The sequence below is a fragment of the Bradyrhizobium sp. BRP56 genome, from assembly GCF_020194035.1.
GTDB classification, from domain to species: Bacteria; Pseudomonadota; Alphaproteobacteria; order Rhizobiales; family Xanthobacteraceae; genus Bradyrhizobium; species Bradyrhizobium australafricanum.
In genome coordinates, this window is the sequence record NZ_JADYVV010000006.1 from 54,248 (window position 1) to 168,296 (window position 114,049).

The 114,049-nt window shown below is 63.4% G+C and carries 104 protein-coding genes and 3 pseudogenes (2 of these 107 cut by a window edge); 45 read left to right on the forward strand and 62 right to left on the reverse strand.

Annotation, left to right across the window (positions count from 1 at the left end; genetic code table 11):
• A protein-coding gene (locus I6F38_RS06480) for a histidine kinase (protein WP_225159525.1) crosses the window boundary here: on the reverse strand, positions 1-1,136 show its 5' portion. It extends 229 nt beyond the left edge of the window; 1,136 of the gene's 1,365 nt are visible here — the first part of the coding sequence; it begins with the start codon at positions 1,134-1,136; the stop codon falls past the left edge of the window.
• Between the two features lie 181 nt (positions 1,137-1,317).
• Between I6F38_RS06480 and I6F38_RS06485 the strand changes: the two genes are divergently transcribed.
• Together I6F38_RS06485 and fghA are read left to right on the forward strand one after the other, a co-directional pair.
• The gene (locus I6F38_RS06485) at positions 1,318-1,938 is read left to right on the forward strand and encodes a response regulator transcription factor (RefSeq protein WP_016847801.1); all 621 of its coding nucleotides are present in this window, start codon (positions 1,318-1,320) and stop codon (positions 1,936-1,938) included.
• 30 nt (positions 1,939-1,968) lie between these two features.
• Positions 1,969-2,808, forward strand: coding sequence for an S-formylglutathione hydrolase (gene fghA / locus I6F38_RS06490; protein ID WP_225159526.1), 840 nt, complete (start codon positions 1,969-1,971; stop codon positions 2,806-2,808).
• Between the two features lie 154 nt (positions 2,809-2,962).
• Here the strand turns inward: fghA and I6F38_RS06495 are convergent, their stop codons facing one another.
• A complete protein-coding gene (locus I6F38_RS06495) occupies positions 2,963-3,481 on the reverse strand; it encodes a DUF3280 domain-containing protein (protein ID WP_225159527.1) in 519 nt (172 codons plus the stop codon).
• A gap of 146 nt (positions 3,482-3,627) precedes the next feature.
• On the opposite strand from I6F38_RS06495, the gene I6F38_RS06500 reads away from it, so the two are divergent.
• The 6 genes from I6F38_RS06500 (at position 3,628) to I6F38_RS06525 (ending at position 8,508) form a co-directional block, all read left to right on the forward strand.
• The gene (locus I6F38_RS06500) at positions 3,628-4,809 is read left to right on the forward strand and encodes an ABC transporter substrate-binding protein (protein ID WP_168856063.1); all 1,182 of its coding nucleotides are present in this window, start codon (positions 3,628-3,630) and stop codon (positions 4,807-4,809) included.
• 6 nt (positions 4,810-4,815) lie between these two features.
• Positions 4,816-5,793, forward strand: a complete 978-nt coding sequence (locus I6F38_RS06505) for a YVTN family beta-propeller repeat protein (RefSeq protein WP_016847797.1) — start codon at positions 4,816-4,818, stop codon at positions 5,791-5,793.
• Positions 5,790-6,611: an ABC transporter ATP-binding protein gene (locus I6F38_RS06510; RefSeq protein WP_225159528.1), complete on the forward strand. Its 822-nt coding sequence runs from the start codon at positions 5,790-5,792 to the stop codon at positions 6,609-6,611. The genes I6F38_RS06505 and I6F38_RS06510 overlap by 4 nt, the downstream gene beginning before the upstream one ends.
• Positions 6,608-7,456 (forward strand): ABC transporter permease, encoded by an 849-nt coding sequence (locus I6F38_RS06515; RefSeq protein ID WP_225159529.1) that lies wholly within the window; start codon positions 6,608-6,610, stop codon positions 7,454-7,456. Before I6F38_RS06510 ends, I6F38_RS06515 begins: the two co-directional genes overlap by 4 nt.
• Positions 7,453-8,070, forward strand: a complete 618-nt coding sequence (locus tag I6F38_RS06520; protein WP_076834158.1) for a hypothetical protein — start codon at positions 7,453-7,455, stop codon at positions 8,068-8,070. The genes I6F38_RS06515 and I6F38_RS06520 overlap by 4 nt, the downstream gene beginning before the upstream one ends.
• A gap of 141 nt (positions 8,071-8,211) precedes the next feature.
• Complete coding sequence (locus I6F38_RS06525; RefSeq protein ID WP_016847793.1) at positions 8,212-8,508, forward strand: copper-binding protein; 297 nt, start codon at positions 8,212-8,214, stop codon at positions 8,506-8,508.
• A 27-nt stretch (positions 8,509-8,535) separates the two neighbouring features.
• On the opposite strand, the gene I6F38_RS06530 is transcribed toward I6F38_RS06525, so the two are convergent.
• Together I6F38_RS06530 and I6F38_RS06535 are read right to left on the reverse strand one after the other, a co-directional pair.
• A complete protein-coding gene (locus I6F38_RS06530; RefSeq protein ID WP_225159530.1) occupies positions 8,536-9,090 on the reverse strand; it encodes a PQQ-dependent catabolism-associated CXXCW motif protein in 555 nt (184 codons plus the stop codon).
• Positions 9,087-9,968 carry a substrate-binding domain-containing protein gene (locus tag I6F38_RS06535; RefSeq protein WP_016847791.1) on the reverse strand — a complete coding sequence of 294 codons (882 nt, stop codon included), beginning with the start codon at positions 9,966-9,968 and terminating at the stop codon, positions 9,087-9,089. The genes I6F38_RS06530 and I6F38_RS06535 overlap by 4 nt, the downstream gene beginning before the upstream one ends.
• 167 nt (positions 9,969-10,135) lie before the next feature.
• Between I6F38_RS06535 and I6F38_RS06540 the strand changes: the two genes are divergently transcribed.
• Positions 10,136-11,062 (forward strand): quinoprotein relay system zinc metallohydrolase 2, encoded by a 927-nt coding sequence (locus I6F38_RS06540; protein WP_225159531.1) that lies wholly within the window; start codon positions 10,136-10,138, stop codon positions 11,060-11,062.
• A 43-nt stretch (positions 11,063-11,105) separates the two neighbouring features.
• On the forward strand, positions 11,106-11,930 hold the full coding sequence (locus I6F38_RS06545; protein WP_225159532.1) for a quinoprotein dehydrogenase-associated SoxYZ-like carrier: 825 nt from the start codon (positions 11,106-11,108) through the stop codon (positions 11,928-11,930).
• A gap of 126 nt (positions 11,931-12,056) precedes the next feature.
• On the opposite strand, the gene I6F38_RS06550 is transcribed toward I6F38_RS06545, so the two are convergent.
• The gene (locus I6F38_RS06550; RefSeq protein WP_038376722.1) at positions 12,057-12,413 is read right to left on the reverse strand and encodes a hypothetical protein; all 357 of its coding nucleotides are present in this window, start codon (positions 12,411-12,413) and stop codon (positions 12,057-12,059) included.
• A 134-nt stretch (positions 12,414-12,547) separates the two neighbouring features.
• Between I6F38_RS06550 and I6F38_RS06555 the strand changes: the two genes are divergently transcribed.
• From I6F38_RS06555 to I6F38_RS06570, 4 genes are read left to right on the forward strand one after another with little or no spacing between them, the layout of a single operon-like run.
• A complete protein-coding gene (locus I6F38_RS06555) occupies positions 12,548-13,480 on the forward strand; it encodes an ABC transporter substrate-binding protein (RefSeq protein ID WP_168388419.1) in 933 nt (310 codons plus the stop codon).
• 2 nt (positions 13,481-13,482) lie between these two features.
• Entirely contained in the window at positions 13,483-14,220 is a 738-nt protein-coding gene (locus tag I6F38_RS06560; RefSeq protein WP_225159534.1) for an ABC transporter permease subunit, read from the forward strand.
• The gene (locus I6F38_RS06565) at positions 14,210-14,920 is read left to right on the forward strand and encodes an ATP-binding cassette domain-containing protein (RefSeq protein ID WP_016847784.1); all 711 of its coding nucleotides are present in this window, start codon (positions 14,210-14,212) and stop codon (positions 14,918-14,920) included. The genes I6F38_RS06560 and I6F38_RS06565 overlap by 11 nt, the downstream gene beginning before the upstream one ends.
• A gap of 40 nt (positions 14,921-14,960) precedes the next feature.
• Entirely contained in the window at positions 14,961-15,314 is a 354-nt protein-coding gene (locus I6F38_RS06570) for a hypothetical protein (protein WP_225159537.1), read from the forward strand.
• A gap of 5 nt (positions 15,315-15,319) precedes the next feature.
• Here the strand turns inward: I6F38_RS06570 and I6F38_RS06575 are convergent, their stop codons facing one another.
• The 4 genes from I6F38_RS06575 to I6F38_RS06590 form a co-directional block, all read right to left on the reverse strand.
• Positions 15,320-15,556: a hypothetical protein gene (locus I6F38_RS06575; protein WP_168856069.1), complete on the reverse strand. Its 237-nt coding sequence runs from the start codon at positions 15,554-15,556 to the stop codon at positions 15,320-15,322.
• A gap of 116 nt (positions 15,557-15,672) precedes the next feature.
• Complete coding sequence (locus I6F38_RS06580; protein ID WP_225159631.1) at positions 15,673-16,521, reverse strand: hypothetical protein; 849 nt, start codon at positions 16,519-16,521, stop codon at positions 15,673-15,675.
• A gap of 262 nt (positions 16,522-16,783) precedes the next feature.
• Complete coding sequence (gene pqqA / locus I6F38_RS06585; RefSeq protein WP_009031067.1) at positions 16,784-16,864, reverse strand: pyrroloquinoline quinone precursor peptide PqqA; 81 nt, start codon at positions 16,862-16,864, stop codon at positions 16,784-16,786.
• A gap of 334 nt (positions 16,865-17,198) precedes the next feature.
• Complete coding sequence (locus I6F38_RS06590) at positions 17,199-17,594, reverse strand: EF-hand domain-containing protein (RefSeq protein ID WP_057020575.1); 396 nt, start codon at positions 17,592-17,594, stop codon at positions 17,199-17,201.
• Positions 17,595-17,782: 188 nt separating this feature from the next.
• Here I6F38_RS06590 and I6F38_RS06595 point away from each other — a divergent pair, with 188 nt between their 5' ends.
• The 4 genes from I6F38_RS06595 (at position 17,783) to I6F38_RS06610 (ending at position 21,236) form a co-directional block, all read left to right on the forward strand.
• Positions 17,783-18,028: a hypothetical protein gene (locus tag I6F38_RS06595; RefSeq protein ID WP_225159538.1), complete on the forward strand. Its 246-nt coding sequence runs from the start codon at positions 17,783-17,785 to the stop codon at positions 18,026-18,028.
• A gap of 223 nt (positions 18,029-18,251) precedes the next feature.
• Entirely contained in the window at positions 18,252-19,916 is a 1,665-nt protein-coding gene (locus tag I6F38_RS06600) for a methanol/ethanol family PQQ-dependent dehydrogenase (protein WP_076834181.1), read from the forward strand.
• Positions 19,917-19,995: 79 nt separating this feature from the next.
• A complete protein-coding gene (locus I6F38_RS06605) occupies positions 19,996-20,283 on the forward strand; it encodes a cytochrome c (RefSeq protein WP_225159633.1) in 288 nt (95 codons plus the stop codon).
• Positions 20,280-21,236: a transporter substrate-binding domain-containing protein gene (locus I6F38_RS06610; RefSeq protein ID WP_225159539.1), complete on the forward strand. Its 957-nt coding sequence runs from the start codon at positions 20,280-20,282 to the stop codon at positions 21,234-21,236. The genes I6F38_RS06605 and I6F38_RS06610 overlap by 4 nt, the downstream gene beginning before the upstream one ends.
• Positions 21,237-21,248: 12 nt before the next feature.
• Here I6F38_RS06610 and I6F38_RS06615 read toward each other — a convergent pair whose 3' ends face one another.
• The 12 genes and pseudogenes from I6F38_RS06615 to I6F38_RS43955 form a co-directional block, all read right to left on the reverse strand.
• A complete protein-coding gene (locus I6F38_RS06615; RefSeq protein WP_225159540.1) occupies positions 21,249-22,157 on the reverse strand; it encodes a flagellin in 909 nt (302 codons plus the stop codon).
• A 16-nt stretch (positions 22,158-22,173) separates the two neighbouring features.
• Complete coding sequence (flgK, locus tag I6F38_RS06620) at positions 22,174-23,949, reverse strand: flagellar hook-associated protein FlgK (protein WP_225159541.1); 1,776 nt, start codon at positions 23,947-23,949, stop codon at positions 22,174-22,176.
• A 27-nt stretch (positions 23,950-23,976) separates the two neighbouring features.
• Positions 23,977-24,432: a hypothetical protein gene (locus tag I6F38_RS06625; protein WP_038379117.1), complete on the reverse strand. Its 456-nt coding sequence runs from the start codon at positions 24,430-24,432 to the stop codon at positions 23,977-23,979.
• A gap of 19 nt (positions 24,433-24,451) precedes the next feature.
• Entirely contained in the window at positions 24,452-24,706 is a 255-nt protein-coding gene (locus I6F38_RS06630; protein ID WP_057020579.1) for a hypothetical protein, read from the reverse strand.
• Positions 24,703-25,974 (reverse strand): flagellar hook protein FlgE, encoded by a 1,272-nt coding sequence (flgE, locus tag I6F38_RS06635; RefSeq protein ID WP_225159542.1) that lies wholly within the window; start codon positions 25,972-25,974, stop codon positions 24,703-24,705. Before flgE ends, I6F38_RS06630 begins: the two co-directional genes overlap by 4 nt.
• 19 nt (positions 25,975-25,993) lie before the next feature.
• A complete protein-coding gene (locus I6F38_RS06640; RefSeq protein WP_225159543.1) occupies positions 25,994-26,653 on the reverse strand; it encodes a FlgD immunoglobulin-like domain containing protein in 660 nt (219 codons plus the stop codon).
• Between the two features lie 426 nt (positions 26,654-27,079).
• Positions 27,080-27,301: pseudogene (locus I6F38_RS06645) on the reverse strand (hypothetical protein); the annotation flags it as partial.
• Between the two features lie 199 nt (positions 27,302-27,500).
• The gene (locus I6F38_RS06650) at positions 27,501-27,944 is read right to left on the reverse strand and encodes a flagellar export chaperone FliS (protein ID WP_225159544.1); all 444 of its coding nucleotides are present in this window, start codon (positions 27,942-27,944) and stop codon (positions 27,501-27,503) included.
• Positions 27,944-29,641 (reverse strand): flagellar filament capping protein FliD, encoded by a 1,698-nt coding sequence (fliD, locus tag I6F38_RS06655; protein ID WP_225159545.1) that lies wholly within the window; start codon positions 29,639-29,641, stop codon positions 27,944-27,946. Before fliD ends, I6F38_RS06650 begins: the two co-directional genes overlap by 1 nt.
• 63 nt (positions 29,642-29,704) lie before the next feature.
• Complete coding sequence (locus I6F38_RS06660; RefSeq protein ID WP_028336954.1) at positions 29,705-30,529, reverse strand: flagellin; 825 nt, start codon at positions 30,527-30,529, stop codon at positions 29,705-29,707.
• Positions 30,530-30,668: 139 nt separating this feature from the next.
• Complete coding sequence (locus I6F38_RS06665; protein ID WP_225159546.1) at positions 30,669-31,370, reverse strand: RNA polymerase sigma factor; 702 nt, start codon at positions 31,368-31,370, stop codon at positions 30,669-30,671.
• A gap of 562 nt (positions 31,371-31,932) precedes the next feature.
• On the reverse strand, positions 31,933-32,061 hold the full coding sequence (locus I6F38_RS43955; protein WP_276573479.1) for a hypothetical protein: 129 nt from the start codon (positions 32,059-32,061) through the stop codon (positions 31,933-31,935).
• A 60-nt stretch (positions 32,062-32,121) separates the two neighbouring features.
• Here I6F38_RS43955 and I6F38_RS06670 point away from each other — a divergent pair, with 60 nt between their 5' ends.
• The 3 genes from I6F38_RS06670 to I6F38_RS06680 are packed head-to-tail and all read left to right on the forward strand — an operon-like array spanning position 32,122 to position 36,567.
• The gene (locus I6F38_RS06670; RefSeq protein ID WP_225159548.1) at positions 32,122-34,386 is read left to right on the forward strand and encodes a hypothetical protein; all 2,265 of its coding nucleotides are present in this window, start codon (positions 32,122-32,124) and stop codon (positions 34,384-34,386) included.
• 58 nt (positions 34,387-34,444) lie between these two features.
• The gene (locus I6F38_RS06675; RefSeq protein WP_225159551.1) at positions 34,445-35,803 is read left to right on the forward strand and encodes a hypothetical protein; all 1,359 of its coding nucleotides are present in this window, start codon (positions 34,445-34,447) and stop codon (positions 35,801-35,803) included.
• 38 nt (positions 35,804-35,841) lie between these two features.
• Entirely contained in the window at positions 35,842-36,567 is a 726-nt protein-coding gene (locus I6F38_RS06680) for a formyltransferase family protein (RefSeq protein WP_225159635.1), read from the forward strand.
• 9 nt (positions 36,568-36,576) lie between these two features.
• Here I6F38_RS06680 and I6F38_RS06685 read toward each other — a convergent pair whose 3' ends face one another.
• From I6F38_RS06685 to I6F38_RS06695, 3 genes are all read right to left on the reverse strand, one after another.
• Positions 36,577-36,798: a hypothetical protein gene (locus tag I6F38_RS06685; RefSeq protein WP_225159553.1), complete on the reverse strand. Its 222-nt coding sequence runs from the start codon at positions 36,796-36,798 to the stop codon at positions 36,577-36,579.
• A 360-nt stretch (positions 36,799-37,158) separates the two neighbouring features.
• Positions 37,159-38,613 carry a TIGR00366 family protein gene (locus tag I6F38_RS06690; protein ID WP_225159554.1) on the reverse strand — a complete coding sequence of 485 codons (1,455 nt, stop codon included), beginning with the start codon at positions 38,611-38,613 and terminating at the stop codon, positions 37,159-37,161.
• A 53-nt stretch (positions 38,614-38,666) separates the two neighbouring features.
• The gene (locus I6F38_RS06695; protein WP_225159556.1) at positions 38,667-42,068 is read right to left on the reverse strand and encodes a molybdopterin-dependent oxidoreductase; all 3,402 of its coding nucleotides are present in this window, start codon (positions 42,066-42,068) and stop codon (positions 38,667-38,669) included.
• A gap of 147 nt (positions 42,069-42,215) precedes the next feature.
• Between I6F38_RS06695 and I6F38_RS06700 the strand changes: the two genes are divergently transcribed.
• On the forward strand, positions 42,216-42,893 hold the full coding sequence (locus I6F38_RS06700) for a GntR family transcriptional regulator (protein ID WP_016844644.1): 678 nt from the start codon (positions 42,216-42,218) through the stop codon (positions 42,891-42,893).
• Positions 42,894-42,930: 37 nt separating this feature from the next.
• Here I6F38_RS06700 and I6F38_RS06705 read toward each other — a convergent pair whose 3' ends face one another.
• The 8 genes and pseudogenes from I6F38_RS06705 to I6F38_RS06740 all read right to left on the reverse strand — a co-directional run bounded on the left by I6F38_RS06705 (position 42,931) and on the right by I6F38_RS06740 (position 50,526).
• Entirely contained in the window at positions 42,931-44,091 is a 1,161-nt protein-coding gene (locus tag I6F38_RS06705; protein WP_225159559.1) for an acyl-CoA dehydrogenase family protein, read from the reverse strand.
• Positions 44,092-44,213: 122 nt separating this feature from the next.
• Complete coding sequence (locus I6F38_RS06710) at positions 44,214-44,981, reverse strand: crotonase/enoyl-CoA hydratase family protein (protein WP_225159561.1); 768 nt, start codon at positions 44,979-44,981, stop codon at positions 44,214-44,216.
• A 32-nt stretch (positions 44,982-45,013) separates the two neighbouring features.
• Entirely contained in the window at positions 45,014-45,796 is a 783-nt protein-coding gene (locus I6F38_RS06715) for an SDR family NAD(P)-dependent oxidoreductase (RefSeq protein WP_225159564.1), read from the reverse strand.
• 18 nt (positions 45,797-45,814) lie between these two features.
• Positions 45,815-47,065 (reverse strand): acetyl-CoA C-acetyltransferase, encoded by a 1,251-nt coding sequence (locus I6F38_RS06720; RefSeq protein ID WP_225159566.1) that lies wholly within the window; start codon positions 47,063-47,065, stop codon positions 45,815-45,817.
• A gap of 215 nt (positions 47,066-47,280) precedes the next feature.
• Positions 47,281-47,544, reverse strand: a pseudogene (locus tag I6F38_RS06725) (helix-turn-helix domain-containing protein); the annotation flags it as partial.
• Positions 47,545-47,554: 10 nt separating this feature from the next.
• Positions 47,555-47,962 (reverse strand): hypothetical protein, encoded by a 408-nt coding sequence (locus tag I6F38_RS06730; RefSeq protein WP_225159568.1) that lies wholly within the window; start codon positions 47,960-47,962, stop codon positions 47,555-47,557.
• Between the two features lie 582 nt (positions 47,963-48,544).
• Positions 48,545-49,756 carry a CoA transferase gene (locus tag I6F38_RS06735; protein ID WP_225159570.1) on the reverse strand — a complete coding sequence of 404 codons (1,212 nt, stop codon included), beginning with the start codon at positions 49,754-49,756 and terminating at the stop codon, positions 48,545-48,547.
• Between the two features lie 2 nt (positions 49,757-49,758).
• The gene (locus I6F38_RS06740) at positions 49,759-50,526 is read right to left on the reverse strand and encodes an enoyl-CoA hydratase/isomerase family protein (protein WP_092083035.1); all 768 of its coding nucleotides are present in this window, start codon (positions 50,524-50,526) and stop codon (positions 49,759-49,761) included.
• 249 nt (positions 50,527-50,775) lie between these two features.
• Here I6F38_RS06740 and I6F38_RS06745 point away from each other — a divergent pair, with 249 nt between their 5' ends.
• On the forward strand, positions 50,776-51,852 hold the full coding sequence (locus I6F38_RS06745) for an AraC family transcriptional regulator (protein ID WP_225159572.1): 1,077 nt from the start codon (positions 50,776-50,778) through the stop codon (positions 51,850-51,852).
• Here the strand turns inward: I6F38_RS06745 and I6F38_RS06750 are convergent.
• From I6F38_RS06750 to I6F38_RS06765, 4 genes and pseudogenes are all read right to left on the reverse strand, one after another.
• Positions 51,815-51,967, reverse strand: coding sequence for a hypothetical protein (locus I6F38_RS06750; RefSeq protein ID WP_225159574.1), 153 nt, complete (start codon positions 51,965-51,967; stop codon positions 51,815-51,817). The genes I6F38_RS06745 and I6F38_RS06750 overlap by 38 nt on opposite strands.
• Before the next feature lie 15 nt (positions 51,968-51,982).
• A complete protein-coding gene (gene fahA / locus I6F38_RS06755; protein ID WP_225159576.1) occupies positions 51,983-53,338 on the reverse strand; it encodes a fumarylacetoacetase in 1,356 nt (451 codons plus the stop codon).
• A gap of 37 nt (positions 53,339-53,375) precedes the next feature.
• Positions 53,376-55,014, reverse strand: a pseudogene (gene actP, locus I6F38_RS06760) (cation/acetate symporter ActP).
• 50 nt (positions 55,015-55,064) lie between these two features.
• Positions 55,065-55,382: a DUF485 domain-containing protein gene (locus tag I6F38_RS06765; protein ID WP_225159577.1), complete on the reverse strand. Its 318-nt coding sequence runs from the start codon at positions 55,380-55,382 to the stop codon at positions 55,065-55,067.
• A 622-nt stretch (positions 55,383-56,004) separates the two neighbouring features.
• Here I6F38_RS06765 and I6F38_RS06770 point away from each other — a divergent pair.
• Positions 56,005-56,202 carry a hypothetical protein gene (locus I6F38_RS06770; protein WP_076834229.1) on the forward strand — a complete coding sequence of 66 codons (198 nt, stop codon included), beginning with the start codon at positions 56,005-56,007 and terminating at the stop codon, positions 56,200-56,202.
• A gap of 821 nt (positions 56,203-57,023) precedes the next feature.
• Here I6F38_RS06770 and I6F38_RS06775 read toward each other — a convergent pair.
• The 6 genes from I6F38_RS06775 to I6F38_RS06800 are packed head-to-tail and all read right to left on the reverse strand — an operon-like array spanning position 57,024 to position 64,451.
• Entirely contained in the window at positions 57,024-58,250 is a 1,227-nt protein-coding gene (locus I6F38_RS06775; RefSeq protein WP_225159578.1) for a Zn-dependent hydrolase, read from the reverse strand.
• Positions 58,247-59,077, reverse strand: a complete 831-nt coding sequence (locus I6F38_RS06780) for a type 1 glutamine amidotransferase (RefSeq protein WP_225159579.1) — start codon at positions 59,075-59,077, stop codon at positions 58,247-58,249. The genes I6F38_RS06775 and I6F38_RS06780 overlap by 4 nt, the downstream gene beginning before the upstream one ends.
• 3 nt (positions 59,078-59,080) lie before the next feature.
• Positions 59,081-60,253, reverse strand: a complete 1,173-nt coding sequence (locus I6F38_RS06785) for an iron-containing alcohol dehydrogenase (RefSeq protein WP_168856093.1) — start codon at positions 60,251-60,253, stop codon at positions 59,081-59,083.
• Between the two features lie 16 nt (positions 60,254-60,269).
• Positions 60,270-61,655 carry an aldehyde dehydrogenase family protein gene (locus I6F38_RS06790; RefSeq protein WP_225159580.1) on the reverse strand — a complete coding sequence of 462 codons (1,386 nt, stop codon included), beginning with the start codon at positions 61,653-61,655 and terminating at the stop codon, positions 60,270-60,272.
• A 34-nt stretch (positions 61,656-61,689) separates the two neighbouring features.
• Positions 61,690-63,057, reverse strand: a complete 1,368-nt coding sequence (locus I6F38_RS06795) for a glutamine synthetase family protein (RefSeq protein WP_225159581.1) — start codon at positions 63,055-63,057, stop codon at positions 61,690-61,692.
• A 50-nt stretch (positions 63,058-63,107) separates the two neighbouring features.
• The gene (locus I6F38_RS06800; protein ID WP_225159582.1) at positions 63,108-64,451 is read right to left on the reverse strand and encodes an aspartate aminotransferase family protein; all 1,344 of its coding nucleotides are present in this window, start codon (positions 64,449-64,451) and stop codon (positions 63,108-63,110) included.
• Positions 64,452-64,803: 352 nt separating this feature from the next.
• On the opposite strand from I6F38_RS06800, the gene I6F38_RS06805 reads away from it, so the two are divergent.
• The 3 genes from I6F38_RS06805 to I6F38_RS06815 all read left to right on the forward strand — a co-directional run bounded on the left by I6F38_RS06805 (position 64,804) and on the right by I6F38_RS06815 (position 67,529).
• Complete coding sequence (locus I6F38_RS06805) at positions 64,804-65,625, forward strand: DeoR/GlpR family DNA-binding transcription regulator (protein ID WP_092083044.1); 822 nt, start codon at positions 64,804-64,806, stop codon at positions 65,623-65,625.
• A 13-nt stretch (positions 65,626-65,638) separates the two neighbouring features.
• Positions 65,639-66,670 carry a helix-turn-helix domain-containing protein gene (locus I6F38_RS06810; protein ID WP_057020606.1) on the forward strand — a complete coding sequence of 344 codons (1,032 nt, stop codon included), beginning with the start codon at positions 65,639-65,641 and terminating at the stop codon, positions 66,668-66,670.
• 67 nt (positions 66,671-66,737) lie between these two features.
• Positions 66,738-67,529, forward strand: a complete 792-nt coding sequence (locus I6F38_RS06815; RefSeq protein WP_168856097.1) for an inositol monophosphatase family protein — start codon at positions 66,738-66,740, stop codon at positions 67,527-67,529.
• Positions 67,530-67,555: 26 nt separating this feature from the next.
• Here the strand turns inward: I6F38_RS06815 and I6F38_RS06820 are convergent, their stop codons facing one another.
• Both I6F38_RS06820 and I6F38_RS06825 read right to left on the reverse strand, forming a co-directional pair.
• On the reverse strand, positions 67,556-68,512 hold the full coding sequence (locus I6F38_RS06820; RefSeq protein WP_225159583.1) for a choline/ethanolamine kinase family protein: 957 nt from the start codon (positions 68,510-68,512) through the stop codon (positions 67,556-67,558).
• The gene (locus I6F38_RS06825) at positions 68,509-69,465 is read right to left on the reverse strand and encodes a phosphotransferase (protein ID WP_063790183.1); all 957 of its coding nucleotides are present in this window, start codon (positions 69,463-69,465) and stop codon (positions 68,509-68,511) included. The genes I6F38_RS06820 and I6F38_RS06825 overlap by 4 nt, the downstream gene beginning before the upstream one ends.
• Positions 69,466-69,666: 201 nt before the next feature.
• Between I6F38_RS06825 and I6F38_RS06830 the strand changes: the two genes are divergently transcribed.
• Positions 69,667-71,073 carry an amidase gene (locus tag I6F38_RS06830; RefSeq protein WP_225159585.1) on the forward strand — a complete coding sequence of 469 codons (1,407 nt, stop codon included), beginning with the start codon at positions 69,667-69,669 and terminating at the stop codon, positions 71,071-71,073.
• 4 nt (positions 71,074-71,077) lie between these two features.
• Here the strand turns inward: I6F38_RS06830 and I6F38_RS06835 are convergent, their stop codons facing one another.
• The 4 genes from I6F38_RS06835 to I6F38_RS06850 form a co-directional block, all read right to left on the reverse strand.
• On the reverse strand, positions 71,078-72,898 hold the full coding sequence (locus I6F38_RS06835) for an ABC transporter ATP-binding protein (protein WP_225159587.1): 1,821 nt from the start codon (positions 72,896-72,898) through the stop codon (positions 71,078-71,080).
• Between the two features lies 1 nt (position 72,899).
• The gene (locus I6F38_RS06840) at positions 72,900-73,817 is read right to left on the reverse strand and encodes an ABC transporter permease (RefSeq protein WP_057020612.1); all 918 of its coding nucleotides are present in this window, start codon (positions 73,815-73,817) and stop codon (positions 72,900-72,902) included.
• 2 nt (positions 73,818-73,819) lie between these two features.
• Entirely contained in the window at positions 73,820-74,800 is a 981-nt protein-coding gene (locus I6F38_RS06845; RefSeq protein WP_225159588.1) for an ABC transporter permease, read from the reverse strand.
• A 101-nt stretch (positions 74,801-74,901) separates the two neighbouring features.
• Positions 74,902-76,464: an ABC transporter substrate-binding protein gene (locus tag I6F38_RS06850; RefSeq protein ID WP_092083051.1), complete on the reverse strand. Its 1,563-nt coding sequence runs from the start codon at positions 76,462-76,464 to the stop codon at positions 74,902-74,904.
• Positions 76,465-76,805: 341 nt separating this feature from the next.
• Between I6F38_RS06850 and I6F38_RS06855 the strand changes: the two genes are divergently transcribed.
• From I6F38_RS06855 to I6F38_RS06865, 3 genes are all read left to right on the forward strand, one after another.
• Complete coding sequence (locus I6F38_RS06855; protein ID WP_225159589.1) at positions 76,806-77,615, forward strand: HAD-IIA family hydrolase; 810 nt, start codon at positions 76,806-76,808, stop codon at positions 77,613-77,615.
• Positions 77,612-78,595 carry a phosphotransferase gene (locus I6F38_RS06860; RefSeq protein WP_225159590.1) on the forward strand — a complete coding sequence of 328 codons (984 nt, stop codon included), beginning with the start codon at positions 77,612-77,614 and terminating at the stop codon, positions 78,593-78,595. The genes I6F38_RS06855 and I6F38_RS06860 overlap by 4 nt, the downstream gene beginning before the upstream one ends.
• Positions 78,596-78,772: 177 nt before the next feature.
• Entirely contained in the window at positions 78,773-80,932 is a 2,160-nt protein-coding gene (locus I6F38_RS06865; RefSeq protein WP_225159591.1) for a N,N-dimethylformamidase beta subunit family domain-containing protein, read from the forward strand.
• Positions 80,933-81,299: 367 nt separating this feature from the next.
• Here I6F38_RS06865 and I6F38_RS06870 read toward each other — a convergent pair whose 3' ends face one another.
• Both I6F38_RS06870 and I6F38_RS06875 read right to left on the reverse strand, forming a co-directional pair.
• Positions 81,300-82,343, reverse strand: a complete 1,044-nt coding sequence (locus I6F38_RS06870) for a CapA family protein (RefSeq protein ID WP_225159592.1) — start codon at positions 82,341-82,343, stop codon at positions 81,300-81,302.
• 52 nt (positions 82,344-82,395) lie between these two features.
• Complete coding sequence (locus I6F38_RS06875; RefSeq protein WP_225159593.1) at positions 82,396-83,739, reverse strand: MFS transporter; 1,344 nt, start codon at positions 83,737-83,739, stop codon at positions 82,396-82,398.
• Positions 83,740-83,953: 214 nt separating this feature from the next.
• Here I6F38_RS06875 and I6F38_RS06880 point away from each other — a divergent pair, with 214 nt between their 5' ends.
• Complete coding sequence (locus tag I6F38_RS06880) at positions 83,954-84,847, forward strand: LysR substrate-binding domain-containing protein (RefSeq protein WP_225159594.1); 894 nt, start codon at positions 83,954-83,956, stop codon at positions 84,845-84,847.
• 593 nt (positions 84,848-85,440) lie between these two features.
• Here I6F38_RS06880 and I6F38_RS06885 read toward each other — a convergent pair.
• Complete coding sequence (locus I6F38_RS06885; protein WP_225159595.1) at positions 85,441-86,379, reverse strand: acetamidase/formamidase family protein; 939 nt, start codon at positions 86,377-86,379, stop codon at positions 85,441-85,443.
• Positions 86,380-86,480: 101 nt separating this feature from the next.
• Between I6F38_RS06885 and I6F38_RS06890 the strand changes: the two genes are divergently transcribed.
• From I6F38_RS06890 to I6F38_RS06930, 9 genes are all read left to right on the forward strand, one after another.
• A complete protein-coding gene (locus I6F38_RS06890; protein ID WP_225159596.1) occupies positions 86,481-86,906 on the forward strand; it encodes a transposase in 426 nt (141 codons plus the stop codon).
• 359 nt (positions 86,907-87,265) lie between these two features.
• Positions 87,266-88,423 (forward strand): substrate-binding protein, encoded by a 1,158-nt coding sequence (locus I6F38_RS06895; protein ID WP_225159636.1) that lies wholly within the window; start codon positions 87,266-87,268, stop codon positions 88,421-88,423.
• A gap of 218 nt (positions 88,424-88,641) precedes the next feature.
• Positions 88,642-89,478, forward strand: coding sequence for a branched-chain amino acid ABC transporter permease (locus I6F38_RS06900; RefSeq protein WP_225159598.1), 837 nt, complete (start codon positions 88,642-88,644; stop codon positions 89,476-89,478).
• Entirely contained in the window at positions 89,471-91,303 is a 1,833-nt protein-coding gene (locus I6F38_RS06905) for an ATP-binding cassette domain-containing protein (protein ID WP_225159600.1), read from the forward strand. The genes I6F38_RS06900 and I6F38_RS06905 overlap by 8 nt, the downstream gene beginning before the upstream one ends.
• Complete coding sequence (locus I6F38_RS06910; protein ID WP_225159603.1) at positions 91,300-92,007, forward strand: ABC transporter ATP-binding protein; 708 nt, start codon at positions 91,300-91,302, stop codon at positions 92,005-92,007. The genes I6F38_RS06905 and I6F38_RS06910 overlap by 4 nt, the downstream gene beginning before the upstream one ends.
• Before the next feature lie 11 nt (positions 92,008-92,018).
• Positions 92,019-92,201, forward strand: a complete 183-nt coding sequence (locus I6F38_RS06915) for a hypothetical protein (RefSeq protein WP_225159605.1) — start codon at positions 92,019-92,021, stop codon at positions 92,199-92,201.
• 10 nt (positions 92,202-92,211) lie between these two features.
• Positions 92,212-93,606 (forward strand): amidase, encoded by a 1,395-nt coding sequence (locus I6F38_RS06920; RefSeq protein ID WP_225159607.1) that lies wholly within the window; start codon positions 92,212-92,214, stop codon positions 93,604-93,606.
• 40 nt (positions 93,607-93,646) lie between these two features.
• Positions 93,647-94,516: a nitrilase family protein gene (locus I6F38_RS06925; RefSeq protein ID WP_225159639.1), complete on the forward strand. Its 870-nt coding sequence runs from the start codon at positions 93,647-93,649 to the stop codon at positions 94,514-94,516.
• Between the two features lie 1,275 nt (positions 94,517-95,791).
• Positions 95,792-97,102, forward strand: coding sequence for a patatin-like phospholipase family protein (locus I6F38_RS06930; protein WP_225159609.1), 1,311 nt, complete (start codon positions 95,792-95,794; stop codon positions 97,100-97,102).
• Positions 97,103-97,170: 68 nt separating this feature from the next.
• Here the strand turns inward: I6F38_RS06930 and I6F38_RS06935 are convergent, their stop codons facing one another.
• The 4 genes from I6F38_RS06935 to nagA form a co-directional block, all read right to left on the reverse strand.
• Positions 97,171-100,530, reverse strand: coding sequence for an adenylate/guanylate cyclase domain-containing protein (locus I6F38_RS06935; RefSeq protein ID WP_225159611.1), 3,360 nt, complete (start codon positions 100,528-100,530; stop codon positions 97,171-97,173).
• Positions 100,531-100,768: 238 nt separating this feature from the next.
• The gene (locus I6F38_RS06940; protein WP_225159613.1) at positions 100,769-101,176 is read right to left on the reverse strand and encodes a DUF4440 domain-containing protein; all 408 of its coding nucleotides are present in this window, start codon (positions 101,174-101,176) and stop codon (positions 100,769-100,771) included.
• Between the two features lie 341 nt (positions 101,177-101,517).
• Positions 101,518-101,679, reverse strand: coding sequence for a hypothetical protein (locus I6F38_RS06945; RefSeq protein WP_225159615.1), 162 nt, complete (start codon positions 101,677-101,679; stop codon positions 101,518-101,520).
• The gene (gene nagA / locus I6F38_RS06950) at positions 101,680-102,882 is read right to left on the reverse strand and encodes an N-acetylglucosamine-6-phosphate deacetylase (protein ID WP_225159616.1); all 1,203 of its coding nucleotides are present in this window, start codon (positions 102,880-102,882) and stop codon (positions 101,680-101,682) included.
• Between the two features lie 92 nt (positions 102,883-102,974).
• On the opposite strand from nagA, the gene I6F38_RS06955 reads away from it, so the two are divergent.
• The 4 genes from I6F38_RS06955 (at position 102,975) to I6F38_RS06970 (ending at position 106,648) form a co-directional block, all read left to right on the forward strand.
• Complete coding sequence (locus I6F38_RS06955; protein WP_076834256.1) at positions 102,975-103,913, forward strand: BadF/BadG/BcrA/BcrD ATPase family protein; 939 nt, start codon at positions 102,975-102,977, stop codon at positions 103,911-103,913.
• A 19-nt stretch (positions 103,914-103,932) separates the two neighbouring features.
• Positions 103,933-104,889 carry an N-acetylmuramic acid 6-phosphate etherase gene (locus tag I6F38_RS06960; RefSeq protein ID WP_225159618.1) on the forward strand — a complete coding sequence of 319 codons (957 nt, stop codon included), beginning with the start codon at positions 103,933-103,935 and terminating at the stop codon, positions 104,887-104,889.
• Positions 104,886-105,899 (forward strand): SIS domain-containing protein, encoded by a 1,014-nt coding sequence (locus tag I6F38_RS06965; protein ID WP_225159619.1) that lies wholly within the window; start codon positions 104,886-104,888, stop codon positions 105,897-105,899. Before I6F38_RS06960 ends, I6F38_RS06965 begins: the two co-directional genes overlap by 4 nt.
• A gap of 452 nt (positions 105,900-106,351) precedes the next feature.
• Positions 106,352-106,648, forward strand: a complete 297-nt coding sequence (locus tag I6F38_RS06970; protein WP_225159641.1) for a hypothetical protein — start codon at positions 106,352-106,354, stop codon at positions 106,646-106,648.
• A gap of 310 nt (positions 106,649-106,958) precedes the next feature.
• Here I6F38_RS06970 and I6F38_RS06975 read toward each other — a convergent pair whose 3' ends face one another.
• The 7 genes from I6F38_RS06975 to I6F38_RS07005 all read right to left on the reverse strand — a co-directional run.
• Positions 106,959-108,701, reverse strand: a complete 1,743-nt coding sequence (locus tag I6F38_RS06975; RefSeq protein ID WP_225159620.1) for a nitrilase-related carbon-nitrogen hydrolase — start codon at positions 108,699-108,701, stop codon at positions 106,959-106,961.
• Positions 108,702-108,723: 22 nt separating this feature from the next.
• The gene (gene urtE, locus I6F38_RS06980; protein ID WP_092083063.1) at positions 108,724-109,422 is read right to left on the reverse strand and encodes an urea ABC transporter ATP-binding subunit UrtE; all 699 of its coding nucleotides are present in this window, start codon (positions 109,420-109,422) and stop codon (positions 108,724-108,726) included.
• Positions 109,419-110,168 (reverse strand): urea ABC transporter ATP-binding protein UrtD, encoded by a 750-nt coding sequence (gene urtD, locus I6F38_RS06985; protein WP_225159621.1) that lies wholly within the window; start codon positions 110,166-110,168, stop codon positions 109,419-109,421. Before urtD ends, urtE begins: the two co-directional genes overlap by 4 nt.
• Before the next feature lie 2 nt (positions 110,169-110,170).
• Positions 110,171-111,328, reverse strand: coding sequence for an urea ABC transporter permease subunit UrtC (urtC, locus tag I6F38_RS06990; RefSeq protein ID WP_225159622.1), 1,158 nt, complete (start codon positions 111,326-111,328; stop codon positions 110,171-110,173).
• A 5-nt stretch (positions 111,329-111,333) separates the two neighbouring features.
• The gene (gene urtB, locus I6F38_RS06995; RefSeq protein WP_225159623.1) at positions 111,334-112,227 is read right to left on the reverse strand and encodes an urea ABC transporter permease subunit UrtB; all 894 of its coding nucleotides are present in this window, start codon (positions 112,225-112,227) and stop codon (positions 111,334-111,336) included.
• 76 nt (positions 112,228-112,303) lie between these two features.
• A complete protein-coding gene (locus I6F38_RS07000; RefSeq protein WP_225159624.1) occupies positions 112,304-113,554 on the reverse strand; it encodes a transporter substrate-binding domain-containing protein in 1,251 nt (416 codons plus the stop codon).
• A gap of 343 nt (positions 113,555-113,897) precedes the next feature.
• Positions 113,898-114,049 carry the 3' portion of an ANTAR domain-containing protein gene (locus I6F38_RS07005; RefSeq protein ID WP_092083068.1) on the reverse strand. The gene runs 439 nt beyond the window's last position, so 152 of the gene's 591 nt are visible here — the last part of the coding sequence; the start codon falls outside the window, past its right edge; its stop codon occupies positions 113,898-113,900.

A 114,049-nucleotide genomic window follows, 5' to 3' on the forward strand; every position in this document is an offset into this window, starting at 1 on the left:
TCGACCGCCGTCGCGCCGGCATGGCGGAATACGTTGGTGAGCGCTTCCTGGACGATGCGATAGATCGTCAGGTCGGCCATCTCGCCGGTATCGCCGAGCGCCGGCGAGATGCGGCTCTCGATCTCCACCTCCGGGTGCGTTTCGCTCCATAGCCGCACCAGCGCGCCGAGCGCTTCCGCCAGCCCGAGCTCGGCCAGGCCGACCGGCCGCAATCGCTCCAGAATCCGGCGGGTGAACTGCTGGAGCGCGTTGACCTGCTCGAGGATGGCGTTGCCGTGCTTGCGCAATGCCGCGGGGTCCGGCTTTTCGACTTCCGCCAGCCGGGTCAGCGCACCGGCATGCGCGCGCAAGGCAAACAGATAGGGCCCGAACTCATCGTGCAATTCGCGCGCGATCTCCTTGCGCTCGGAATCCTGCAGCGAGACCGCGCGCTCGGCGAGCTGCCGCTTGCCCTCCACGGCATCGCCAAGGGTCGCCGCCAAATGGTTCAGTTTGGCACAGATGGCGGCCAATTCCGGCGATCCGCCGGGCTCGACGCGCGCGTCGTAGTCCCCGGCCTCGATGCCGGTCATGGCTTGCGACAGTGCCTCCAGCGGCGCCAGCGCGCGGCCGACCACCAGCATGGTGACCAGAAGCAGCGCGACCGCGATCGCGGAGCCGACCTCGATCTGGGTGACGATGCCGTCCCAGATCTCGGCGATTTCGTCGTCGGGATGCGAGGTGATGACCAGCGATTGTGGCTTGCCGTGCACCGAGATCGGCACCCTCACCGAGGTCTGCTCGGGATGAACCAGCGCGACGAACCACTGCGGCGGAGCGCGCGGATCGCCGGCGTCCTCGGGGCGGTCAGGAGATTTTGCGGTCGCGCCATCCTGCCGCATGATGCTGACGTGACGCAGCCGGCTCAGGTCCTGGACGATCTGGTCGAGCCGCGCATCGGGATCCGGCGCCTCGTCGAGACCGGCCACGATCGTCGCAACGAATTCACGCGCCAGGCGGATCACGCTCTGGTCCTCGGCCTGGACACGCGGCCCCGCTTCCAGCACGAGCCGCGCAATATTGATGCCGAGGCCAAGCGCCAGGATCAGCGCCAGCAGCAGGTTGATCCGCGCGCGCAAGGATAGCTTTTGCCACATGACGTTGCCCCCGACCGCGATCCCTCCTCCGAGAGGATCGTTGACAGCCAAATTTGCCCGGCTATCTAATCGCACCCTATCGCAATCCCGCACGAGGTGCACAACCGGTCGGAACCGACCTGTCCTTCGCGCAAACCGACGTGATGATGAGTGAATCGAAGCAGGTCGCCGGAACAACGCCATGCGCATTCTGATCGTTGATGATCATCCCATCGTTGCCTCCGGTTGCCGCACCGTGTTCGCCGACGATCCCGAGATCACGCTGCTGGAAGCGGCGGATGCCGAAAGCGGCGAACGGGCGTTCGTCGCGGAGAAGCCCGATCTCTGCGTGATTGACATCAACCTGCCGACGGTCTCCGGCTTCGAGCTGGCGCGCCGCATCCTGACGCATGATGCATCTGCGCGCCTCATCATGTTCAGCATGAACGATGACCCGGTGTTCGCCGCCCGCGCCATCGACATCGGCGCCAAGGGTTACGTTTCGAAGACCGGCGATCCCAACGATCTGGTGGAAGCGGTGCGCGAGGTCGGCAATGGCGGCGTCTATCTGCCACCGGCGATCGCGCGCAACGTGGCGTTTGCGCGGCCCGGCTTTGCGCAAAATCCGCTCTCCAAGCTCACCTCGCGCGAGATGGAGATCCTGCGCCTGCTCAGTTCCGGCAAAAGCCTGTCGGAGATCGCCTGGCTGGTGCATTCATCATACAAGACGGTCGCAAACACGTCATCGATCATGCGCCAGAAGCTTGGCGTGCGCACTTCGGCAGAGCTGGTGCGGCTGGCGATCGAGAGCGGCGTCGCCTGACGCAGCGCTCCAACCAAGAGGAATACGACAATGCAGACGGTTTCCCAGAACAAGTCGCATGGCGGCACGCAAGGCGTCTATCGGCATCCAAGCCGCGAGACCAAGACCGACATGACCTTTTCGGTGTTCGTCCCTGAACATGCGGCCGGCGCCAAGCTGCCCGTCGTCACCTATCTGTCGGGCCTGACTTGCACCCATGCCAACGTCACCGAGAAGGGCGAATTCCGCCAGGCATGCGCCGAGCTCGGCCTGATCTTCGTCGCGCCCGACACCAGCCCGCGCGGCGAAGGCGTGCCCGGCGATCCCGCCAACTCCTACGATTTCGGACTCGGCGCGGGCTTCTACGTCGATGCGACGGAGCAGCCGTTCGCGACCAATTACCGGATGTGGAGCTACGTCACCGAGGAATTGCCCAAGCTGATCGCCGAGCAATTCCCGGTCGACACGACGCGGCAGTCGATCCTTGGTCATTCCATGGGCGGTCATGGTGCGCTGACGGTCGCGCTGCGCTACCCCGATCGTTATCGCGCGGCGAGCGCGTTTGCGCCGATCGTGGCGCCGTCGCAGGTGCCATGGGGCAACAAGGCGCTCGGCGGCTATCTCGGCAGCAACAAGCAGGCGTGGCGCAAGCACGACGCCGTTGCCCTGATCGAGGATGGTGCCCGCTTCTCCGATCTGCTGGTCGACTACGGCGATGCCGACGGCTTTCTCACCGAGCAGTTGCGGCCCGAATTGCTGAAGGCCGCCTGCGAGAAGACCAACATCCCCCTCACCCTGCGGCGTCAGCCGGGCTACGACCACAGCTACTACTTCATCTCGACCTTCATGGCCGATCATCTGCGCTGGCACGCCGCGCGGCTGAAGGCGTGAGCGTCACTTCGGACGGCGCCTGTCCATCTCCGTCATCCTGAGGAGCCGCGCAGCGGCGTCCCGAAGGGTGCACGGCCCGGCTGGTGGCCGTCGATCCTTCGAGACGCGCGCGATGCGCGCTCCTCAGGATGACGGAACCGCTATGGCGCGCAGGCTACCGCGCTTGCGGCGCGCCGTAGTTCGGCGCGAGCAGGCGGTTACGCACGACGTAGTCGGTGGCGCGCGACCAGGATTCGTCGGTGTTGCCGCGCATGTCGGCGCTCGCCGCTGCCAGCAATTGCCCGCTATGCACGTCGCGCAAATAGAGATTGATGTTGAGGATGAGGTTGGAGACCTTCTGCACCACGCCCGTCATCACGAGATCAGCGCCCAGTTCGCCGGCCAGCTTCACATCGCAGCCGCCGCAGGCCTGAAGATTGCTGCCATGCGCCGCAGCATTGACCGGCGCGATGTCGAGCACGCGGAACTTACCGGAGTCCGCGAGCTCCTTGCGCACCTGATCGCCGGCCCGGAGCAGCCGCGCCTGCTCATCACTGCGTGGCCCGCTCACTTCCCCCTGCAGGCTGGTGTCGATCATCTCGAGGTCGAACACCGCGAGCTTGGGCGGCTCGGCGCGCGCTGCCGCCGCAGACACCACCAGCAAAGAAACGGCGAAGGCAAACGCTGATCTCATGATTGTGAACCAATCGTAATTTGTAACGTCGCAACGACAAAAAGCGGGGTTGCAAGCTAGGCCAATTCCGGCATCTTGCAAGTTAACAGCATGAAAGCCGGATTTCCGAAGGCCATGCCGAGTGAAAAAAGACTGCGGGAGGAGTTATGTTGCGATGGCTGATCGGCACGATCGCGCTCAGCATGGTAGCGACCGGCGCGCTGGCGGCTGATCCCGTCGAGGTTCATATCGGCTATCTCGGCCATGCCGGCGTCAAATCGACGCTCTCGCTGGTCGAGCAACCCGCCGACAATGACGGCATCGCAGGCGCGCGCCTTGCGATCGAGGACAACAACACGACCGGCAAATTCCTCAACCAGCGCTTCGTGCTCGACGAGGTCAAGGTCAAGGATAGCGACGATGTCGCCAAGGTCGCGACCGACCTCGCCGGACGCAACGACTATATCATCACCGACCTGCCGGCCGACGCCTTGCTCAAGGTCGCCGACGCGCTGCGCGACCGCGGCACCGTGCTGCTGAACGCCGGCGCGATCGACGATCGGCTGCGCGAGCAGGACTGCCGCGCCAATGTCATCCACATCGCACCGACCCGCTCTATGCTGGCGGATGCGCTTGGCCAGTATCTGGTGTGGAAGCAGTGGAAGCGCTGGCTGCTGGTGGTCGGCTCGCATGATCAGGACAAGCTTTACGCCGACGCGCTGCGCCGCGCCGCGACCCGCTTCGGCGCCAAGATCGTTCAGGAACGGACCTTCGAGGACACCGGCGGCGCGCGCCGCACCGACAGCGGCGTGACCTTGATCCAGCGCCAGATGCCGGTGTTCACCCAGCAGGCGCCGGCTTACGACGTGCTGGTCGCCGCCGACGAGAGCGAGGTGTTCGCGAACTATCTGCCGTACCGCACCTGGGACCCGCGTCCGGTGGCGGGCTCGGCGGGCCTCGTGCCGACCAGCTGGGACGCTGCGCATGACCAGTGGGGCGCGGTCCAGATCCAGAACCGCTTCGTCAAGCTGAACATGCGCCGCATGACCGCACTCGACATGCAGGCCTGGACCGCCGCGCGCATGATCGGGGAAGCCACATCGCGCACCAATTCGGGGGACCCCAAGAAGGTCATCGCCTTCCTCAAGGGCAAGGATTTCTCGATTGCCGCCTTCAAGGGCACGCGATTGACCCTGCGAGACTGGAATCTGCAGCTCCGCCAGCCGATCCTGCTGGCCGATGGTCGTATGGTCGTTTCGGTCTCGCCGCAGGAAGGTTTCCTGCATCAGGTCTCCGAACTCGACACGCTCGGAGTTGACCGGCCTGAAACGAAGTGCAAGCTGCAGTGAGGGAGAATGAAACGCATGTGGCGCCGCTGTCTGTTGACCGGGATGCTCGTTTGGCTTGCCGCGACACCGGCGTCCGCCTTCGTTGCCTACGTCTCCAACGAGAAGGGCAACACCGTCACGGTGATCGACACCAGCAGCTGGACGGTGACCAAAACCATCAAGGTCGGCCAGCGGCCGCGCGGCATCGAGTTCTCGCGCGACGGCAAGTTCGTGATGGTTGCAGTCGGCGACGACGACACGATCCAGGTGATCGATACCAAGACCCAGGAGATCGTCGACACCCTGCCCTCCGGTCCCGACCCTGAATTGTTCACCCAGGATGCCGCCGGCAAGACCATGTATGTCGCCAACGAGAACGACAACACGGTCACGGTGATCGACCTCGAAAAGCGCGCCCGGATTGGCGACATCCAGGTCGGCGTCGAGCCTGAGGGCATGACGATCAGCCCGGACGGCAAGATCCTGATCAACACCTCCGAGACCACCAACATGGCGCATTTCATCGACACGTCGACGCGCCAGATCGTCGCCAATGTGCTGGTCGATTCGCGACCGCGCTTCGCCCAGTTCAAGCGTGACGGCTCCGAATTGTGGGTCTCCTCCGAGATCGGCGGCACCGTGTCGATCATCGATCCGGTCAAGCGCGAGGTGACCGGCAAGATCACCTTCGAAATTCCGGGCCTGCGCAACGAGGCGATCCAGCCCGTCGGCATCGGCATGACCAAGGACGGCAAGACCGCATTCATTGCGCTCGGCCCCGCCAACCGCGTCGCTGTCGTCGACGGTGTGACCCACAAGGTCCTCAAATATCTGCTGGTCGGCCAGCGGGTCTGGCACATGGATTTCACCCCGGACGAAAAATATCTGCTGGTCACTAACGGCGTCTCCAACGACGTCTCGGTCATCGACGTCGCGGCCCAGAAGGTGATCAAGACCATTCAGGTCGGCGAACTGCCCTGGGGGATCACGATCGCGCAGCCATGACCGCAAGCGACGCCCATATCGCGAGCCAGCTCTCGCCGGATGCAGGCCCTGGAACAGCCGCGGCCGTGCAGCCGGCGCTGTCGATCGGCAATGTCAGCCACAGCTACGGTCCGCGCCGCGCTTTGATCGATGTCAGTTTCACGGTTCAGCCTGCGAGCTTCACCGCGCTGCTGGGTCTCAATGGCGCCGGCAAGAGCACGCTGTTCTCGCTGGTGACGCGGTTGTTCGGCATCCAGAACGGCCAGATCAAGATCTTCGGCCACGACATCAGCCGGACGCCGGGTGAAGCGCTGCGGCTGATGGGCGTGGTGTTCCAGCCGCGCACGCTCGATCTCGACCTCTCGCTGACGCAGAACCTGCTGTATCACGCCGCGCTGCACGGCATCTCGCGGCGCGAGGCGCGGGTGCGCAGCGCCGAGGTGCTCGGCCGCATCGGGCTTGCCGACCGCGCCGCCAGCAAGGTGCGCGATCTCTCGGGCGGCCAGATGCGAAGGCTTGAGATCGCCCGCGCGCTGCTGCATCGGCCCCGGCTGCTGCTGCTCGACGAGGCCACGGTCGGGCTCGACGTCAAGGCGCGCGCCGACATTCTCGACCATGTCCGGCAGCTCGTCACCGAACAGGGCATCGGCGTGCTCTGGGCGACGCATCTGTTCGACGAGATCATGCCAAACGACGACCTCGTCGTGCTGCATCAGGGCCGAATGCTGGCGCACGGCCCGATGTCACGCGTGATCGCGGACGCAGGCGCCCAGGACGTCAACACCGCGTTCATGCGCCTGACCGGAACGGCAACACTCGCGGGGAGACCGCCGTCATGACCAGCACGACGGTTACGCCTGAGCGAAGCGGTTTCTCGCTGTCGGAGTACCTCGTCTGCCTGAACGGCATCGTGTGGCGCGAGGCGCTGCGCTTCCTGCATCAGCGCGAGCGCTTCGTGTCGGCGCTGGTCAGGCCGCTGGTCTGGCTGTTCATCTTCGCGGCCGGCTTCCGGCAGGTGCTCGGCATCTCGATCATCCCGCCCTACGAGACCTACATCCTCTACGAGGTCTATATCGCGCCCGGCCTGATGGCGATGATCCAGCTCTTCAACGGCATGCAGTCCTCGCTGTCGATGGTCTACGACCGCGAGATGGGCAACATGCGCACGCTGCTGGTCAGCCCGCTGCCGCGCGGCTATCTGTTGTTCTGCAAGCTGCTCGCCGGCACGGCGGTGTCGCTGCTCCAGGTCTATGCCTTCCTCGTCATCGCGTGGTTCTGGGACATCGCGCCGCCGACCATCGGCTACCTCACCGTGCTTCCGGCGCTGGTGCTGTCGGGCCTGATGCTCGGCGCGCTGGGCATGCTGATCTCGGCCAGCATCAAGCAGCTGGAAAATTTCGCCGGCGTGATGAACTTTGTGATCTTCCCGATGTTCTTCGCATCGTCGGCCCTCTACCCGCTGTGGCGCGTGCAGGAAGGCAGCCCGATGCTGTATTATATTTGCCAGTGCAATCCGTTCACGCATGCGGTGGAGCTGATCCGGTTTGCGCTGTACGGCAAGATGAACTGGGTTTCGCTCGCGGTGGTCGGCGGCTGCACGGTCGTCTTCATGATCGGCGCGATCCTGGCTTACGATCCATCGCGCGGCCTGGTGCGCCGCGGACCCGGCGGAGGCGAGGCATGACAGGCTGGCGAACAGGACTGGGCGCGCTGCTCGCGATGGTTCTGTCGAACCAGGCCGCATCGGCTGCCGACCCGCGCTATCCGGACTGGCCCTGCCAACAGGCCAAGGTGCCCGAGATCTCGCTCGCCGCAGTCTGGGCCGGGCCGCCGCTCGGCGATGCCGAGACCAAGTGGAAGGACGACCCGAAAGTCAGCGCGCTCGCGATCAAGCTCGCGGCGCGCCGCGTTCCGCTCGAGGAGGCGCAGAAGGAAATCACCGAATTCCTGTCAGCGGCCGCGGCCGACAAGGCCAATGCGGGAAAACTGCTGTTTGCCGGTCTGTTCGATACGCTGAACGGACAGCGCGCCTCGGTCATGAACGGGCTCGAGCGCGTGATGCGCAAGCAGCGCGAGGCCGCGGAGAAGATCCGCGACGATACGCTCAAGCTGCAGGCGCTGCAGGACGCGACACCGCCGGACCAGGCCAAGGTCGACGAGCTCGGCAACCAGCTGGTCTGGGAGACCCGCATCTTCGAGGACCGCGGGCGCGTGGTGAAATTCGTCTGCGAGGTGCCGACCGCCATCGATCAGCGCCTGTTCGCGCTCGGCCGCACCATCCAGCAGGAGCTCGATTGAGGCCTGCGACCGAACGCCCGGGATCGTCAACGCGCCGTTTTGACGGTCTTTTGGGTAACAGTCTGTTGGGCCACGCCGATCCGGAACAAACTGCACTGCCCGCTCGTTGTCTCCAACTATATCTGAACTTGGGAGACCTCCATGAAAGCAGCCAAGATCGTCATGACCAGCCTTGCCGCCGCGAGCCTGGTCACCACAGCGGCTTTGGCCCAGCAATCCATGTCGGGAATGGTCACCAAGATTGACCGACTGAGTGGAACCATCTCGATCCAGCAGACGCAAGGCGGCACAGTGGGCGCGTCCGGCGGCGCGATCCAGGAATACAAGGTGCCGAAGGGACAGTCGCTGGAGGCCTTCCACGCCGGTGACAAGGTCTCGTTCACCACAACGGACAGCGACGGCGGCAAGACCATCAACAAGCTCGACAAGCAGAAGTAACGGCCCGCGTGGCGCGCGAGGGCGGGCTTACTGCTCTCCCTCGCGCGGCTCGGGCTCGGCATCCGCCAGCGGCAATTTGGCACGCTCCCATCCGTCAGTTCCCTCCGGATACCACGCCACGTTGCGGTAGCCGTAGGACAGCACGCGCTTGGCCGCGTTCCACGACATCCAGCAATTCTCCTGGCAGTAGATCACGAGCAATCTGGTGGCGTCGCCGCCTGAGGCGCGGACCAGCCCGCGTCGCAGGTAGTCCTCCGTGGGCGCGGCGACCTTGCCGTAGCCGGTGTCAGGCAGCCAGATGCTGCCGGGAATGTTGAGGTGCGGCCTTTCGCGCCACACCGTGCCGGCGGGCAGATTTGGCTTCGGCGCGCGTGGTAGCACGTCGACGAAGGCAGCGGACTTGTCGCGCCAGATCGCTTCCGCTTCCGCGGTGGTGAGCACCCGTGCGCCGGCAATCGTCACCGGCACCGGAGCGCGGTAGTCCTCGGTGCGATAGCCCTCCGGCTCTGCGGGTGGGTCTTGCGCGCGGACAGGCGAAGCGGCGACGAGCATCACCGCAAGCATCGCCGCGAGCCTGATCATGGTGATTTGGTCGCGGTCTCCGGCCCGATTGGACGGTCGTTCTCGTCGAGCAGCGGGACGCCGTAGTCGAGCAGGATCTTGTTGATCTCGGGCTGATTCTCCTGGATCAGGCGATTGAGCTGGCGCTTCCAGTTCTGGTCGGACGCCCGCACGCCCATGCCGATGCGATAGATCAGCTTCGGTCCCGTGGTCTCCTTGACCAGCGGCGTGATGTGCAGCGGCGGGTTGGCCTTCTTGGCGTAAAAGCCCGCCATCGGCCCCCACAGGATGCCGGCGTCGATCTCGCCCTTGGCGAGATCGTTCATCATCGCCTCGGCCGACGAATCGTAGCGCGTATCGATCATCAGCGGATAAGGCTTCGCATTGGTCATCAGGCCGTTGATGGCCATGTTGGTCGCGGGCGGCGTTCCCGCCACGATGCCGATATGCTTGCCCTTCAGCCGCTGGTCCTCGAGCGTCGTGACCTCATCGAGCCCACTGCCCGGCTTGGCGACGATCGCATAGGCTGTGCGGTAATAGGGATTGGTGCCCTGCGCGAGGTCATCGCCCTGCGGAAAGCCCATGATCACGTCGCAGCGATGCGCGCTGAGTGTCATCCGCACGAACCCGGTCGCCTGCGGAAAGAACATGTAGTCGAGCTTCTTTTGCAGTTTCCCCGCCAGCAGCTCGCCGATCTTGTTCTCAAACCCCTCGCCCTTGTCGTTCGAGAACGGCAGGTTGCGGGGATCGGCACAGATGCGCAGCACGCGGGCATCGATGAGCTCGATGGACAGTTCGCCCTGATCATTGACCTGCGCGCGTGCGATGTCGCGGCCGGCCAGACAGGCGATGAAACCGACAAGCGCGAGCAGAACAGGACGGCATCCGACAATTCTCATTACGCGGTCTCCTCTTGATCGGATCGATCGCCGCCATCCAGCAATTGCCCGGCGTACCATGACGTGCAACAGGAATAATGATCGCGACCACGCCGCGTTGCTTGCTGCAGCGCAAACTGGAACGCGACGACATTGATCGCGCGTCCCGGAGTAACTGAGGCGGAAACATGGTTCATGGCGGTTCGGTGCTTGCGCTGCTCCTGATGCTTTGGGCGCCGACCATAGCGCGGGCGCAAGAGGTGGAATTGCCTGTAAGCGAAGTCGCTCCCGGAATATTCGTTCACACCGGGGTCACCGCATTGATGACGCGCGAGAACGACGGCGCCATCGCCAATGTGGGATTCGTGATCGGCGACAGCGCCGTCGCCGTCATCGACACCGGCGGCAGCGTCCGCGAAGGACGACAGCTGCTCGCCGCGGTCCGCAGCCGTACCGACAAGCCGATCCGCTACGTGATCAACACCCACGCGCATCCGGATCACAGCTTCGGCAATGCGGCTTTCGTCGGCGACGGGACCAGCTTCGTCGGCCACAAGTCGCTGCCACGCGCGCTGGCCGCGCGCGGGCAATTCTACCTCGACGGGTTTCGCCGGAGCATGGGCGATGAGCTGATCGACGAGGTGAAGATCATCCCTCCGACCGTGCTGGTCGCGGACACGCTGAAGCTCGATCTCGGGGGCCGAGCCCTCACCCTGAAAGCGTGGCCGCCCGCCCATAGCGACAACGACCTCACGGTTCTCGACGAGCAAACCAGGACCCTGTTCGCCGGCGACATGGTGTTTCTCATCCATATTCCCGTGGTCGACGGCAGCCTCAAGGGCTGGCTGCGTGCGTTCGACGAACTCGCTGCGATCTCCGCCGAGCGCGTGGTTCCCGGTCACGGACCCGTGAGCGCGTGGCCGGCAGCGCTTGCCGACGAGCGGCGTTATCTTGGGGTGCTGGCCGCGGACGTGCGCGCACTGGTCGCAAGCGGCAAGCCGATCACGGCCGCGGCGGAGCACGCGGCAGCCGCCGAGCGGCCGCGCTGGCAATTGTTCGACGATTACAACGCCCGCAACGCAACTGCAGCATTCTCGGAAATTGAATGGGAATAGCTGTTCGTCCTATACTTACGCGGCTGCATAGGATTTCGCGACCATGACCGGACATCGCGCCCGCCTGCTTTGCATCGCAAGCCTGCTCACGATCGCGCTGGGCACACCGGCTGCGCCCGCCGCGGAGGCCTATGATCCCTGGCCGGGTCTCGTCCAGGACATCTTCAGCAACCGTCCGATGAATGACGGCAATGATGTCATCGGCATCGAGATGCCGATGCGTGCGGAAGACGCCGCGATCGTGCCGGTGACGCTGCGCACCAAGCTGCAACCGAGCGACAGCCGCCGCGTCGTCGCGATCACGCTTGTGATCGACGAGAACCCGGCGCCAATGGCCGCGAAGTTCACGCTGGGGCCGGCTGCCAACGTCACCGAGATCTCGACCCGCGTCCGCGTCAACAACTACACCAATGTGCACGCCGTCGCGGAGCTCAGCGACGGCAAGCTCTATGTGAGCAAGGTCTATGTCAAAGCCTCCGGCGGCTGCTCGGCGCCGGCCGGCAAGAACGTCGAGGAAGCCAAGAACCGCCTCGGCCAGATGCGCTACCGGCAATTCACCAAGTCCGAACAGGGACCTGCGACCGGCACGCGGGAGGCCCAGATCATGATCGGGCATCCGAATAATTCAGGCCTCCAGATGGACCAGGTCACGCAGCTCTATATCCCGGCCTTCTTCGTCAACGAGCTGCATATCTGGCAGGACGACAGTCCGGTGCTGGCGATGGAGGGCGGAATTTCGATTTCCGAGGATCCCAATATCCGCTTCACCTACGTCTCGAACGGCGCCAAGCGCTTCCGTGCCGAAGCCAAGGACACCGAAGGGCATATCTTCGAGCACGAATGGAAGGTCGAGAATCCCGGCACCTGACGCGCCGCGATCTCACGACGGACGCAAAATATGCGATGAGATCAGGTTGGATCGCTATCGCGCTTTAGCACGGTATTTAGGCATGATCTTTCCGGAAAACCGCTTCGCACTTTTCCGGATCATGCTCTAGAAGCACCTGACTTCGGCTTCGGCCTGGGCGCGCCTGAGGTCGTTGAGCGCGTTCGCGGCCTGCTCGGAGGAGCGGAACTGGCCGCCCAGATTGCCCCGCACCTGCGCCATGCTCAGCACGGTCTCGGCGGTGACATAGCGATCATAGGGGATGATCGAGGCGACGACGTCGATCGAGCAGGAACATTGCTCGATCGACTGCCGGGATTCGCCATTGGCCTTCATGCAGCCGAACACATATTCCGCCCGCGCCGAGGTCGGATAGTCGTTGATCTCCTGGGCCCGCACGCTGACCGCCGCCCCGGCGAGCACCAGGATGGCGACAATCGGTCGTAGCATGCCAGCTCCTGCCATGGTCCTGCTTCCTCTTCTCTTTCCGCAAGCTATGCTATGGATGTTGATCAGAAAAGAAAACATTCGGGGAAGTGGCTCAAGAAACGATGATCATCTCTGTACGCACGGTGTTGGCTGCGGCAGTTCTGGCGGTCATGCAGTTCGGCACCTCGTGCTACGCGCAGACCATCCGCGTCGCAGCGCAGAAGACCGGAACGCTGGCCTGGGAACTGGCCGTCATTCGCTCCCATGGTCTCGACAAGAAGGCCAATCTGTCGATCGACGTCGTCGAACTGGCCAGCCCCGAGGCCGGCAAGATCGCGCTGCGCGCCGGCACGGCCGACGTGATGGTATCGGACTGGCCCTGGGTGTCGCGCGAGCGGTCGCTCGGCGCCAAGCTGCAATTCTATCCCTATTCGAGCGCGCTGGGCGCCGTGATGGTCCCGGCCTCCTCGCCGGTCAAGACGCTCGCGGACCTCAAGGGGCGGAAGCTTGCCATTGCCGGCGGGGCGATCGACAAGAACTGGCTGTTGCTGCAGGCCGCATCGAAGCAGGACGGCGTCGACCTGAAGTCGCAGGCGACCATCGTCTACGGCGCGCCGCCGCTGCTCGCCGCCAAGACGCTCGGCGGCGAGATGGACGCGACGCTCAATTACTGGAATTTCTGCGCCGCGCTCGAAGCCAAGGGCTTTCGCCGGCTCGCCGGGATGGAAGAGATCCTGCAAAAGCTCGGCAGCAAGGGCCGCATCGCCATGATCGGCTACGTGTTCGACGAAGCCTGGGCCAACGCCAACAAGGATCTGGTGGCCCGCTTCATCGCGGTGACCCGCGCGGCGAAAGAGATTTTGGCGACCTCGGATGCCGAATGGGACACGATCGCGCCGCTCACCGGTGCGCAGGATGCCGCAACCCTGCATGCCTATCGTGAGCGCTACCGCGAAGGCATCCCGCGCCGTCCGATCGCGGACGAAGAGGCGGATGCGCGCGTGCTCTACCGCGTGCTGGCGCAGCTCGGCGGCCGCGATCTGGTCGGCACGGCAACCGAGCTCGATCCCGGCACCTTCTACCAAGCGATCCCGGGAGACTAGCGGTGCTGCGTCTCCTCTCATTCACGCTGTTCATCGCGACCTGGTGGATTGCCTCTCTCCTGATCGGCGATGCGAAGCTGCCGGCGCCGCCGGCGGTGCTGTCGGTGCTCGTCGCCGAAGCCCGATCGGGCGCGCTGTTCGTCAATCTCGGCGCAACCCTGGCCCGGGTCGCGCTGGCCTTCACCCTTGCCATGGCGCTCGGCTCGGCGATCGGCTATCTGATGGGCCGCGTCTCGCTTGCCAATCGCCTTGGCGATCCCTGGCTGATCCTGCTGCTCAACCTGCCCGCGCTCGTCGTCATCGTGCTCGCTTACATCTGGGCCGGGCTGACCGAGGTCGCCGCGATCGCCGCCATCGCCATCAACAAGCTGCCGACCGCCGTCGTCACCCTGCGCGAAGGCGCCCGCGCGCTCGATCCTGCGCTCGACGAAATGGCGACGGCGTTTGCTTTTCCGCGCGGCCGCGCCTTCCGTCATGTGATCCTGCCGCAGCTTGCGCCCTACATCGCGGCCGCTGCGCGCTCCGGGCTCTCGCTGGTCTGGAAGATCGTGCTGGTCGCCGAATATCTCGGAAGGCCGAACGGTGTCGGCTTCGAGATCGGGGTTGCCTTCCAGCTGTTCGATATCCCCTTGCTGCTCGCCTATTCGCTGAGCTTTGCGGGTGTCGTGCTCATCATCGAAACCCTGCTGGTGCAGCCGTTTGAAACCAGGCTAACGCGGTGGCGGCTCCGTGCAGCTTGAAGTCAATATCACCGGCAAGAGTTTTGAGAGCGCGGCCGGGAAGCGGCACGACGTGCTCGACAACGTCACCTTCACGCTGAACGCTGGCGAGGTCGGCGTGCTGTTCGGCCCGTCAGGCTGCGGCAAGAGCACCTTGCTCCGGATCCTCGCCGGGCTCGACGCCAACTACCGGGGCCATGTCGCGCGGTCGCCGGGCATGCGCCTTGGCATGGTCTTCCAGGAGCCGCGGCTGTTGCCCTGGCGCACGGTCGAGGAAAATGTGCGGCTGGCCGCACCGCATGTCGACGACAGCACGCTCTCTGCGCTGTTCGAGGTGCTCGAACTGGGCGCACACCGCAACCATTTTCCCGCGGAGCTGTCGCTCGGCCTCGCCCGCCGCGTCGCGCTGGCCCGCGCCTTCGCAATCGAGCCCGATTTCCTGATCCTCGATGAGCCGCTGGCCTCGCTCGACAATGCGCTCGCGGGGCGGCTGCGCGACCAGGTCGCGACGCTGGTGGCGAGCCGGAAAATGATGACCTTGCTCGTCACCCACGATCTCGACGACGCCGTTCGCCTCGGCGATCGCCTGTTCTTCCTGTCGTCGCGGCCGGCCCGAATCCTCCACGTCGAGACCATTGCCGCACCGCGCGCGACGCGCGGCGAACCCGAGATCGACGAAATCAAGCGGCAGCTCTCGCAGTTGGACCTTGCAAATATGTGAGACGCCGTCATCCTTGGACGAAGCAAAAGGGAGAGGCTGGATGTCGCGCGCGTTGATCGCTGTTGGTGTTGCGTTGCTTGTGCTGCCGGCGACGGTGCTCGCCCAAAGCAAGGGCAAAGGCATTCGGCTGTGGAATCTGACCAGCGCCACGATTTCGAGCTTTGAGCTGTCGCCGGCAGGCAAGAGCGAGTGGGGTCCGAACCAGACGCTCAACGACAAGGACAAGGAAGTCGACCATGACGAGCGCCTGCGGATCACCGGCGTCGAGCCCGGCCGCTACGACGCCAAGGTCGGCTACAGCGGCGCCAAACAGTGCTTCGTTCGCGACATCGAGATCAAGGCCGACGCCGTGTTTTCGGTATCCGACAAGGACCTGAAGGACTGCAACAAATAGGAAGGCTAACCCGCCGGCAGCTCGCCGCCCGTGCCGGCCCGATCGTTGCTGTGCGGATATTCGCAACGCCAGCGCACCGCGGTCCATTTCGGATGTTCGCCGACCCACCGCGCGATGTAAGGCGGCGCGGCCATGGCGCATTGCTGCAGCGAGCCGTTCCAGTTGAACACCAGATGCTGCTCCTCGCAGGTGGCGGGCGACAGCACGGCACATACCGTGACGATCAGATCAATCGGGTTCATGCGCGATCCCTAAGCGTGCTCATTCAATAGATAACACGACGAAATACGTAATCAGCCACGTCCGGGTTTCACAGCCCCGTGAGAGGTTGGGGAACCGGTCCCAGAGGCTTCACGCTCTAGAAGTTCAAACCGTACACCAGCCGCGCCTGATGGCGCTCGAAATTGACGAGGTCGAGGGCGGCATTGCTCCCGGCCCGCTGCCCCCAGGCCTGGACGCTCCAGGTCGCGGTCAGGCGTGAACGTTCGGAGAGCTGGAAATAGGCGGTCGGCCCGATGAACAGCGCCTGCCCGGACAGTTCATCCAGGCCGATTCCCTCATACTTCCTGAAATAGCGCGCTTCGCCGCCGATCAGGATATCCGGCTTCACCCTGGCCATCAGACCGAATGCGGCACCGATGGTGGCATCCTGATCCGCAGCGCCGGTGCGCGGCGTGCGCGTCCATTCCGGCTCGTAGCTTAGGTTGAGGGCCGCGATGAGAAAATTCGGGATCACCTCGCGGTCGAACGCGACCGTGAGTTCGGTGCCATAACTACGGACGGCTGCGGCCGTCGTCTCGTCGACGCGATCGGCACGCGTCTCCAGAGCGACCGTCATGCCAAAGGGCGCCGCCTCGCGATTCAGAAAGCGATAGCGGAAATCGACCGAGACGCTCTGCCACAACAGTTGGCGCCGATCGTCAAGACCCGGAACGCGGTTGATGTCGTATGCGCTGAACGACGTTCCGAGTTCGACACGAAAATTTGGCGCGGGCACGAGCTCGAGCTCCATTTCCTGATTGAGCGTGCGATACCGGCCGCCGTCCTTGGCGAAGCGCCCGGTGGTCTGGCTCTGGAATTCACGTTCGCCGACATTGCCCACGTCGGAGCCGATCATGAAGCCGAAGATGTGCTCGGTATCAAAGTCCTCGGCATGGGCGCCAGGCGGCAACAACGCCGCGATGCCGGCAATCGCCGCGCACAGCATCCCCGCCCAACGCCCGATCTTGAGTTTTGGATTCATCGTCCCCGCACCGCAGCCTCAGGCTACACTGTAGGACAAAGCAGCCAGGCCCGCCAATCGCGCAGGTGGTGTCGGTCTCAAGGTCTTGTGGGAAGGGTATGAGGGAAGCTGGCCGAGCGACCGCATCAGGACCCACGGAAGACGCATTCTACAAAAGACGCCTGCCCGGCTCGATGCAGCGCGCTGCACGAGCCGGGCAGGCTGTCTCGCGTTACTTGTCTTAAGATTACTTGCGCGCTGCGCAGGCGTACATGTTGATTTCCATGCCCACCGGCACTTCGACGATCTTCGGTGTTTTCCAGGCCATTTCCTTCTCCCAAGTCATAAGTTGGCGCAAGCCTCGCGCCGCGCGGCAAGCTAGGGCTGCCTTTTCCAGGGCGCAAGCCGGCCGGGTAAGGACCCGACTTCGCTGCTGGACATGCCGAAGCGGACGACGGCTCGCTGACATCTGCCCGGCATCGGGAACTCCGACACTGATCTGTCGGGCATTTTCCGGCTGCCGGGCGGCGACGCGTGGGTAAGGAGACCCGATTCATCCAGCCGCGTCTTGCCCAAGAGCGAAATCGCAACTTTTTTGTTATGCGCGGAATTCTGCGTCAATATCCGGCGAATCCGCCCGGCAAAGTTAGCCGGCTGGCAACTCATTTGAGCAGGCGCAGCAGGGCCCGGCCGGCGCGCGAGTTCAACTCCTTCGCATCCAGCGTTCCGTCATTGTCGGGATCTGCGGCCTTGAAGCGCTGCTCGACGACCGCGAGATATTCGTCGAGCGTCAGGGTGCCGTCGTGATCCGGATCAGCAGCGGCCAGTTCTTTCGCGGTCAGCCGTCCACGCAATTCGCGCGCGTCGAGCGTGCCGTCATGGTCGGGATCGAGCTTCGCGAACAGATTGGCGGCAGCCTTCTTGGCTTCGGCAAGGTCGACCGTGCCGTCATTATCAGGATCGAGCATCTTCAGCGCGCCCTTGCGGCCGGCCGCCAGGGCGGGCGCCGACAGGACGGCCATGGCCAAAGTCAGAGCAAGCGATCGGCGCGAAATCATCGTTCGTCTCCCGTAAGTGCCGCTCCGGCGAAGACACGGAGCGCCTGCGATCGGACCCTACCATAGCAGCTTCAGCGGAGCTTCCCACGGTTCGTGTACGCGACGAAATCCTGTCGGGATTCGGGTGGAAAGTGCCTCACGGGCCATCTGTGGCGCTCTCGATTGCACCACAACGAGCGAGGTGACCCATGACCAGCATTTGCAAGAACGCATTGGGCTGCCTCGTTGCATTCGGTCTTATCGCGCCCGTGTCCGCGCAGACCCGGCACCCTACCCCATCGGCGGAAGCGGTCCAGCAGCGCGTGCTCACCGGCAAGGAACGGCTCGGCCGCAAATGGACCGACGAGCAGCGTATCGATAATTGCAATGTGCCGCCGGACAAGCGGGGCGCGAAACCGCGGCCGAGTGTCTGTCCCCTGACGCCGTCCAGCTGACCGTTCGCGCCGCGGCATAACGGCGGCCCGCGCTGGTGTAGCGTATTCCACGCGACAGCAAGCCACGAACGCATCTGCGAAAGACCTGACGCTTTTGATCAGTCTCTTGCGGTCAGCGGGCGCTCGTTCACGTTTTCGTATTGACCCGTTTTGGTTTCAGGCGGATGGTTCCGTCCGCAACGTCAGGAATAGGCGTGCGAAAAAGGTTCATTGGGAGGATAGGATGAGACGCATTGCGCTGGCCGCAAGCCTCGTGATTCTTGCATCGTATGGTGCAAGCGCCCAGACCAACGAGCAGTTGGTCAAGGGGGCGACTGATACTTCGAACGTTCTCAATTACGGCATGGGTTACAATCTTCAGCGCTTCTCGACGCTGAACCAGATCAACAAGGACACGGTCAAGAATCTCGTTCCCGTTTGGAATTACAGTCTCGCCGACGATCGCAGCGAGCAATCGCAGCCGTTGATCTACCAGGGCACCATCTATCTCACCACGCACAACGCCACGATGGCGATTGACGCCAAATCCGGCAAGCAGGTGTGGAAGACCAAGGTCGAATATCCCGCCGAAACACCGCGCATCGTCTGCTGCGGCATCATCAACCGCGGCGCGGCGCTGTTCGATGGCAAGGTGTTCCGCACCACGCTCGACGCCAATGTGATCGCGCTCGATGCCAAGACCGGCAAGGAGCTGTGGCGCCAGAAGGCCGCGGATATCAAGGAAGGCTACTCGATGACGGTGGCCCCGCTGGTCGCCGACGGCGTCGTGATCACCGGCATCTCGGGCGCCGAGTTCGGCACCCGCGGCTTCATCGACGGCTGGGATCCCGCAACCGGCAAGCATCTATGGCGCACCCATACCATCCCGTCCCCGGACGAACCCGGTGGCGACACCTGGAAGGGCGACACCTGGAAGCTCGGCGGCGGATCGACCTGGATCACCGGCTCCTACGATGCCGAGCTGAACACCGTCTATTGGGGCATTGGCAACCCCGGACCGTTCAATTCGGCGGTGCGTCCCGGCGACAACCTCTACACCTGCTCGGTGCTCGCGCTGGATCCAAAGACCGGCAAGATCAAGTGGCACTACCAGTTCTCGCCGAACAACCCGTTCGACTATGACTCGGTTGCCGAGATGGTGCTCGCCGACATGACCGTCGAGGGCAAGCCGACCAAGGTGCTGATGGACGCCAACCGCAACGGCTTCTTCTACGTGCTCGATCGCACCAATGGAAAGCTGCTCGCGGCCAATCCTTACGTGACGGTCAACTGGGCGAGCGGCATCGATCTGAAAACCGGCCGTCCGATTGAGACCGACATCTCCAAGGATGCGCGCGACGGCAAGAAAGTCCTGGTGCAACCGTCGATCCTTGGCGGCAAGAACTGGGAGCCGATGTCGTACAATCCGCAGACCGGCCTAGCCTACGCCAATACGCTCAATATCGGCGGCAACTACAAGGCCGAGCCCGCGACCTACAAGCAGGGCGAATGGTATCTCGGCATGGACCTCACCGATCCCTGGGCTTGGCCCAACGGACCGCGCGGCTATCTCAAGGCCATCGAGCCCATGACTGGAAAGAGCAAGTGGGAGGTGGCGAGCGACATCCCGCGCTTCTCGGGTGTGCTCTCGACCGCCGGCGGCGTCGTGTTCTCCGGCCAGCTGACCGGTGAATTCGATGCGTTCGACGCCGAGAACGGCAAGAAGCTGTGGAGCTTCCAGACCGGCTCCGGCATCGAAGGCCAGCCGGTGACCTGGCAGCAAGATGGCGTTCAGTATATCGCCGTCACCAGCGGCTACGGCGGAGTGTACTCGATCTTCTCCGGCGACGAGCGCCTTGCGAAAGTGCCGACGGGCGGGTCCCTCTGGGTCTTCGCCGTCAAGCAGTGAGCGCGGATCGCACGTGAATACGGTATCGATCTGGACGGCGGCGGTGTTCACCGCCGCCGCGATGACGGGCATCGCGACTATGACGATGCCTGCCGTCGCACAGCAAGCAAATGCCGACGGCGATCAGGCCACGATCGACAAGGGCAAAGTCACGTACGCCCAGAAGTGTTCGCACTGCCATGGTCCGAACATGGTCAATTCGGGCACGGTCACGCCGGACCTTCGTACCCATCCCGATGACAAGACACGGTTCGTCACCACGGTGAAGCAGGGCAAGAACGGCAAGATGCCGCCGTGGGGCGACATCCTGAGCGACGAGGAGATATCGGATCTCTGGGCCTTCGTCGCAAGCCGGAGAAAGCCATGAGGGCCTGGACTGCGGCGCTAGCCGCCGCTCTCGGCTTCGCACTGATCTCGAAGCTTGCCGGCGTGACCGCGGCACGCGCGGCCGACGAGCCGCTCCGAGTCTGTCTCGACGAGGACCTGCCGCCGTTTTCCGTGCATCATCGCGGCAAGCCCGCCTCGGGCTTCGACGTTGCGCTCGCGCAGGCAATAACCGGGCGGCTCGGCCGCAAGCTCGAGATCCAGTGGTTCGAAAGCAAGCTCGATGACACCGCAAGCCCGGCGCTCGAAGCCAATGCGCTGCTGTCGGACGGGCGCTGCTCGTTGGTCGGCGGCTACGCGCTTACCACGGACTCGCTGAAGGCGCCCGGCGTCACGACGGCCAAGCTGCCGGACTTCGACGGCGCCACCCGCGAGGATCGCCGCCGACGGATCCCGATCGGCGTGCTGGCGCCGAGCCAACCCTACATCTATTCGCCGATGACCGTCGTGCTCGGTCCCAAGGCCAAAGACAAGCTCAAGGAGCGCAAGATCAAGGATATCGGCGATCTCGCCGGCCTTCGCCTGACGATCGAAAGTGGCACGCTGGGGGACGCCATCCTGATGACCTTCGACAAGGGAAAGCTGATCGACGACATCACGCACCTCGTTCCGGGGCGCAGCGACCTGCTCGGAGAACTGGAACGCGGCGAATTCGACGCCACGCTGCTCGACCTGCGCCGCTTCGATGCCTACCGCGCTGAACATCCCGACACCAGGATCACGGCCTCGGGCTACTATTATCCGATCGGCGCCAACCGCGGCTACGTTGCGCTCGAAACCGACAAAGGACTGCTGGAATCGGTCAACAAGGTCCTCGCCGACCTGCAGGCCAAGGGCACCATCGCGGAGCTCGGCAAGGCTGCCGGCCTCACCTGGCTTCCGCCGCGCGAGCCGATCATCCTCGGCGATGTCTGGCTGAAGATCCTGAACCGGTGATGCCGGCGATAGCTATCGCAAATAGCTTGCCAGATTCATGCTCTGGATCTTGGAGATCGCCGAATAGGACGCCGTCAGCTGCGCCTGATAGGTCGAAAGCTGTGCCGTCACGGCCGCGACATCGACGCTGGTGAGGTCCGTCGACAGCGTCTTCGCAAAATTCTGATAGTCACTCTGGTTTGTGCTGGCGGTCTCGATCTGCGACGCCGCGGCCGACAACTTTGCCTGCACGGTGGATGTGGCATCCAGCGCATTGCTCGCGAGGTCGAGCGCCTGCGTGATGTCGCTCGACGACAGCGTCGTGCTGTTGCCGACGTATTTCAGCAACCGCATGACCTGCTCGAACGCTGGATTGTCGGCGGTGACGCCGTAGAAGATCGACTGGCTGTCCGACACGCGCACGGACGCGATCTCGCTGTCGCCCCTGTAGTAGCTGGTGTCTGATGTCGTCAGCGATCCGGTGCCGGTGTCGAAGCTCGACAGATCCGCCGGCGCGGTGTCGGTGCGGGCGCCGCTGAAGACATATTCGCCGTCATACTGGGTGTTGAGCAGCCCCTGCATCTGCGCCATGGCTTGCTGGGCGTAGTTGATGACCGATGCCGTCGCCGTGCTGCTGCCAGTGGTGGCCGCGCTGAGCTGGGTCCGCAACTGCGTGATGATGTCGGTCACCGAGCCGACCGCCGAATACATCACCTGCACCTTGTTGTCGGCGAGTTGGCTGGCATCGATATAGGACTGCGCGCGCGTCACCGACACCTGCAAATTGATGACGCGCCCGGCGCCGGAACCGTAGCCGCCGAAATCCTCGGATTGCAGCCCTGAGGACTCCTGCACCTGCTCGTTGGCCATCACCGCCTGCACCCGCAACGCGTTTGATATCATCTGGTCCGACTGAGCAAAGGTGGCAACACGCATCATCATGACGACGGCCTCGGGCTCAGCTGGCGCTCATCGCGGTCATCAGCGCCGAGAACATGGCGTTGATCGCGGTAATGATCTGGGACGCGGCGGCGTACTTGTTCTGCAAGGCGCTCAGATTTGCGGATTCCTCGTCAATGTTGACGCCGGACTGCGACGACAGCGAATTCGCGTAGGCCGACTGCGCGGTTTGCTTGGCGGTGTAGGCCGCCGACGCCTGGGTCGCCTTGCCGGCGACGTTGGCGACGATGGCGGCCGCGTAGTCCGTGAAAGAGCCGGTGGTCGCCCCGAGGCCGCCGGCCATGCCGAAATTGGTCGACCCCGTCAGCGCGCTCGAGAGCGCGTTCACCACCGTCGCCGAGCCCGGTGACAGCACCGAGTTTCCGACCGTCATCGTGGACGACGCGTCGAGCGTCGCCGTCGGCAGCGCCGCCGTGCCGTTGAGGATGTCGCTGCGAACGGCGATGTCGGACGCGCCGCTCCCGGTGATCAGGTCGTTGAACCCGAAGTAATCCGAAAAGCCCTCGCCCGAACTGCCGACCGAGCTCGTCATCTCGTTGATCGCAACGCCGTTGCCGGATGTGGTCGTCGAGATCGACAAGTGTCCGTTGGCATCGACCGAAGCCGACAGCCCCGAGATACCGTTGATCGCGGTGGCGAGATCACCGACCGTGGCGTAGGACGACAGATCGAGGTCCTGGTAGGACACCAGATTGCCGCTCTTGTCCGCAACGGCGATTCGCACCGTGCCGGTTGCCGACAGCGGCGTCGTGCTGCTCACGGTGGCGGCTCCGGTGAGGCTGGCCGGCGGCGGCACCGACGTGCCCTGGTTCGATACCGCGTTGACGGTCGCGGTCAGCTGCCGGGCCAGCTCGTCGAGCTGCGACTGCGCGGCCGGCAGCGCCTGGTCGCGCAGCGTGATCAGCGCGCTGACCTTGCCCGAGGAGATCTGCGAGGTGATGTCGACGCCGTTGACGGTGATGCCGCTGAAACCGCTTGACGATCCCGCGCTGTACGCCGTCGACGCCGTGACGCTGGGCAGCGCCGTATAGCTCAGCGGATGCGCCGTGCTATCGACCAGCGCCTGTCCCGATCCGGTATAGACCTGCAGATCGCCGGTCGACGTGGTGAAATAGCTCACATTCATCATCGACGCGAGATCCTGCAGCGCACTGTTGCGCTGGTCCTCCAGATCGGCCGTCGACTGCCCGGCTGCCGCCTGCTGCTTGATCTGCTTGTTGAGATCGGAGATCTGCTGCAGGTCGGAATTGATATCGGTGACCGACGAGGCGATGTCCTGGTCGGCATTGGAGCGCAGCGTCTGGATGCCGCTCGAGGTCTGCTGCAGCTGCGTCGTTACCGCCGCAAGCGCGCTGACGGCGTTCGATTGCAGCGACGCGCTACTCGGCGTGCTCGCCAGCGACGACAACGCCGACTCGAACGCCGCGATCGTGTTGGCGAACGAGGTGCCCGTCGTGGAGCTGTCCGAGCTCGATGTGCTGCCATAGAGCTGCTGGAGCTCGGTCAGAAAACTGTTGGTGGTGTCGGCGGCGCCGAGATCGGAATCGGCCCCAACCAGCGACTTCAGGAGCAGCTTGTCGACCGCGCTGCTGATCTCCGTGATCGTGACGCCGGTACCGACACCGGAAGTGACGCTGCTGCTCTGGTTGGCGGTTTTCGCGGTATAGCCCTTGGTGTCGGCATTGGAAATATTGGCCGAAGCTACGCTGATCTGCACCTGCGTGGCTGACAGCCCGCTGAATGCGATGCTTCGTGCAATATCGAGCGACGACACGACCAACTCCCTCCGGCACCGGCCCGATCAGGCCCGCACATTGGTGCCATAGGACATCGCGGGCGTGACGCGACGGCCGCCGGCGCCATAAGGCGATACGTTGGCGATCTGCTCGCGGATCGCCTGCATGATCGCCTCGATCCTGCGATTGCTGGCATCGATCGCCGCACGCAGCCGCATCACGTTCTCGTCCATCGCCATGCGCAGCTTCAGGATCCGGTCCATCAGCTGCTCGCGCAGCACGCGATCCTGAACGTTGAGATTTGCCGTCTTGCCGACCGCCTCCGCCACACACTGCTCGAACAGGGTGGCAAGGCGGTGCTTCTCGTCGACCTGCTTCAGTCGCGAGGCCGGCAAGCCCTTGGCGAGCTCGACATTCTCCTCGTTCACGATCGCGATCAGGTTGTCGATCAACGCGATCAACGACCTTGCGCGCTCGTCATTTCCCGCGGGATTGATCTTGATGTTGCGTTCCGGTGTCATGTCATCGCTCCCGTTCAAGCTAGTGTCCGCGACGCAGGGCGCGAACCGATTGTGCGCTGCGCCCGTACGCGGTGATTGCCGTTACCCGGACCGCGGCCCGGTTGAGTTCATGGTCGAGCCGCGCGCATTCGCGCATCAGCTGGTCCCGCAACGTTCCGACATCGTCGAGCAACGCACGAAGCTGCGCGCGATCGTCCGGCCGGACCGCAGCGGCCTTCGCCTTCAGCCGCTGAAGCCTGACCAGCAAGCGGTCATTTTGCTTTTCGGTCATCATCGCGAAACCGCCGAGATCAGCGTATCGAACATCTTGTCGACGGTGGTGATCACCTGCGACGCCGCCGAATAGGCCTGCTGCGCCGAGATCATGTTGGAGAACTGGCCGCTGGTATCGGTGGTGCTCGACTCCAGTTCGTTGCCGTAGATCGTGCCGGCGCCGTTGGTGCCGGAGGTCTGCAGCGTGGCGTTGCCGGAGGCGGCCGTCGCGGAGTACATGCCGTCGCTGGCCGCGCTCAATCCGTTGGGATCGCTGAAGGTCGCGACCGCAATCTTGTAGATCGCGATCGTCTGCCCGTTGGAGTAGGTGGCGTCGACCACGCCTCCTTTGCCGATCGAAATGCTGCTCAGCTTGCCGTAGGGCAGACCGTCCGACGTGATGCTCGTAAGGTCGACGGCCGGCGTGGTCTCGCCTGACGAATACTGCGTGAGGCCGTCGGTTTTGCCGACCGTGCCGAGATTGAGCGTAATGGAGCTGTCGGCCGCGCCGTCTGTCCAACCGGTCACCGAGATGGTCGGCGGGCTCGGCACGGTCGATTTGAGTGAACCATCGCTATTGAAGGTGATCGCTACCGTATCGGTGATAGCGCCGGCGCTGGCCGTCGTGGAGTCCGATGCGAGCTTGGGCTGCTCGAAGCTGGCCTTCCAGGTGTTGTCGCCGGTCTTTTCCCAATCGATCTGGATCGTGCTCGCCGTACCCAGCGAATCGTAGACCGTCATCGAACTGTTGAACGTCGCGTTGACCGCGGCATCGGCCGGCAGGTTCGCCGCGACGGTGGTCTTGGTGGTGGCGCTGCCGCTGGTGGAAGCCACCTGCGTATTGATCGGACCAAGGCTCGCGGCGGAGGCATTGCCGATGATGTTGCCGTCAGCGTCGGTGCGCCAGCCCTCGAGGTAGTTGCCGTTGTTGACGAGATAGCCCAGATTGTCGGTAGTGAACGCGCCGTTGCGCGTATAGGAAGTGGTGCCGCCGGACGTCGCGTTGGTGGTGACGAAGAAGCCGCTGCCCTGGATCGCGACGTCGGTGGCGTTGGTGGTCGCGGACAGCAAGCCCTGCTGGGTGATGTTGGCGCGGCCGGACACCGTGACGCCGCCGGACGTGTATGAGGTGGCGCTGTTCGACGCGGTCACCAGATCCTGGAACATCGCCGACGTGGTCTTGTAGCCCGTGGTATCGGCGTTGGAAATGTTGTCGGAAATCATTGCCAGCGACTGGCTCTGCGCATTGAGCGCCGAGATCGCTGAGGAAAGAGCACCAGTGAGACTCATGATATGACTCCGGAGGCAATCAGGACGTGACGCCGATGATGTTGGCGGCGCTGACGGGGACGCCGTTCACGAGCAGCGACGGCGTCGAGCCGGAGGCATCGATGCCGGTCACCGTTCCCGTCATCGTGGTGTAGCTGAGCAGCGAGTTTCCGGCGGAGTCGGTCGCGGTCAGCTGAATCGTGTATTGGCCGCCGTCCTTGAGCTGGGTCCCGTCGGAGGTCTGGCCGTTCCAGGTGAAGGTGTTGGAGCCGGCGGCTCCGGTCCCCTTGCCGCTCCACACCGTGTTGCCCGAGGAGTCCTGGATCGTGATCGCGACGTTGGACGCAGCCGAGGTGAGCGAGTAGCCGAAGGTCGCCGAGCCGTTGGTCAGCTCCGCCGTATTCGTCTTCGCCTCGACGGTGTGGCCGATATAGTTGACCGAGTTGAGCGTCACGAGACTCGAGAACGAGCTCGCCAGCGACGTCATGCTGGCGTTGGTCGACTGCTGCTCGGTGAAGTTGGCGTAGGAGGTGAACTGGTTGATGAAGTCGGTCGTGCTGGTGGCGTTCAGCGGATCTTGGTTTTGCAGCTCGCTGACGAGAAGGTTGAGGAAATCGGTCGAGCTCATCCCCATCGACGCGCTCGACGACGAGCTCGACGTCGTGGAGGTTGCGGCAGAGGTTGCCGAGGAAACGGTCATGACAAGGCTCTCTTCGCCGCGGGATGCGCGACGGAACGCGGTGGAACATTCGGGTCGTGATGTCGTTCGCAGATAAAACGGATGACGCGCCGATTTCAGGCGCGGATTCATCCACCCCGAGTCACTCGATGAAGCGGCAGAATTTGCCGTGTCCGTTGCGGACTCACGGCTCGCAGGCGTGCGCAAGCATCTCGCCGCGAAGGCACGCGGACAGCTGCAATGGCAATGCGGAACGTCTTAGAGCGAGAGGCTGATCGGCAGATCCGGCTCGCCGGGCATCAATGCCGGCGGCGTCAATGCGGGCAACAGGCAGAGGGCCAGCAGCAGCGCCGGCAACACCTTGCCTTGCTGCGCCGATCGGCCCGGCGCTTGTGCATCGTTCGGTTGATCGTCAGCCGAGGCCGGCCCCGAAGCGGGCTTCTGGGGCAATTTCGTCGCCGCGGTCACGATGCGGTCGGCAAGACCCTTGGGTGCGCGAACCGGCGGCGCCGCGAGCGCGCGGCGTACCGCGCCCGCCTCCTCGTAGAGCGTCCGCGCCTCAGCCGAGGATGCAAGGAGCTGGACGGCGGCAAGACGTTGATCGTCGGGCCAGCGGGACAGATCCTCCCCCAGCCTGTCGATCAGGTCTTCGAATGTCGCAACGTCCATCGCGCGCGCAGATCCAGCCTCGTCGCCAAGGCTGTCATAAAGCATTCGCGGGACGGCGGAAATCAATTTCCGCCGCTGCCGCATCAGGTCCAGCATGGTGCTTGCCGCACGGCTATTTTCTCCAACCGGGAGCGCCCGCCCAGGCCCTTGCTGCGCCGGCTAAGCGCCCTCGCCGTGTGATTCGCGGCCCTCTCCGGGCTCAGCGGCCGGTGGCTGATTCGAGCGTCATGTCGAGTGCCCTGGCCTTGGCGGCCTTGCCGGCGGTCGCCTCGACGAACTTCCAGGCGTCGCGCAGTTCCGCCAGGCTCGCGATGATGCGCCGGAAATTCTCCCTGGCCTGCGGCCGGCCATACGAGCGCAGGCACGCCATGATCAGGGCGTTATAGGTGCGGTAGAGACGATCGGCCATCGCGCCGCCGCGGGTGAAGTCGAGATTGTGGCTCAGCCCGCGCAGGATCGCGGTCGCCCGCGTCAGATAGATGTGCCCTTCCTCAAAGCGCTTCGCCTCGTGCGCGTCTAGCGCCTTCTGCAACAGCGTGATCGCGCCGTCGCACAGCATCACCACCGCCTTCAGCGGCGGCACCGCCACCGCGGCGGATCGATAGGCATTGTTGGCGTGATAGGCGGTCGCGTTCTGGGTCATTAGTTACTCGATGATGCGTCTAGGAGTGCTTTCAGGTAGCCCAGCGTATTGTTCGCGCTTTCGATGGCCGCCTGGTAATTGGCGTATTGAACCTGCAGCTGAGCCTTGAACGTCGCCGCATTGCTCTGAATGTCGCTGACCTGGGACTGCAGGTCGGTGTCGCGCGACTGCAAGTTGGTGATCATGGTCTGGAGTTGACCGCTAGTTCCGGAACTGGTGTGCGCGAGCTGGTAGAGCTGCGTCGCCAAACCGGACGACGATGTCACCGTGATCGATTGCGAGGTCGAGCCCGTATAGGTGAAGGCCATACCGGCGTAGATCGTTCCTGAATTGCCGATGATGGTGTTGCCGACCACCGAAAAGCCTGAGCTGTCGCCGCCGACCGTGGCTCCGGTCAGCGTACCGGTGGAGTCCACCGTGAGGTCGAGCGTGAAGGATTGCGGCGACGTGCCGGTATTGACCACGCTGAGCTGGCTGGACGAAGTGGTGGTCTGCGCCGACAGCAGCTGGGTGACGCCGGCGAGATTTTGCGTCAGCACCGTCGACAGCGTGCCGGTATCGAGCTGGAGCTCGTTGTTCTCGTTGAAGGACAGGCCGAGATCGGCCATCGTCATGCCGCCGACCGTCCCGCTGAGCACCTGCTGCAGCTGGGTCATGATATCGCGCATCGTGCTGTCGCCGAACAGCACCGCGCTTGACGCGGCCGTGCCGTCGGAATTCTGCGCCGACTGCGCGATCACCTGATCGCGAAACGCGTTGTAGTTGGTGACGAAGGTCTGCAGCGCTGACGTGATCTGGCTGGTGTCGGTCTCGATGCTGATGTTGAGACTGGTGCCGCTCGGCGTCGACTGCAGCAGGTCGAACGTGACACCGGACAGGACGTCGGAAATGTCGTTGGTATTCCGCGTGAGCGCGATGCCGTCGAGGCTGAACTCCGCGGACTGCGACTTCTGCAGCACGTCGGTGAACGCTCCGGACGTGTCGGTGATGCCGAGCTTGTTCAGGATGTCATCGCCCGACGTCGACGAATAGGTGATGTCAGCGGCGTCCTGCGTCCCCGTCAGCACCATCTCATAGGACCCGCTCGACACCTGGACGATGGAGGCCTGGACATTGGTGGTCGAGGTCTGGGCGTTGATGGTGTCGACGATATCCTGCATCGACATGCCGCTGGTGATCGAGATCGCCGTGCCGGTGCCGCCGGACAGGCCGAGCGAGAAAGTGCCGGAGAGACCCAGCGCCGTCGAGCTGCTCGACTGCGAGGAGCCGATCACCTTCTGCGCGGTCGCGAGCTGGGTGATCTGGAGCGTGTGATCGCCGGTCGCCGACCCGCTGTTGACGCTCATGTTGAGCGCCGACGAGGCGCTGACGTCACCGGTGGACGAGATCGTCGCCGCCCGGGTGGCGAACGCGTTGGTGGCAATCGAATTGATGATCGAGGTGCTGAGCGACGACAACCCGGTCGCCAGCGTTGACAGCTCGGTCTGCAGCGATTGATAGGCCGTGATCTTGGCCTGGTTCGCGGTGATCGTCGTGGTGATCGAGGTCGCCGCTGCGAGCTTGGCGTTGACCTCGGCCTCGATCAGGGCATCCCAATCGATGCTGGTCGAATTGGTCGTGCCGGTCGTTGTCACCGTGCTGGCGGAACTGGTCGACGTGGTGCCTGATGTGCTTGAGGTGGCGCTGCTAACCGTCATGTCGACACTTCCGCCGCGATAGGAACCGGGCCGGCATCATGCCGACCCGGCCGGTCTTTCGAACTAGCCGAGCAGCTTCAGCAGATACTGCGGCATCTGGTTCGCCGCGGTTTCCGCCGAGACCGCGGCCTGGGTCTTCACCTCGGCCGAGGACAGCGTCGCCTGCTCGGACGCGATATCGACGTCCTTGATCGCCGAATTGGCCGACTGCAGGTTCTGGGTCTGGGTGGAGATCGAGTCGGCGCTGAAGTTGAAGCGGGATTCCTGAGCACCGATCTCGGCGCGTGCGGACGAAACCTTGTCGATCGCGGTGTCGAGAGCCGTCATCGCGCTGGTGGCGCTCGACAGGCTGGACACGTCGAGCGACGTCACGGACAGCGACGAGGCCGTGAGGCTCGTCAGCGTGATCGTGATGGTGTCGGCCGAGGTCGAACCGACCAGCACCGAGACGCCCGAGGAGAACACGCTCGAACCGTCGAGCAAGCTCTGGCTGCTGTAGCGGGTGCCGCTGGCGATCGAGTCGATTTCGCCCTTGAGCTGCGTGAATTCCGAGTTGATGTAGGCCCGGCTGGAATCCGCCACGGTGCCCGAGGCGGACTCGGAAGCCAGCGACTTCATGCGGGCCAGGATGTCCGAGATATTGGAGGCGCCGCCGTCGGCGGTCTGCAGGATCGAGGTCGCCTGAGCCGCGTTGGTGGCGGCCTGCTGCAGCGTCGTGATGTCGGAGGAGATGCGGGTCGAGATCGCAAGGCCGGCCGCGTCGTCGGAGGCCGAGGTGATGCGCGAGCCGCTCGACAGCTTCGACAGCGCGCTGGTTTCCTGCTGCGAGTTGATGTTGAGGTAACGGACCGCGGAGTTCGCTGCGGTGTTGGTGGAGATTGCCGGCATGAGTAGCTCCTGTGCTGATGGGCATGGCATGCCGCATCGTGAAAAAGAGAGGTGACGCGGATCCAGCCCCCGTCCGCCCGATCAAACGGGTCGGCCGCCGGTGGTCAGGCGCAAAATCTTCAGAAGCCGGAATCTATGGTTAGCAGTCGGTAAACGCGTCGCGCAGGTCGCGCTCGTGCCGCTTCAGCATCTCGCGCAGCTGCTGCCGCCCTCGCTTCAACAGCGACTCTACCGCGGCCACGGTCGTGTCCATGACCTCGGCGATCTCGCCGTTGCTCATGTTCTCATGATACGACAGGATCACTGCGACGCGCTGCTGCTCGGGCAGGCGCTGCATCGCGACCTCCAGCAGATTGCCGATCTCGTTGCGCTCGATCACGGCGGAGGCATCGAGCTGGGTGTCTGCGACCTCGGGCACGACATCGACATTCTCGGTGCGCGGCTTGCGGCGCAGATCGATGCAGCGGTTGCTGACGACGCGATAGAGCCAGGTCGAGAACTTGGCGCGGCCATGCTGCCAGCGGCCGCGATGCGTCCACACCTTCAGCATCGTGTCCTGCACGACATCCTCGGCGTCGGCTGCGTTGCCGACGATACGCAGCGCGATCGCGTAGGCGCGATCGACGTGACGTTCGACCAGAGCACGAAACGCCGCCTCGTCGCCGTCGGCGAGACGGTCGAGCAATTCCTTGTCTTCGTCGTGGATCTCGACGGTGTCGAGCGGGCCCGCATCGGCAACGGTGGGGACGTTGCTCCACGGCGCAGCCGCTTCGGCCGGTGCAACCGCGGCCGGCGTGGCCTCCACTTCGACCGGTGCCCTCATATCAAGCGCGTAACTCATCCGCCGCTCTCCAACCAACGCCGCTGGCACACATTCCATGCGGCTTCTGAGCGTTGAACGGAGGGGCCCAGCAAACCAGGCGGACTTTTTTCGTTATTTTTCAAATACTTAGCTGGATGTTTTTGCCGACCGCCCGGCAAAAGCTGCCGCTGCCCGTAGGCGCAGGGAAAAATTCGACGGAGTTTGGAGCACTCGTTCAGCATCGCCTCGCATTTCCGCGGAAGAGATCGTCGCGTCGGAAAACGCTGTTGTCACACCAACTAACGCCACGCGAACCCATGCATGCGCGGAGCATGCGAGCGATTCATCGCCGTTGGTCGCCATCTTGCATTCGACGATTGCGACTAGGCAATTTTTTCCGAATCACTGTTTCGACGTTATCGGATTTTTTGAATCTGTCAGTCGCGAAGCGCGCGTTTTCGAATCCCGCATCAACTTTTTTGAACTGTCGCGCCTGATTTGTCTCACGCGCGCGTTCAACGCATGAGGACTGGCGGGAATTTTGCGCATGACGATCATGACGGTCGACGCGACGCGTCGAGCGCAGAATGTTTCTGCATGTTCATTCGATGTTTTCGATACATTTCTGTTGCGCGCCTGCACGACGGCGGATGGCGTATTTGAAAGGGTTTTTCAGCGTTGCTGCATTGCTGAAAAATTTCCGAACATGTCCGCCAGTTTCGTTCAGCATCGAATCCAGGCGGAGGCGCGGGCGCGCAAGGTAGCGCAAGAGCGGTGCGGCTCAACTGAAGTGCACATCGCCGACATCTACAAATACTTTCCGTTCAGGCTGTTCGGCCTGAGCCGCGATGCGTTGCAGGATCTTGCGCAGATCGAGTTCGAGACCGAACTCGAGCTGTGCCGCGTCAATCCCGAAATGCTCGAGCAATATCTGGACATGAAGCGCGGCGGCTTTCGCGTCGGCTTCATTTCCGACACCTACTGGAGCACCGACCAACTCGCGCAGCTGCTGCGTTCCTGCAGTCCCGGGCTGAGCTGGGATTTCCTCTATGCGTCCTGCGATCACGGCAGCAGCAAGAGCGAGGCACTGTTTGAAGCCTATCTCGCCGAGCAAGGCATCGACGCGGCAAGCTCGTTCCATATCGGCGACAACCACACCGCGGATGTCAACGGCGCGCGCCGTCACGGCATCCGTCCGCGCTACTACCCGCAGGCCGGCGCGGCGCTGGCTTCCAAGTTTCAACGCGAAGCATCGATCTTCGAATTGCTGTGTCCCGATCAGCCGTCGCGGCTCGATTGCGGCGCCCGCACGCTGCGGCGCGCGGTGACGGCGAAGAGCGCGGAGCATTCTCCCGCCTTCAACCTCGGCGTGACCGTGCTCGGCCCCGTGATCGCGGCGTTCGACGCATTCATTGCCGCGCGGCGCAGAGCGCTTGCTCGCGAGGGCGCGCGCGTTGCGGTCGGCTTCCTCGGCCGCGACGGCCTGCTGCCGCATCGCGTCTGGCAGGCAAACCACGGCGAGACCGGCGCCTATATCGAGATCAATCGTCGCGTCAGCCTGGTCGGGTCTGCCGATACGCTCGAACCACTCTGTGAGCTGCTGAGCCGGGTCGTCAAGATCGACGCGGCGACCTTTATCGACATCGTCAAGGTGCAGCCGCCCGCCGTGATGAAGTTCTTCGCGCAGTATCCCGACGGCATTGCCAGCGGCCGCGAACTCGCCGACGCCCTGCCCGATCTGATGGACCCGCGCGCGATCACCGATATCGCTGCCGGCGTCAGGACCCGTTTGCTGACCTATCTTCGCGCGCATATCCGGGATTTCGACGGCTGCACCGATCTGATCCTGGTCGACCTCGGCTATTCCGCAAGCGTGCAGAAATCGTTGCGGCGAATTTTCGATCGCGAGGGCATCCGCATTCGCCTGCACGGCGCCTATCTGCTGACGCTTGACGATGCCTTCGACGACATCGCCGATGACGACACCGCGGAGGGCCTGATCTCGGATCGCGTCGTCACGCCGCACGTCAAGCGCATGCTGATCCGCAACGTCGCCTTGCTGGAGCAGCTGTGCTGTTCGACCGAAGGATCGGCGCGGGACTATCGCGACGGTGAGGTATTGCGCGAAGGTGATCAGCGCCCGGCCGCCCAGCTGGCGCTGGCGACCGAGGTGCAATCCGGAACGCTGGCCTATGTTTCGCGCGCCCGCGAGCTGGCACCACGCTACGGATTGCAACCCGATGCCGCCCCCGCGGTCGCGGCGCGCTGGACGGCCGCCGTGCTCGGACGCCTCCTGCTGCTGCCGGACGACGATGAGCTCGCGTTACTCGGCGGCATCAAGCATGACGTCAATCTCGGAACCCAGGCGCTGGCGCCATTGCTCGATGCCGACTTCATCAATGATTGCATCATCGCCCGCGGCCTCGTGACCGCCTGCACGGCGCCGGCGCCCCCGATGTGGCTGGCGGGCAGCTTTGCCGCCCTCTCGCCGTCGCACGCCTATCTCTACACGCTGTTCGGCGCCAATCGCCTGCCCGCGAATGTGTTCGGCGAAGCGCTGTGCGGGACGCTGCAGGTCGGTCTGTTCGAGCGGAACGGCCAGGCGTCGCTGGAGGCGATCAACGTCTATCATACCGGGCTCGGCGACCTCCGCCTGCGGATACCGCTGTCGCGCCGGATGGCAATCGCGACCATCGCGCTGCCGCTGGCCAAGCTCACCCGCGACGGGATGCTCCACGGCGTCACGGTCCAATACGGCGAGAGCGCCGCGAAAGCCGCCGAGGGTTCGAACGTGACAGCGATCGCCGAGGGACGGCTCATCGATGTCGGCCTCGAACGGCGCGGCCGTCACTTCCGCGCCACCAGTGACGACGGCATGCTGCTCATCCCCGTCGACGGCTTCGAAGACGACGTCGCCATCTACACGGTCGCGCTGACCGCCCTCGACCATGACCGCATCCTTGCGGTCGCGGACCGCGACGGCAACGGCGCCGCTTCGGCCACACTGACCTGGCGCAGCGCCAGAGGCATGCCGACAACGAACAACGACAGCTGATTTGTCCGCCTGATCCGGCCTCCCCGCACGTAGAAGGTTAACGAGGGGTAGTGCGGGCATGATTTCTGTTGACACGGCGCAAGCGGACGGCTTGCAGACGAACTTCGACCAATTGCTGGCGGCGAACGGCATCCGGATGAGCGCGGCGCAGCGCCGGCGGCTCGCATGGTTGTCGGAGCGGCTCGGACCCGCGGTCGTCCATCAGGCCGGCTCGGCGCCGGCGAGGGACCATGGCGTCATCATCCTCGTCGAGCCGCCGAGCGGCCCCGCCGCCGAGATACTTTACCGGTCGCTTCGCGCCGACTGCGCAGTCGTCGTCCCCTTCGGCGAGAATCCCGCCTTCGACTTCCTGAAATCCAAGTTGACCGACTTCGGAACGATCGGGCCGAGTTTCGATGGCCCGCATGAGATGTGGTGGGGCGGCCTCAATTGGCGCCCGATCGCGCCCGAGCAAGGCTCAAGGTCCGAGGCATCGCTGCGCGTGGTCTCCTGCTATTCCCGCGCTTGCGGCGACGACCATGCCCGCGCCCTCCGCGACAAGCTGGCCGAATTTCGGATCCCCTGCGATATCGCACCGATCGACACCGCAGCCGGCGAGCACATGCGCGCAAGCGAGAAATCCGCCTTCTTGCTGCGGATGTGGGAGCAGCATCGCGAGCCGCTGCTGTTCATCGAGGCCGACGCAGTCCTCAGCGAGCCGCCAATGCTGCCGTCGTCCCTCGCATGCGACATCGCGCTTCACAAATGGAACCGGTGGGAAATGTCGGCGCGCACCCTCTATCTCGGCCGTTCGCCCGCCGCCGAAGCGGTGCTGCGCAACTGGCATCACATCGCGAGCGCCTATCCCGCGGTCTGGGAGGGCTATTTGCTCGACCAGGCCTGGAGCCTGACATCGTCGCAGATGGCGCTCGACACCGTCTGGCTGCCGCGCTCATACCACGCCCCGGCCGAAGACGCCGGCACGCCCCGCCACACCACGATCGTTCACGACCTGCCCACCCACAGCAGCGATCTTGGACCGGACGCCGAATTCGGCGTCGCGATGCGGGCCGCGCGGCGCGCCAGCCGCAGCGGCGGCCGTGACGCCATGATCGTGATCCGGTCGCAGGCGGACTCGCATGGTGCGATCACCGTGATCATGCGCGATATCGCGACCAGCGACGCGCACGAAATGGCTGCCAGCATCGAGGCGGTCACCGGCGCGTTCGCGGCCGATTGCGGCGGGTTCGGCCGGCTCGAGCTCGCACTCTGCCCCTGGCAGGACGATATCCGCGCGGCGAAATCGGCCGCGAAAAGCGCGAACCACCGCATCATCGAGATCGCGCCGTGGCAGGCGCTGCCGGCCGATCTGTTCCGCACCGTGGGCCAGTCCCGCGATGCCGGCAGCGTCGTCGTGATGGCCGGGCAGCGCGGCTGATGAATGCTGGAAAGACAGAGCAAGGGAAGGACATCGACATCATGAAGACAATCATCCTTCTTACCGGCGTCGCCGACCAGCAATTCGCGCTCACCGAGCTGCTGAAGGCGCACAATCCGGCGCTGTCGTTCCGCTGCGCGGTGACCGCCGACGAGCTCGCCGCGATCGAGCCGGAGGTCTTGCGCGAGGCCCGGCTGCTGGCCTTCACCACCAGCGTCATCGTGCCGGAGCACATTCTGGCGGCGCTCGGCCACGGCGCCTACAATTTCCATCCCGGCCCGCCGCAATATCCCGGCTGGGCGCCGGCGCATTTCGCGCTCTATGACGGTGCCCGCACCTTCGGCGCGACGGCCCATGTGATGGCCGCGCGCGTCGATTCCGGCCCGATCGTCGGGGTCGAGACCTTCATCATTCCCGACAAGATCAGCGCGCGCGGGCTCGAACAGATCGCCTATGTGCGGCTTGCCCATCTGTTCTGGCGGATGTCGCGCGATCTCGCCTGCAATCCCATGCCGCTGGCGGAACTGGAGATCGCCTGGTGCGGAATCAAGAGCACGCGGCGGATGTACCGCGAGATGTGCGAGCTTCCCGCCGGCATCAGCGCCGGCGAGCTGGCGCGCCGGATCCGCGCCTTCCACGACGACTTTCGCGACATCCCGCTGACCTGCTCGCTGCACGGCATCCGCTTCCAGCTGGCAACGACTACCATGCAGGTGCCCGAGGCGCCGCAGGTGGTCTCGCCGCCTCTTGCCGCGGCCTCCTGAGAAACGGCCTCAACCGCGCGTCGCACGGCCCCGGACCTCGCGGTGCCGCTGCAAATGCGCCCTCACCGCGCGCTCCGCGGCGCGCGCGGAGCCGAAATAGCCACCGTCGAGACCGTCAAAGGCGCGATCCGAGGAGAAGAAGCAGAAGCCACGGCTATCGCTGACGACGATACCAGCGGTCCGATCCGATACTTCGATGACATAGGCTTGAGACATTTGGGCTTGGGACATGCGTGTTCGATCGCCGGACGACGGCGCTCCTGTCTGATTGTCGGGTGCTTGACTTGTTGGAGCGATCAACAACAGACGCCGGTCGCCGCCGAGACGCAGCGATGCTGCATGCGGCTTCGCATGTCGCACATCAAGCTGCGGTGGTCGTGTCTCATTGCGGTGGCCTTGAACAACGCGGGGTATCGCGCAGCAATATCCGGCCGAACCGCGCGGCGGTCAATGAAATGGCTGACCAAAGATAAGAGCCCGGCGCGACGCCTCATTCGCGGCCAGCGGAAAAACAGCACAGTTTTGGTGGTGACGGTCGTGGAGCGCTGAATTGGCCGGGCACCGTGCATCCCGGTGCCCGGCCAAGGTCGCTCAGGGCAGGATCGGCGGGTGATAGCTGAAGGTCGCCATCAGGATCGCCGCCAGCAGCATCACGATCGGGAAGTGGATGAAGAACTGCACCGAGGTGTAGCCGATCAGGTCCTTCGACTTCAGGCCGAGGATGCCGAGCAGCGGCAGCATCCAGAATGGGTTGATGAAGTTCGGCAGCGTCTCGGCGATGTTGTAGACCATCACCGTCCAGCCGAGATGCGCGCCGATGTCGTTGGCCGCCTTCATGATGTAGGGCGCCTCGATGATCCACTTTCCGCCGGCCGATGGCACGAAGAAGCCGAGCAGCGCCGAATAGATTCCGACCAGGAACGAAAACACGGTGGAATTGCTGGAGGCGCCGACGAACCAGTGCGCGATCGTGTCCGACAGCGTCGTGCCGCTGCTGTTCGGGACCTTGGTCAGGATCTGCGCAATGCCGGCGTAGAACGGAAACTGCAACAGCACGCCGGAGACACTCGGCATCGCCTTCGAGAACGACTCGATGAGGCTGCGCGGACGCCAGTGCAGCACGATGCCGAGGATGAGGAAGACGAAATTATAGGTGTTGAGGCCCGACAGCGTGATCAACGGATTGCCCGACTGGAACGTCTGCCACAACCAGCCGGCGGCAAGGAGCGCGATCAGGATCGTCAGCAGCGGGCTGAACTCCAGCCAGTCGCCCGGACGCGCCGGCTTCCTGGCCTCGATGCGATCATTGCCGAGCGCAACGCCGAGGTCTTCCGCCGTCTTGGCCTGCTCGGGCGCCGGCGTCGTGAAATAGCAGATCGCAGCAGAGACCACGGTCACCATCGCGACGGTGACCATATTCTGCCAGGTCAGGATGGTTTCCGAGAAACCGATCACGCCGGTGATCGGCAGGAGCGACGCCGGGATGCTGCCGGCATTGGCCTGCAGCTGCGCAGCTGATGACGTGATGCCGAGCGTGAAGCCGCAGCCGAGCCCGAGATAGCCGGCGGCGCCGGCCGCCCGGTAGTCGAGCCTGATGTCGGTGCGCCGAGCGATCTCCCGCACCAGAAGACCCGAGAAGATCAGGCTCAGGCCCCAGTTCAGCAGCGACAGGAAGATGCTGAGCACGCCGACAAAGACCACGGCGCCGCGCCCGGTCTTCGGCACGCTGGCGAGCCGCGCCAGCACGGCCGCCACCGGCGGCGACATCGCCACGACATAGCCGCCGATCGCGACCAGCGCCATCTGCATCGTGAAGGGAACCAGGTTCCAGAACCCGTCACCAAACGCGCGGCTGACGGCGAGCGGCGAACCGCCATGCAGGATCGCGCCGATCGCGACCGCAATCACCGCGATCAGGACGAAGACGTAGGCATCCGGAAACCAGCGCTCCGCAAACGCCACCAGGGCTTGCGAAAATCGCGCTATGATGTTGTCCGCGACAGGTTTTCGTAAGCTCACGGTTTGATCGTGCGTTGCATTCGTCATCAATCTGATCCCCTTCCGATAACGCGGTTACAGCCTTCAATCGTGTTTGGTCATCAAAGCGCGAGCGTGAGATCGGTCAGCGGCACAGCCTGGCAGGCAAGGCACTGTCCCTCACTGCCATCGACAGCGCCGAGATGGGTGAACTCGCCATCGACGACCTGAACCGCGCAGCTTTCGCATTGCCCGACACGGCAGCCGCTCGGCAGCGCGACGCCCGCCGCACTCGCCGCATCAAGCAGCGTCCCCTGCTCCGGCGCCCAGGAAAAACTCTTCTTGCTGCCCGCAAGCCGGATGGTGCGCGGCGCAAGATTGCTCGGTACCGACGGCGGCGACACGAAGCTTTCGGCAAAGATGTCGAAGCGCGGCACGCCGAGCGCCGTCACGGCCGCGATCTGTGCCGCAACGAATTCCGGCGAGCCGCAGATGTAGACCAGCGGCCGGCGCGGCAACAGCGGCTTGACCTGTCCGAGATCAACCCTCCCCTTGCGCAACGCATGCGAGTCGATCGGGTCCTGCGCGAACGGCGCGGAATAGAACGTCACACGCTTCAGCCCTGGGGTGCCGGCTTCCAGCTCCGCAAGCCGCTCGGCAAACGGATGCTCCCGGCTGCTGCGGCAGCCATGCAGCAGCAGGATTTCGCCAACGCGATCTTGTGGTGCAATCCGTTGCAGCGTTTCGAGATGGCTGATGAACGGCGTGATGCCGATGCCGGCGGCGAGGAAGATCAGCGGCCGCGGCCCCTTCAATGGCGGCGTGAAGATGCCGCCCGGTGGCTCCAGGACAACCTCGTCTCCGACGGCTAGGCGATGCAGACGATCCGGCATGAAGAGCGGCGCGTCGCCGCTCGGTGCCTCATTGAAGAAACGTCCCTTCACCGCAATCGACAGCGTATGCGGCAGATCACCCGTTCCGGTCAGCGAGTAGGCCCGCGCCTCCGTTGCGCCGGGCAGCGAGACCATCACGTGCTGGCCCGGCAGGAAGTCGGGCAGCGGACCGCCGTCAAGCGGCACCAGGTTGAGCGCGATGACATTAGCTGCCTCGGCGCGACGCGCGCCGACCGTGAACCGCCGCTGACCGCTCCACAGGCCACGACTGGCAACGCCGTCGCGCCTGATGTCGCAGACGATCGCGCGCAGCGGGACGGAGCCGCTGACCGGATCGCGCGCATCGTCATGCAGCACGGCATTGATGTTGCGGGTGTGGATGCCTGCCGTCGCGGAACGCTCGCGGCCGAGCGGCGGACAGTCTTCCCACCAGCCGAATTCGGCGACCACGACCCGATCGTCGAGCGCCGCATTGAGGCGTACCTTCAGGCGCACGGCACCGCCATGCGTCTCCACGACGGCCCAGTCACCTTCGGCAAGGCCGCGCCGCTCGGCGAGATGCGGACTGATCTCAACGGCCGGATCGGGCGACTTGCGACGCAGCGAGGCAACGTGCCGATAAGAGGAGTGAACGAACCAGCCGCTCTTGGCGGTGGAAAGCACGAGCGGAAAGCGTGCATCCGGCGCTGCCGTGAGCGGGCTGCCGACCGGCTCGACATGGTCGGGCAAGGGATCATACCCGTGTCCCAGCATGAGCTCGGAATAAAGCTCGACGCGGCGCGTCGGCGTTGAGAATCCGGCAACCGTTCGGTCCTCGCGCGCCACGGCGTATTTTTCATCGCGGAAGATTTGCGGGAAGCGGCGGCCTTCGGGGTGCGCGCGCAGATCCTCGACACCGATGCCGAGCGGCGCGAGTTGATAGTTCCAGCCGGCCGTGATGTCGCCGCCGAAGAACAAATCGCCCATCCCGAGCCTGAGCGCGAGCGCGGCGGCAATCTCGTAATCGGCCCTCACTGCACCGACCGGCTCGACCATGCGCGGGCGAAACTGCACGGTCTCGACTGCTTCCTGCGTGATCTCGAATCCGATCTTGAGCGCATCGCGCTCCCACGGCGTGCTGGCGGGCAGCACGAAATCGGCGCTCTCCGCGGTCGGGTTCATGAACATGTCGATATGAACCTGGAATTCCAGCGCGTTCAGAGCGGCGCGGTTGCGCTCGGAATGGCCCTGCGAGACGACGAAGTTGGTGCCGAAGGCGACCAGCGCGCGCACCTGGTAGGGCTCGCCGTCGAGCACCGCCCTGCTGAAGTCGCGCGCCGTGATCCAGCCCTTGGCCGGCGGGCCGAGCGGCAGTTCGGCAATGCCCAGCGCCTTCGCCTGCTGCTCCGGCGACAGGATATTGTAGTCGTTGAGGGCACGGGTCGGCGGCGGCACCGGCCAGCGATTGCCGCCGGGCCGATCGCAAGCGCCGGTCAGCGCATACAACGTTGCAATCGTGCGCTCGATCGCGGTCGCGTTGGTGTGCTGGCCGACGCCGGTCCAGGAATGATAGGCGAGCCGTGGCCGGCGAGCGAGCAGTGAGTTGAACGCGTCGACGTCTTCGACAGGAAGCCAGGTCAGCTCCGCGACGCGCGTCGGCGTGTAAGGCGCGGCTCGCTCGACGAGCAGTTCAAACGCGGTAGCCGTCGCTATCATCTGGCCGTCGCGTGTGCGGACCTGCAGCGCGCCACGCAGCTGGCCACAGCTCTCCGGCACGTAACGCGTGTCGCAAGGCACGGGCGCGCCCGACGCATCGAGACGAACGAAGGCCTCCGGCGCGCCATCCGGCCACAACGCGTCGGCGCGCAGGAAGCGTCCCGTCGCACGATCGACCAGCAGCGATCCATTGGTCCATGCGCTGACGAAATCCGCATCGAAGCTGTCGGTTGCGACGAGGTGACGGATCGCCCCCATCGCGAGCGCGCCATCGGCGCCCGGGCGAATGCGCAGCCACAGATCGGCCTGCTGCCCCGAGCCGTTCGGCTTGGGATCGACCACCACGACCTTGGCGCCGCGCCGCCGCGCATCGGCGATCCGCGTTGCCTGGGCGAGCCAGGTTCGCGCGGGATTGTGACCCCACAGGATAATCGCATCGGCATTGTCGTAATCGGGAAAGCCGATGCCGCGGCCGAAGGTCAGCGCGTGCGCATAGTCCTTGTGCCAGCCGCAGATCTCGACCGCGTAGATCAGATTGGGGCTGCCGAAGCCGCGGATGAAGCGCTCGACCCATTCGAAACTGTCGACCATCGGCGTACCGCTCGGCGTGGTGACGCCGAACGCCACCGCCTCAGCGCCGCTCTCCGCGCGGATCGTACCGAGCCGGGCGGCGATCTCGGTCAACGCCTCGTCCCACGACACCTCGACCCAGCCCGGATCGGCGGCACCGCGCGGCTGGGTCCGCTTGAGCGGGACGGTCAGCCGGCGCGGGCTGGCGACGATTTCTGGGGCCGCGCGGCCCTTGGCGCATAGGGCGCCGCCGGTCGGGTGGTTATTCAATACCTCTACACCGACAAGACGCCCATCCTCGACCACGGTGACGGCACCGCAGCGCGAGCGACAAAGCGTGCAATAGCCGGGTAGCCGCTGTTTCACCGCCGTCTCACTGTCCGATCGCCCCACGTGACGCATTTCTGTAATGCGTTACACATTTACGTCATACGCTACCGGCCGCGTCAAGGCTAAGTAATACTCAGTCAGGAACGAATCGGAGTTCCCAACGAGAGGCGGCGACGACCACCCATGGACCAGAACTTGCGAGAACAGGTGCTGCAGCGGGTGCGGGCCGAGATCATTTCCGGGCAGAGCCTTCCGGGCACGATGTATTCGGTGCCGAGTCTCGCGGCGAGCCTCGGCGTCTCCTCAACGCCGGTGCGCGAGGCGCTGCTCGAGCTCAGCCGCGGCGGCCTGGTCGAGCCGATGCGCAACCGCGGCTTCAAGGTGGTGGAGCCGACGCTGACCGAACTGCGCAACTTGTTCGACATGCGCGAAGTGCTCGAGCTGCACGCCGCCGTGCTGGTCGCCGCCAATCCGCCGAAGGATCTAACAATCGTACGCGGCTGGGCCGACCAGATCGCCAGGGCCGTCGAGACCGACGACGTCCAGCTCTATCTGGAAGCCGACCGCAACTATCATCGCGAGTTCATCGCGGCCGCCGGCAACGACCTGCTGACCGACACGGTGATGGGCCTGCGCGACAAGATGCGGCTCTACGGCATCAGCTCCCGCGCCGGCCACGAGCGGCAGCAAGCGTCAGTGCCCGAGCACTATCGGTTGATCGAGCTGGCGCTCGCCGGCGAGACCGAGGCGCTGACCGCCCTGCTCCGCACTCACATCCGCTCCTGGGAGCCGATCTTCGTCGATGCATTGCTGCGCTCGAAGGAGCATGCGCGCGAGCCGCTGCGGCAGGCCCGCGGCTGATGCGGAACGGAGGCAGTTAGCCGGTCGTGCTGACCGGCTAGTCCAGAATGCTCTTGTACTGCTCCGAGAAGACATCGCGGCCGATGATCAGCCGCATCACTTCAGAGCTTCCAGCGAGGATTCGATTGACGCGCGCGTCGGTAAACATGCGACTGATCGGATATTCATCCATGTAACCTGCGCCGCCGTGCAACTGGACGCCCAGATCGAGCATCTTCCACTCGACCTCCGACGACATCATCTTGGCCTTGGCGCCCATGTTGCTGGTCAGGCGTCCGGCATTGTGCTCGGCCACGCAGTGATCGATATAGACCTGCACGAGATCGATTTCGGCATCCATCTCCGCCATGCGGAACTGGGTGTTCTGCTGTTCGGCAAGCGGCCGGCCAAACAATTTGCGGTCCATCACGTAAGTGCGCGTGATGTCGAACGCCTTGCGGCCATTGGCGATCGATCCGACCGCGGAGATCAGCCGCTCCTCGGCAAGGCCTTCCATGAGATAGTAAAAGCCCTTGCCGGGTTCTCCCAGCACGTTGGCCTTGGGCACCTTCACATTGTTGAAGAAGAGTTCGGCAGTGTCCTGCGCCGGCATGCCCATCTTCTTGAGATTGCGGCCGCGCTCAAAACCTTCCATGCCGCGCTCGACGATCAGGAGCACCATGGCATGCTTCTTCTCGGCGCCCGTGAGCTTGGCCGCCACGATCACCACGTCAGAATTGATGCCGTTGGAAATATAGGTCTTCGAGCCATTGAGCAGGAAATGATCGCCCTTGTCTTCCGCCGTGGTCCGCATGCCGGCAAGGTCCGAGCCCGCGCCCGGCTCGGTCATCGCGATGGCCAGGATCGTCTCGCCGCTGACGCATTTCGGCAGGAATCGGTCGCGCTGCTCCTCGGTGCCGAAGCGCTTGAAATAAGGACCGACCAAGCGGCTGTGCAGCGTGTTGTACCAGCCCTTGCAGCCCGAGCGCGCGGTCTCCTCGATGATGATCTGCTCATAGCGGAAGTCCTCGTCGCCCATTCCGCCATATTTTTCCTCGGGCCAGATCATCAGGAAGCCGAGGTCACCGGCCTTCTTGAACGCACTACGGTCGACGATGCCGGCCTCCCGCCACGCCTCCATATGGGGCGTGATTTCGCTGGCGAGGAACTTGCGGTAGGAGTCGCGGAAAATGACCTGGTCTTCGGTAAAGCTGCGCATCAATCACCCAATAGCGCTGTCATGGAAACCGCCGGCATGTGTCGAGGCTCCGGTACAAAAAATTGGAGCGTCGGTTCTGCTTCAATCAAAACCGACGCCCCGTCATCGAAACAGGCGATGCCCTACTTGCCCTTCCAGTTCGGCGCGCGCTTTTCGGCAAAGGCAGCCGCGCCCTCGCGGGCATCCTCGGATACGAAGACAGGACCGGCGATCTCCTGCTGCCTCTTCCACATCTCATCTTCCGGCCAGAGCCGGGATTCGACGATCACCTGCTTGGATGCCTTCACGGCGAGCGGGCCGTTGGCACCGATCGCTGCCGCGAGCTCGACCGCGGCGTCGAGCGCCGGACCGTCGGTCACGCGGTTGATGATGCCGAGCTGATAGGCGCGCTCGGCGCCGAAGAACTCGCCCGTCAATGCGAACTCCATCGCCACACGGAACGGCATCTGGCGCGGCATGCGGATCAGCCCGCCGGCCGCTGCCGCAAGTCCGCGCTTCACCTCGGGGATCCCGAACTTGGCGTTGCGGTTGGCGACGATCATGTCGCACGACAGCGCGATCTCCATCCCGCCGGCGAGCGCGTAGCCGTCGACAGCCGCAATCAGCGGCTTCTTCGGCGGGGCCTCGGTCAGGCCGGCGAAGCCGCGGCCGGGGATCGACGGCCGCTCGCCTTTCAGGAACCCCTTGAGGTCCATGCCCGAGCAGAATGTGCCGCCGGCGCCGGTGATGATGCCGACGCTCAAGGCATCGTCGGCGTCGAGCCGGTCGATCGCTGCGGCCACGCCCTTGGAGAGGGCGAGGTTGGCCGCGTTCTTCGCTTCCGGCCGGTTCAGGGTGATGATCAGGATCGGTCCGCGGACTTCAGTGAGGACCGGAGTTTCTTCGGACATAGCTCTCGTCTCCTGTTGCCGTGCGCGGTCGCTTAGCGCGGGGCCATGCGGATGGCGCCGTCGAGACGGACGTCTTCACCGTTGAAGTAGCCGTTGGTGATCATGGTCAGCGCGAGCTGCGCATATTCCTCCGGCATGCCGAGACGCTTCGGGAACGGTACCGACGCGCTGAGCGCGGCCCTGACGTTTTCCGGGGCGCCCTGCAGCAGCGGGGTGTTGAAGATTCCCGGCAGGATGGTGTTGACGCGGATGCCCTCGGCCATCAGGTCGCGCGCGATCGGCAAGGTCATGCCGACCACGCCGGCCTTCGAGGCTGAATAGGCCGCCTGGCCCATCTGCCCGTCCTCGGCCGCGACCGAGGCTGTGTTGACGACCGCACCGCGCTCGCCGTGCTCCAGCGGGGACAGCGACAGCATGCCCTGCGCCGACTTGGCGATGCAACGGAAGGTGCCGACGAGGTTGATCTGGATGATGCGGTTGAAGGCGTCGATCGGGAAGTGGGTGGGCTCGCCGGTCTTCTTGTCGCGGCCCGCGGTCTTCACCGCGTTGCCGGTGCCCGCGCAGTTCACCAGGATGCGCTCCTGGCCATGCGCGGCGCGGGCCTTGGCGAAGCCCGCATCGACCTGCTCGTCCGAGGTGACATCGACCTTGCAGAACACACCGCCGATTTCCTTGGCGATGGCTTCACCCTTCTCTTCGTTGAAGTCGAAGATCGCGACTTTCACGCCTTGCGCAGCCAGCGCGCGCGAGGTGGCAGCACCAAGGCCGGAAGCGCCGCCGGTGACGACGGCGGCGACCGATGAGTCAAGTTTCATGGCAATATCCCTTCGCGATCACATGCGTTCGATGATGATGGCCGGTGCCATGCCGCCGGCGGCACACATGGTGACCAGGCCATAGCGTCCGCCGCTGCGCTCGAGCTCGTCGAGCGCAGTGCCGATCAGGATCGATCCGGTCGCGCCGATCGGATGGCCGAGCGCGATCGAGCCGCCATTGATGTTGACCTTCTCGCGGTCCAGCTCGAGGTCGCGGATAAACTTCTCGGCGACGACCGCGAAGGCCTCGTTGATCTCCCAGACGTCGATGTCGTTCTTGGTCAGGCCGGCCTTGGCGAGTACCTTCTTGGCCGCCGGAACCGGCGCGTTGAGCATCAGGGTCGGATCGTCACCCTGGTTGGCATAGGCCACGATGCGGCCGCGCGGCTTGAGGCCGTGCTTCTCGGCATATGCCTTCGACGTGATCAGCACCGCGGCGGCGCCGTCCACCACGCCCGAGCTGTTGCCGGCATGGTGCACGCCCTTCCACTCGAGGTCCGGATAGCGGCGCTGGATCTGCTTCTTGAACGTCGTGCCGTTGCCGAGGTCGAAATCGGCAAGCTGCTCGAAGCTCGGCTTCAGCGAAGCAAGGCCTTCAGCCGTGGTCTCCGGACGCGGGAATTCTTCGCGATTGAGGGCAACGCTGCCGTCGTCGTTGAGGACGGGGATCACCGACTTGGCGAAGCGGCCTTCATCGATCGCCCGCTTGGCGCGCCGCTGGCTCGTCAGCGCCAGTGCATCGCAGGCCTCGCGGCTGATCCCCTCGCGCGTCGCGATGGCGTCGCCGCACACGCCCTGGTGCGACTGCGGGTGAATCTCGTCGAGCGCCGGATTGCCCGAACCCATCATCCGCGCCGGCTGCCCGGCCTTGGAGCGCTCGGCTGCCAGGGTCTGTTGGTAGCTCATCATCTCGGTGCCGCCGGCGATGACGCAATCTTCCATCCCCGACATCACGGACGCTGCCGCGAGGTTCACCGACGTGATGCCGCCGCCGCAGAAACGATCCAGCGTCGTGCCGCTGGCGTTGATGTCGTAGCCCGCCGCGAGCGCCGACATGCGTCCGAGATCGCCGCCCTGCTTGCCTTCCTGAGTCGATGTCGACCAGATGATGTCATCGACGGTCGACGTATCGAGCTTGTTGCGCTCCTTGAGCGCGCCGAGCACCGTCGCGGCCAGATGCTGCGGATGCAGGTGCGACAGCGCCCCCTTGCCCGGCTTGCCGATGCCCCGCGGCGTGCGAACAGCGTCAATGATGTATGCTTCAGACATGCGTTTCCCTCTGCTTCGAATGTATAGTTAGTTGCGCTCGTGCCGGTGGTCCCAGCCGTTTCCGCGAGGCATCAACGGTGTGGCGTTACCGCAAGCGGCTCGGCATTCGAGTTGCGCTGATCTTCGAAGTACCCGAAGCGCGGCACCTGCCGGAGTTGCGGCTCGTCGGCGCAAGCAGACTTATCGCAATCCTGCGCAAACAACGGCGCGCCGGGCGCGGCGGCGTGGGGACCGAGAGCATATTTCTGCTCTTGCGGCAGATAGATCAGCTGGCCGATCTGGGTAAGCGTCAAGGTGAGACGCGACACCGTCGATCGGGGAAGACCACAGCGATCGGCGATTTCGCGATTTCCCAGGCGTATGCTTCGACCTTCGAAGCAACGCACGATGTCGAATGCGCGCGACACCACCTGGATCACGCGCCGGTTGTCCGTGCCGGCAGTCTCTTGCGCCATCAGTACCTCAGATCGACGTCCCATCGTTTACGCCTCACTCCTCATTTTCCATACGGGTGAACGAAGCCCACTCTGCTTCGGGCGGCAGACGCCGATCCGCGACATTACTGCCGGGGCGCGCATCGCTCGCGCGCCCGAACTGATGTGCGGGATTTGGCGGCAGGGGTCCGCGGCGCGCTCCGCGTGGGCGGCTGCAGCGGTGCTGCACGGGTTTTTCCGGGATCGACGGTCTGACGCGATGGCCGGTCGCTCCGGCGTTCGGTCTGCCCGCGGTGATCACACCGACGCTGCGCTCGGCAAAGCGTGCGGCCTGCTCGACAAGGTCATTCTCAGCCTGTTCGAGGCCGCTGCGCACGGAATGCACCAACACCTGGTTTTCCAGCCAAATGAAGCCGCGACCGCGCGGGGCAAGCAGCTTCGGATGTCTCTGGCCGGCCAGCATCAGGCGGATTCTTTCCCTAGGGTTTTGGGCTTTAATTAATTGATTAATTAGTCAGGTGATTAAAGTGGGCGCTCTCCGCTGTCAACCGCCCTCGCCGCAGGGCGCCCCGCGCTCAGCCCGCACCTTCACCCCAACGCCTGTCAGCGCAGTGATCGCGGGGACCTGTCGTGATGAACTTCGCCAAATTCAGACCGCTGCCGAACGGCGATCGAAATTCCGCGCGCGATAGCGGACATGCCCCGACAATTTGCCAGCCGCGGCGAAACGCACGCGCAAGCATGAGAGCAGGGATCAGGAAGCGGCGTGAGGAAGCAGCCAATAGCGGTTGCCGGAACAGACGCGACCGCTGGCCGGGATGACCGTTACGAGGGCGAACCTAAGCTATGAAAGCTTGGTGGGCGCCGTGGCCTAAAGCCACTGCGAGAGGGTTGGAACCAGTTAGCTGCCGGCCTGGGGAGGCTCGCGTCGCGAAATGTCGGTTGCGGAAAGTGCCGAGAAGGTCGGAGAGGATCGCTTGATGTCGTCGGATTCCTCCTCCATCCAATTGAAGCGATCTTTTTGCCATGCCCGGACAAGCTCCGCCTATCGCCGGCTGAGCAGGATGTTGCGGTACTGCAGATCCTTGATCCTCTCGGGCGCAAAGTCGAGCTGGCCAAGGACGTCTTCATTGTGTTCGCCCTGATAGGCCGGCGTGCCGGGCGACGGCAGTTCCGAGCGGCTGAAGATCCAGGGATTGCCCGGCATTCGGACCAATCCGCCGGCCCGGTCATCGACCTCGACCACGGCATTCCACTCCTTGGCCCAATCGGTCTCCACGAACTCGTTGACGGTGCGCACGCGCCCAACCGCGAGCCCGGCTTCACTGACTTGCGCCTGCAACTGCTCGAGATTCTCGAACGTCGTAATCCAGGCGCGGATTTCGGCGAGCAACGGCGCGAGGTTCTGCCGGCGCAGGCTGGCGGTGGCGTAGCGGGCATCGGCCAGCAAATCGCTTCGCCGCATCATCGCGCAGTAGCGCGTGAACATCGGTGAATAGATCGGGCTGGCGGCGATCGTCAGGCGGGTGCCGTCGGACATCTCGAAGATGTGCGACTCATTAGCCGACAGCGCGATAGGCTCGCCGTCGGTGTCGATCCCCGACATCATCGCGCCGGCGCGCTCGTTGACCGACAGCATCGTCGCAGCCATCGACACGTCGACGTGCTGTCCCTCGCCGGTGCGGTTGCGATGCTGGAGCGCGGCGAGCACGGCGATCACGCCCTGCAGCCCGGTATAGACATCGGCATGGCTGCACGAATCGCCGCGTGGCTCCGACAATGCCGCACCGAAATGGTCCTGCACGATAGAGGTCAGGCCGGTCTCGGCCTGCACCGTAGGCGCAAAGGCCGGCCGGTTGCGCCAGGAGGTCGACTGCCCGTAGCCGCTCAGCGAGACATAGATGATGCCGGGGTTGAAGGCACGGACGTCGTCGTAGCTGAAGCCGAACCGCGCCAAGGTGCCGGGACGGAAATTCTCGACGATGACGTCGGCCCCCCTACACAGGCGGGTGACTATCTCGCGTCCCTCAACATAGTTCAGATCGATGCTGAGATTCCGCTTGCCGGCGTTCTGCTGCACGAAATAGAGACCCATACCACCGACGTAAGGCAGTCCGGCGCGGCCAATGTCGCCGGACGGCGGCTCGATTTTGGTGACCTCGGCGCCGAGGTCACGCAGCGCCTTGGTGCAATGCGGACCGGCCAGCACGCGAGTGAAATCGACCACCCGCAATCCCTGAAGAGGCGCAGCCGACATCGTCAGTCTCCCTCGAAGACAGCTGTTGCCGGGCCCGACGCGAAGAAGGCGTCGGCGCCGCGCTGGCGATCCCTGGCCTTCCAGATCATGTCGTTGATCTCGACCTGTCGCGCGTCGGCAGCGGCGACGCCGCCGCGCGCCTGCAGGTTCGCCTGCATCTTGATGCCCGCGATGACCTTGGTCGGGCCGGCGGCGAGCTGTCGGGCCATGGTCATCGATGACGCGCCCAATTCGGCTTCCGGGACGACGAGGTTGATGATGCCCCAGCGTTCGAACGCCTCGGGAGTGTGACGGCGGCCGAGCATCGCGATCTCCTTGGCCCGCGCGATGCCGGCGCGTTGCGCGATGCGCTGCGTGCCGCCGAGCAGCGGCAGCAACCCGACCGCAACCTCGACCTGGCCGAGGAACGCGGTGTTCGCTGCGATAATCATGTCGCAGGTCAGCGCGAGCTCAAGCCCGCCGCCAAGCACGCCGCCATTGACGGCGGCAACCGTGGGAACCGGTACATCCTCGAGACTACGCCAGATTTTTTCGAGACCGGCCTGATCGGTGTGCAGCTTGGTGCCGATTCCCCAGGACGCCATCTCCGCGCCGGCGCAGAAGTGCCGCATCGAGCTACGCAGCAGGATAGCGCGGCAGCCGGCCGCAACCACCGCGTGGTAGGCGCCGACCACATCGTTGATGAGCTGGTCGTCGAGCAAATTGTGCGGCGGCTTCGCCAGCGTCACCACGCCAACCTTGCCGTCCATCTCGTGAAGTACTGTCGTCATCAGGTTCCCTCCGCTCGATACAAAAGCCGGCCGGCAGCGCTTTCGACGCAGCGTCACGGCGGTCAGACGTCTCCTCGCTGCGGGCCTGCCCGGCGCAGATCCCGCTGTTCTGATGATTTGAATGTCGTCCGTCATAACAAACGTGACAACGTCAAGCTCTGCCAATTATGATGTCGAAAATTGCCAAACGGCCGGAAGAGCCGTTCGTCGGCTTGTCAATCTGTGCCAGCCGGACGTGGAGGAAGTGCCATGAAGCCGATCAAGATCGTGATGCCGATCTCGAGCGACCCCGATGCGCCGACGCAGAGCCTGCTCGGACTCGGCGCGCTGGCCGCCGAGCTGGCGGCGCAGGGCGTGTCGGTTCGGGAGCTGTTTGCACGGACCGGTCTCGATGCTTCCCAGCTCGAGGATCCCCACGCTCGCATCTCGCACCGCCAGCGGCTGGCGATCTACCGCAACGCGATGCGGCTGGCGAAGCGCTCCGATATAGGGTTGCTCGCAGGCGCTCGGCAGCGCATCAGCGATTACGGCATTTACGGCTATGCGCTGGTGTCGAGCCGGACATTCGGCGAAGCGCTGATGTTCTCGCTCGATCACATCACCATGGCCGGGCCGGCAGTAAGGCAGATCAGCTTCCGGATCGAGCACGGGACGACCGCGATCCTTCGCAGCCATGGGCTCGACCCGCTCGGCGAGCTGCTGCCGTTCGCCGCGGAATTCTGGCGCAGCTCGATGACCGCGGTGTTCAGCCGCATCCTCGAGTCGCCGTTCCCGAGCAAGAGGATGATCTTTCCGTTTGCCGCACCCGTGCACTGGCGCAACTACGAGCGGATGTTCAACTGCCCGATCGACTTCGGCGCCGATCGCATGGAATGGCATTTCGATGCCAAGGTGCTCGATCTGCCCTGCCCCAATGCAAACCCGATCACCGCGAAGATCTGCCAGCAGCTCTGTGACGTCGTCTTGACCGAGCATCCCGGCGAATCCGAGCTAGTAAGGCGGATCAGAGCCGCCTGCCTCAACAGCCCCAGCCGATTTGCGGGCGCGCCGGAGATCGCATCCAAGCTCGGGCTGTCGCTGCGAACGTTCCACCGCAGGCTGGCGGAGGACGGGCAGTCGTTCAAGTCGATCGTCGACGGGATGCGGCAGTCGATTGCGACGGAGTTGCTCGAGAACACCCATCTGGCAATCGATCAGGTCGCCGAGCGTGTCGGCTTTGCCGACGCTACCAGCTTCCGCAAGGCGTTCAAGAAGTGGACCAACCGCTCGCCGTCGGACTTCCGTCACCCTACAGCGCAGCGGCCAGCAGTGTCGCCAGACGCGTGATCAGCAGCAGCGATAACCCGACCGCCAATGTCAGGAGCTGTCCGAAGCGGAAGTCGTCTGGATCGAGCGCCGCGTTCTGGAGCTGTGCGTAGGTTAGCAGCGATTGACACGCCATATCACCCTCCCGCCATCAGGCATGGTTGTTTCCGGCAATGACGGCGTCCGCCGGCCCGATCCTGCCGACGCATGAGCCGAAGCCGATGCTCGCAAAACCTTCCAGGCTGCAGCGGCCGCGGAAGGTAACCTCGTCGCCGTCCTCGAGGAAGCCGCGGCGCTCGCCGCTCGGAAGCACGGCCGGCCGTGATCCGGCGGCGGTGAACTCGAGCATGCTCGAAAGCTGCGCCGGGCTAGGCCCCGAAATGGTGCCAGTGCCGATCAGGTCGCCCGGCAGCAGATTGCAGCCGTTGATGCTGTGATGCGCGATCATCTGCGCCGGGGTCCAATACAGGTATTTGGCATTGGATGTGAGAATCGCCGCGGCGGGCTGGTTCGCGGCGCGCATCTGCGGGGTCGAGAGCAGGACCTCGAGGTGGACATCGAGTCCGCCGTGCGATTGATCGGCCGCGTCGAACAGATAGTCGAGCGGACGCGGATCGCCGTCCGGCCGTGCCAGCGCCGGGACACGGAACGGCGCCAGCGCATCCGACGTGACGACCCACGGTGACACCGAGGTGGCAAAACTCTTGCTGAGGAACGGTCCGAGCGGAAACATCTCCCAGCGCTGGATGTCGCGCGCCGACCAGTCGTTCAGCAGCGAATAGCCGACGATCTGCTGCGATGCTTCGGCGATCGGGACGGGATTGCCGAGCCGGTTGCCGGCAGCGAGGTAGAAGCCCATCTCGAGCTCGAAATCCAGCCGTTCGCACGGGCCAAAGCCCGGCGCTGCGCCCGCCACCGTGGGCGGGCGTTGCCCGAGTGGCCGTCGCACCATCCCGCGCCCCACTTGCACCGACGAGGCACGGCCGTGATAGGCGATGGGCACCCATTTGTAGTTCGCGGGAAGCGGATTTTCCGGCGTCAGCAGCGCGCCCGCCGCCCGCGCATGATAGATGCCGGCGTAGAAGTCCGTGTAGTTCGAGATGCGTGTGGGCAGATGCAGCGTCGCATCCGCGATCGACGTCAGCAATTCGGAGGCGCGGCGCCTGGTGTCATTGGCCGCGCTGCCCTGCCCCAGCAGATCGGCGGCGCCGCGGCGCAGCTCCCGCATCGCCATAGGTCCGAGCGCGAACAGCGCATTGAGCGTGCCTTGCTGGAGCGCCTGGCGGATCGGCGCCGCGAGGTGCTCATCGGAACCGAGCGCTCGCTTCAGGTCGAAGACGAAATCTCCGATCGCGGTGCCGATCCGCGGCTGCGTATCGGCCGCGGTGCTGAAGATGCCAAGCGGCAGATTCTGGATCGGGAAGTCGGTCGCGCCGCCGTTTGCCGTCTCGACAAAACTCCGCCGTGCCGGGTCGTGGGTCTCGTCGAGTTGAACTGCGTTGGTCATGCCGTCTTCCAGGTTCCTCGATCCGTGCCGTCCATCGTCACGAGGCCGCGGCTGCGAGAGCCGGGCGTTCGCTGGCCAAAACCGTTCCGATCTCGGATTGGATGAACTGCGCCGCAAACGCCTCGCGTTCGCGCGCAGCGCGCTCGCTGCGATCCGTTACCGAGAACAGCCAGACGAACAGGAAGGCGAGCGGCATCGAGACCAGAGCCGGATTGTCGTAGGGAAACAGCGCCGTCGGAAAGCCGAGGACGGCGACCCAGACCGTCTTGCTCAGCACGACCAGCACGACCGACGCGACGAGGCCCGCGAGACCGCCGGCGACGGCGCCGCGCGTCGTGGTGCCACGCCAGAACATCGCCATCGCCAGCACCGGAAAATTGCAGCTCGCGGCCACCGACAACGCAAGTCCGGCCATGAACGCCACGTTCTGGTTCTCGAAGGCGTAGGCCAGCAGAACCGCAACGACGCCGATGGCCACAGCCGAGACCTTCGAGACCAGCAGTTCGCGCGCTTCGGATGCCTTGCCGCCGGCCAGCACCTGGCCGTAGATGTCATGACTGACGGCGGAGGCGCCGGCGAGCGTCAGGCCGGCGACGACGGCAAGGATGGTCGCGAATGCCACCGCGGAGATGAATCCGAGCAGCAGCGGACCGCCCATCGCGTGGGCGAGATGGATCGACGCCATGTTCGGCCCGCCGACCAGATCGGCGATCTTGTTGAACTGCCCGGATGCCGCGACATTGAAATAGCTCGGATCCGTCATAAGGATCGCTGCGGCGGCAAAGCCCAGCACCGGAATGATCCAGCAGAAATACGCGACGCAGGCCGTCGCATAGAACACCGATTTGCGGGCCGCGGCGGCGTCCTTCACCGTGAAGAACCGCATAAGGATATGCGGCAGGCCGGCGGTGCCGAACACCAGCGCGAGGCCGAGCGAGATGGCGGACACCGGTTCGGCGAACAGTCCGCCGGGGACCAGAATAGCGGCTCCCTTGGGATGGACGTGGCTTGCGGCCTCCAGCAGCCGTCCGAGGCTGAACTCGAAATGCCACAGCGCAGCCAGCGCGAGCAGCGTTCCGCCGCACAGCAGCAGCACCGCCTTGGTGATCTGAACCCAAGTGGTCGCCTGCATGCCGCCCACGATCACATAAAGGATCATCAGCACGCCGACGCCGAGCACGGCGAAGATGTAGTTGATGCCGAAAAGCAGCTGGATCACCTTGCCCGCGCCGATCAGTTGCGCGATCAGGTAGAACAGCACAACGACGAGACTTCCGGTCGCGGCGACGAGCCGGACCGGCGTCCGCTGCAGGCGGAACGCGGCGGCATCCGCGAAGGTGTAGCTGCCCAGATTGCGCATGCGCTCCGACATCAGGAACAGCACTATCGGCCATCCCGTGAGAAAGCCGAGCGCGTAAATGAAGCCGTCGAAGCCGTTGGCGTAGACCAGCGCGGATATGCCGAGAAATGCGGCCGCCGACAGGAAATCGCCAGCGGTCGCCAGACCGTTCTGCAGGCGTGATCGCGTGTCCGGCGGTGTAGAAGCCCGCCTTCGATCCGGTGCTGCCGGCCGAGCGCCAGGTGATGACGAGCGTGACGGCGACGATAATCAGGAACATTCCGATCGCGATCCAGTCGGGCCCACGCGCCCCCGCGGCGGGCGCGCCCTGGGCCATCGCCGCGAATGGAAACACCACGCAAAGTGCGATCAGCAGCCATCTGGCGATCATCGGCCGAGCTCCCGATTGACTCTGCGCGCGAGTTCGTCGAAGCGCGTGTTCGAGCGCTGAACATAGAAGGCGGTGAAAGCGATGATCGCCGCAACCATGAGAAGGGCGAGCGCGAAGCCGAGCGGCATCGCGCTGCCGGCGAAACTCGCGCCGAGCGCGGCTTTCGCGGTCGAGATCAGCGCGACGAAGCCAAAGAACATGACTAGCGTCAGGATGGAGAGACACCATCGCAACCTCGCGCGGCCTGAGACGAGCTCTCTGAACGCGCTATCGGCAAGGATTTTCCGCGTGCGCTCGGGCGACAGTTGTGGCATCCGATTCCTCCCTCAGAGACATTTTCCGACCGTCGCGTCCTTCCGCGTGCGTTGCGCCGCAGGGATTCGGGGCTCGGGGCGTCTCTGTTCCGAGGCTCCGAGCATTAGAATCCGGACTACATCCGGCAAGGTGATATCCTGCCAAACTCCGGGTGATTTCATGCCATGCTGGGTGCGCCGCGATTGTCGCGCCATCGCCTATCTCGACATCCCGGGACGATGCACAAGCCGGACAGTCGTAATTCGCTGTCAGCCGACCTACGGGCTGTCGTCGATGCCTGGGCGGCAAAGCAGGACGATATTCCCGGCCGCTCTGAGGACGTCCGTCCGCCGGCTGGTCGAGTTCGGGCTAACTGTATCGCCCACGGCGTTGCGCGCTGAACGGCACAGCCCCGGGGAGCGCGCCCGCGAATTGGCAGGCGACGCACTCGACAAGGTGACCGACAGTACAGCCAGCCAAGACGATCAGGCCAGCCGCAAGCGCAAGCTCATCAAAGGGCCGGAGGCGTTTCACAAGATGCGCCGCGACAGAAAAATGATCGCAGCCTCAAGATCATTGCCCATAATAGGATCGAAAGCTGGCTCCGCGCGTTGATTAGTCAGCCCAAATGGGAGGTCAACAATGATTAAAGAGCGAGACCGACGGGCGCCGACGGCTGCGGAACGCGAAGCAAACAAGGCATTCAAGACTGTCAGGCCGAAGGATGCTATGACGGATTACGCCAAAGCGCAAAAAGCGGTCCATGATAATCGAGAGCGCCTGAAGGCCGAACGGCTGGCGCGGGAGGCAGAAGCGGCCAACCGCACAAAAGCAGACTAAGCGTCCCATGTGGATGATCACGGAGGACCAAAGTTTGTGAGGGTGAAATGGCCCTGCACTTCCGCCGAGTCGATACTGAACTGGAGATATGGATCGCAAGCAGCGACGACTATTCATTCGTCATCAGCAACGAGAGCCGGAGTGGACCTGGATTGCATGGAGAGCCGGGCTTTGTTGCATCATATCGCCCCGACTTTCTGAATATGCCAGCGGCTCACGTATCCGGGTCTCCCTTCAGTTCGTTCGCTGAAGCCGAACGGGCCTGCAACGCGTTCCTGGGGCGCCTCATCATTAAGGGATGACTACCGTTATCCGCCCGTCGCGGCTGTGGCTTCTTCTTCGGCATCGCCGTGGCCGGCCGTTGCAGTCTACGCCGGCAAAGCCAAAGAGCAGACCATCGCCGAATTCCTGCTCAACATCATCCCGAAATAATCCTTCGTGCCCGAAGCGTTTATCGGCTCGTTCAAAAGAAGGGCTTGCAGAGCAAATCGAAGTTTATCGATTGCGATACTGGTTCCGTAACTGGGCTCAATGCGCACGAGGTCCGTCATATGGGTCCAAGCCGACCTCGGCGGTCCGCTTCGCCTTGGTCGGCTTTCCTCCCGAAGGCGGACATTGCAACCTTCTGCAAAGTTCGGCTTTGGGCAGAAGCGGAAATCAGCTAACGGTCTACTTTGATAAGCGGCAGACGAGCTTCGAACGCGATCGTCGCTCATACGGTCTGGTTGCAGATTCGAGTCCCGCCGGATCCACCAGCAAATCAATTACTTGTCGGGTGATGTCCCTTCATCGCCCATTTGGCATCATCCACCCGAAATGCCTCACGCCTTCGCGGTAACCATTCTCCACAGCACCTCGGTCAGCACCGCGTAGCCCTTGTCGAGGGCCGCAGGCGCCGTGAACTCGCGCGGATTGTGGCTGAGCCCGCCCTCGCTCGGGACGAAGATCAGCGAGGACGGAACAGATTTCTGGATGGCCAGCGCGTCGTGGCCGGTGATGGTCTTGAACGTCATGGCCTTGAAGCCGAGATCCGCGGCGACAGAAAGAACCAGTGCCACGCCGCCGGGATCAAGCACGGTCCCCGCTCGCCTCTCGTCGGCAGCGATCGAGATACCAACGCCGATCTCGCCCGACTCACGCGCGATTCGCTTCAGAAAGCGATCGCTGATCGCCGAGACCACGGCTTCGGCCTCATGCCGGATCTCGAACCAGACCCGAACACGGCCCGCCACGACATTCGGCGAGTTGGGATAAACGCTGATGCGCCCCGCGGAGGCATGGGCGCCCGCAGTCTCCCTCGCGACCTCCTGGTACAGCGCCTCGATAGCCCGGGCCGCTGCGCGCAGTGCGTCGCGGCGGAGCGCCATCGGCATCGGTCCGGTGTGCGAGTAGTCGCCTTCGAACATCACCGATATCTTGCGCGTCATCCACGCGCCGGACACTGCGGCAATGTCGCCAGCCGCCTGCTCCAGGCGATCGCCCTGCTCCACATGCAACTCGACATAACGCACCGGATTGTGTTCGAGCGGCGTCGTCCCGCAATAGCCGATCGCGGACAGCGCCTCGCCCAGGGTGACGCCCTCTGCGTCGCTGCACGCATATGCATCCTTCAGGCTCAGGGCGCCGGCGAAAACCGAGCTGCCGGTCAGGCTGGGCTGGAAGCGGGCACCCTCCTCATTGGTCCAGTTCACGACGGCGAGGTTGCGTCGCGCGGCGCCGGGATTGTCACGGCAACGCTCCCTGACGGCCTCGACCGCGAGGATCCCGGCGAGCACGCCGAAGACCCCGTCATATCGCCCTCCCGTCGGCTGGGAATCGAGGTGCGAGCCGGTCATGACGACGTCCGTGGACGCCGGTGTCAGCATCGCCACGCCGAACAGATTGCCGATCGCATCGATCCTCGGAACAAGGCCGCGATCGGCGATCTCGTGCAAGAAGAGGTCCCTCGCCTCCTTGTCGCGCGCCGTTCCAGCCAGCCGACACACGCCACCGTCGTCGGTCGCACCGATCCTGGCAAAGCGCGCGATGAGGTCATGCAATGCGGTCATGTCTGCTCCAGCGATGCGATCCAGTTCCTCAGCTCGGTCTGCCGGCAATCATGGCTCAGAATGTCGCGGTGAAGTGCCAGTTTCCAGGCGAGATCGCCACGCCGTTCGTCCGCCTCGAGCGCCGAGAGGTCGCCGGCATAACGCGCGAGCGCGTCCAGATCGGCAAAGAAACCCTCGTCAACCAGGAGCTGTCCGTAGCGCCGGATGACGGCGACGACGTCGTGCAGGCGATATTCGGGATGATACTGCACACCCCAGAATAGCCCGCGACCGAAACGGATCTCCGCCGCCTGAACCTCGCACATGTTATTCCAGGCGGTGACGGTTGCGGACTGCGGAAGGCGGGTGACAATATCGCTGTGGATGGCCGGCGCGTCGAACACCGCCGCACGGCCAGCATGCATGGGATGAGCGCGGCCTTCAGCCGTTAGCATGATCCTTCGCGCGAATCCGACCTCGCGTCCCGCCGGGTTGAGACCGACCTCGCCGCCCGCTGCGACAGTAGCGAGCTGCAAGCCCCAGCACGAGCCGAACATTGGCACTCCGCGAACGAAGATCTCGCGCACGAGGTCGATCTGCCGCAGCGCTTCGACCTCTCGCTGGTAGATATTGAGGGCCGATCCCGTGATCGCGATGCCGTGGTAAGCTTCGAGCGGTTGCGGCAGCGCGAAGCTCGCATCCGCCGGTGTCGCGATGTCGACGACGACGCGAGGTGCAAGCGACCGCAGGACCGCCGCATAGCTCTCCGCAGGCATTGCGCCCGCCGTCTCGGCGATCCGTCGCCGGCCGGCCAGCGTGTTGCCCTCAAGAACGAGCAGCCTCAGCACGGCTCAGCTTCCAAGATCGCCTCGAATGGCGGCCAGCGTCAGCTGCTTGAACTCCGGCTCGGTCAACGGCCGCGGATTGGCACCCGCCGTCGGATCCTTGACGGCATCGGCCGCAATCGTTCCGGCGTCGGTCTCCTTCACCCCGAGCTCGGCGAGCGTATGCGGCACGCCGAGCTTCTTGCGGAAGGCCAGCAGCCAGGACAGCACGGCATCGAAGTCTTGGCTCGGCAGGTTGAGCGCGCGGGCAATGTGCGGAATCTTGTCGGCGATCGCAGCCTTGTTGCAGACCAGGACATAAGGGAAGACCACGCCATTGGTCAGCCCGTGATGAGTATCGTATCGGGCGCCGACCGGATGGGATATCGAGTGGATCGCGCCCAACCCCTTCTGGAACGCGGTGGCTCCCATCGAGGCCGCGGCGAACATGTAGGCGCGTGCTTCGAGGTCGCGACCGTTCTCGACCGCGCGCGGTAGATAGTTATCGACGATCTTCATCCCCTCCAGCGCGATACCGTCGGCAAGCGGGTGAAATGCCTTGACGCAGTAGGCCTCGAAGCAGTGCGACAGCGCATCCATGCCGGTTGCCATGGTGAGAAACGGCGAGAGACCGACCGCGAGCTCGGGATCCTCGATTGCGATCCTGGGCATCATCATGGGATGGAAGATGATCTTCTTCTCATGGGTATCCTCACGAGTGATCACACCGGCGCGGCCGACCTCGGACCCCGTGCCTGCCGTCGTCGGCACCGCAATGATCGGCGCGATGCCCTTGGTGTTGGCGCGCGTCCACCAATCGCCGACGTCCTCGAAATCCCAGACCGGGCGCGACTGCGCCACCATGAACGCCACGCATTTGCCGACGTCCAGCGCCGAACCTCCGCCCACCGCAATCACGCCGTCATGACCGCCGGCCTTGAAGGCTTCGACGCCGGCCGTCAGGTTGGTTTCGGTCGGATTGGTCTTCACGTCGGAAAACACGGCGAGCGGAATGCCCGCCTCGCGCACACGGTCGACGATGCTGGCGATGAGATCGGTCTTGGCAAGCCCGTGATCGGTGACCAGCAATGGCCTCGTGAGGCCGTTGGTCTGGCACGCCTCGGGAAGCTCGGCAATGCGGCCCGCGCCGGTGACGACGCGCGTCGGAAAATTCCAGGCGCCGGTGATCTGAACGTCCATGTGCTGCTCTCAATGCTCAATGCTCGATGCGAAGGTGGAATGATCTTGGGCGAGTCAGCGCCTCGAAGCCGAGGCGCGACATGCCGACACCACGTCCGGTGTCCTTGAGGCCGGTCCACGCCAGGGCGGGATCGACATAATCGCAGCGGTTCATGAATACGGTGCCCGTTGCGATGCCGTCACCGATACGTTCGGCTGCGGCGGCGTCCTCGGTCCAGACCGATGCAGTCAGGCCATAGGGGCTGTCGTTCATTAGGCCAACCGCCTCCTGATCGGAGGAGACCTTCATGAGGCCGACCGCAGGCCCGAAGCTCTCCTCCATCATCACCTGCATGGAGTGATCGACGCCGACCAGGACCTGAGGCATCAGATAGGCCGTACCGATCTTGTCCGCCGGGAACCGGGCCGGATCGATCAGAGGCTGCGCGCCTTTTGCGACGGCCTCGCCGATGTGCGCGCGGACGGTATCGGCAAAGCGTGTCGCCGCCATCGGGCCGAGCGTCGTGTCCTGCGACAGCGGGTTGCCCAGCCGGTAGCGCGCGGTCAGGCCGGCAAAGGCGTCTACAAAGGAGTCATAGATCCGCTCATGCACGTAAATCCGCTCGATGCCGCAGCAGCATTGGCCGGAGTTGTAGAAGGCGCCGTCCACGAGCTGCTCGACCGCGAAATCGAAATCGGCATCCGGCCGCACATAGGCCGGATCCTTGCCGCCGAGCTCTAGCCCGAGGCTGATGAATGTCCCGGCCGCCGCCCGCTCGACCGCCCGGCCGCCGGCGACCGAACCGGTGAAGTTCACATGGTCGACCGAGCGCGATGAGATCAGCTCACTGGTCATGACATGGTCGAGCGTGAGCGTCCTGAACACCCCCTTGGGCAGGCCGACCCGGTCCAGCGCCGCCTGGAAGCGCTCACCGACCAGCAGGGTCTGCGCGGCATGCTTCAGGATCACGGCGTTGCCGGCCAGCAGCGCCGGCACGATGGTGTTGGCCGCGGTGAGATAGGGATAGTTCCAGGGCGCGATCACCAGCACGATGCCGGCTGGAACGCGCTTGATCATGCGGCGGAAGCCGGGCTGCCCGGTCGGCACGATCGGCGTCAGCGCTTCATCGCTGAGCTCGACCAGCACGCGGACGCGCTCCTCCAGGCTGCGCAGTTCGCCGCCATAGCGCACCGGCCGGCCCATCTGCATCGCGAGCTCCGGAACGACCTCGTCGTTCTGCGCCCGCATCTCGTGCAGGAAGGCGAGCATCATGGCCTTGCGCTCGGCGAGCGATATGCTCGACCATTCCTGCTGCGCTTTCCGTGCTTGCGCGAGAGCCGCGATGACCTCGGCACCCGTTGCGACAGGCCGCCGGGCAACCTCGCTGCCGTCGACCGGCGAAATGCAGACGATATCGTTCACGTGATGTCACTCGTTTTGGAAGGGAGGATCCGTCTCAAATGATCTCGAAGTAGCGAGCGAGCTCCCAGTCGGTGATGGCCTTGCGGAACTCGCGCTCCTCCCACTGCCGCGTCATCGCGTAGTGATCGACGAAGACGTCGCCAAACAGGTTGCGCGCCGCCTGCGAGGCGACCAGCCGGTCGGCCGCCTCCGACAACGTGCGCGGAAACGCGCGCTCGGGCGGATGCTTGCGCTCATAGGCGTTGCCGATGATCGGCTCGTCCGGTTCGATCCTGTGCTCGATTCCCCAGAGGCCCGATCCGAGCGCGGCCGCGATCGCCAGATACGGATTGATGTCGGCGGCAGCGACGCGGTACTCGACGCGCTGGCTGGCCGGCTTGCCGGGAATGACGCGCAACGCGCAGGTCCGGTTCTCGATTCCCCAGGTCGCGTCGGTCGGTGCCCAGAAGCCGGGGATCAGGCGCGAGTAGCTGTTCACGGTCGAGGCCACCATCGCGAGCAGCTCCGGAAGCAGCGCCTGCTGGCCGCCGACGAACCAGCGCATGATGTCGGACATGTCGCCGGGCCTGCCGCCCTGGTGAAACACCGGCTTGCCGTCCCGGTCGCGCAGCGACAGATGCAGATGCCCGGATTGTCCGGGATAGGCGTTCGACCATTTGGCCATGAAGGTGAGCATCTTGCCCTGACGCTCGGCCCAGACCTTGGAGAAGGTCTTGAACAGCACGGCGCGGTCGGCGGCCGCGAGCGCATCGGTGTATTGGATCGCGGCCTCCAGCACGCCGGGTCCGGTCTCGGTGTGCAGGCCTTCGACCGGCATGTCCATCTCGTTGCAGAGCTTGAGCAGCGAGCGATGAAATTCGGACTCGACGGAGGCGCGCAGCATGGAATAGCCGAACCAGCCCGGCGTGAGATTCCTCAAGCCGCGAAAGCCCTTCTCGCGCACGCTGTGCGGCGTCTCGTCGAACACGAAGAACTCGAACTCCGCGGCCACGGACGGCGAGAATCCCATGCCCTCGGCGCGGTCAATGACGCGCCGCAGCAGCCGGCGCGGACACACCCCCGCCGCGGCGCCCTCGAATTCACCGAGGAAGAACAGCATGTTCTCTTCCGTCGGCACATTGCGGCAGGTCGAAGGATCGATGCGCGCGGTCGCGTCGGGAAAGGCCGTATGCCAGCCGGTGAATGCACAGTTGTCGTACATCTGGTCGTTGGAGTCCCAGCCGAACACGATGTCACAGAAGCTGAAGCCGGCCTCCAGCGCGCCGACGAACTTGTCGCGCGCGAGATATTTTCCGCGAATGACGCCGTCGAGATCGACGATGCCGAGCTTGACGTGGGAGAGGCCCCGCTCCTCGACAAGGGCCTTCGCCTCGGCGATAGTTCGTACGCTTCTTGCATCCATGATCTTCAAATCTTCGGCTTCTGTGGCATCGCGGGCTATCGGCGATCGCGTCACGACGCGGCCACCTCGCGCAACTCCTCGTCGCACGCGGTGATGAACATGTCGGCGTGGTCCTTGCCGAAGCACAGCGGCGGACGAATCTTGAGCGTGCTGCCGAACGGACCGGCAGCACCGATCAGGATGCCGCGCCGGCGCAGGCGATTGATCAGCAGGCTAGCGAGCTCCGGCGCGGGCTCCTTGCTGTCGCGGTCGCGCACCAGCTCGAGCCCGATGAACAGGCCGGCACCACGAACGTCTCCGATGGTCATGTGGCGATTGCCGATCTCGCGCAATCCATCCATCAGGTGACGGCTGACCTCGCGCGCATTCTGCATCAAGCCCTCGTCCTCGATGACGTCGAGCACGGCAAGGCCTGCGGCCGCGGCCACCGGGTTGCCGCCGAAGGTGTTGAAGTACTTCACTTCCGCGGCAAAGCGATCGAGCAGCGCGGCGCGCATGGCGACGCCTCCCATCGGAAAGCCGTTGCCCATGGGCTTGCCCATCGTGACGATGTCGGGGACGACGCCATGGCGCGCGAAGCCCCACATCGCCGCCCCGGTTCGTCCGAAGCCTGGCTGCACCTCGTCGGCGATGAACAGTCCCTGACGTTCGTGCACGAGCTTCACGGTGGGGGCCAGGAAGCCGGCAGGGTCGGCATAGATGCCATCGCTCGAAAAGATCGTGTCCACCAGCAGCGCAGCAAAGCCGAAGCCGCTTCGCTCGAGATCGGTGATCGCTGCGGCAACGCTGTCGGCAAAGCGCTGGCCGGGATCGCCGACCGGATTGCGATACATCTCGGGTGCGGGAACTGCCCGCACGTGGGGCGGCAGCGGCTGACCGGGACGCGAGGACGGCGAGACATCGGTCACTGCGGCGCTATTGCCGTGATAGGCGGTCTCCGTGACAATGAAGCCCATCCGCCCGGTTGTCACTTTCGCGACCCGTAACGCAAGGTCATTCGCCTCGCTGCCGGTGCAAGTCAGGACCAGATGATCGATCCCGCGCGGAAACGTCGCCAGGAGACGCTCCGCATAGCCATCGACGACGTCGTTGAGATAGCGTGTGTGCGTGCTGAGCAGGCCGGCCTGACGGCTTATCGCCTCGACAACGCGCGGATGCGAATGCCCGACCGACGGGACGTTGTTGTAGAGATCGAGATAGCGCCGACCATCGACGTCGAACATATAGACGCCTTCGGCGCGAGCCATCCTGATCGGCTCCTGATAGAACAGCACCGAGGCTTTTCCGAACGAACGCAGGCGTCGTTGCACCGCCTCGCCGAGCGCTGGGTCGATTGACGACACCCGGCTCTGATCGAAGGCGTTCAACGCCAGAATCGCTTTCTCCTGCTGCATCGCCTGCCTTTCCTTTGGCCCGCGGCCTGCGCGGACCAAAGCCGTCCCCTGCGGCGATCATTCCCCAGCCGTTCCACCGCGACCTTGGATCTATGTGCGAATCCCCACAACTGAAAAGCAGATTGCAGGCAAGAGACACCAGAACGTCAGACATGCGCTCCGCATTCCAAAGCCATACTTCATATGTTTCAGTGCCTTATGTGATCGCCATGATTCCTTTGCGAATTCCATAGGCAGCACGGCGCCCAAAAAATGAGGAATATGCCACACAATTGATGTGGACTCACAACATCACTTGGGGAACGATCATGGCACGGACGCTGGAGAGGTTTGCAGCCGGAGAGACAGCGGAATGACGAGTGACGCCCCTGCTGCGGCCGACAAGCGGCCACGAAAGGCCGACGGCGACCGCCTCTCGAAGCTCGCGCGCCACAAGCACATCATCTCGCAACTCACCGCCGCGCCGACGCTGCGGGCTTCCGAGCTCGCCGCCGTGCTCGGCGTCTCCGGCGAGACCATCCGGCGCGATCTGATGGAGCTTCAGGAGCAGAAGCTCATCAACCGCACCTATGGCGGAGCGTCCCGTCCCTTCGCGCTCGAGCCGGCGCTGACCGATCGCAAGGCGATCATGATCGCCGAGCGCGAGGCGATGGCCGCGGTGATCGCCGACCTGATCCTGCCGAACGAGGTGTTGATGCTCGGCGCCGGCGCGACCACGTTTCACATCGCGCGACGGCTGGCCTCACGCGCGCACGACATCACCGTGATCACCCATGATTACGCCATTGCGGCCGCGCTAGCCGTCAATCCGTCGATCCGCGTGCTCTGCTGTCCCGGCCGCTATCACCCCACCGAAGGTTATGTGTTCGGCACGCAGACGATCGCGAACATCAACAGCTATGAGGCCAACCGCGCCATCGTGAGCGCGACCGGCATCAGCGCGCGCGGCGCGAATGATGCCGACGATGAGGCCGGCGCCATCTATGGCGCGATGGCCAAGCGCGCCGCAGAAGCCATCCTGGTGGCCGATCACGGCAAATTCGACCAGCGTGCGCTCACCGTCTTCGCACATTGGACCGATATCGATCGCCTGGTTACCGATCGGCAGCCAGAGGGAGCTCTGGCAACCGCTCTCCGTGAAGCCGGAACGGAGATCATCGTTGCGCAACCCTGAGAAAGGCCCAGCCATGGCACGCCTGACATCTGTTGCTTCCCGCGAGGAACACACCGGCCTTCATGCTGGCAACGACAAGGGCCCCGGTCCCACGCAGGATTGGCGGACCCGGATCGGACGCCTCGATCTCGAACTCGTCGGGCCGGACCACGCCTTTGCCCGCAACTGGGAACGCGTTGCCTGCATCCACGATGCCGCCTATGTGCTGGTGTTTCCGCAGACTGGATGCGTCGCATTCAGCCAGGACAGCCGCATCGGGATCGCACGTCCCGGCGAATATGTCCTGCTCAGCGAGCTCGCCTTCTACGAATTGTCGTCTGACAAGACCGCACGCTTCCTGATGTTGCGGATTCCGGCCGCCGAGCTGCGCGGCCGGCTCGTCTCGGTTGAAGATCACATCAGTCGCCGCTTCAAGCCAAACGAACAGATGACGCACCTGCTGGCGGGCATGATCCGCAGCGTGGCCGAACTGTTCGTCGCCTCACCGCCGCCGAACCCCCAGGCGCTCGCGACCGAAATGATCAGCTTCGTCGCGCTGACCATCGGATCGGAGGATCGCGGCGCCGCAACCGATGTGCGCAACGCGCGCTATCACCTGCGCCGCCGGATCGTCGACTTCATCGAGAGCCATCTCGGTGACCAGTCGTTGTCGCCGAAGAAGATCGCGGCGTCGAGCCGCATCTCGCTCAGTTATTTGTACAGCCTGTTCAACGACAACGAGACGACGGTCAGCCAGTTCGTCCAGACCAAGCGGCTGCAGCGGGCGTATGAAATCCTAGTCGCCGATCCGAAGGGCCGGCGGACCGTCTCGGAGGTCGCCTACGAAGTCGGCTTCAAGAACGTGTCGCATTTCTCCCGCTGCTTCAGCCGGCACTTCAAGGTGGCGCCCCGCGACGTTCGCCAGGCGCCCGTGTCGGCGCCGCAGCCGGCCGCTGGCGTGCGCTCGCCGCAGCCGAGGAGCCCTGCCGCCCGAGTGGCGCGGCGCAATGGATTCGACTCCCCCTATTGGGAGATCGACAAGCAGTCGGTCCACGAGACCGCGTAACGCCCCATCCCAAGGCAAGGCGTCGTGCGTCCCGCGACGTCGGCACGCCTCCCGCCCGGAGCGACCATTGGACGACATTCAAGACAGATTATCCGCAAGCGAGCTCGCTTCGTTCTTCAACGAGCTTGCCGACGTGGCCGGACGAATCGCCGTGACGCACTTCCGTTCCCGCGTCGATTTCGAGCGCAAGCCGGACCTGACGCCGGTCACGATCGCCGATCGTGCGATCGAAATGGAGCTACGGCAGCTGATCGGTTCGCGCTTCCCCGATCACGGCATCCTCGGCGAGGAGATGGGATCGACGGCCGGGGACCGCTACACGTGGTATCTCGATCCGATCGACGGAACGAAGAGCTTTATCTCCGGCATGCCGCTGTTCGGCACGCTCGTCGCGCTCGCCGACGAGAGAGATGGATCGATCACCGCCGGCATGATCGATATGCCCGCGCTGGCCGAGCGGTGGTACGGCACCCGGCAAGGCACCACCTTCAACGGCAAGCTGGCAAGGGTGAGCCGCACCACGCGACTGGAAGACGCGCAGATCTACACGTCATCGCCGGACTTCTTCACGCCGAGCGACTGGGCCCGCTACGATGCGCTCAGCCAGAAGGCCATGTTCCGGCGATTTGGCGGCGACTGCTACCAATATGGCCTGCTCGCATCCGGCCACTGCGATCTCGTGGTCGAAACCTCCCTCAAGTCGTTCGACTTCATGCCGCTGATTCCGGTGGTCGAGGGCGCTGGCGGCATCGTCCGCGACTGGCAGGGGCGGCCGCTGTCGCCGGAATCCGATGGCCGGATCATCGCGGCCGCGAACGACAGCCTGCTCGAGCAGGCGCTCGCGATCCTCAATCAATAACTGCGGAAGCCCTCCTGTCGCGCGGCTCAGACGAGCCGCAACCAGCCATCCCAGCGGGGATCGTACATCACGTCGCGGGCACGCATGTATTTCCAGACGCCGTACTTCTGATAGTCGAAATCCCAGTCCTTGAGCTTCCTGTTCACGACCGCCCATGACGCCCATTTCAGATCGGCGAGCGCTCGGTTGAGTATCACGCGCGCGACCATCTGCGGCCGCACCTCGCCCAGATATTGCTCGATCAGGGCCTCCGTCAGATGCTCGTCGAAGAACATCTCGGCGAACAGGACGCCGAGCTCATAGCTACGCTCGTTGTTGGATGCGAACTCATAGTCGATCAGCTTCATCGGCTTTGGGGCGCCTGATTCCGCCGAGATCAGGAAATTGCCCGGCATCGGATCGTTGAAGCACGGCACGAGATCGAGACCCGACGCCAGGAACGCCGACTTGGCCTGATTGTAGCGATGCATCAGCCAGGACATGTCCTGCGGGAAATGCGCGCCGAGCTCCCTGCCCTGCTCGATATGTTCCTCGATCATGTCGAAGATGGTCTTGGTCTGGCCAAGCTTCGGGCCGGCATGCAGGCGGCGGTAAAGGTCGAGAACGTCGGCCTGGATGGCGGCATCGCCGAAATCGGCATTGGTGCAGGCGCGATAGCCTTCGAGGAACTCGCTGATCTCGAGCCCGTCCGTGGCGTCGAAAAAGATCACCTCGGGCGCAACGCCCATGGCGTGGGCATTGCGCGCAGCCTCGTTGGCGGTCACGCGATCGATGAACATCTCCGAGCCCTCGCCGGGCACCTTGATGAAGTAGCGCCGTCCATCGCCGGATATCTCGACCAGCCAGTTCTGATTCATGAGGCCGCCGACCAGCGGGGTATAGGCCGCCCCCTTGCCGTGCCATTGCGGCACGCGGGCGATCGCTGCCTCGATATTGCGCTCGTGGACTGTCGCTCCCTCGCCGAGCTTCCTGCGGACAGTCATGCGATCCTCCGAAGCATCTCGCCAAAGCGCGGCTCCCGGACCGTCATGCGGCAACGTACGAAGCGCCAGCTGGCGAACTTGTAAAACTCAAAGGTGTTGCGCGCCGACCGCGCGGCGAGCACGGCGCCGATCAGGCCCCAGCGCAGATCATCCGCCATGCCGTAGATGCGGGCGCGGCTGAATGCGCGCTCGTCGAATCCGCCGGCGTTGCGGCTGAAGGCGTCGCGCGCCTCCGGCTCCTGCGCGAAGGCTTCGACGAGGAAGCTGCCGAGGTCCTCCAGCGGGTCGGCCGTCGTGGCGCGATCCCAATCGATCAGGCGAACCTCGCCGGTGTCGCTGATCAGAATGTTCGAGACATTGCCATCGCCATGGATTGGCACCGGTTTGATGTCGAGTTTCCTCAAGGCATCGGCCGCAAAACGCAGCTCCTTGACCAGCCATTCCGCATCAGACGGCAGTTGCGCCTTCGCGGCCTTTGCCGCCTCGTAGAAATGCTCGATCTCGTCGAAGACTCCCATGCGCCGCGGCAGAGGCGCCCCTGCCTGGAACAGGCGCCGCGCCGCGATGACCGCGTCGACGATCTTCGGCTCCAGCATCCGCTCCAGCGTGCCGACCCGCCAGCCACGGTTGAGATCTTCCATGACCAGAAGTCCCGCGTCCGGATCCGCCGCAAGCACCTTGGGACCGATACCGAGATCGGATGCGCGCCGGGCCGCTTCGAACGCGCAGGCCACGTCGATGTAGAGCTTGGCATCCACATCCATGTTCTTGATGAAGATGCTCTCGCCGCTTCCGTTCCTGGTGGCGCGCCAGGGAGCGCCGTCGACCCCGCGCCAGCTTGGCGAGGCGAGGACCGGAATGGCGGGCTCGATCACGATATCGCCCGTCCCCCATCCCGGGAGCCCGGCAATGTAGTTCCGGACCGTGGCGATTTGCGTTCCAGATTGGCTCATGACGACTTCTGATCTCTCGCGGGTGTCGTTCGGCCCGCCTGTCGCGGGCCTCCCGGTTTGATGACAAATTCGATCAAGACAGATGCAAAAGGGATGCCTCGCACTCCACCAAATCATGCCCTTGCGGCAGCGGCACTACCCCGACAGGGGCGACTTTCGCTATCCGGACACTGATCCAGAACGCCATTTGTCGAGGCCAAGATGTCTGCTGCGGAACTGATCGGGATGAGCCTTGCGGGGCTGACGGAGGCCTACGCATCGCGCGCATTGTCGCCGGTGGAGGTGTTGCGAACCGTGCTCGGCCATGCCGAGGCGGTCAATCCCGCGATCAATGCGCTGTTCTGCTTCCGTCCGGAGCAAGCCATCGCAAGCGCGCAAGGCTCGGAAGCGCGATGGAAGGTGGGAACCGCGCTGGGTCCGCTCGACGGCGTCCCCATGACGGTCAAGGACAGCGTCGCCATGATCGGCTGGCCCTATTTTCACGGCATCGGCGCCAACCGTGCCCTGCCGCCGTCCAACTACGATTCGCCGCCGGCGATCGCGCTCCGCGAGGCCGGCGCGGTGATCTTTGCCAAGACCACGATGCCGGATTGCGGCCTGATGGCGTCGGGCATCAGCTCGCTGCACGGCGTTACCCGCAACCCCTGGGGGCTCGCCTGGAATACCGGCGGCTCGTCGGCCGGCGCAGGCGCCTCCGTCGCCGCTGGCGCCGGCTATGTTTCCGTCGGCACGGATATCGCGGGCTCGGTCCGCCTTCCGGCCGCCCATTGCGGACTGGCCGGACTGAAGCCGACCCATGGCCGTGTGCCGCATTTGCCGGCCGACACCATGCGCATGGCAGGCCCGATGGGTCGCAGCGTGGATGATATCGCGCGCCTGCTGACCGTGCTGACGCGGCAGGACGAGCGCGACATCTGGAGCCTGCCCGCCGATGGCGTGCGCTATCACGAGCATCTGAAGCGCGACGTGAAGGGACTGAAGATCGGCGTCCTCACCGACATGGGCTTCGGCATGAAGGCCGAAGCTACGGTTCGCAGCGCGGTCGATGCGGCCGGCAAGCTGCTCGCCGGCGCCGGCGCGATCGTCGAGCCGTTCACCTCTCCGCTCACCGACGACGCCTATGCGCCGATCGACCTGTTCCTCCAGGTGCGCGGCTATCTCGAATATGCATCGCTGCCGCCGCATGGCGACACCGCACGCGACATCAATCCCTACGTTCGCGCATGGTGCCTTGGCGGGGCGAAACATTCGGGCGCCGACCTCTACCGGGCGCTGGGCCAGATCGCCAAGATGAAGGCGGCGCTGCTCGCGGCCTTCGAGGGCTGGGACTATGTCATCGCCCCGACGCTACCGGTGGTGAATTTCCCGGCCGAGGAGCCCGGCGTGTCGCGTGAGATGCCGCTCGCGCACACGCTGTTCACCGCCATGTTCAACCAGACCTGCCAGCCCGCCTCCACCGTCTGCATGGCATTCGATTCCCGCCATCTGCCGATCGGCGTCCAAGTGACCGGGCACCGCTTCGACGATCTCGGCGTGCTGCAGGTGACCAAGGCGCTGGAGGACATGCGCTCGTTCGCGATGGACTGGCCGTTCAAGCCACGGCCCTGAGCGCTCAGGCCGCGGCCTGCGCCGGCTCGCCGTCGAGAAGGTGGCAGGCGGCGAAGCGCCCCGGCGCGTGTTCGACCAACTTCGGCGTCTCCAGCCGGCAGCGGCCGAACGCCTTCGGGCAGCGCGAGGCAAAGCTGCATCCCGCCGGGATATCGATCGGGCTCGGCGGCTCGCCCTCCAGCAAGAAGTCCGCCGGGTTGAACGGCTTCTCCTCCAGCGTCGGGGCGGCCGAGAGCAATGCCTTGGTGTAGGGATGCTGGGGATCGAAGAACAGCTCGCGGTTGTCGGCGATCTCGACCATCTCACCGAGATACATCACGGCAATGCGGGTGCAGACCCTGCGCACCATTGCGAGATCATGGGAGATGAAGACATAGGTGAGGTCGTTCTTCTCCTGCAGATTCGAGAACAGGTCGATCAGCCTTGACTGCTCGCGTTGATCCAGCGCGGACAAGGTTTCGTCGAGGATCAGCAGCTTGGGATCGAGGATCAGGGCACGCGCGATCGAGATGCGCTGGCGCTCTCCGGTGGAGAGCGTGTTCGGGAGCTGGTCATAGAGCTCGGCGGCAAGACCGACCTCGGCCATCGCTGCGATGACCCGGCTGCGCAGGTCCGCGCGGGCGACATTGCCGCGGATCAGCAGGCTCTCCTCGATCATGCGGCCGACGGTGGTGCGCGGCGGCAGCGCGTTGTACGGATCCTGCAGCAGCAGCTGGAATTCGCTGCGGGTGCGGATCAGCTCGCGCGGCGACAACGCCCCGAGCGACGTGCCGTTGAGGACGATGCTGCCGTTGTCGGGAACCTCCAGCCAGGCCAGCAGGCGCGTGAGGGTCGACTTGCCGCAACCGGATTCCCCGACGATGCCGAAATTCTCGCGCGGCATGATGTCGAGCGTTACGCCGCGCACCGCCTGCACGTTGCTGTAGGTATTGAACGTCCCCCGCTTGCGCGCGCGATAGGTCCGAACAACGTGCTCCACCTTCATCAGCGGCACTTCGTCTTGCGCCTTGCGGCGGGCCAGCGGGCCCTCGGTGGTCGCCCACATGCGCGGCACACTGGCAATGGCCTTGCGCGTGTAGTCGGTCTGTGGCGAGGCGAGCAGGCCGGCAAACGCTTGCTGCTCGACGAACCGGCCCTGATGGAGCACGGCCGTGCGGTCGCCGAACTGGCCGAGCGTGGGCAAGGAAGACGACAGATAGATTGTCGCCATCCTGTGGCGCAGGCACAGGTCGTGGAGCAGCGCCACGATCTGTGCCGCTATGGTGACATCGAGCGGCTGGGTAATGTTGTCGGCGATCAGGACGGCGGGCTCGGCGCAGATCGCGTCCACGATCATCGCGCGCTGCATCATGCCGCCGGAAAATTTTGCCGGGTAGTCCCAATAGCGCTCCTTCGGCGATGGAATCCGGACCTCGCCGAGGAGCTGCACGACCCGCTCGCGGCATTCGCGCGGATTCCATTCGGGCCTGACGCTGTGCAGCTTTTCCGCGATCTGGGTGCCGACCGGTATCGTCGGATCGAGCGAGCTTTGCGGCTTGGAGCCGATATAGGCGATGTCGCGGCCGATCCGCACCTCGCGCGCCCCGGCGCCGAGAATGTCGTGGCCGGCGAACGTGACCCGTCCGGAGCGATACGCCAGACTTTCCGGCAGCCAATTCGCCAATGCGCGGCTGAGCACGGTTTTGCCGGCGCCGCTTTCGCCATAGATGCCGAAGATCTCCGACGTGTTGAGGCGGAAGGAGATGTGATCGAGGATCGGCGCGGCGCCCGGCGCCGAAGCACCGACCGTGAGGTCGTCGACCTCCAGAATGAGCGAGAGATCCATCTCAGAGACCCCCATAGATGCGGTTGCGCGCCTTCTCGAGCGCCGACCCCATCAGGTTGATCGAGGTAAGCGCGATAGCCAGGAACACGCCCGGCGTGGTCGCGATCCACCAGGCATTGATCAGGTATTTGCGGGAGTCGGCGATGATGCTGCCGAAGCTCGGCGTCGGCGGCTGGATGCCAAGCCCCAGGAAGCCGAGGATCGCTTCGAAGATCATCATGCGTGCGACGTCGAGCACGGCGACGAATGCGATCGGCGGCAGGATGTTCGGCGCGGCGAACAGAAACAGGATCCGCCAGTCCCCGGCGCCGAGCACGCGCAGACCGCGGACATATTCCTTGCCGCGCTCGGTGACCGCGGCGCTGCGCGCCACGCGCGCGTAGAGCGGCCAGCCGGACAGCGCCAGCACGATTATGATGGTCGGCACCGTCGGCCGCGACACGCCGAGAATGGTGATCGCCAGGATGATCATCGGAATCGACAATTGGGCATCGGTGATCCGCATGATGACGGTGTCCCACCATTTGCCCTTGAAGCCGGCGAACAGGCCAAGGCCGCAGCCGATGACAAAGATGAGCAGGACCGTGACGACGCCGACCAGCAGCGAATAGCGCAGGCCGATCAGGCTGCGCATCAGCATGTCGCGGCCGAGCTGATCCGTACCCAGCGGATGATCCCAGGTCCATTTGTCGCCGAGAAAGACCGGCGACATGAACTTGTCCTTCACCACCATCTTGGTCGCACTGATCGAGGACACCTCGGGATAGATGGCCGAGGCCAGCACCAGCGCCATGAAGATGAAGAAACCGATCTTGAAGCTCGGCATGCGCCAGGCGGCGGCCATGATGCGGCGGTTGACGGAACGGATTGGGGCCGCCGGCAAGGCGGGCTCCTCGGCGATGATCGTGGTGGCCGTCATGCTCAGATCTCCACGCGGGGATCGACCAGATAGGCGACCAAATCCACGATGATATTGATGAAGACAAAGACGGCGCTGGTCGTGATGGCGATGCCCTGGATGACCGGAAAGTCGCGCCCGACGACAGAGACCACGGTCAGATTGCCGAGGCCAGGATAGTCGAAAATGTATTCGATCACGAGAACGCCGCCGATCAGCGTCGAAAGCTGGATCCCGAGCAGGTTGACTAGCGGCACTGCCGCGTTGCGCAGGGCGTGCGAATAGACGATGCGGCGGCGAGACAGGCCGCGCACCCGCGCCTCATCGATGAACGGCGCTTGCATGACCTCGCCGAGCGAGGTCGTCAGCGTGCGGATGATGAAGGGGGCGATCTCCACCGCGAGCACGAAGGCCGGCAGGATGACATAGGAAAATCCCTGGTAACCGAGCGCCGGCAGCAGCTTCAGCTTCACCGACAGAAACAGGATCAGAACGATCGCGAGCCAGAAATTCGGAATCGAGACGAACAGCGACTGCATTCCGAACGCCAACGCATTCTGCCAGCGATGCTGGTGCAGCCCGCCCGCGATGCCGATCGGAAACGACAGCAGCAGCGCGAACACGAGCGCCATTCCGCCCAGTTGCAGCGTGAACGGCAGGCGTTCGAGGATGAGATCGATCACCGGCGCCATATCCGACTTGGTCGGGTCAACATACTGCCCGCCGGTCGCGATCATGCCGCTGCGCGGCCGCAAATAGGATTGCCCGAGATCGCCCTGTACCAGCCCGCGCATGTACCGACCATATTGCACGATGATGGGGTCGCGCAGCCCCATCTTGGTCGCGACCTTCTCGACCACGTCGGCCGGCGCCATGCCGCCGACGATCAGGCGCACGGGATCGCCCGGCACCACGCGCAGCAGCGTGAAGATGATCAACGACGTGATGACGACGATCAGGATGCCCTGCGCGATCCGCTTGACCAGGAATTCCAGGATCAACATCGAGAAGAGCTACCCTTGCAATTCATGAGGACCAGACCCGACCAGTCCGGCCTGCGTTCGCGAACCGGCAGGCCGGGCGTACCCGGCCTGCCGAGCAATCATCATGCCAATGTTGCCTTGGTCATGTCCTGCATGCCGTTCGGATAGATGTACAGACCATCCAGCTTCTTGCTGTAGGCATGGATGAAGACCGAGGTGAACAACGCGAGCGCCGGGGCCTTCTTGGCGATGGTCGGCAGCGTCTCGGTCTGCAGGATCTTCTTGCGCTCCTCGATTGTCGTGGCGTTGCGCTCCTTGTCCAGCACCGCGTCGATGTCCTTGTCGACGATGCCGGTGATGCGCTTGGAGGAGGAGTGGAAGTGGGTGCGCAGGACGAGATCCGGCTCGGGCGAGCCGGTGCACCAGCCGCAGTCGATCATGTTGCCCTCACCGCCGCCGGGCTTGTCGTAAAGCAAATTACCCCACGCCGCGACTTCGAGCGTCTGCAGATTGACCTTGAACCCCTGCTCCTGGAGCATGCCGGTAATCAACTCGGCATATTCCTTCGTCTTCGGATAGAAGCCGACCGACGTGTAATAGGTGAGCTCGGGCAGGCCCTGGCCTTTGGGGAAGCCGGCCTCCGCGAGCAGCTTCTGCGCCTTGTCCGGATCGAATTCAGGATAGTCGGCCACCTCGGCATAGCCGAACTTGACCGGCGAGATGTGCGCCTTGGAATAGATGCCGGAGACGCCGAGCACGTCGAGCACCTGCTTGCGGTCGATCGAGTAGCATGCGGCGAGGCGAATGCGCGGATCGTCGAACGGCTTCTTCGAGCAGCGGAAGAACAGGTATTTGTTCTCGACCGAAACCGCCTTGTGGATGCTGAAGCGGGCATCCTTCGAGATGGTCTCGACCTGCTCCTGCTCGAGCCGCTCGATGATGTCGGCCTCGCCGTTCAACAGCGACAGCGTGCGCGTCGTGGTGTCACCGACGAAGTGATACTCGACACCCGGGATCTTCGCTGCGCCGAGGAAGAAGTCGGGATTGGCGGCGAGAACGGTGGTGTCACCTTTCTGCTCGACATATTTGTAGGGGCCCGTGCCGTTCATGCGCGCCGAGAGCTGCGCCTTGTTGGCAACGTCCTTGGCCGACATGATCGGCAGGAAGGACGACAGGTAGTAGTAGAGCGTCGCCGGATAGCCCTGCGCCTTGGTGTTGATGTGGCAGGTGTAGTCGTCGACGACGTCGACGGTGACGAGACCGGGGTACCACTGCGCCGGACGATCGGGTTGGCAGCCATATTCATAGGTCGCCTTGACGTCGGCCGCTGTGAACGGGGTCCCGTCATGAAATTTGACGCCCTTTCTGAGTTTCACCTCCATCGTATAGGTGTCGATGGGCTTCATCGATTCAGCCAGCTCGAAGATCAGCTCGTCCGGCTTCTCCGGCCGCATCGGCGCCCGCGTCAGATAGCCGAACACGAAGCCCTCGACGATGAGCTGGCCGAGATTGGTATGGGTGGTTGGGTCCCAGTTGCCGGTCAGCGCTTCCGCGCCGAGAAAGCGCAGTGTCTTGCCTTCGGCGGCAAAGGCGGAATTCACAAGAAAGTCGGGATTGACCCGCCCGAAGCCGAACGCCGCGGCCCCGGCCAGTCCCCCTAACATCAAGTCTCTGCGGTTGATCATATGGTAATCCCTCGATGATTTCGGCAACGCTGAAACTGCTCTCGAGGCCGCAAGGCACTCAGCCGTTTCGATCGTCTTGCACAAATCGTGGCTTTCACGCCTGCAAAGCCTAGACCAAAGGCCGCAATCGCCCGATTCCTGCTGCTCCACGATTCCGTTGCTGACACTCCCGGGGCGCCGCAGTCGCGCACGGAGATTTTCCGCTCCCGGAAGCATGGCGCACACCGGCAAGGCAAGGACGCCTTTCCAATGTGCAGCACACAAATCATGGATGCACAGAGCAGCAACGCCGTGCAGGCAACCATATGATCACGCTCGCGGAACTGAACGGAATCCCAGCATTGGAACAGCGCATTGCTCCGGCCGACCATCCCATTCGCGGCGTCATCTCGGATCTCGACGGCGTCGCCTATCGCGGCGACACTCCGATCGACGACTCCGTCAAGGCGTTTCGCGGATGGAGCGAGCGGGGCCTGCCCTATGCGTTCGTCACCAACAATTCGACGAAATCCGCCGCGCAATTTGCCGCCAAGCTGAGCCGCATCGGCATTCCGGCCGAACCGTCACAGGTCTTCACGACGATTTCGGCGGTCACGTCCCTGCTCGAACGGCGCTGGCCGCGCACCACGCCCGTGTTTGCGATCGGCGAACGACCACTGCTCGAGGCGATCGAGGACAGTGGCTATCACCTGACCGACGTCGAGCCCAAGATCGTCGTGCTCGGATTCGATGCCACGCTCGACTACGCCAAGCTGCGCACCGCGGTCAGGGCCGCACTCGCCGGCGCAACCGTCATCGCCACCAATCCCGATGTCCTGACGCCGGTTCATGACGGCTACGATCCCTGCGTCGGCGTGATCACGGCCGCGGTTGCAGCGGCCGTTCCCAATACGAAGCCGATCGTGCTAGGCAAGCCGCAACCGTTCCTGATCGAACAGGCGCTGGCGCATCTCGGCACCGCCCGGCATGAGACCGTCATGGTCGGCGACCAGATCGGCACCGATATCGCAGCAGGAAAGGCCGCCGGCATGCGGTCGATCCTGCTCGTCAGCGACGTCCCTTTCAATGCGGTGGCGGACGTCGTTCCCGATCGCATCATCGCGAGCCTTCTTGACCTCGCGGAGCCCGAGACGGTCGGTTGGCCGCGATGATGACTCCCGGCCTCATCGAGAGCATGCAGGCCTCTCTTGCCGCGAGCCTGCCGCGCTGGGGACTATCATCGCAATCGACGCTCGCCTTTCTCAGCCATTCCGAGAACACCACCTTTCTCGCGCAGGATCCGGCCGCTCGGCAAAAACTCGTGTTGCGCGTGCAGCGGCCCGGCTATCACTCACCTGACGAGATTGCGTCCGAGCTCGCCTGGATCGACGCCGTGATCGCAGACAACGTGGTGCTCACGCCGCGCCCGGTCGCCGATCGGGAGGGACACCTGTTATGCCCCATTCCCCTGAGTGGCGCGACACGACACGTCGTTGCATTCGAATTCCTCAGCGGCAAGGAGCCGGACGCCTCGGACGATCTGGCCACCTGGTTCGGCAAGCTCGGCGCGACCAGCGCGCGGCTTCACGCGCACAGCCGCCGATGGACAATGCCATCAACGTTCCAGCGCAAGGTCTGGGATTTCGATGCCATGCTGGGCCGCCGGCCACTATGGGGTGACTGGCGCGCCGGTCTTGGCCTGCGCGACGATGGCCGCAGGCTGCTGCAGAGGGTCGCCGACGAACTTGAACGGCGCGTCGAGGCTTACGGACGGGGCGAGCAGCGGTTTGGCCTCGTTCACGCCGACCTCCGCCTCGCCAACCTGCTCGTCGAAGGCGACCGGCTCGGCGTCATCGACTTCGACGATTGCGGCTTCTCGTGGTTCTTCTATGACTTCGCCGCGGCCGTCAGCTTCATCGAGCACGAGCCGGTGATGGACCTGCTCCAGCAGTCGTGGCTTGCGGGATACCGGACCGTCGCACCGGTCTCGCGCGACGACGAGGCCATGCTGCCTGCGTTCGTGATGCTCAGGCGCATGCTGCTGACGGCCTGGCTCGCTTCGCATTCGGACACCGAAACCGCGCGACGCCTGGGTACGGGCTACACCGACGGAACGGTCGCGCTCGGCGACCGGTTCCTGCGCGGATTGTGACGCGGACTTTCGGGACCAGCCGCGGTGCGCCTGTCCGCTTCTCCAGTGTTGTTGCTCCCGGACTCCAGAATGCCGCAACAGATGTTTCCCCGCCGGCTTTGATCCGCGAATGATGGGCGCGCGCTCGGACATTGCGCGTCCGAAGCGGACTTAACCAGCGAGCGTGGGCGGCGTCAGATGGATATCCAGGCTTATTTCGAGGAGTGGTTCTGCGAGCCCGGCGATGTCGTCCGGCTCGCGATCAGCACGCCGCACGCCACCGTCCACGCAAGCCTCGTGCGACTGGTCTCGGGTCCCGGGCGCGACGAAGCGATCGAGGGCAAGGTGGTCGATTTCTCGTCGGTGCTCGACCGCACCGTTTCCGGCGGCGTGCAATCCACGGTGGTCGGCTCGCACGCCGAATTTCCGCTTCCCTCACCGATCAACGATGCGGCGATCAGCGTCCATTGCTGGGCATGGCCGACCGTCCCCGAGCGGAGCGCGCCCCAGGCCATCTGGTCGATTGGCGACGTCGCGCTCGTCATCATCTCAGGCGGTCTTGCGCTTCGAATGGGCAGCGCAACGCTCGCGGTCTTGCCGGATGCGATCATCGCCAAACACTGGTATTCGATCCTGACTACCATCGGCGACGGCGAGGTCTGCATCGACCTCAGGCGTCTTGATGCCAAGGTTGGGGCACAACGCACACTCCGCGCGGCAACCGGCGCGACGGCAAATGCGGCGACGCTCCTGCTCGCGGCGGCCGGCATCGGCCGGTCCGGGTCGCCGCTGGAGCCATATAACGGCAAGATCGACTCGCCAACGCTGCACCTCGCGAAGCCATCCGCCGAGATTATCGCCGCATGGCACGCGGGGAAGACTCCCACGCAGCCGGCATGGGCAGCATGGAAACTCGGCAGGGACTTCGCGTCGGAGACGATTGAGCCGGACGCTGGAGGCGAACAGGGGCACCTTGTCAACGGCGTCGAGCGCGGTGTGACCGGACGCAACTGGGACGGGCGAAGCGACTCCTTCGTCGAAGTTCCCGAGCAGTACTGTGCGCTGCAATTCCACGACGACGACATGGTGGATGCCGGCTGGAGGTATAATCTCGAATTCCGCCTGCCGGAGGACCTTCAAAGCGGAGTCTACGCAGTTCGGCTCGAGGCCGGCGGACGCCGCAATCATTTTCCGCTGTTTGTCAGACCGGTACTGGGCACCTCGGCACCCGTGCTGTTCCTGGTGCCGACCAACACCTATCTGGCCTATGCGAACGACCACCTGGCTTCGCTCGATTTCTCATCGGTGATGCCTCATGACAAGGTGGTGCCCGAGGACGAACAGTACCTGTTCTCACATCCGGAGCCGGGCCGCTCCTGCTACGATACCCATGCCGACGGAACGCCGGTTCGCTATTCGGGCCGCAGACGGCCGCTGTTCAACGTCCGCCCTGGTTTTCCGAACTGGCTAACGGGCTCGTACCGTCACTTTCCCGTCGACATGTACATCGTCGAATGGCTGGAGCACCTCGGCATCGAATATCATGTCGCAACCGACGAGGATTTCGAACGTGGCGGCCGCAACCTGGCCGACCGGTACGCGGCGATCGTCACGGGCTCGCACCCGGAATACTGGACACGAACCGGCCTCGATATCCTCGACGGATACCTGCATGACGGCGGACGGGTCATGTATCTTGGCGGCAACGGCTTCTACTGGGTAACGAGCCGGATCGGTGCAAAGCCCTGGGTCATCGAGGTGCGCCGCGACAACAGCGGCACGCGCTGCTGGGATGCCCCCTATGGCGAACGGACCCATGTTGCGACGACTGAAGCCGGCGGCATCTGGCGCACGCGCGGCCGCGCCCCGAACAAGATGCTGGGCGTGGGCTTCGCATCGGAGGGATGGTCGAAGGGCTGCGGCTATCGGCGTCTGGAGGCGAGCTACAATTCGCCCGCCGCGAAATTGTTCGACGGCATCACTGAGGAAATCGTCGGCGATTACGGCTATGTGCTGGGTGGAGCGGTGGGAGACGAGGTCGACAGGTACGACGTTACGCTCGGAAGTCCCGAGCATGCCTATGTGCTCGGGACTTCGACCGGGCTTGGCAACGAGTATCAGCTCGTCATCGAGGATCTCACTCTTTCGCTCCCGGATCAGGGAGGCGCACAGCGGCCTGACGTGGTGAGATCGGACATGGTCCTGTTTCCGATCGATGGAGGCGGCTGGGTATTTTCGGTCGGCTCCATCGCCTATGCCGGCGCCCTGGCCTGGAACGGCTGCGACAACGGTCTTTCGCGCCTGACGGCGAATATACTCAGGGCCTTCACCGGCAAGGAGCCCGTGCTCGGAGCATGAGACCGTCAGTGCGACTTCGCCCCTGAAACGAAAGGTCAACGACCCTCGTTCGGCCACTCATACGTTCTGGTTGCAGGTTTGAGTGCAAGAAGATCAACATCTTACTGGACACTCGTTGTCCCCCAGCGCGGCGACCGCACAGATACGTGCTTCTTTTTCGTTCGCGCGCAAGTTCACAAAGGCGACGAGCACCGCATGGTGAGTGCGATACGGTGGTACATGGAAGATCCAGGGCTTTTCCGCCCAAGGAGAATGTTTGACAGGCGGCAGGCGCTTTCCTCGCAGTCAGGAGCGAGGCCTCTTGCTCCCCTGATTGGATATCGCTCGGCAAAACAACGGCTCGGGGGAGTCAGCAGCCGCGTTAACCTTACATACCCTCAAGCCGCAGGTGAGTGGCCCTCGACAAGACGATTGAGTCTCCGAGTTTCCTGCTCAGCTGCTCGAAACGGCCGAGAATGTCCTTGCCCGCGCCGGTGTCTGCACTATGTACGCAGATATCGTTGTGCTCGTTGCGACGGACCGGTAGTAATTCAATTTCGGTGATCTTCTTCCCCGCGATCAAGCACCGCAGCACCAGACCATCGAGATGACGGCCGCGCATAACGTCCCAGTCGAACGCAAAGTTGCCAAGGCTGTAGAAGATCGGCTTACCCTGATAGATTTCGCCGGCCTGGACCACATGCGGATGGTGGCCGAACACCATGTCTGCCCCCACGTCGATGGCGGCTCGGGCTATTTCGCGCTGATATGCGACTGGCTCCTCTTTGGACGACACGCCCCAATGGCATGAAAGGATCACAAGGTCGACCTTGGTCCGCAGAGCGCGGACATCGTCCCGCATGGCCTCGAGTTCGTCGGCGTCTGCGAATGTATGCGTGATCGGCTCGGCACCCGGCATCTCCAGCGCGCGCGGGCCCGGCTCATAGGCGGCGTGGGCCTTGATGGTGGCGCATCCGGGGCTGTTGGCTGACGCGGCGTGATTGCTCGGCCAGAACACTGATGTGTAGCTCAAGAAGCCGAAACGAACCCCGTTCTTCTCGATGATTGCCGGCTTCTTGGCCTCTGCCAGCGTTTCGCCAACGCCACAGTGGAGGATCCCCGCCGAATCCAGCGCCTTGACGCTGGCGACGGCGGCGCTCGCGGGATAGGCGACGTTGCTGGCGCAGCTCACGCCGACATAGCCCGCCTTCTTGAGCGCCGGACCTACCTTGGCGCCCGAATGGCGCCAACCCTTTTTGTGCGGGATATCGGGCCGCGCGGGATCGATCGAGGGCTCGGCAAGCGGGCCTTCCAGCTGTCCGAACAAGACATCGGCCGATGTCAGCATGTCACGCACATTGACGAATGCGCTGAAAGGATCTTCGCGGTTCTGGATGTTGGTATCGCCCAAGATGAGCAGCGTTTGATCCATGTGCAGTTCCTTTTTCGTGAGCTCTGGTGTGGATGTCGGGATTGCGACCAGATCAGGCCGCGCTTTCAGCGGAGCGCGATGTTGTCACCGCCGCTTCGCCATCGCGCGCTGGCGCGATCGATTCCAGGGAGCGCTGGTTGGTTTCGATACCGAACAAGAGAATACCAAGCGCTAACAGCAGATAAAGCGACGCAATGGCGTAGAGCACTGATGGGAGACCATAATTGTCATAGAGCGACACAACCATGTAGGGCGATGCGATGACAGCAATCCGACCCGTCATTTGGGCGATGCCAGAGCCGCGGAAGCGATATTCGGTTGCAAACAACTCCGGCGTGTAGCCGCCGAGACCGAAGCCGATCATCAGGCTCATGCCGCCCTGCAACAGGAAGCCAAAGATCAGCACCCAGGCGGGGTCGGTCTGCTGCGAATACGCCAGCGCGAACACGCCACACCATAAGGCCGCAAACATGGTGCCGCGACGGCGTCCAATCCAGTCGGAGGTCAGCATGCCGACCAGCGGCCCGAGCGAACTGCCCAGCGCCATGACGGTCGCAAAGCTGAGCGACTTCGTGACACTCAGCCCCTGTTTGACGAAGAAGGTCGGCACCCAATAGGAGAAGCTGTAGGAACCGACCAGGCAGGAGATGCAAACCGCCATCGCGAGCAAGGTGCGGGTGACGACGCCGCGCGAGAACAGGATGGAGATCGGTACCCAGGCCGGCGCAGGCGCGGCCACTGATGTCACCGGCGGGAGCGGCCCCGCCTTCGAGGCCTCAGCTTCGATATCCTGCATGATCTTTTCGGCTTCTTCATAACGACCGCGCGCTTCGAGCCAGCGCGGCGACTCCGGAAGTTTGCGGCGCAGGAACCAGACCCATAATGCGCCGCAACCGCCGATCAGATACATCGGCCGCCATCCCAGTGCCGGAATGACGAATAGTCCGGTAAAATTCACGGCGAATGTCGATGCCATCGACACCACGCTGATCAGGCCAAGCGCCCAACCGCGCCGTTGCGGCGGCACAAACTCGCTGACCATGCCGTAACCGCAGACATATTCTGCGCCGATCCCTACTCCCATGAAGAAACGCATCGCCATCAGCCAAGTCATCGAGGGCGCGAGCATCGAGAGCAGGCACATGCTGCCGAAAATCAGAAGATTAAACTGATAGGCAAAACGCCGGCCGAACCGGTCACCGACCAACCCCGTCATCAGCGCGCCAATGGCGAGGCCGGCAAAGGTGATGGAAATGTAGTGGGCATTGGTCTCCATGTTCGACCAGCCCTCCTTAACGAGGGCGCCCAACACGCCGGCGGCCATCTGGTTGTCGAAACCGTCGAAGAACATCCCGAGGCCGATCAGGCTGAGAATCCGCCACTGGAATGCGCCCATCGGGAGCCGGTCAAGCCGGCCCGCGGCGTTAACGGGGGTGGTCATAGAAAGCGTTTCTCCCGCAAGTAGCGGCGTTCAGCGCCGCTTATGCGGGCAAAATAGGCGGAATGCTTTGGGCCGAGTATGCTAATTTACTCATCACGACGATGACTTATCTTCAGAGCAACACAGAGAATACGGCGCGGACGCGATCAGCCCTCAGTGGGAGGCGCTGATGGCCCGAAAATTGCCCCCGCTGAATGCACTTCGCGCCTTCGAGGTCGCCTCCCGCTCCGAGAACTTCACCCACGCCGCCAAAATACTCAACGTCTCGCAGGGCGCCGTCAGCCGGCACATCGCCCAACTCGAAGCCTTCCTTGGCCTGCGCCTGTTCGTCCGTAATCAACGCGACGTCAAGCTGACGACGCAGGGCGAACAGTACGCGCAGGCCATTGCCGAAGCCTTTGATCGCATCGAACTCGCGACCCAGGTCAGCCGCCGGGACAAGCAGAATCGCGTGGTGCGGATACGGCTGTTTCCCACGGTGGCGATGAAATGGCTGGTCAAGCGGCTCGCGCGCTTCCATACCCTTTACCCAAGCATCAATGTGCAGGTCACGATCGCCAACGATCTCGTCGATGTGAGCGCTGGCGAGGTGGACTTCACCATTCAGACTCCCGCCATTCCAAAGCCCGGCGTGCGTTACGACACGCTGTTTCCGATCGAGCTGCTGCCGGTTTGTAGCCCCGCCGAATTCAACAAGCATCCACCCGTGCACGATTCACGAGAGCTGCTCGACCGCACGTTACTTCATTCAATGAAGCGCCCGCACGATTGGCGGATCTGGTTTGAGGCGGCGGACGTCACACCCGGGAGCTTTCGCGAAGGACTGTCGTTCGGCAATTCCTCGCTAGCCTATCAAGCGGCGATCGACGGGCTCGGCATCGCGGTGGCGCATCTGGAACTGGTCCAGGACGATCTCAAAGCGGGACGACTATTGGCGATCCATCCGCTGGTGGTACGAACCGCCGACAGTTACCACCTCGTCGGCCGCGAAACCGACGTTGGCAGGCCGGAGATTGCTGCATTCCGCGACTGGCTGCTGTCCGAAACCAGGACACAGAATTGACGTTTCTCCATCGGCAAGATCTTGTTCTGCTATTGTCAAATCAGCATCGCTGCAAGCTCGCCGACGGCGCTTGGATCGCCATTTGCCTTGGCGACGCACTTCAGGTGTCACGTTGCTCTATAGGGCCATCGGTTCATTCGATCACTCGCAAGGCCGCTTAGCCGCGCTGGCGGCATCTTGACAGCACGCCAAACCACCCGTCTGCGCGATCAAAGACACCTTTAGTCGCGGCGCCGCTCGCTCCCACTGCTATGTACCAGCCATACAGCCGGCTCCGCATTTAAAGTGCCGCCCTCTTCGTCAGCTCGCTTGACCAGAAACGACTGTGGAGGCCCGATCCGCAGCTTGTCTGGTCTGCCCATAAGGGCCGACGCAGCCGCAATCACATCGACGGGCAGCTACGGGCGAAAGTCGACTTTGGCGTCGGATCGACCTATGTCGGCATTTCGGCGAATAGTGATTAACCCAGTCGAGCCGAGCGTTGAAACCACCTTGATGCTCGCCTTTGTTCAGCAGCGACGCGCGACACAGAACAGGTGCCACATGTAGGTCAGCCAAGCTTTAAGGCGCACTACGATAGCGCAAGCAAATCGCTACAGAAGCGCTTTTGGTAACAACATGTGGATGCCCTTGTTGCCATCGACGAGCTGGGTCACGCGCAGATTGCCAGCCAGCGAGCACAGCATGTAGGCCTCGTTGCGAGTCAGATTGGTGCGTGCGCAAACGTGCCGGACCATTTCCCTTACTGCCTGCTTGGCGGCGTCATCGAGATCCTCGTCAAGACCGATCGACATCAGATGGGTCACGCTTTCCGCGAACGGCCAGCGTATCTCCATGTCCTTGCGCACGGTGAGGCGGAACGTTCCAGTCACGCCGGTCTCAAGAGCGGTGATGCAGACTTCGCCATCGCCCTGCACCGCATGACCATCACCGGCGAAGAATAGGGCACCTTCGTTGAATATGGGCAGATAGAGCGTCGTGCCCGCACGCAATTCCTTGTTGTCCATGTTGCCGCCAAACGCGCGCGGCACCGGCGAGCCGCAGCGGCCCCAGCTCGGCGGCGGCGCGGTGGCAATAATCCCGAAGAACGGCTCAAGTGGAATTTTGCTTCCCCAGGGCATGATGCTGACGTTGCGCTTCCGATCGATCCGTGGATGGATGGTCTCGTATTCCGTGAACTCGTCGGGCAAGGTCCCGAGCAGCGGCAGGATAGATACAAAGCCCCAGTCCTGCCGGACCTTCACGTCGAGAATGTCGATCTGCAAGGCGTCGCCGACAGCGGCGCCTCGGACATAGACGGGGCCGGTTATGAAATGCGATCCCGGCCCGGGTGGCAGCGCTTCGAGCGCCGCCAGATAGTCAGGTGCTACCAGACTTAGATCATCCGGCAGGGTCTCCTTCCCTCCTGACGGAAAGCTGTGAAGCGTCACGGTGTCGCCGGAGCTTACTTCCAGGACCGGCGGCGTGCCGCTATCAAGGTATCCCCATACCATATTTTCGTGGGCGCTTGAGATCTCGTGGCGGCGCGGCATTAACTGGCTCCGGCGGATTGCATAGGACAACGGCTGATCGTCACATCCGGCCCCTCTTCGCACAATGGGCGAGACGTTTGCCGGCGCTAAGATATAGTCGCATGCGCATCGACGAGACGGAGCATCCCATGAGGCGTTCCCGATTCACAAATAGTGAGATACTCCAGCTGCTTGGGGAGGCCAGCGCAGGTGTTCCCGTGGCCGAGATCTGCAGCACGTCCGGCATTACCCCGCGCACCTTCTATCGCTGGCGCCGCCAATTTGGCGGGCTCGACGTTCCGGCGGCAAGGCAGATGAAAGATCTGGCTACGGAGAACCTGCGGCTGCGCGGCTTAGTCAGCAATTTGTTCGAACAGTTGCGGAGACCGGACGACCGCCCCGCGGAAGCCAAGCCTGCGTCCGCAATAACAGTCCATCGGACTGCCGAAGAGAAAGCGCGCGATCAGACGCGCGCCAGCCGCATCGCCGCAGCGAAATGCGGTGGCGCACTCACCGGCCACTTCGCCGCAGTTCGCGGCAACCGCTGACGCGTGCTCGGCGGAGTTGCGGGACATCGCGATCATGCGCGCCCGGTACGGTATCCTTGCTTCCACATTCGGCTCGCCGCAATATTTTTGTGCGATGCATCGCCAGCCTGAACGCCCGCATGGCGTCGGCTTGAGCACACAAAGCGCTTGTTTCCAGGGGCGAAATCGCGAGCGATGCGCCAAGCAACGTGACTTTATGTCACTGTGAGCGACATAAAGACTAAGGTCGACCAAAATTCGCGCAATTCCGTCGCTTATTTCTGCTTGCCGCACTTTTGAGCCGCAGTAGGCTTTTGCTTGGCGTTTCGGCTCAAGCGGGGAGTTTCACGGCCATGGTCAATCATGTGCGTTCAAATGCGATGTTGTCGAGATTGGGAACGGGCGCGGTCATTGTCACACTGGTGCTGACGTCGAGCTTGGCTGCGAACGCCCAGGATACAATCAAGATCGGAATCCCTACCGGCCTTTCCGGAGCGAACAGCGTGGTGGCGCCGTCGGTCGTGCAGTCGGCAGAACTCGCCGTCGATGAGATCAACGCGACCGGCGGCATTCTCGGCAAAAAGGTCGAGCTCGAGGTCGCCGATGACGGCTCGGGCGCAGCCGGCGCGCAGAAGGCTGCCGACTCGCTGATCTTCCAGAAAAAGGTCAATGCGCTGATCTCGATGCAGACGAGCGCAGCCCGCAACGGCATGCTCCCGGTCGTCACCCGCGGCAAGGTCCCATACATCTACACCTCGCTCTATGAGGGTCGCTCGTGCAACAAATATCTCTACGCAGACGGTGCCGTCCCCGAACAGATGGTCGGCCCGATCGTTGACCACTTCATGGACGCGTTCAAGGCCAAGACTTTCTTCTTGGTCGGCAGCGACTACGCGTTCGGACGCGGCATGCTGGCCTTTACCAAGGCCTACATCGAAAAGAAGGGCGGTAAGGTCGTCGGCGACGAATATCAACCGATGGACGCCACCGACTGGACCGCGATCATCTCCAAGATGCGCAGCGCCAATCCGGACGCTGTGATCTTCTCCACCGCCGGCGGCGCTCCCAACGTCACCTTGCAGAAGCAGTACAAGGCAGCCGGCATGAAGGCCGTCGTCGGCAATCTCAGTGTCGACGAGGGCACGGCGAAGACGATGGCGGCCGACGCCGACGGTGTGTTCATCTCCGCTTCCTTCCTGACCAACATCGATACGCCTGCCAACCAGAAGTTCATGGCGGCCATGAAGGCGAAGTTCGGCGGCAAGCTGCTGACGCCCAACGACCTGTCAGTGCCACAATACGACGCCGTCTATCTCTACAAGGCGGCCGTCGAAAAGGCGAAGAGCACTGCGGTGGATCCGGTGGTCGCGGCGCTGGCCGAAGTATCGTTCGACGGTCCCCGGGGCAAGGTGCAGATGAACGCGCAGCGCCACGCGCCGCTCACGATGTATCTGGGTCAGGTGCAGTCCGACGGTTCGGTGAAGATCGTGAAGAGCTTCCCGAACGTCAACCCGGGCGAGCAGTGCCCGAAGCTCTGATCCCGCCGGGAGCGTGATTGGGTTCGTCAATGTAGCACGTGTGAGCGGAGCGACATGCCGGTCCAGTTCCGAGCGTCGCTCTCGCTCCGTTGGGCCACGACATTTCGCTCCAGACGATTGCGCGTGCTAATGAGCGGTGCCAGACTCCCCCATTCCTCTAATGCACCGAAGTGGCTCATGGCGCTCTTCGGCGGCATCGAAGCCGAGCGGAGACCGGCATGACCGCCCTCATCCTCGACATCATCACCACCGCCGCGATCCTGTTTGCCGTCTCAGCCGGGCTTCTCATCATTCTGGGCGTACTCAAGATCGTGAATTTTGCCCATGGCGGCTTCCTCACGATCGGCGGCTATTCGGGCCTCGTGGTGACGAATCTTGGCTTGAATCCCTGGTTCGCCTATCCGGCAGCAGCGATCGCGGGCGTCGTGCTCGGCGCCGTCGTCGAGCGCTTCATCATCCGGCCGCTGTACGACCGTCCGCTCGATGCGATTCTGGCAACCTGGGGGCTCGGCATCATCATTGGCCAGGTCATCACCATCATCTTCGGTCGCGAGATCCAGTTCGTACAGACACCGATCGCCGGCGCCACCAGCTTGCTCGGTCAGACCTACTCGTTCTATCGCTTGTTTCTCATCCTTGCGGCTGCGCTGATCGCGGGCGGCATCGCAGCGTTGTTCAACGCGACCCGGCTTGGCCTCGAAGCGCGCGCGGTGATCATGAACGAGCCCCTGGCGCGTGGCCTCGGCATCAATAGCGGCCATGTCCGCTTCGTCACCTTCTGCATCGGCGCGGGCCTTGCGAGCCTCGCCGGTGCACTGATCACGCCGCTCTCCAGCGTCGATCCGAACATGGGCGTTCCCTGGCTCGTCAACGCGTTCATGCTGGTGCTGGTGTCGTCGGTCTCGCTTGTCAGCCTTGCGACCGCTGCGATCACGCTCGGCGGCGCGCAGGTGCTGGTTTCCACCTACATAAGCCCTGTCATCGGCGGACTGACGATCGTGGTGCTGGCCGCCCTCCTCCTGCGCATCCGGCCCGCGGGGTTCGGTCATGGCTGATCTCACGACCACAACGGCGACGCTGCCCGTGCGCGTCGCCTCCACTCGGCTCCGCTTCGTCGGCTCGATCGCGCTGCTCTGCATCGCAGCCGCCGTCGCAGGCCCCTATGTCCTCGACTCCTATACTGTCAACATCATGGTGCGGTCATTCCTGTACGCAGCAACCGCGCTGACAGTCGATATCCTCTGGGGTTACACCGGCATCCTCACCTTCGGCCAGGCCGCCTTCTTCGGCATCGGCGCCTACGCCGCCGGCATCACCTTCACCTACATGGATTTCTCGCTGCAAACCGCGGTGCTGGCCCTGTTCGCCGGGATCGCGGTATCGGCTGTGGTGGCCGCCATCACCGGGTGGGTCTCCTTCTTCTACGGCGCCTCGCCGCTCTACGTCGCCATCGTGACCCTGGCGTTGCCGATCATCTTCGTGCAGGTACTCTACTCCGGTGGCACCTTCACCGGCTCCTCCAGCGGCCTCGTCGGCTATAACACCTTCGACCTGTCGGTGGAGGCCTGGTTCACGATCTGCGGTGTCGGCCTCGTCGTGCTGACGACGGCCGCATGGTTCTTCGTCAACAGCGATTTCGGCCGCGTGCTAGTAGCGATCCGCGAGAATGAGCAGCGCTGCACCTATCTCGGCATCAACGCGCCCCGCATCAAGATCCTGCTGATGGTGGTGATGGCGATGATCGCCTCGATCGCCGGCTATGCCTATGCTGGCTATACGGTGGTGGTTGCGCCAGAGATCGGCAGTTTCGTGTTCGGCACCGAGCTCGTGATGTGGGTCGCGCTAGGCGGACGCGGTACGCTGGTCGGCCCCGTGCTCGGCACTGTCGCCATCGACGTGACGAGCGCCTATCTGTCCGGCAATTTGCCCTATGTCTGGAAGCTGATCGTTGGCTCCATCTTCGTGCTGGTCATCGTCGCGCTGCCCCAGGGCATCGCACCCGTGATCCGGAGCGCCTTGCGGCGGCTGTGGTCGGCAACCAGCGGCCGCGACGTTGCACCAATGCTTGCGGTGCCTGCCCTCGTTGAGGCCAGCGAAGGACACCGCGTCGGCACCGGCTCGGATGCGCCAGCGCTTGACATTGCCGATCTGGCGCGCTCTTACGGCAGCCTCAAGGTGCTTGAAGGGGTCACGTTCAAGGCGCTGGGCAGTGAATTACTTGGCATCATTGGTCCGAATGGCGCCGGCAAGACCACGCTGATGCGCTGCCTTTCCGATGGTTTCGAGCGAACTGATGGCACAGTTGCGGTGTTCGGACGGGCGATTGCGCGCACACCGCCACAAGCTGTGGCGGGCTTCGGCATTGGCCGAAGCTTCCAGGCCACCAGCCTGTTCGAGACGCTGACGGTGGCACAATGCCTGCGCCTTGCCCGTCATCGGCTGGACCGCGCCAACTTGCTGAGCCACGCGCCGACGCTCGCGCTGCCCGAGAGCGCCCGTCACGTTATCACCGCGACCGGACTCGACCGCGAGCTTGCAATCGAGTGCCGGCATCTGTCCCACGGCATGAAGCGCGCGCTGGAGCTTGCGATGGTGCTGGCACTGGAGCCGAGTGTGCTGCTGCTCGACGAACCGACCGCAGGCCTCACCAAGCCCGAGCGCACGCTGATCGGCGGCATCCTGGTCGATCTCGTCCAGCGCGCGGGATTGTGCACGCTGATCATCGAGCATGACCTCGACTTCGTCCGTGAAATCTCGACCCGGATCATCGTGCTGCATCAAGGCAAGGTGCTCTTGGACGGATCGGTGGCGCAAGTCGTCGGCTCCGAGTTGGTACGGACGATATATGCGGGTGGCGCGCATGCAGAGGCGCGGCCATGAGCGAAACCGTCCTGGACATTTCCGATGTGAGCAGCGGCTACGGCGAAGCCATGGTGCTGCGCAACATCTCGCTCGGGATCCGTCCTGGTGAAATTTTCGCGCTGCTCGGCAAGAACGGCATGGGCAAGAGCACGCTGCTCAAGACCATCCTTGGGTTCGTCCCGGCCAGGCAAGGCAGCATCCGTCTGTTCGGCGAAGACATCACGACGCTGACCACGCATCTGATCGCGCGCAAGGCCATCGCCTACACGCCGCAGGAGCAGACGCTGTTCCAAGACCTGACGATCCGGGAAAATCTCAGGCTAGGCCTTCGTAGCGACCACGGCTTTGCCGAAGGATTGGCTCGTGTCAGCGATTATTTCCCGATCATCGGCAGACGCCTCAACCAAAAGGCCGGTACGTTGAGCGGCGGCGAGCAGAAGATGCTGATCGTGTCCCGCGCCCTGCTCGGCTCGCCGCGCCTGATGCTAATCGACGAAATCTCGGAAGGGTTACAGCCTTCCATGGTTCGGCACCTGTCAGAAATATTGCTGGCGGAGCGCAAGCGCGCCGGCACCACGATCTTCGTCGTGGAGCAGAACGTGCCGTTCGCCTTTTCCATGGCCGACCGCTACGCGGTGCTGAAGATCGGTGAAATCGCTGATGAGGGCGTGGCCGGCGACGAGCCTGCTGCGGCGCGCGTCCAAGAACAGCTGCAGTTGTGAGGGAGAGTTCGATGAATGAGTTGGACAGCCTCGTCGATGCGCTCGGCATCGACCTCGACGCCGAACGAAGGGCCGTCGTGCTCGCCGCCTTCCAGCCCATCGCGCAGGAAATCGCCAAGCTGCGGAGCCTCGACCTGACGGACATTCATCCCGCCGTCGTGTTCTCCCCACTGCCGGCCGACCGACAAGGCTGAGGCACTCCCGATGCAAGGCAATCCTATCACGCGCCCCGTCGCCGAACTCTCAGCCGACCTCCGCACAGGAAAATTAAAAAGCGTCGAGCTCGTCGAGAATGCGTCGGAACGCATCAAGGCGCTCGATCGCAAGCTGGAAAGCTTCGTCTTTACCGCAGACGATGCGCACGCCCAGGCGGCAGCTGCAGATCGGGAAATTGCAGACGGCCACTGGCGTGGCCCGCTTCATGGCGTGCCGGTGGCGGTGAAGGACAATTACATCACGACCGACATGCCGACTACCGCCGGCACCGCGACTTCCGACATGAACTTCGCGAGAGCTGATTCAGCTGCTGTCGCCAAACTCCGCGCGGCCGGCGCAATCATCATCGGCAAGACGCGCATGCATGAATTCGCTTGGGGCAATGTGACGCCGCCATCTAAAAATCCGTGGGACATGAGCCGCGTCCCCGGCGGCTCGAGCGGAGGATCGGGCGCGGCTGTCGCTGCCCGGATGGTCCCGATCGCGATGGGGTCGGACACCGGCGGCTCGATCCGCATCCCGGCCGCACTATGCGGCGCCGTTGGATTGAAGCCGACCTTCGGCCGCGTGAGCCGCGCCGGCATCGTTCCCCATAGCTGGTCACTCGACCATGCCGGCCCACTCTCCTATACGGTCGCCGACAGCGTCCATGCCCTCAACGCCATTTCGGGTCACGACCCTGATGATCCCGGCTCCGCCCACGCCGACGTTCCGGATTTCACAAGAGGGCTTAACCAGCCAATCGCCGGCCTTCGCGTCGGCATCTGCCGTAACCATTTCTTCGAGAGCAACCAATCCGATGTCGATGCCGCCATCGACGCGGCAATCGGCTTCTATCGCGATGCCGGCGCTCGTCTGGTCGAATTCGAGTTGCCGGTCCTCGCTTATGGTCTGGGCGCGATCTTCGCGATCGAGCTATCGTCCTCCACCGCCTATCACAGCCGCAACCTGGCAAGCGGCCTGGTCAAAGGCTTCACCGACGACGTGCGCACGCTGGTCGAAATGGGCCGGCTGGTCACAGGTCCGGATTACCTCAAGGCCGAGCAGCTCCGCCGCGTGCTCATCGACGATCTTGCGAAAATCTTCACCGATGTGGACGTCATCATCGGCCCCACTTGCCCACTGACGGCATGGCCGATCGGCGAATGGACTGTACGCGTCGGCGCGAACGATGAGAGCGTACTCGCGGCCTCCTGGCGGTTGACTTACCCCTGGAATCTCGCCGGACTGCCGTCGATCTCGCTACCTTGCGGTTTCGATAGCGCCGGACTGCCGATCGGACTGCAACTTGCAAGCCGCCCTTTTGATGAGATCACCCTGATCCGTGCCGCAGATGCCTATGAGCGCGCGCATGGCTGGAAGGACATGTATCCCATTATCTGAGGATGCGCGAGATCCGACAAACCCCGACGGAGTGCTTGCCATGCACGCGGAAAGCCCGATCAAGGTAGCCTGTATCCAGATGGAGCCGAAGATTGGCGAGAAGCAAGCCAATGTTGCACGCTCGCTGGAGAAGATCACTGAAGCGGCAGCTAACGGCGCGCAGCTGGTCGTGCTACCCGAGCTCTGCAATTCAGGCTATGTCTTCGCTTGCCGCCGAGAGGCTTTCGCGCTGGCCGAGCCTGTGCCCGATGGTCCGACGACAAAAGCCTGGCTGGAAGCAGCTCGCCGCCACGACCTCGTAATCGTCGCCGGCGTCTGCGAGCGGGCAGGTGACGCGCTCTACAACAGTGCTGCAATCGCTGGGCCCGACGGCTACGTCGGCACCTATCGCAAGGTACACCTGTGGGGCTCGGAAAACCTGTTCTTCGAACCCGGCGATCTCGGCGTTCCCGTCTGGAAGACCAAATTCGGCCGCATGGCCGTGGCGATCTGTTACGATGGCTGGTTTCCGGAAACCTACCGTCTCGCCGCGCTGCAGGGCGCCGACATCCTTTGCGTGCCGACCAACTGGGTGCCGATGCCGGACCAGCCCGCGAACACGATGGTCATGGCGAATATCCTCACCATGAGCGGCGCCCATTCCAACAGCATGTATGTCGCCGCCGCCGACCGTGTCGGCGTCGAGCGCAACCAGCCGTTTCTGGGATCGAGCCTGATCGTAAGTCACACCGGCTTCCCGTTAGCCGGTCCTGCCAGCAAGTCCGACGAAGACATCATCTATGCAGAGCTGAACTTGTCGGACGCCCGCAGCAAGCGCGTGCTCAACAGCTTCAATCAGCCCCTGCGCGATCGCCGCATCGATCTCTACGACGAAATGCTCGGCACTGGCATCAAGCGTGGCTGGTATTGATTATGATCTTCTGCCTTAGCAAAGCTAAGGGACCGCGGCTCCCTCGCACATCATCAGCGTGCCACGCAGCACAAACGAGCCGACATTGCACCCCGCTCCCCATCAGTTTTCCAAGCAAAGATTAGTAAACCACTGCAAACAGACGCCTTTACCTTCACGCAAACGAGTTTGGTCAGCGCGCTAGGAACTCCCCCTCCCCCATCCTGTAAATGGGGTCAGCACACGCAGTCACGCCACAGCAAACATGCGATGAGCCGAGCGCCTCGGAGGTCGATCCATCGCCGTCCGAAGCGCGAAGTTTCGCGGTGATGGTTGTCCGCTGGCGCCCAGAGGATTTCCTCCCTGACTAGGCAGGGATTTCCTCTCGAAATCTCGGCTTATTTTGTTCGTCAGGCCTATACACGTATCGAGCTGGGCATCTGCCAGAAGCGAAGGCGGCTGATCCGCGAAGGTTAGGGGGGATCTCGCCACGCCTTGGCGCTGATGTTTTATTGCTTCTACATCAATGGCTAGGTGAATGATCCGGCCGGCCGAGGAATTCGGAGTCACCGGGAACAGTCTGGCCAAGGTCTGCGACAGGCTGGACGTGCTTTATCTTCCGTGCGGCCCCTGGGCCAAAGAAGTAAGCCGGAAGCCGGTCGTCATACTTGAGCTTCGACCTCGGCGGGACGGGATCCCAAACACGGCAGATACGGGAGGTATCTCTTTTTCCCCTGGCGTCGAACCAACCGACCACTGCTTGCTACGCCGAACACGACCCGTCTGTCTGAAGAGATTGAGCTTGCCATGCGGCGCATTCGGCCTGCCCATCGTATAGAGTGGCCTATAGATCCGACGGCCTCATGTGACTGGTGACTACGTCCGCTTTGCTCCTATAGCGACCAAGTTCGTGCGGCAGCGCAATATGTCGCGATGGGCCAGAAGCGGAAGCCACAATTGGACAACATCTCCCCCACTAACATCAGCGATAAATATCTTCCGTGAATTGGTTCACAAATGGGCGGGCCAGACCGCGATACGCTTGCTCGAGTTCTTGGCCGGCGTGCGCCCAGCGCGATCAGCAGGCTCGAGAAGGCGCCGAACCTCGACGTCCACCGTTCCGTCGCACGTATCGTGTTTCGCAACGCTGCGATCAATGAGTTGTCGAGTTGGATTCAACGGCATTCGGTGCGGCCGAAAGCCCGCGGACCCAGCAAACGACCAGTCTTTTAGTTTTACGCGGTTCAGAAACTTGATCAGAGAATAAGCCATGCAAAAAATTTGATGGAGGAACCAATGGTGAAGAGGGCGATTACGCTCGGCGGTGGTGGTCCGGCGGCAGGCCTGCACATTGGAGTTCTGGAAGCTCTTGCCAACGCAGGTATAACCTTTGACGTGTGGGCATTGTCCTGCATCGGCGCCTGGGTTGGGATCGTCTACAATCAGTTTGACAACGTTGACAATAAAGACAGGGCGAAACAGACCCATCAATTCTTCAAGAATGGCGTGTTTCGAGACGACGAAAGCTATAGGCGCTTTCCCATAAACACGGTGTTCGGCCCGGATTGGGAAAGCATCGGCAAGGCTCTGACCAACTTCGTCGCAGATCCCAATACCTATAAGGATTTGTGGGACCCAAACAGGGTCGCGAATGCCTTCAGGGAATCCATGTCGCTTTGGTTCGCTCAACAGCCCGACACGGACGGCGGGAAGAAGTTCACGAGCCCGGATGAGGGAGACGTAAACAGATGGGTTCTTAATCAGGTGCTGGCACCAAATCCTTTCGTTCGTTATCTCACGTCAATGATGTATCTGTCCCAAGTCACCGGCCTCTCCAGGATCAACTATCCACACAGCCAGTTTATGAAGAGCATAAATTTCGACGCGCTGGGAAGACCCGAAAAGCCATTCATATTCCACAACGCCTGGAATCTCGATGAGCATAAACTCGCGTTGTTTTCCAACCGCCCAATGCCCAAGAAGGTCGATGAGAACAAGAAGGCCGACGGGAAAGAGTACAAAGTGCCTATCAGCGCATCCAGCTTATGTGCGTGTTCAGCCCTTCCCTTCGTGGAAGAAACCGTAGAGATCGACGGAGTTACCTACTGCGAAGGAGCACTGGTCGATACGGTCAACTTCGAGAGCTTGCTCCAGGAGCATCATAAGCCAGGCGATGAGCTGGACGAGATATGGGTGAGCAGGATCGTCGATTCGAAGCAAGTCCGCAAACCGGAAAACCTTCACGATGCCCTGGCAAATCTCTGCCAATTGTTCGCAGCGACCGTTGGCGAAGATGATGTCAAGCTCTTCAAATATCACGTGCGGTACGACAAGCCAAAATCCGGGGAGCATCCGTGGAAGGGGACAATCATCGAGATTCATGTGCCGGGGCACATCAGTTTCAAATGGAACCACAGCAACCTGGACAGCGGGAGAACGTTGGGAAGGATCGCTGCTGAACAAGCAATCAAGGCATACTACGAACACGGAAAACGTCCGCCGCATGACGGGCCACATTTCATAAATGAGAATCCTGCGGAAAGCGATGAGGCGGGATGGCGAGAGGTTAAGGAGGCATATCACGAATGTCGAAGGCGGGCTGCGTAACGGCAAGGTAAAGCAGCCTTGAGGCCGACCTGCTGAGCCAAGCTCCAATATCCGCAGTCGAGGCGGAATTACTGCAGTCGGTTGAGTACTGCCTTTGCCTGCTTCAGATCCTGCGTTTCAAGACCCTCGACGAACCAGCCGTAGATGGGCACGAGCTGGTCGAGCGCTTCGCTGGTTCTGCCCTGATCGATCCACAAGTTGGCGAGGTCTACTGCTACTCGAAGTTCAAGGGCCTTGGCGCGTTGGCTTTTTGCAGTTGTCAATGCGTGATCGAGCAGTGATCGTGCATCGGTGCTGGCCTCCGGTGCATCGCGGACGAGCAATACGCGCGCCTTCAATCGATACAGCTCGGCCTCAAATATCCGTTCGCTATTGCGGCCGGTTGTAGCGAGACCCTGCTCAATCAGTTCGAGCGCGGCTTCGCTTTGATGGCTCGACAACAAAGCGGCACTCAGGAGCACATACAGGGCTGTGATGCCAAGCTGATAGCCCGCGCCGCGATATTCGTTCATCGCCGCGCGGATTTCCTCGAGCGCAGCGGACGAAGGATCAAGGAAGGTGGCGCTTATCCCCCGGATGGCGCGAGCCAATCCTCGCCACTGCCGAAATCCGAGTTCTTCCGACAAGGCGAGACAACGATCAGCATAGCGGTGTGCCTTTCGGAAGTCACCCCGAAGAGCGTGGAGAATGGATGCATAATAGCATCCATAGGCCTGCGAATGCGGATGACTGATGACGTCGGCGCGCTGAAGAGCGGCATTTACACGCGCGAGTGCCGTATCAGCACGGCCCTGCAGCCAGAGCGCCCATGACATCAGAGCCAGGTCGGCCACACCCGCATCCTGGCCGGCAGCACGCGCCGCCAGTCTGTCATGCTCGCTGCTCGCTTCGAACGCTTCGAAGGCCCGTTCGATCACCTCCTGGGCACCTACGAGATTTCCCATGAAAAGGCGTATCATCCCTTGCCCACGCATCGCGTTGAGCAACGTTGGTCGATCGCCCCGACCCTCCGCAAGATCGAGTAACACCGAGATCATTTCCTCGGCGACCGGCAACTCGCCACGAATGACGCTCGCGGTGGTCAACCAAAACATGATTTGTAGTCGCTCGGGGGGATCTCCGAGCCGCTGGCACAGCTCGCGCGCTCGCGCAAAGGTCGCCACCGCCTGGGGCGAGGCCGGCCCCTGGGTGGCAATGAGGCAGGGCCCGAGCGCGTATTGGAAATCAAGCTCCAGCCGGTCTTTAAGCGCACCGTCGGCCAAATGGGCCGAGACCTCAATGCCTTTGCGCAAGTGTGCGATCGCTTCGAGGTTGGCGGAGCGCATGGCCGCTTTCTTGCCTGCCTGGAGCCAATATTCTCCCGCCTTTTCGAACAATCCCGCCTCGGTAAGGTGGAGTGCGAGAGTCTCGGGTTGAGCCTCCACAATTTCCGGGAATCGTTGCTCGAAAGCGTTGGCGACGGCGGCATGCAGCGCTGCGCGTCGGCTCTTCAGAAGTCCCGCTTCGGCAGCGTCCCGCACGAGCGCATGCTTGAAGGTGTAGACCGCCCGGGGTATCTCGCCTCGGCAGAATATCAACTCCGCCTGAACCAACTGGGCAAGCGCCTCCTCAAGCCGTTGCCTTGGCAGCTTGGCGACCACGCTCAGCAGTTCGTACGAGAACTCGCGCCCCACAACGGCGCCGATCTGAGCAACTTCCTTCACGGGGGCCAATCGGTCGAGCCTAGCCATCAGCGATGCGTTCAATGTCGTTGGAATCGCCATCGAGGGTAGCGGACCGCTGACCACGTAATGGTCGTCTCGCTCCTGCAGCAAGCCGGTTTCGAGCACCGCCTTGGTCAGTTCCTCGACGAACAGGGGTACGCCGTCGGTGCGAGCGAGGATTTGGTCCAAGACCTCCTCCGGGAGCGTCTTGCCTGCCGTGACGCGCTCGATCAAGGCCGCCCCGTTGCGCCGGTTCAGCCGTGTAAGCGAGACGGTCGTCACATGTGCATGACCAGGCCAGGGCGGCGTGAACTCTGGTCTCGCGGTGATGAGCAGCAGCACTCGGAGTCGTGGTACCTTTTCCAGTGTAATCGTGAGCAGCTCCATCGAAGTCGGGTCCGACCAATGGGCATCCTCAAAGATGATGAACACTGGCTGCCGCGCCGCCAACGCTTCGAGCTGAGCCGAGAATGCCGCCAACGTCATCTCCTTGCGTTTCTGCGGACTGAGCTCGGGCAGCTGGTAGCGGTCACTGACCGGCAGCGACAGAAGGTTTGCTAGAGCCGGCACCACACGATCTGCGTCGGCGCCAGACCGCAACAGCAGAGCTTCAAGCTTGGCAAACTTCTCCGTCGGCGCTTCGCCTCTTTCGAACCGGGCAGCACGTTCGAGATTGTCGATGAACGGATACAACGCACTGTTGGTATGGTGCGCCGAACAGAAATGGCGGACCGTAATGTGTGGTTCGGCTTGGAGCCGCTCTTGAAGCGCCAGCGCGATGTGCGACTTACCGATACCTGGCTCTCCAGTTAGAACCACTACGCAACCTTCGCCCGAAGAGGCGTGCTGCCAGCGCCGCAACAGCAGCTCGATCTCCTCGTCTCGACCGATCAAGGGCGTCAATCGAGTCCTGTGCTGAGCCTCAAAGCGGCTTTCGACTCCAGTCGTCCCGAGCACCTGCCAGGCAGGTATTGGCTCCGCCCATCCTTTCAGCGCGATGGAGCCGAGATCGCAGTATTCGAAATATCCTTCGGTGAGCTGGCGCGTACTCTCGGAGATCAGCACGGTACCGGGCTCGGCGAACTGCTGCAGACGAGCAGCCAGATTCGGTGTCTCACCGATCACCGCCTGCTCCTTGGCGGCGCCTTCGCCGATCAGATCGCCCACGACAACCATACCGGTAGCGATGCCAACGCGGACCTGCAGCTTGGTGCCGATATCTGTCTGAAGATTGGCCACGGCATCGACCAGTGACAGCCCAGCGCGTGTCGCCTGCTCGGCATCGTCCTCGTGCGCCAGGGGGTAGCCGAAATAGGCAAGCACGCCATCCCCCATGTAGCGCGCGATAACGCCCTCACTCCGGGCGATAACCTCAGCGATGCAGGCGTGATAGTCGCCGATTATCGAGCGCAAGTCCTCCGGGTCCAGCCGGGCCGAAAGTGCGGACGAGCCCACCAGATCACAAAACATGACCGTGATTTGGCGCCGCTCGGCGCCGTCTCGCGGCGCTGGTTTGGCAGCCGCTTGGTCCGATACAGCGACATCATCCTCAAGTGCCGCAATCGCGCGCAGCATCTTGCGCCGGTGCCCAAGCAGGACGCCGAGGTCCTTGAGGTCCTGCTCCGTGAGATCGCCGACGACCGAGAGGTCGATGGCGTTCTCTGCGAAACGATCGGCGTACTCTCCCAAACCGATCGATGCCAGCCACTCTGCAATACCTGTCATGGTATACCTATGGCCAATAGGGATAAAAGTAGCACATTGCAGAGACCTGCGAAGGCACATCTGCAAATGGAAGCACCGATCGCGAGATATCTCAGCCAGTTTAACACATTGGCCCGGCGAAAGCTGGGCGCTGCCAAGCGATGCCATGGGGCCCCGATCGCGCGCGCCTTCGACCGTGCAATAGCCAACTCAACGTAAAGCCGCGTTTGGCGCAAAGCACAGCAATGAACAGAGATGCCTAGTTGCCCTCGTTCCAGATGTCGGTGGTCAGCTTCCAATCATCGCCGACCTTCTCCCAAACCACGACATACTTTCCAGTCACATCCTTCGGTGTCGGTCCCTTGGTCTTGAGGGCGAACGTCCCAATCTCGCGCGCCGCGGATGGGCCAAGGGGCTTGACGTCAAGGGTTGCGAGCTTCGGATCGCCAACTTGTTCCGCCATGCTTTTCCACATTGCCTCGATGGCTGATCGGCCGTGAACCATCGCGGTACCTGGCGGGAATGCGGTCGCATCCGTGCTGTAGAGTGACGCAACTCCCGAGAAGTCGCCCTTGTTGAACAATTCAATCCATTTCGCATTGGTGGCCTCGATCTCGGCTTTTTGAGCTAACGCCGGTGCGGTAAACGAGATCACGAATGCAATCATCAAGGCTATGCTACGCATGATCATCTCCAAATATGTTCGATGCGAATGCAGGGCGGACGTTGACTTGACAAGAACCGGATGCGTTGAATGAGGCATCCCAGACCGGGTTTGGCGCGCCAGCAATTCCGGGGAATTACCGTCAGCAACATTGACTAACCAGCGCAACGCGCGCCTTATGGTAGCAAATGACTTCGCGCAATTTCTCACCAATTCTCAAGCCGGATGCTCGGCCAGTGTGAAGCCAATAGCGACGTCGTATCCCCGCTCTGGAATTGTCGTATCCCCGCTCTGGAATTATGGTGCGCTCGGAGGGCGTTCGCATTTGCTGCGATTGCAACAGCTTACTTGGAAGGATGAAGGGACAAGGCGCATTTTTCCCGGTCAGAGGTGCCTTTCGCACTGCCGTGCAGGTCGGCGAGACTGCGCGCAACCGCGCGAATCTTCGCCGGTGTTTCAAGGCAGGCACCACCATATTTCTGCACGACGATGGGCTGGTTGCGCATCTAACCTCGCTCGGAAGCCTTGTTCGCCTCGCCCATCGAACCAACACCGCCTATCCATGTACCGATGACCTCAAAGTTCGGATTAAAGGCGACAAGATCCGCGCGGTATCCGGGCGCGATCCGTCCAAGCTCGGACCCAAGGCCCAGAAATGCCGCGGGCGTCCGGGAAGCCATGATAAGAGCATCGACAAGGGAGATTCCGATGAGCGCAACAGCGTTGCGCACCGCCTCGATCATGGTGAGGTGAGCGCCCGCGAGCGTGCCATCCCGGTCAGTCAGGCGATTGTCGTGCAACGTGATCTCCCTTCCCTGTAGCAGGAATTTCCGGTCGCTCGTGCCCGCCAATGGCATGGCATCGGTAACCAGCATCAATCGATCGCGTCCCTTGCAGCGCAAGGCAACACGCAAGCCGGCGCGGTCAACGTGGATGCCGTCGCAGATGATCCCTGCAAACAACCGGTCATCTCCCAGCGCGGCGCCCACCAAGCCCGGCTCTCGGGCGTTCAACTGCGACATGGCATTGAACAGATGGGTCACCCCCGAGACACCGCGATCGACTGCCTGCCCGATTTCGGCTGCGGTGGCGTCGCTGTGGCCGGCCGCGATACGCAATCCGGCGCCGATCAATTCATCGATCATGGACGCGGACAGGCATTCCGGGGCCAAGGTCACCATGGAGCGACCGCGGTCCCCGAAGCTTTTGATGGCGGCGAGATCGCGCCGATCGGGCACGCGTATCTCGGCTTCCGGATGAATGCCCTTGCGAGACCTGTTGAGGGCCGGACCTTCCAGATGAAAGCCGAGCACGCCAGGAATTTCGAGGCACGCCTGAGCTGCTACAGCCAATCGTTCGATGACCTCGATTCGATCGGTGATGAGGGTTGGCAAACAGCCCGTGGTGCCGGCCTTGCGGTGCGCCTCGACGATGCGGCGAACGCCGGCCTCCGTTGGCTGGTCGTTGAGAAGAACGCCGCCGCCTCCGTTCACCTGAACATCGACGAATCCGGGTGCAAGTATCGCATCTCGGGGAAGGTGGATCGAGGCGCGCGCTTCCTCGGTAATGCCTTCGATCCGCCCCTGCGATATCCTGACCAACCCCGGCCCGCGCATGTCGGCACCGTCAAAGATGTGCTGCGCAGCAATCGAGAAAACCACGGAAGACCCAGCTTGGCCCATAAGTGCTGATCCGAGAATGGCAATCACGGACTCGTGAGGCGAGTCCCGTGCTGTACAGGTCCCTATATGTACACAACGGGCTTCAGGGACCCGGAGCTAAATCCTTGCGTTAACTTCTCATGGAAACAAAAGGTACCACCTATCTCGGCATCGATGGGGGCGGAACCCGCTGCCGCGCCCGGATCGAGGACGAAAACGGCAGGGTACTCGGTGAAGCGAGCTCGGGGCCTGCCACGACCCGGATTGGCTTCGACAGGGCTTGGCGGTCCATCATGGAGGCCACCGAAGCGGCGGCCGCACAGTCCGAACTGACGCGCGAGGATTTCGCGCGGATGCACGCCGGAATTGGCCTCGCCGGCATTGGTCGCCGGGGCGCGGAAGCGGCGCTCAAAGAGATCCCGCATCCCTTTGCGTCCGTTATCTTCATCAGCGATGGCCTAGCTGCCTGTCTCGGCGCCCATAGCGGCGCGGACGGGGCCATCGTGGTGGCCGGCACGGGCTCGGTGGGTGTCGGCCTGATTGGCGGCAGCGAGATCCGCATCGCCGGTTACGGCTTCCCAGTCTCGGACGAAGGCAGCGGCGCCGACATTGGCCTGCAGGTCGTTCGACTGGCGCTGCGGGCCGCGGATCGCCGCGGCGAGCTGACACCATTGCTTGCAGAGGTGCTGGGCGCATTCGATCAAGATCCTTATCAGGCCGTGGCGTGGTCTGAAGAAGCTCGGGCCACCGACTACGCCGCGTTCGCGCCGACCGTGATGCGGCATGCCAATCAGGGCGATCCGGTCGGCCGCCGCATTGTCGAACGCGCGGCCGATGCCATTGGCGATCTGCTTGATCTGTTCCTGGCTAAAGGAATTGACCGGCTCGCGCTGGTGGGCGGGCTCGCGGATGCGATTACGCCCTGGCTAACCCCTGACCTGCGCGCCCGCCTGAGGCGTCCTGACGCCGACGCAGCGGCCGGCGCACTGCTTGTGGCCCGAGGGCGGCTCGACCTGCGCAAGCTGGACCCGCCCAAGAGAGAAACTGACCATGAACAGGCTTCGAAGTTCCGCGTTTGATGGTGCTTGGATCACCGATATGGCCACCGAAGAAGTCGATCCCAGATTTGCCGACCTTGATGCATGGTCGCTGACGTCAGCGATGGAAGCGATGTGGGAGGGCCAGCTTGCGGCGGTCGCCGCGATCGGCCATGCCCTTCCCGCGATCACCGCGGCAGCCGAAGCGGCCAAGACGGTGCTGGGCGACCGCGGACGCATTGTATATGTCGGCGCTGGCACGTCAGGCCGCGTGGCGGTCCAGGACGGCGCCGAGCTGACGCCGACCTTCGCTTGGCCCCGCGAGCGCGTCCGCTTCGTCGTTGCCGGCGGTGACAGCGCGTTCGTCACCAGCATCGAGGGCGCGGAGGACGATGTCGATGATGCAGTCACGCAGATCAGCGCCGCACGGCTCACGCCGCACGACGTGGTGATTGCGGTAGCCGCCAGCGGCACAACGCCGTTCACGGTCGCGGCGCTGCAGCAGGCAGGGTCTTTCGATGCAGTAACGATTGGTGTCGCCAACAATCCCGGCACCGCACTGCTGGCATTGGCAAAGTTTCCGATCCTGGTCGAGACCGGCCGAGAGCTGATCGCCGGCTCCACGCGGATGAAGGCGGGCACCGCGCAGAAGGTCGTGCTCAACCTGATCTCCTCGGGGATCATGCTGCGCCTTGGCCGGGTATATCGCGGCATGATGGTGAACATGCCGCCGACCAATGCCAAGCTGAAGCGGCGCGCCGAGGCCATGGTGGCGCAAATCGCGCGCTGTAATCCGTCGCACGCGGCGCGCTCGCTCGAGCAGGCCGAGGGAGACATCAAGATTGCAGTCCTTCTGGCGCTCGGTGTCGACAGGGTTGATGCGGAGACCGTTCTGGAGATCTGTGACGGCAACCTTCGGCAAGTGTTTGTCGAGCTTGCCAAGAATCGTGACTCGCATCGTGACCGACTCCCAAAGGGAGCGGCGGGACGCGGCCGAGGCGGAGTGGTTGAGCCGTGACGACATCCGCGATGGCGAGCGAAATCGGGGAAAGCGCGGATGTTGTCGCCAACATTGTTCGCAGCCGACCCGCCATGCGCGACATCGCACAGCGGATTGGGATTGACTCCGCCCCTTTGTGCGTCGTGTGTGGTCGGGGAAGCTCCGGGCATGCCGGGGTTTTCTTGAGATATCTTGTCGAGACGCGGCTTCGCCTTCCCGTTTCAGCAAGTGCTCCCTCGGTGATCACGGCATTTCGCACACCTTTGATGCTCCGCGATGCGCTGTTCATCGTAATCTCGCAATCGGGGCGCAGCCCGGATCTCGTCGCAGCGACCAGGTCGGCACGAGCCTCGGGCGCACGCACGATTGCCATCGTCAATGCGACGTCGTCGCCGGTGGCTGACGAAGCGGAATTCGTCGTTCCGATCGAAGCCGGCCAAGAACACTCCGTAGCGGCCACGAAGACCGTGATCGGCTCGATGGCCGCCAGTGCCGGACTGGTTGCCGAGCTGGCGCAAGATCGTGCGCTGCGGTCAGCCCTCGACCGGCTGCCCGAGCGCCTGCACCGCGCGCTGGCGCTCGACTGGTCGGAGATTGCCGATGATCTCGTCAAGGCATCAGCTGTGTTTGTGGCGGCTCGGGGCCTGGGCCTGGGCTCGGCGAGGGAGATCGCGCTCAAGCTTTCGGAAATCATGCGCCTGCCCTCCATCGGACTGAGCGCCGCCGAGCTGCAGCATGGGCCACGTGCCGCGCTATCATCGCGCACGCCAGTTGTCATGATGCGCCTCATGGATGAAACGGCGGCCACGGTGGACGCACTGGCAGAGGAATTGCGTGAGCAAAAGATCGCGCTGCATCTCTGCGGCGGACCGCATGGCTCGCTGCCTTGGTTGGTCGAGGATGACCCCGCCACCGACCCGATCACCATGCTCGTTCCGGCCTACCGGATGATCGAGCAGGCGGCATGCGCGCGCGGATTTGACCCGGATCGTCCCCCTCGCCTGAGCAAGGTTACCGAGACGTTTTGACTGATCGCTGGCTGGCGACCAAAGCGGGAGCGACATTATCAAAACGTAACAAACGCGAGCAGAAGCGACCGAATGCGCGGCAAAGGCGGCGAAGCTGATCGCTATTCTGCCGCTCATAACGGTCTGGTTGCAGGTTCGAGTCCTGCCGGACCCACCAAGAGGAGCAATATCTTACTCGGTTCTCGTTGCCCGTAGCGCGACGACCGCGCCAGAAACCGCACCAGATACGTGCACTTTTCGTTCGCGCGCAGGATCGAGCGCAACAATTATCCGACGGTGTGAGACAGATCGTTTGGGTAGACGGTGAGCGAACCGGGCGTCTTTTGTCGCTCGCCAGTCGGGCACACCTCGAAGAAGCCGGTGATCAAGAGACGGCGAAATCGTGGGTCTTTGCGCTGCCGAAATGCGAGGTCAGCTCATGGTTGCCGGCAGAGCGATGCTTCTGAAAATGCTTGGCTTCCAAACGAGCAATCGAAGCTACCGTAAGCTCCTGGATTCTCAGTACCAACGCGCAGCTTGAGCAAATTCAGAATAACGGAATCAAAATCCGCTCGATCATTCAGCGATTTCAATGGGCATTTGGAAAAACTAGCCGGATCCGCAGATGGGTCGCCTATCGCTGCTGGCAGAACAAGTTCGGCCTCGACCATAACGCCGCACCCGGCGTTTGCACGATCGCCGCTACAGGCCAGAGCACCAACACCTGCACTGAATCGACCGTCTACGGCGGCGTTATGGTTAAGTTCTAGCCACGGCCCTCGATGTAGACGACGGCGTCGCGTTGGCCCGCGACGCCGTTCCCGCTCGGCAAGGCACCCACTTCGAGCACGAGTGTCACGACGTCACGCCGGAGCACGGGCGCAACCGCGCACTATCGGCGCTGGATCAGTTAGGGAGACGTCTAGTGCCAACAGTTCTTCAACAACTAACGCCTGAGATTGGGACGTGAGCGTGCATGGCGAGCGGAGCTTTACGCAGAGGAATGTTGACAGACCTCGGGCTTCCGTCGAGCGAAAGCGACATCTGTCGCAGGAAATCGAAAGGATCATTCCCACTTTGCTACTGGTGCCACGTCACAAGTGGCAAGTAGTGATGTGGCAAGCGCATCACAACGAGATCCTTCCGCCGCACGATATTGGTCGGATACGGCGTATCGAGATTGCTCGTATCGATGGTGGCGACGGCGCCCTCTTCCTGATCGAGGATTGCGGTTTCCTGCCGCGGGAAGACGAAATTGTCCGGACCAAACACCGCACTCGCCCCCAGGAAGCCGCGCGAAGGATCGAACACGTTCGCGAACGCCAGATAGACGTTGTTCTCGCCGCCGCGCGTGCGGAACGCATGCCAATGATAGGGATCGGCGCCTTTCGGGATCGGATAGTTGTGCGGGATGGCAGTCCCCGCGTGCGATCCGGTGAAGACGCCCGCGATCGCCGACGGGCAAGCGACGATATCGCATCCGCGAAGCGCCAGGGAGCGGATGGCCTCGGGATAGAGGGCGTCGTGGCCGATGGCGATGCCGACCCGGCCCAACGCGAGATCAAAGACCTTCCATCTGTCGCCCGCCGTCGCCCATCCCATATCGGCGTTGCCGAGGTGTATCTTGCGATAGCTCCCGGCGAGGCCCTCGGGCCCCGCAAGGACCGCCGTGTTGTAGATGCCATCGCCATCGCGCTCGGCAAGACCGGCAACGATATACGTTCGCAGCTTCATGGCGATCCTGGTCAACGCCTTGACGGCGGGCCCCTCCACTCCCTCGGCGCGCGCGGCCGGATCGGTCAACCCGGTCAATGACAACTCAGGAAACACGATCATGTCGGGTTGGGCAGCTGCGACAAGATCGCGGGCGCGATGCTCGATGGTCGCCAGGTTTGCAGCAACATCGTCTGCCGGCGAAAATTGCACGACCGCGAGCTGCGACAGCTTCCCCTTTGGAATGGGCTGGTAGCCGTAGAGCTTGAAAAAGTCTCCCGGATTCCAGGTAAAACTGTTGGTCATCAGCTCCGGGTAGAGCTCCGGGCGTCGTTTCTCGAACACCTTCTCACCGAGCACTTCCCGCTTGCGCGACTTGCCCAGATCGACCTGCGCATAAGCGATGCCGTCCCCGCTATCGATCGACACCGCGACGCGGCCATCCGGCTCGATGATGCAGCTACCGCCCGAGAACTGTACCGTACGCTCCAATCCCCAACGGTTTGCCTCGATCACGTAGCATGAGTTCTCGAATGCCCGATTGATCCAGTAAGGCGCAGGCGTGCGCTCCTGCAGCCAGTTCGAGATGTGGCAGATCACGTCGGCGCCCGCGACCGCCTCGATGCGTGCGGTCTCGAAAAAGTGCAGATCCATGCACACAAGCATTCCGATCCGACCGAGCTCGGTATCGAAGACCTGATGCGCGACGTCGCCGTTCGCCGCCCATTTCGGCTCGGCGATATAGGGATGCGATTTGCGATGCCGGCCGACGATCCCGTTCGGTCCGATGAGGACGGCCGTATTGTAGTAGAGCTCGGTCGCAGGATCGACCTCGGGCATCCCGAGCACGATGTAGCAATCATGCTGCTCGCAAATCCGCTGGAAACGGTCGGTCGACGGGCCAGGCACGGTCTCGACGAACGGCTTGACCTCGTCGCGATCGTACCAGCAGTACCCCGTCGTCCCCATCTCGGGCGTGACGATCAGGCGCGCTCCCTCGGCCGCAGCCTCAGCGCAGAGCTTGAGCAGACGCTCGATATTGCGCTCCTTCTCATACATGGTCGGCTCGAACTGAACCGTTGCGGCGCGGTAGCTCGTGGGTGTCGTCATTGATGTACTCCGGAGGATGCCGTCAGACGGCCATGTGCTCGTGAACGAGCGTGTCGGTGAGAGTGGCGATCGGCCCAGACGCCACGATCTGCCCCTTCTCGAGCATCGCGAAGCTGTGAGACGCAAAGCGAACGAAGTCGATGTTCTGCTCGACGAGGACGACGGTGAGCCCCATCTCGCGATTGAGGCGAACGATGATGCGCTCGATCTCCTCGACAATCGACGGCTGGATCCCCTCGTTCGGCTCGTCGAGCAGCAACACCTTCGGGTCGGCTGCGAGCGCGCGGGCGATCGCGAGCTGTTGCTGCTGCCCGCCGGAAAGCAAGCCGCCCGGCCGGTCGAGGTTCTCGATGAGATAGGGAAACAGCTCCCCAATGAAGTCGGGCACCACACGCTTGCCGTCGCGGCGGGCAAAGCAGCCCATCAGGATGTTTTCCCGTATCGTGAAGTCCGCGATGATCTCGCGCCCCTGCGGCACGTAGGCGATCCCGGCGGCGGCCCTCAAATGCGTCGGCCTGGCCGACAGATCCTCGCCATTGAGGACGATCCGCCCGTCGGCGTGATCCGTCAGCGCCATGATTGTCTTCAAAAGCGTCGTCTTGCCGGTGCCGTTCCGACCCACGACGCTCGTCACCTGTCCCGCCGGAATGGTAAGCGACAAGCCGTGGAGAACGTGGCTACGGCCGTAGAAACTGTCGATATTGGAAAGCTGGAGCGTCACGACAACCCCTTTGATCCGAGATAGGCCGCGCGGACCTTCGGGTTCGCTTCGATCTCCGAAATCCCGCCCTCGGCCAGAACGCGACCGAGATGAAGAACGGTGATCCGCTGCGCAATCTCGCGCACGAAGCCCATATCGTGCTCGACCACGAGCATCGTGTGCTGCCCCTTCATGCCGTTGATGATCTCCGCGGTTCGCATCGTTTCCGCTTGCGTCATGCCGGCTGTCGGCTCGTCCAGCAGGATCACTTTTGGGTTCTGAACCATCAGGATTCCGAGCTCGAGCCATTGCGTCTGGCCATGGCTGAGATCGGCCGCGGCAGTATTGATCTGGTCACGGAGCCCGATCAGCTCGATCGCGCGGTCCACCTTCTCGCGCGCGATCGCCGGATGGCCGAAACCGAGGTTCGCCATCACGGCGGTGCGTCGGCAACTCGCGACCTGGAGATTCTGCTTCACGGTCAGGTCGCGAAAGACGCTCGGGATCTGAAATTTCCGGCCGACACCCGCACGCGCGATCAGGTGCTCAGGCCAGTTTGTGATCTCGGTATCGTAGACCCAGACGCGCCCTTCCGTGCTCGGTGTTTTTCCGCTGACCAGATCCATCAGCGTGGTTTTCCCGGCGCCGTTCGCACCGAGCAGAACGCGAAGCTCCCCGTCGTCGACCGTCAGCGAAACGTTGTCGACCGCCTTGAAGCCACCGAAGTTTACGCCGAGCCCATCGATCATGATCGCGACCGTCGACATTCTCATGCCTCCTTCGCTTCGGTGACGGCCGCACTGGAGGCCGGGACATGAGCGACACGCGGCTTGCCGCGCGCGACCGCGCCGAGCCGTCCGATCAGGTCATGCAGGAGCCCGCCGAGCCCCCGAGGCAGGAACAGGACGGTCAGCACGAACACCAGGCCAATGATCGCTTTCCAGGCTCCGACCAGCGCCTCCGTTTCGCTGATACCGGCTTCCATCATGTTGATCAGGATTGCTCCGACGCACGCCCCCAGGATCGAGGCGCGGCCGCCGACGGCGGCCCAGACCACCATCGTCACGGAGAAGGCGAGATCCATGAAGGTCGGTGAGGCAAACTGCGCGACGATCACGTAGAGCATTCCCGCCAATCCGGCGATCGCCGACGCCACGCAGAAGAAGAACGTCTGGTAGAGCGAGACGTCGAAACCGAGGTAGCGAACGCGCCGCTGGTCGTCCCGCGCCGCCTGCAACACCAGACCGGCCCGGGTCTCCACGATCAGGCGCGTCGCCACCAGGGTCACGGTCAGGATGCTCGCGACCAGCCAGTACGTGCCCTTGCTGTAAGGATCGAACTCGAAGCCGAAGATCTCGAGCGAGGCGAGGTCCGTCAGCCCGTTGAAGCCACCCGTGACCGGCTGCGCATCCACCAGCACGAGACGCACGAGCAGCACCAGGGCCAGCGTAATGATCGAGACAAACGGCCCTTCGATCCGCTTGCGGAATACAATGATGCCCAGCAATGCCGCCACGATCACCGGCAGCACAATTCCCATGACTAGACCAACGCTCTGGTGCTGGAACGGCAGCCAGAGAAATGATGCCTTGTTGATGCAGCACAGGTCGGTCGGCGCACCGGGCTCGGCATTCCAGAGCATGAAGTCCGGCACCGGCTTGTCCGCGCCCTGCTGCAGGCTGGTCGGACTCGCCAGCTTCAACGACATGGCCAGCATGTACGCGCCGAGCCCGAAGAAGAGCCCCTGCCCGAGATTGAGGATACCGGCATAACCCCACGACAGCGCGATCGCGATGCCGAGCATGCCATAGACGAGGAACTTGGCGATCCGGTTCAGTCCGAATTCGTCAACGAACAGCGGCACCGCGAAAATTGCGGCGATGAACAGCGCGTAGGCGCAAAGTGTCAGCTTGCGATCGAGAGTCATGGAGCTCAGCGCCGTTTGAACGAGAAGAGCCCTTCGGGCTTCAGAACGATGACGAGAATTACGGCCGCGAACACCACGGCACGCGCCAGGATGTCGTTGGTCGCCACGGCGACGAGCGCATTGGTCTCGCCCAGAAGTCCGGACGCCATGATCGTGCCGACGAGGCTTCCAAGCCCGCCGGTGACCACGACCATGAAGCCGTCCACGACCATGCTGGAGCCGAGATCGGGCGAGACCCCCTTGAACCCGGACATCATGACACCGGCGACACCGGCCAATCCCGAACCGTAAGCGAAGGTCAGCGCATTGACCTTCCTCACGTCGATGCCGCACGCGGCCGCCATTTTCGGGTTGCGGATGATCGCGCGGACCTTCATCCCGAGCGAGGTCCGATACATGATGAACCAGGTCAGCGCCGTGAGCACCACGGTCACGAGCACGATGAAGCCGCGATAGGCATTGAGTTCGACGCCCGCGATGTCGACCGCCCCCTGAAGTTCAGCAGGCACTGCGACGTTCTGCAGACCGGTCCCCAGTCCGTCGATGTGGATTCCTAGGAACGTCAAACCGAACTCGAGCCGGATCGCCTGCTGAATCAGCATGGAGACTCCCCATGTCGCGAGCAGCGTATCGAGAAGCCGTCCGTAGAGGCGGCTCACCACCAGACGTTCGATGATCCAGCCAAGGGCTGCAGCGGCCAGAAATGCGAGCGGTAACGCCACATAGAAGCTGGTCTTCAACCAGATCCCGGAGAGCACGGCCACGTAGGCCCCCGCCATCACGATCTCGCCATGAGCCATGTTGATGACGCCCATGGCGCCGTAGGTGATCGCAAGACCGAGCGCGACCAGCAGTAGAATCGAGCCCAGGCTGAGGCCGATGAAAAGAACGTCGATCATGAGGCGTACCGCAATCCAGCCCTGTCGCTGCGAGGGTCCGTGAGGCGGCGATCGCCTCACGGGCTGAGTGATGAGCTCAGATCTTGAGCTTCGACGTATCGAGCCCCTTCGAGGTGCAGAAGAGATTCGATTCGGTTTCGCCATAGGCGAAGTACGGAAGCGGCTTGATCGGATTCGGATAGGCATCGACCACCTTGCTCTGGCCGTCCGCCTGCCACTGCCCGATGCGCGGGGTCAGCCAGCAATGCAGATTGTCGGCGTCGATCGTCACCGTGCCGCCGGGCGCCTCGTAGCTCTCGCCGGCGATGCCGGTCCGGATCCCCTGTGCGCTGAGATCCTTGGTCTTCTCCACCGCCTGCTTCCACAGGAACACCTGGAAATAGGCGGCTTCCAGCGAATGGTAGGTGACCTGCTTCGGATCGTTGACGAACTTGCGGAAACGCTCGATGAAGCTCTTGTTGCCGGGCATGTCGAGCGACATGAAATACGGGAACGAGGTATAGCTGCCAGCGGCGTAATCCGCGCCCATGGCGGCGATCTCGATCTCCGACGTCACCGTCGCGCAAATCGGAATCTCGGCCTGCGAGATGCCCTGGTTCTTGAATTCCCGATAGAATGCGATGATGGAGTCGCCGACGACGTTGGACAGCACCACGTCCGCGCCCGACTCCTTGATCTTCTTCACCATGACCGCCCACTCGGAATGGCCGAGCTCGAGATATTCGTCGGCCACCCATTGGGCGCCTGCGGCCTCGATCAGCTTCTTGGAGACCTTGGCCATCTCGCGCGGGTAGATGTAGTTCGAACCGACGATGAAGAACTTCTTCTTGCCCAGGGTCTTCACGATCCACGGGATGTAGTTCGCGAGCTGATGGTTCGGCACGGCGCCGGAATAGATCACGTTGCGCGAGCACTCGAAGCCTTCGTAATGGGTCTGGTAGAACAGCATTGCACCGCGCTTCTCGAAGATCGGCAGCACAGCCTTGCGGCTCGCCGAAGTGTGGCAGCCAAAGACCGTCATGATCTTGTCCTTGACGATCAGCTTGGAGGCCTTTTCGGAGAACGTCTTCGGATCGGACGCGCCGTCCTCGACGACCACCTCGACGGGACGACCAAGCACGCCGCCCGCGGCATTGATCTCGGCGACGGCCATCGAGACGCCGTTGGCGAGAAGCTTCTCCGCCACGGCCAGATTGCCTGTTTGCGAATAGAGCGCGCCGACCTTGATCGGTTCGGCGGCAAAGGCACGGCTCACGATCTGCGGCGCGGCAAGACTGGCCGAGCCGAGCGCGGCTGCTTTCAGAAGATGACGGCGACTTACGTTCATAGAACTTCCCCTGTTTCCAAAAGTCGATGAAAGCGGAAAAACATCCGTCTCCCTTCGTCCCGCGCCGGCGAACTTCCGCCAGCACCCGCCGGGATCAAGGCGAGCGCCATCGGTCGAACAAGCATGTCGACGTGACGATCATCTCGAGGTGAATGGGCTGACGGCCTTGTCAGCAGGCAAACAAAAAACCCGCACCATCCTCGGTCAGAGGACTGGGCGGGCTTCATCGCCGCAGTGTAACGCGGCTTGCGCGCTACACACCTAGAACATGGCCTCAAGGATTGAGGGGATGCGCCAGGAACATCTGTTTCAGATGTTGCCGGATACAAGCATCGTTTTTTATCTAACGCAAGAGCGTTTCGGAATTAATGACCGCGTTCGCGATCTCGTCGATCGGAAGACGCTGCGCCATCGCCTCCTGACGCAACTTCGCGTAGGCATCCTGCTCGTTCAAATTGTTTGCCGCCATCAGAATCGCCTTCGCGCGCGCGATCT

Excerpts from the sequence above, each read along its gene's own strand:
- I6F38_RS06640 (WP_225159543.1), bottom strand. The coding sequence starts at position 26,653 with ATGACCGTTTCCTCGGCAACCTCTGCCGCAACCTCCACGACGTCGAGC.
- I6F38_RS06835 (WP_225159587.1), bottom strand. The coding sequence starts at position 72,898 with ATGGATCTCTCGCTCATTCTGGAGGTCGACGACCTCACGGTCGGTGCT.
- I6F38_RS06700 (WP_016844644.1), top strand. The coding sequence starts at position 42,216 with ATGGACCAGAACTTGCGAGAACAGGTGCTGCAGCGGGTGCGGGCCGAG.
- I6F38_RS06575 (WP_168856069.1), bottom strand. The coding sequence starts at position 15,556 with ATGAACCCGATTGATCTGATCGTCACGGTATGTGCCGTGCTGTCGCCC.
- I6F38_RS06665 (WP_225159546.1), bottom strand. The coding sequence starts at position 31,370 with ATGAGTTACGCGCTTGATATGAGGGCACCGGTCGAAGTGGAGGCCACG.
- fahA (WP_225159576.1), bottom strand. The coding sequence starts at position 53,338 with ATGACCAACGCAGTTCAACTCGACGAGACCCACGACCCGGCACGGCGG.
- I6F38_RS06745 (WP_225159572.1), top strand. The coding sequence starts at position 50,776 with ATGAAGCCGATCAAGATCGTGATGCCGATCTCGAGCGACCCCGATGCG.
- I6F38_RS06955 (WP_076834256.1), top strand. The coding sequence starts at position 102,975 with ATGGAAACAAAAGGTACCACCTATCTCGGCATCGATGGGGGCGGAACC.
- I6F38_RS06900 (WP_225159598.1), top strand. The coding sequence starts at position 88,642 with ATGACCGCCCTCATCCTCGACATCATCACCACCGCCGCGATCCTGTTT.
- I6F38_RS06930 (WP_225159609.1), top strand. The coding sequence starts at position 95,792 with ATGGTGAAGAGGGCGATTACGCTCGGCGGTGGTGGTCCGGCGGCAGGC.
- I6F38_RS06795 (WP_225159581.1), bottom strand. The coding sequence starts at position 63,057 with ATGGATGCAAGAAGCGTACGAACTATCGCCGAGGCGAAGGCCCTTGTC.
- I6F38_RS06505 (WP_016847797.1), top strand. The coding sequence starts at position 4,816 with ATGAAACGCATGTGGCGCCGCTGTCTGTTGACCGGGATGCTCGTTTGG.
- I6F38_RS06675 (WP_225159551.1), top strand. The coding sequence starts at position 34,445 with ATGATTTCTGTTGACACGGCGCAAGCGGACGGCTTGCAGACGAACTTC.
- I6F38_RS06485 (WP_016847801.1), top strand. The coding sequence starts at position 1,318 with ATGCGCATTCTGATCGTTGATGATCATCCCATCGTTGCCTCCGGTTGC.
- I6F38_RS06865 (WP_225159591.1), top strand. The coding sequence starts at position 78,773 with ATGGATATCCAGGCTTATTTCGAGGAGTGGTTCTGCGAGCCCGGCGAT.
- I6F38_RS06595 (WP_225159538.1), top strand. The coding sequence starts at position 17,783 with ATGACCAGCATTTGCAAGAACGCATTGGGCTGCCTCGTTGCATTCGGT.
- I6F38_RS43955 (WP_276573479.1), bottom strand. The coding sequence starts at position 32,061 with ATGCTGAACGAAACTGGCGGACATGTTCGGAAATTTTTCAGCAATGCA.
- I6F38_RS06685 (WP_225159553.1), bottom strand. The coding sequence starts at position 36,798 with ATGTCCCAAGCCCAAATGTCTCAAGCCTATGTCATCGAAGTATCGGAT.
- I6F38_RS06590 (WP_057020575.1), bottom strand. The coding sequence starts at position 17,594 with ATGATTTCGCGCCGATCGCTTGCTCTGACTTTGGCCATGGCCGTCCTG.
- I6F38_RS06555 (WP_168388419.1), top strand. The coding sequence starts at position 12,548 with ATGCAGTTCGGCACCTCGTGCTACGCGCAGACCATCCGCGTCGCAGCG.
- I6F38_RS06770 (WP_076834229.1), top strand. The coding sequence starts at position 56,005 with ATGATTAAAGAGCGAGACCGACGGGCGCCGACGGCTGCGGAACGCGAA.
- I6F38_RS06720 (WP_225159566.1), bottom strand. The coding sequence starts at position 47,065 with ATGTCTGAAGCATACATCATTGACGCTGTTCGCACGCCGCGGGGCATC.
- I6F38_RS06630 (WP_057020579.1), bottom strand. The coding sequence starts at position 24,706 with ATGATGACCGAAAAGCAAAATGACCGCTTGCTGGTCAGGCTTCAGCGG.
- I6F38_RS06765 (WP_225159577.1), bottom strand. The coding sequence starts at position 55,382 with ATGCCACAACTGTCGCCCGAGCGCACGCGGAAAATCCTTGCCGATAGC.
- I6F38_RS06915 (WP_225159605.1), top strand. The coding sequence starts at position 92,019 with ATGAATGAGTTGGACAGCCTCGTCGATGCGCTCGGCATCGACCTCGAC.
- I6F38_RS06500 (WP_168856063.1), top strand. The coding sequence starts at position 3,628 with ATGTTGCGATGGCTGATCGGCACGATCGCGCTCAGCATGGTAGCGACC.
- I6F38_RS06890 (WP_225159596.1), top strand. The coding sequence starts at position 86,481 with ATGCGCATCGACGAGACGGAGCATCCCATGAGGCGTTCCCGATTCACA.
- I6F38_RS06840 (WP_057020612.1), bottom strand. The coding sequence starts at position 73,817 with ATGACGGCCACCACGATCATCGCCGAGGAGCCCGCCTTGCCGGCGGCC.
- urtB (WP_225159623.1), bottom strand. The coding sequence starts at position 112,227 with ATGATCGACGTTCTTTTCATCGGCCTCAGCCTGGGCTCGATTCTACTG.
- I6F38_RS06710 (WP_225159561.1), bottom strand. The coding sequence starts at position 44,981 with ATGTCCGAAGAAACTCCGGTCCTCACTGAAGTCCGCGGACCGATCCTG.
- I6F38_RS06540 (WP_225159531.1), top strand. The coding sequence starts at position 10,136 with ATGGTTCATGGCGGTTCGGTGCTTGCGCTGCTCCTGATGCTTTGGGCG.
- fliD (WP_225159545.1), bottom strand. The coding sequence starts at position 29,641 with ATGACGGTTAGCAGCGCCACCTCAAGCACATCAGGCACCACGTCGACC.
- I6F38_RS06960 (WP_225159618.1), top strand. The coding sequence starts at position 103,933 with ATGGCCACCGAAGAAGTCGATCCCAGATTTGCCGACCTTGATGCATGG.
- I6F38_RS06705 (WP_225159559.1), bottom strand. The coding sequence starts at position 44,091 with ATGCGCAGCTTTACCGAAGACCAGGTCATTTTCCGCGACTCCTACCGC.
- fghA (WP_225159526.1), top strand. The coding sequence starts at position 1,969 with ATGCAGACGGTTTCCCAGAACAAGTCGCATGGCGGCACGCAAGGCGTC.
- I6F38_RS06510 (WP_225159528.1), top strand. The coding sequence starts at position 5,790 with ATGACCGCAAGCGACGCCCATATCGCGAGCCAGCTCTCGCCGGATGCA.
- I6F38_RS06810 (WP_057020606.1), top strand. The coding sequence starts at position 65,639 with ATGGCACGCCTGACATCTGTTGCTTCCCGCGAGGAACACACCGGCCTT.
- I6F38_RS06845 (WP_225159588.1), bottom strand. The coding sequence starts at position 74,800 with ATGTTGATCCTGGAATTCCTGGTCAAGCGGATCGCGCAGGGCATCCTG.
- I6F38_RS06740 (WP_092083035.1), bottom strand. The coding sequence starts at position 50,526 with ATGACGACAGTACTTCACGAGATGGACGGCAAGGTTGGCGTGGTGACG.
- I6F38_RS06515 (WP_225159529.1), top strand. The coding sequence starts at position 6,608 with ATGACCAGCACGACGGTTACGCCTGAGCGAAGCGGTTTCTCGCTGTCG.
- I6F38_RS06830 (WP_225159585.1), top strand. The coding sequence starts at position 69,667 with ATGTCTGCTGCGGAACTGATCGGGATGAGCCTTGCGGGGCTGACGGAG.
- I6F38_RS06660 (WP_028336954.1), bottom strand. The coding sequence starts at position 30,529 with ATGCCGGCAATCTCCACCAACACCGCAGCGAACTCCGCGGTCCGTTAC.
- I6F38_RS06615 (WP_225159540.1), bottom strand. The coding sequence starts at position 22,157 with ATGATGATGCGTGTTGCCACCTTTGCTCAGTCGGACCAGATGATATCA.
- I6F38_RS06875 (WP_225159593.1), bottom strand. The coding sequence starts at position 83,739 with ATGGGCGCATTCCAGTGGCGGATTCTCAGCCTGATCGGCCTCGGGATG.
- I6F38_RS06495 (WP_225159527.1), bottom strand. The coding sequence starts at position 3,481 with ATGAGATCAGCGTTTGCCTTCGCCGTTTCTTTGCTGGTGGTGTCTGCG.
- I6F38_RS07000 (WP_225159624.1), bottom strand. The coding sequence starts at position 113,554 with ATGAACGTAAGTCGCCGTCATCTTCTGAAAGCAGCCGCGCTCGGCTCG.
- I6F38_RS06870 (WP_225159592.1), bottom strand. The coding sequence starts at position 82,343 with ATGGATCAAACGCTGCTCATCTTGGGCGATACCAACATCCAGAACCGC.
- I6F38_RS06860 (WP_225159590.1), top strand. The coding sequence starts at position 77,612 with ATGATGACTCCCGGCCTCATCGAGAGCATGCAGGCCTCTCTTGCCGCG.
- I6F38_RS06525 (WP_016847793.1), top strand. The coding sequence starts at position 8,212 with ATGAAAGCAGCCAAGATCGTCATGACCAGCCTTGCCGCCGCGAGCCTG.
- urtD (WP_225159621.1), bottom strand. The coding sequence starts at position 110,168 with ATGTCGACGGTCGCGATCATGATCGATGGGCTCGGCGTAAACTTCGGT.
- I6F38_RS06940 (WP_225159613.1), bottom strand. The coding sequence starts at position 101,176 with ATGATTGCATTCGTGATCTCGTTTACCGCACCGGCGTTAGCTCAAAAA.
- I6F38_RS06535 (WP_016847791.1), bottom strand. The coding sequence starts at position 9,968 with ATGAGAATTGTCGGATGCCGTCCTGTTCTGCTCGCGCTTGTCGGTTTC.
- I6F38_RS06935 (WP_225159611.1), bottom strand. The coding sequence starts at position 100,530 with ATGACAGGTATTGCAGAGTGGCTGGCATCGATCGGTTTGGGAGAGTAC.
- I6F38_RS06975 (WP_225159620.1), bottom strand. The coding sequence starts at position 108,701 with ATGACGACACCCACGAGCTACCGCGCCGCAACGGTTCAGTTCGAGCCG.
- I6F38_RS06945 (WP_225159615.1), bottom strand. The coding sequence starts at position 101,679 with ATGCGCAACCAGCCCATCGTCGTGCAGAAATATGGTGGTGCCTGCCTT.
- I6F38_RS06775 (WP_225159578.1), bottom strand. The coding sequence starts at position 58,250 with ATGACCGCATTGCATGACCTCATCGCGCGCTTTGCCAGGATCGGTGCG.
- I6F38_RS06750 (WP_225159574.1), bottom strand. The coding sequence starts at position 51,967 with ATGGCGTGTCAATCGCTGCTAACCTACGCACAGCTCCAGAACGCGGCG.
- I6F38_RS06715 (WP_225159564.1), bottom strand. The coding sequence starts at position 45,796 with ATGAAACTTGACTCATCGGTCGCCGCCGTCGTCACCGGCGGCGCTTCC.
- I6F38_RS06610 (WP_225159539.1), top strand. The coding sequence starts at position 20,280 with ATGAGGGCCTGGACTGCGGCGCTAGCCGCCGCTCTCGGCTTCGCACTG.
- I6F38_RS06735 (WP_225159570.1), bottom strand. The coding sequence starts at position 49,756 with ATGTCGGCTGCGCCTCTTCAGGGATTGCGGGTGGTCGATTTCACTCGC.
- I6F38_RS06895 (WP_225159636.1), top strand. The coding sequence starts at position 87,266 with ATGTTGTCGAGATTGGGAACGGGCGCGGTCATTGTCACACTGGTGCTG.
- I6F38_RS06570 (WP_225159537.1), top strand. The coding sequence starts at position 14,961 with ATGTCGCGCGCGTTGATCGCTGTTGGTGTTGCGTTGCTTGTGCTGCCG.
- I6F38_RS06825 (WP_063790183.1), bottom strand. The coding sequence starts at position 69,465 with ATGAGCCAATCTGGAACGCAAATCGCCACGGTCCGGAACTACATTGCC.
- I6F38_RS06905 (WP_225159600.1), top strand. The coding sequence starts at position 89,471 with ATGGCTGATCTCACGACCACAACGGCGACGCTGCCCGTGCGCGTCGCC.
- I6F38_RS06885 (WP_225159595.1), bottom strand. The coding sequence starts at position 86,379 with ATGCCGCGCCGCCACGAGATCTCAAGCGCCCACGAAAATATGGTATGG.
- I6F38_RS06850 (WP_092083051.1), bottom strand. The coding sequence starts at position 76,464 with ATGATCAACCGCAGAGACTTGATGTTAGGGGGACTGGCCGGGGCCGCG.
- I6F38_RS06690 (WP_225159554.1), bottom strand. The coding sequence starts at position 38,613 with ATGACGAATGCAACGCACGATCAAACCGTGAGCTTACGAAAACCTGTC.
- I6F38_RS06800 (WP_225159582.1), bottom strand. The coding sequence starts at position 64,451 with ATGCAGCAGGAGAAAGCGATTCTGGCGTTGAACGCCTTCGATCAGAGC.
- I6F38_RS06880 (WP_225159594.1), top strand. The coding sequence starts at position 83,954 with ATGGCCCGAAAATTGCCCCCGCTGAATGCACTTCGCGCCTTCGAGGTC.
- I6F38_RS06530 (WP_225159530.1), bottom strand. The coding sequence starts at position 9,090 with ATGATCAGGCTCGCGGCGATGCTTGCGGTGATGCTCGTCGCCGCTTCG.
- I6F38_RS06920 (WP_225159607.1), top strand. The coding sequence starts at position 92,212 with ATGCAAGGCAATCCTATCACGCGCCCCGTCGCCGAACTCTCAGCCGAC.
- I6F38_RS06545 (WP_225159532.1), top strand. The coding sequence starts at position 11,106 with ATGACCGGACATCGCGCCCGCCTGCTTTGCATCGCAAGCCTGCTCACG.
- I6F38_RS06910 (WP_225159603.1), top strand. The coding sequence starts at position 91,300 with ATGAGCGAAACCGTCCTGGACATTTCCGATGTGAGCAGCGGCTACGGC.
- urtC (WP_225159622.1), bottom strand. The coding sequence starts at position 111,328 with ATGACTCTCGATCGCAAGCTGACACTTTGCGCCTACGCGCTGTTCATC.
- pqqA (WP_009031067.1), bottom strand. The coding sequence starts at position 16,864 with ATGGCCTGGAAAACACCGAAGATCGTCGAAGTGCCGGTGGGCATGGAA.
- I6F38_RS06820 (WP_225159583.1), bottom strand. The coding sequence starts at position 68,512 with ATGACTGTCCGCAGGAAGCTCGGCGAGGGAGCGACAGTCCACGAGCGC.
- I6F38_RS06730 (WP_225159568.1), bottom strand. The coding sequence starts at position 47,962 with ATGCTGGCCGGCCAGAGACATCCGAAGCTGCTTGCCCCGCGCGGTCGC.
- I6F38_RS06805 (WP_092083044.1), top strand. The coding sequence starts at position 64,804 with ATGACGAGTGACGCCCCTGCTGCGGCCGACAAGCGGCCACGAAAGGCC.
- I6F38_RS06625 (WP_038379117.1), bottom strand. The coding sequence starts at position 24,432 with ATGACACCGGAACGCAACATCAAGATCAATCCCGCGGGAAATGACGAG.
- I6F38_RS06605 (WP_225159633.1), top strand. The coding sequence starts at position 19,996 with ATGACGATGCCTGCCGTCGCACAGCAAGCAAATGCCGACGGCGATCAG.
- flgE (WP_225159542.1), bottom strand. The coding sequence starts at position 25,974 with ATGAGTCTCACTGGTGCTCTTTCCTCAGCGATCTCGGCGCTCAATGCG.
- I6F38_RS06650 (WP_225159544.1), bottom strand. The coding sequence starts at position 27,944 with ATGACCCAGAACGCGACCGCCTATCACGCCAACAATGCCTATCGATCC.
- I6F38_RS06600 (WP_076834181.1), top strand. The coding sequence starts at position 18,252 with ATGAGACGCATTGCGCTGGCCGCAAGCCTCGTGATTCTTGCATCGTAT.
- I6F38_RS06520 (WP_076834158.1), top strand. The coding sequence starts at position 7,453 with ATGACAGGCTGGCGAACAGGACTGGGCGCGCTGCTCGCGATGGTTCTG.
- I6F38_RS06925 (WP_225159639.1), top strand. The coding sequence starts at position 93,647 with ATGCACGCGGAAAGCCCGATCAAGGTAGCCTGTATCCAGATGGAGCCG.
- I6F38_RS06785 (WP_168856093.1), bottom strand. The coding sequence starts at position 60,253 with ATGGACGTTCAGATCACCGGCGCCTGGAATTTTCCGACGCGCGTCGTC.
- I6F38_RS06580 (WP_225159631.1), bottom strand. The coding sequence starts at position 16,521 with ATGCTGTGCGCGGCGATTGCCGGCATCGCGGCGTTGTTGCCGCCTGGC.
- I6F38_RS06550 (WP_038376722.1), bottom strand. The coding sequence starts at position 12,413 with ATGGCAGGAGCTGGCATGCTACGACCGATTGTCGCCATCCTGGTGCTC.